Here is a 112,152-nt window from a genome sequence, read left to right as displayed (position 1 = left end):
TCGCCCAAGTCAGTGAAGGCACTCGACGACTGAACGCGTGTAGGAGCGGGCTTGCCCCGCGATCGAGGTCGGCAGAAGAGCCCAATCGCGGGACAAGCCCGCTCCTACACTGCAGATTCACCCGCCTGTAACCACCCCGCCGCCAAACTGTAACCCGCCTGCGCCAGGCTGAACTCCCGCACTCGATCAGGGAGATATGCAATGGCTCGTGAATTCGATGGCTCGTATCAACCCAACGCAAAATCCCGCAAGCAGCAGGAGAAAGATCAGCGCCGCATGGAATTTCGCCGCGCGATCGAAAGTTACTCCGAACAGCGCCGCCTTCTGCAAGAAATAGCCGATTTTCCCGAGTTGCAGGCCATCAATGTGTGGCAGGTATCGGCGGCAAGTTCCCCGAAAAACGCTCAACAAGCCCGCTGATTTGCGTACGTTCGCTGCGAATGAACGCAAGAAAGGCCAAGGCCACCGGTGACTGCCGCTTGGCCTTGGCCTGCACCACGCACCAACTGCGGTACAGCGGTAGTTCCTCTACCGGCAACTCGCGCAGCACGCCGGTGGCCAGTTCCAGGTTAAGCGCGTGACGAGTCAGCAGGGCAATGCCCAGACCGGCAATCACGCATTCACGCTGGGCGTCGGCCGACGCCACTTCAAGGGTCTGGGTGAAGTGTACGCGCTTGTCCTTGAAGTATTCCTCGCACGCCTTGCGGGTCCCCGAGCCTTGTTCGCGCACCAGCAGGGTGTGTGGCTCAAGGTCTTGCAGGCGCAACTTTTCCAGCTTGCACAGTGGGTGCTCGGGCGGCGCCACGGCGACAATCGGGTTATTAAGGAAGGGCAGGAACTCCAGGCCCATGTCCTGGGGTACCATCGACATGATGATCAGGTCATCACGATTGTCGGAAAGCCTGCGAATTGCCTGCGCGCGATTGACCACGGTGAGGGTGAGGTTGACCTCCGGGTGCAAGCGCTTGAAGGCAGCGAACAGGTGTGGCACGAAGTACTTGGCGCTGGATTCGACGGCCAGCTTCAAGTGCCCCTGCAACGAGCCCTGCATGTCGGAGAGCTGCATGTCCAGGCTCTCCAGGCGGCCGAAGATATCCCGGCTGGCCCGTTGCAGCGCTTCGGCGGCTTCGGTCAGGTAAAGCTTCTTGCCGACGTACTCGAACAACGGTTGGCCCACCAGTTCTTCAAGCTGGCGGATTTGTAGACTAACGGCGGGTTGCGTCAGATTCATCTCCTCGGCCGCCCGGCTGTAGGAACGTAAATCACAGACCTCATTGAAGATCTGCAGTTGACGCAATGTCATACGCATCAATGACTTACGCATTTTATTCTTGTCCTGGCAAAACCTTGTAACAGCACTATAAGCTTTTGCTAATGCTCGCCCTAATAAATATTGATTTTTGTTTATTCCAAGACAGCGCTAGGGTAAAGATGCGACTGGCCAGCGACGATTGGTCACGCGCCGACCGGTTATGCCGGCTCGTTTGTTCTAGCGGCCTTGGGAATTATTCCAGTGATAAAAAAGATCCTGATCGCCAACCGCGGTGAAATTGCTGTTCGAATCGTGCGTGCCTGCGCCGAGATGGGCATCCGTTCCGTGGCGATCTTCTCCGACGCCGACCGCCATGCCTTGCACGTCAAGCGTGCCGACGAGGCCCACAGCATTGGTGCCGAGCCCCTGGCCGGTTACCTGAACCCGCGCAAGCTGGTGAACCTGGCAGTGGAAACCGGTTGCGATGCCCTGCATCCCGGTTATGGCTTTTTGTCTGAGAACGCTGAGCTTGCAGACATTTGTGCCGAACGCGGTATCAAGTTCATCGGCCCGGCGGCAGAAGTCATTCGCCGCATGGGTGACAAGACTGAAGCCCGTCGCAGCATGATCAAGGCGGGTGTCCCGGTGACGCCAGGCACTGAAGGCAACGTTGCCGACATCCATGAAGCCCTCGAGGAAGGTGATCGCATCGGGTATCCGGTGATGCTCAAGGCCACCTCCGGTGGTGGCGGTCGCGGCATTCGTCGCTGCAACAGCCGCGAAGAGCTCGAGCAAGCCTTCCCGCGGGTGATATCCGAAGCGACCAAGGCCTTTGGTTCGGCGGAAGTCTTCCTGGAAAAATGCATCGTCAACCCGAAACACATCGAGGCGCAGATCCTCGGTGACAGCTTCGGCAACGTTGTGCACCTGTTCGAGCGCGATTGCTCGATCCAGCGTCGTAACCAGAAGCTCATTGAAATCGCCCCAAGCCCGCAACTAACCCCTGAACAGCGCGCCTACATCGGCGACCTGTCGGTACGCGCCGCCAAGGCCGTGGGTTACGAGAACGCCGGTACCGTGGAGTTTCTGCTCGCCGATGGCGAGGTGTACTTCATGGAGATGAACACCCGGGTGCAGGTGGAACACACCATCACCGAAGAAATCACCGGTATCGACATCGTTCGCGAGCAGATCCGCATCGCCTCCGGCCTGCCGCTGTCGGTCAAGCAGGAAGACATCCAGCACCGGGGCTTCGCCCTGCAGTTCCGGATCAACGCTGAAGATCCGAAGAACAACTTCCTCCCAAGCTTCGGCAAGATCACCCGTTACTACGCTCCCGGCGGTCCGGGCGTACGTACCGACACGGCGATCTATACCGGCTACACCATTCCACCGTTCTACGACTCGATGTGCCTGAAGCTGGTGGTCTGGGCGCTGACCTGGGAAGAAGCCATGGACCGTGGCCTGCGCGCCCTGGACGACATGCGCGTGCAAGGGGTCAAGACCACCGCCGCTTATTACCAGGAAATCCTGCGCAATCCGGAATTCCGCAGCGGTCAGTTCAATACCAGCTTCGTTGAAAGCCATCCGGAACTGACCAACTACTCGATCAAGCGCAAACCCGAAGAGCTGGCCCTGGCCATCGCTGCCGCCATCGCCGCCCACGCAGGCCTGTGAGGAACCCGACAATGTCCAAGAAAATTTTTGTAACCGACACAATCCTGCGCGACGCCCACCAGTCCCTGCTGGCTACCCGCATGCGTACCGAAGACATGCTGCCGATCTGCGACAAGCTCGACAAAGTCGGCTACTGGTCGCTGGAAGTCTGGGGCGGCGCTACCTTCGACGCCTGTGTACGCTTTCTCAAGGAAGACCCGTGGGAGCGCCTGCGCAAGCTGCGCGCCGCTCTGCCCAACACCCGCCTGCAAATGCTGCTGCGTGGCCAGAACCTGCTGGGCTACCGCCATTACAGCGATGACGTGGTCAAGGCGTTCGTTGCCAAGGCTGCCGTCAACGGCATCGACGTGTTCCGTATCTTCGACGCCATGAACGACGTGCGTAACCTGCGCGTGGCCATCGAGGCGGTCAAGGCTGCCGGCAAGCACGCCCAGGGCACCATCGCCTACACCACCAGCCCGGTGCACACCATCGATGCGTTCGTGGCCCAGGCCAAGCAGATGGAAGCCATGGGTTGCGACTCGGTTGCGATCAAGGACATGGCCGGCCTGCTGACCCCGTACGCCACCGGCGAACTGGTCAAGGCACTCAAGGCCGAGCAGTCGCTGCCCGTGTTCATTCACTCCCACGACACCGCCGGCCTGGCTGCCATGTGCCAGCTCAAGGCTGTCGAGAACGGCGCTGACCATATCGACACCGCCATCTCCAGCTTCGCCTGGGGCACCAGCCACCCCGGCACCGAATCGATGGTCGCAGCCCTCAAGGGCAGCGAGTTCGACACTGGCCTGGACCTGGAGCTGTTGCAGGAAATCGGTCTGTACTTCTATGCCGTTCGCAAGAAGTACCACCAGTTCGAGAGCGAGTTCACCGCCGTCGATACCCGCGTGCAAGTGAACCAGGTTCCGGGTGGGATGATTTCCAACCTGGCCAACCAGCTCAAGGAGCAAGGCGCACTCAACCGCATGAACGAAGTGCTGGCCGAGATTCCCCGGGTTCGCGAAGACCTCGGTTTCCCGCCGCTGGTGACCCCAACCTCGCAGATCGTCGGCACCCAGGCGTTCTTCAACGTGCTGGCTGGCGAGCGCTACAAGACCATCACCAACGAAGTGAAGCTGTACCTTCAAGGGGGCTACGGCAAAGCGCCGGGTGTGGTCGATGAGCAACTGCGTCGCCAGGCCATCGGCAGCGAAGAAGTGATCGACGTGCGCCCAGCCGACTTGCTCAAGCCGGAAATGACCAAGCTGCGCGCCGACATCGGCAACCTGGCCAAGTCTGAAGAAGACGTGCTGACCTACGCCATGTTCCCGGACATCGGGCGCAAGTTCCTCGAAGAGCGTGAAGCCGGCACCCTGACCCCTGAAGCGCTGCTGCCGATTCCAGAAGCCGGCGCGGTAGCCTCGGCTGGTGGCGAAGGTGTTCCGACCGAGTTCGTCATCGACGTACATGGTGAAACCTACCGCGTCGACATTACCGGTGTGGGTGTCAAGGCTGAAGGCAAGCGTCACTTCTACCTGTCCATCGACGGCATGCCGGAAGAAGTGGTGTTCGAGCCGCTCAACGAATTCGTCGGCGGTGGCAGCAGCAAGCGCAAGCAGGCCAGCGCACCGGGTCACGTGAGCACCACCATGCCAGGGAACATCGTCGATGTACTGGTCAAGGAAGGCGACACGGTCAAGGCCGGCCAATCGGTACTGATCACCGAAGCCATGAAGATGGAAACCGAAGTCCAGGCAGCCATTGCCGGCAAGGTCACCGCCATCCACGTGGCCAAGGGCGACCGGGTCAACCCGGGTGAAATCCTGATCGAGATCGAGGGCTGATTACAGGCCCCGGTCTACAAGCGGTTAACCTCTGGGGAGCGATAGCTCCCCTTTTTTTTGCGGCTACATGCTATTCCTGCCGGCAGGCTTCCAAGGTACGTAGTTGACCCTCCGGCCGCTGGTTATCCTCACTCAACCACCGCTCAAACCCCGCCGCAATCGCCGGCCATTCATCATCGGTAATCGAAAACCAGGCCGTATCCCGATTGCGGTCCTTGATCACCATGTGTTTTCGAAACACCCCCTCGAACGTAAAGCCAAAGCGCAGTGCCGCTCGTTTGGAGCGGGCGTTGGCATCGTTGCACTTCCATTCCAGGCGACGGTTGCCCAGCTCGATCCCCAGCTTGCCCAGCAGGTACACCGCTTCGGTGCCCTTGGGGGTGCGTTGCATGGCGGCGCCGAAGGCGATGTGGCCGATTTCGATACGGCCCTGGTCGGGGACGATGGACATCAGGCTGAGGATGCCCTGGGTCTGGCCGCTGGCCAGGTCGATGACGCTGTAGAACAAGGGATCGCTGCTGGCCGCATTGCTGTCGAGCCAGTGGTCGAAATCTTCGCGCTCGGTAAACGGGCCATATGCCAGGTAGTCCCAGAGCTTCGGATCGGCGTCCGGGCCTTGGAATACGTCCCAGAGGTCTTCGCGGTCGCGCCGGGGGTCGAGTTTTTCCAGGCGGATGAAGCGCCCCATCAGCGCGGTCGGTTGCGGACGTTTGGCCGGGTGCCAGTTCAAGGTATCACTCATCGTGTGGCTCCTGGAGTTACAGCGGTTTGCGAAACTGGATGAAGCCGGGGCGCTCGGCAACCTGCTCGTACAGGCTGATCGCCGTCGCGTTGGTTTCGTGGGTCAACCAATGGACCTTGGCGCAGCCCGCTTCGCGAGCCGTATCGTAGACATACTCGATCAGGTGACGGCCAACACCCAGGCCACGTTGCTCGCTCTGGACGTAGAGGTCCTGCAGGTAGCAGGAGTTCTCGATGCTCCAGTTGGAACGATGATAGATCCAGTGGACCATGCCCACTGCCTTGCCATCGACCCAGGCCAGCGCTGCGTTGGTCGGTTCGTTGGGGTCCAGCATGCGCTGCCAGGCGACGTTCGTCACTTCACCGGCAAGACGGGTTTGGTAGAAGTCCAGATACGCCTGCCACAAGGGCAGCCAGGCACTGTGATCGTTGGCGGCTACAGGGCGAATATTCACGGTCGACATAGCGGTTTCCTTCAGAGTGGGCGCATCTGGGCGGCCAGTTGATTGTCCAGAGGATCGGTGCTGTTGCTCAGGCTTTTGCGCACACCTTCGATATCGATGGCCGAGCGGTTCTGGCTGAGTTTGCGGGTGCCTTGCAGGCGCTCGATGGGCAGGGCAAAGCCGACGATGGCCTTGAGCATCCCGGCCATGTAGTCGGCAGGTGCTTCATCCACCGACCAGGGCGCGGCCTGGCGTTGTTCATGGTGGTCGCTCAAGCGCCGGACGATGTCCAGCAGGTGCTCGGCATCGTGATACACCTGGGCCTTGCCCCAGGCATGGACCGCCATGTAGTTCCAGGTCGGCACGGTGCGCGGGTCCTCGAGCTTGCTGGGGTAGTAACCGGCGCTGACATACGCATCGGGCCCGGCAAACACCACCAGGGCCTCGGCGCCGTTTTCCAGCGCCTGCCATTGGCGGTTGGCGCGGGCGAAGTGGCCGTAGAGCGTGCCGTTGCTGCCCTGGCTGCGGTCGAGCAGCAAGGGCAGGTGGCTGGCCTGCAGGCCTTGTTCGCCCTGAGTCACCAGTACGGCCAGGCGGGTTTGCTCGATCTGCTGGTGCAGTTGGCTGAGGTCGGTTTCCTTGTAGCTCGAAGGTGTGAACATGGGGATTGTCCTTGGCGTATGGCTCAATCCTAGGCAGGCTATTGGTCTATGGTAAGAGCCATTAACAGCTAATTTGATAGGTCCATTGTCATGAGCGAGCGCCCCTTCACCTTGCCGTTCGACCCCACCGGAATCGTGCTCGATCGTCGCCAGGGGCTGAGCCGACAGCTTTACCAGGCACTGCGCATGCGTGTGCTGGATGGGCGCTTGAGCAGTGGGACACGGTTGCCGGCCACCCGTGACATGGCCACGGCCCTGGCCTTGTCGCGCAACAGTGTGGTGCGCGCCTATGACCAACTGTATGCCGAAGGTTTCATCGAAAGCCGGGTGGGCGATGGCACGTACGTGAGCCAACTACCAAAACTATCCACAAAAGTATCCACAGGGTTATCCCTGGGTTTTTCCACAGGGTTATCCACAAAATCGACTGAAAATACTGAGGTTTTGTCCAGTAAAGTTATCCACACAGGCCCTTTGGCGCGGCTCCAAAATCATCATTTACCTGCTCCCAAAAGCGGGCCGCCGCGGGCTTTTCGCGTCGGTTTACCGGCGCTCGATTTGTTCCCTTTTGACGTCTGGGCCAAGCTGCAGGCGGGTTTTTGGCGTAACCCGGATCCGGCCGCCCTGGGCTACGGCGATCCGGCCGGCGAACCGCAGCTTCGTGAGCTGATTGCGACCTATTTGCGTCGATCACGGGGGCTTTCCTGCATGGCTGAACAAATTGTGATCACCAGTGGTGCGCAGCAGGCGATAAGCCTTTGTGCACAGCTGCTGCTGGAGCCGGGGGAGAGTGTGGCTGTGGAAAACCCTGGTTACCGCGCCGCCGGAAATGCCTTCGCCCTGACCGGCGCGCGGGTGCATGGGGTGGCTGTGGACAACGAAGGGCTCGATTGCACCGCGCTCGAGGCCCTGGCGAATTGTCGCCTGAGCTACGTGACGCCCTCGCACCAGTACCCCACCGGGGTCACCATGAGCCTGGCCCGGCGCCTGGAACTGCTTGCCTGGGCCCAGCGCAAGGACGGCTGGATCATCGAGGACGACTACGATGGCGAGTACCGCTACAGCGGCGCCCCCTTGGCGCCCTTGGCAGCGCTGGATCGCAGCGGGCGGGTGTTATACATCGGCACCTTCGGCAAGATCGCCTTCCCGGCCCTGCGCCTGGGTTATCTGGTATTGCCGCAACAGCTGGTACAGGCCTTTTCCCGTTGCCGGGCGCTGGCAGTGCGGCATTCGGAGGTCGGGACCCAGGCGGTAATGGCGCAGTTCATGGCCAAGGGACACTTCCAGCGCCACATCCGCCGTGTGCGGCGTGCAGCCCTGAGCCGGCGCAATGCCTTGCAGGCCGGTTGGCCCGTGGATGTTCCAGGCCTGGGCCCGATGCCGGAAGTAGCTGCCGGGCTGCATGTGAAAGTCGATGTGGACTGTTACGCCCGCGAGCAGGCACTGATCGCTCGTGCCGAAGCCGTTGGGGTTGAGCTCAACGCCCTGAGCGACTATTGGTTGCCCGACTCCACGGCCTCTGTGGATAACCGTGCCGGGTTGGTGCTGGGCTTCGCCGCCGTGGACGAAGCCCGAATTGCCGATGCCCTGGCACGCTTGCGGCGTGCCTGGCGCGGGTGACGGTCAGGTGCCGGCCTTGATCTTGGTCCAGGCCCGAGTGCGCGCGCGTTCGGCGTCGCGGGCAAGCGGCTGCAAGGTATACAGCTTGGCCATGGCTTCCTCGGTCGGGTACAGGTTGGGGTTGTTGCGAATCGCCGGGGCGACCCGTTCGGTGGCGTCCTTGTTCGGGTTCGGATACCCGACAAAGTCGCTGATGGGGGCAATGACCTTGGGCTGCAGCAGGTAGTTGATGAAGGTGTACGCGTCCTCTGGGTTGGCCGCGCCTTTGGGGATCGCCAGCATATCGAACCAGATCGGTGCGCCTTCCTTGGGCAGGCGCATGTCCACCACCACGCCGTTTTTCGCTTCGATGGCGCGGTTGGCTGCCTGGGAGAAGCTGCCCGAGTAGCCCACGGCCACGCAGATGTCGCCGTTGGCGATGTCGGCCATGTACTTGGAAGAGTGGAAGTAGGTGATGTGCGGACGGATTTTCATCATCAGCGCCTCGGCTTTCTTGTAGTCAGCCGGCTTGTCGCTGTTGGGCGGCAGGCCCAGGTATTGAAGGGCCAGGGGCAGGATTTCCGAGGGCGAATCGAGCAGGGCGACGCCGCACTGCTTGAGCTTGGCGAGGTTCTCTTCCTTGAAGATCAGGTCCCAGCTGTCCACCGGGGCGTTGTCACCCAGCGCGGCCTTGACCTTGGCCGGGTTGAAGCCGATCAGCACGGTGCCATACATGTACGGCACGGCAAATTTGTTGCCGGGATCGTTGGCCTCGATCAGCTTCATCAGCTTGGGGTCCAGGTGCTGCCAGTTCGGCAGCTTGCTGCGGTCCAGCGGCTGGAACACCCCGGCTTCGATCTGCTTGGCCAGGAACACGTTGGAGGGTACGACCACGTCATACCCGGAGTTGCCAGTCAGCAACTTGGCTTCGAGCGCCTCGTTGGTGTCGAAGATGTCGTAGATCAACTTGACCTGGCTGTCTTTCTGGAAGTCCACCAGGGTTTGCGGGGTGATGTAGTCGAACCAGTTGTAGACCCGCAGGGTGCGCTGCTCGGCAGCCTGGAGGCTACCGGCAAGCAGGGTGCTGCAGAGCAAGGGGGCAATCAGGCGCTTGAGTCGGGTCATCGTTGAGCTTCCTGTTGGGCGCGTTCGAAACCTTCCAGTACGTTCACTGCGTTGATGCCGATTTCCTCGACCGCATAACCGCCTTCCATGACGAACAGGGTCGGCTTGCCGAGGTGGGCAATGCGTTCGCCCATCTGCAGGTAGTCGGGACTGTCCAGCTTGAACTGGGAAATCGGATCGTCCTTGAAGGTGTCGACCCCCAGGGAAACCACCAGCACATCCGGCCCATAGGCAGCGATACGTTCACAGGCCTGGTCCAGGGCATTGCTCCAGGTCGGCCAGTCGCTGCCGGCCGGCAGCGGGTAATTGATGTTGAAGCCTTGGCCCTCACCTTCGCCTTCTTCATCGGCATAGCCGAGGAAGAACGGAAACTCGGCTTGTGGATCGCCATGAATCGAGGCGAAGAACACGTCGTTGCGCTGGTAGAAGATTTCCTGGGTGCCGTTGCCGTGATGGTAGTCCACGTCGAGGATCGCCACTTTCTGCCGGCCCTGGTCGAGAAAGGCCTGAGCGGCGATGGCGGCGTTGTTCAGGTAGCAGTAGCCGCCCATCACATCGCTGGCGGCATGGTGTCCAGGTGGCCGGCACAAGGCAAATGCACTATGGGCGCCGGCCTGGATGGCGGCCTGGGCGGTCAGTGCGACTTGGGCAGCACTGTAGGCGGCCTTCCAGGTGCCAGCGGTAATCGGCGCACCGGCGTCGAAACTGTAGTAGCCCAACTCGCCATGCAGGCCGCTGGGCTTGATGTTGCGCAGCGTGCGCGCCGGCCAGGTGAAGGGCAGCAGGTCACCCTCGTGGCCCAGCTGGACCCAGCGCTGCCAGGCGCCCTCGAAGAAATTCAGGTAATCGGCGCCGTGTACCCGCAGCAGCGGCGCGCGGCCATAGTCTGAAGGGCCTTGCACTGGCCCCAGCTCGCAGTACTTGACCCGCTCCAGCACATGATCGGCGCGTGAAGGCATTTCAAAGCAGGGCATCAATTGCCCGTCGATCAGCTCGCAGCGGCCGTGGTGCAGGCGGTGGTCATCAGAATAGATCGTCAGCATTTATTGTTCTCCGGGTTCACTGGCGTGCCGTCCATTGTTGATGGCAGCGCCCCGGGGTAGAACGGCATAAACGGCCAAAAGGGGACCGATATGGCCAAACTATGTGTCCGGATCGGCCCCCAGGCCGCTCAGGTACGGAAATGGCTGGGGGCCACACCGCTCCAGCGCAGGAAGGCATGGCGGAAACTGGCGGTTTCACTGAAGCCCAGCACTTCGGCAATGCGGTAGATGGGTAACTGGTCGTCGGCGAGTAGTTGCTTGGCCCGCTCAAAACGTAATTCGTCGAGCAATTGCTGGTAGCTGCTGCCCATTTCCTGCAGATGTCGGCGCAACGTGCGTGAAGAGCAGTTCATTTGACGTGCCAGGCCTTCCAGGCCGGGAGCGGCATCGAGTTGGTCAAGCAGCAACTGGCGGATTCGCCCCAGCCAGGCCTGGCGTCCGGTGAACTCCAGGTTCTGCCGGCGGCAACGTTCGCTCATGGCCCGGTGGGTGACCTGATCTGCCAGGGGCAGGGGTGTATTCAGCCAGCGCCGCTCGAAGGCGAAGGCGTTGTCGTCGGCTTCAAATTGCAGCGGGCAGTCGAAGGTATGGCTGTACAGCGGCTGGTAGTCGGGCGCGGCATGGGTGAAGCGTGCCGCCAGCAGTGGCAATGACTGCCCGAGCAGATCGTCGCAGATGACTTTCAGTGAGGTCAGGCAAAACTCGGCATTGAAGGCAGCCAGATGCGGGTCTTCCCCATATTCGCTGGCGCTGAACCAGATACGCCGGCCGTCGTCGACCAGGCGCAACTGGAAAAGTGTTCCCAGTAGCGCCGGGTACTGCATGGCCAGCTGCAAAGCGTCACCTAAGGTGGCACTGGAGAGCAGGGCGTAACCCAGCATGCCGTAGCAGGACACATGCATGCGCCGCCCCAGTTCCAGACCCACTTCACGGCGCCGGGCCACGGCGTTGGCGCACACCTGCAACTCCTGGCGGGTGGTGATGCGCGAATCGGCGCGCCCCAGGTCGGCCAGGCTGATACCACTGCCTTCGAGCAGCGCCTGGGCGTTTGTGTCATCGCCCTCAAAGGCCTGCAGAACCAGGGATACGGCATTGAGGGTGGTGAGGTGTGAGTGGAGCATGCTCGGCTTCCTGCGGGAGGTCTGCAGGTTACCGAGCAATATGTGTGCCTTGCCAGGGTTATTGCATCAAGGCAGTTCCAGCTCGACCAGCCGCCGCACCTCGTTCGCCGGCACGCCTGAGCCCAGCAGCCACTGCAACTTGCCAAAGGCCGCCTCGCGGGTCATGCCGCCACCGGACACCACGCCGACCTGGCGCAGCCGACTGCCCGCCTCATAGACATCCAGCTCGACACCCCCTTCGTGGCATTGGGTGATCGCCACCACCACCACTCCGTTGGCCTGTGCCTGGCCAAGGGCGGCGAGAAACGCCGGATTGTCGGCTGGCCCTGTACCGCTGCCGAAGCACTCCAGGATCAATCCTTGCGCACCGCTGTCGAGTGCCGCTTGCAGCAGTGGGGCGCCAAAGCCTGGCACCAGTGGCAGTACGGCCACCGTGACCGGCTGCCTGGGATGCCGATAGTCGAGTGCGGCAAGCAGCTGCGACGCCTTTGTTGCGCCGGCATTGCGCTTGAGGGTGACAAAGGGGTGGCGTCCGTAGCTGCGTACCTTGGCCGTGCGCAGGGGGTCGAGCAGTTCACCGTGAAAGTACAGCTGCACGCCGGGGGCCTGGCCGTGGCCCAGGGCGTGCAATGCGCCCGTCAGGTTGTCCCAGGCATCGCTGTCGGCAACACCGGCCGGCAACATCGACCCGGTAAACAGCACGGGAGCTCGCAAGCCCAGCAGTTGATACGTCATGGCGGCAGCGCTGTAGGCCAGCGTATCGGTGCCATGCAGAATCAACACCCCATCGCTGCCCTGATTATCGACGGCGTCGATGACCGCTTCGCGCAGGCGCTGCCAGTACTGTGGGGTCATGTTGGCGCTGTCGATCAGCGGCAGCAGTTCGCGAAATTGCCAGTCCGGGATATCGGCCACGCCGGCCAGGCGTTCGCGCATCCGCTGCTCGAAACCCGAGGCCGGGGCCAGGCCGTTGGCACTGGTCTGCATGCCAATGGTGCCGCCGGTGTACAGCACCATGATGTTGCGTGCGGGATGTGCGGTGGTCATGGGGCTGTCTCCTTGGGTGGCCAGGGGTTGGCCGACCACAGTACGCCATCAGTCGAAAAGCGGGTAGGCGCGGGCTGGCTGGGGGCAGATGTCCTGCTGGGGAGCAGGACCGCTGCGCGGTCGATCGCAGGCTGTCGCCAGCGGCTTCAAGGGCTGCGCCATCCAGGCATAAAAAAAGGGCCCGGGGAATGATCCCTGGGCCCTCAAAAGGTGAGAGGTGTCTAGTCCCTCGACCTGGTGAGCGGTGTTACAGCGTCGATCAGCCTTTGAGCGGGACCAGACGCGGAGCAATCATGTTTTCCGGACGCAGGATGTCGTTGAGCATCGCTTCGTCCAGCAGGCCTTCTTCACGCACCAGCTCCAGTACGCCGCGGCCGCTTTCCAGCGCGATACGGGCGATACGGGTGGCGTTTTCGTAGCCGATGTACGGGTTCAGAGCGGTGACCAGGCCGATCGAGTGTTCGACCAGTTCACGGCAGCGCTGTTCGTTGGCGGTGATGCCGACGATGCAGTGCTCGCGCAGCATGTCCATGGCGCGTTGCAGCAGGCGGATCGAGTCGAAGATCTTGTAGGCGATCAGCGGCTCCATCACGTTCAGTTGCAGCTGGCCGCCTTCGGCCGCGACAGTCAGGGCCAGGTCGTTGCCCATGATGGCGAAGGCAACCTGGTTGACGGCTTCCGGGATAACCGGGTTGACCTTGCCTGGCATGATCGAGCTGCCTGGCTGACGCGCTGGCAGGTTGATTTCGTTGATGCCGGTACGTGGGCCGCTGGACAGCAGGCGCAGGTCGTTGCAGATCTTCGACAGCTTGACCGCGGTACGCTTGAGCATGCCGGAGAACAGGACGAAGGCGCCCATGTCGGAGGTGGCTTCAATCAGGTCGGCTGCCGGTACCAGCGGTTGGCCGCTGATGGTGGCCAGGCGTTGAACGGCCAGCATCTGGTAGCCCGGGTCGGCGTTGATGCCGGTACCGATGGCGGTACCACCCAGGTTGATTTCAGTCAGCAGCTCAGGCGCCAGGGAACGCAGACGGTTGAGGTCTTCGGTCATGGTGGTGGCGAAGGCGCGAAATTCCTGGCCCAGGGTCATCGGCACGGCGTCCTGCAGCTGGGTACGGCCCATCTTCAGTACGTGGTCGAATTCCTGGCCCTTGGCGGCGAAGGCCTGGATCAGGCTGTCGAGGCTGGCCAGCAGGGCGTCGTGGCCCAGCAGCAGACCCAGACGGATCGCGGTCGGGTAGGCGTCGTTGGTCGACTGCGCCATGTTCACGTCATTGTTCGGGTGCAGGTACTGGTACTCGCCTTTCTGGTGGCCCATGGCCTCCAGCGCGATGTTGGCGATTACTTCGTTGGCGTTCATGTTGGTAGAAGTACCAGCACCGCCTTGAATCATGTCGACCACGAACTGCTCGTGGTAGTCGCCGCGGATCAGACGAGCGCAAGCCTCGCTGATGGCAGCGTGCTTGGCATCGCTCAGGTGACCCAGCTCACGGTTGGCGTCGGCAGCAGCCTGCTTGACCATGGCCAGGGCCACGACCAGTTTCGGATAGTGCGACAGCGGAACACCGGAGAGGTGGAAGTTGTTGGCAGCGCGCAGGGTCTGGATGCCGTAGTAGGCATCAGCTGGGACTTCAAGGGTGCCAAGCAGGTCTTTTTCGACGCGGAACGATGCAGCAGCGGACATGATAAATATCATCTCGAATTTGGCCCGGCACATGCCGGAATGGCGCCAATCCTAGGCCTGCGGCGATTTTGCGGCCAATGCTGTTGCGCGCTAACCTATGCGCAAACGGCATAATGGTTAGTGTGACGCCAACCGACATTCGAGCGTGTGCCATTTTGGTGCGCGCCTGGAGAGACAGATGAACCTCGAAAGCAAATGGCTGGAAGACTTCAGCGCCCTGGCGGCGACACGCAGTTTTTCCCAGGCCGCCGAACGCCGATTCGTAACCCAGCCGGCCTTCAGTCGCCGCATCCGCAGCCTTGAGGCTGCGCTGGGGCTGACGTTGGTCAACCGCTCGCGTACGCCGATTGAACTGACGGCCGCCGGACAATTGTTCCTGGTGACGGCGCGAACCGTGGTCGATCAACTGGGCGAGGTGTTGCGCCACTTGCATCACCTGGAAGGCGGGCAGGGCGAGGTCATTCAGGTAGCGGCGGCGCACTCCCTGGCGCTGGGGTTTTTCCCGCGCTGGATTGCCCAGTTGCGCAACGATGGCCTGAACATCGCCACCCGGTTGGTGGCCACTAACGTCGGCGATGCAGTGCATGCCCTGCGCGAAGGCGGGTGCGACCTGATGCTGGCGTTCTACGATCCGGATGCGGCCCTGCAGATGGACTCGGAAATTTTCCCCTCGCTGCACATGGGGCATACCGAAATGTTGCCAGTGTGCGCGGCCGATGCCGATGGCAAGCCGCTGTTCGACCTGGAAGGCGAGGGCAGCGTACCGCTGCTGGCCTACAGCGCGGGGGCTTTCCTCGGTCGTTCGGTCAACCTGCTGTTGCGTCAGCGCGCCCTGCGCTTTACCACGGTGTATGAGACGGCCATGGCCGACAGCCTCAAGAGCATGGCCCTGGAAGGCCTGGGGATAGCCTGGGTGCCGCGGCTTTCGGCGCGCGCCGAGCTTGAGCGCGGCGAGTTGGTGATCTGTGGTGGCCCGCAGTGGCACGTACCGCTGGAAATCCGCCTGTACCGTTGCGCGCTGGTGCGCAAGGCCAATGTGCGTTTGCTCTGGCGCAAGCTGGAGGGCGGGCCGTCGACGGCAGGTTGACCTGAAAGTCAGCCAAAGCCCCGAAAAATAAGGGCCGACAGTTGGTCGCCGGGGTGCCTTAAATGCACCGGGTTACGATATACTGCGCGGCCTTCGGTCGGTTTTTCCCGGCCCTAATTCGCATAACAAGCCACGCCGGTCGTCCCCGCGTGGCTTGTTGTTTTTTGACGCGCCTGCGGGCGCCCAAGAGAAGAGGCTCGACGATGAGTGCACTGGTTGGCGTGATCATGGGCTCCAAGTCCGATTGGTCCACCCTTAGCCACACCGCCGATATGCTGGAAAAACTCGGCATTCCCTACGAGGTCAAGGTGGTCTCCGCCCACCGTACCCCGGACCTGCTGTTCCAGTATGCCGAAGAGGCCGAAGGCCGTGGCATCGAGGTCATCATCGCCGGTGCCGGTGGCGCTGCCCACCTGCCAGGCATGTGCGCCGCCAAGACCCACCTGCCGGTACTCGGCGTGCCGGTCCAGTCGTCGATGCTCTCCGGTGTCGACTCTCTGCTGTCGATCGTGCAGATGCCGGCCGGTATTCCGGTTGCCACCCTGGCCATCGGCAAAGCCGGCGCAATCAACGCCGCACTGCTCTCGGCGAGCATCCTGGGCGCCAAGCACCCGCAGTTCCACAGCGTGTTGAAGCAGTTCCGCGCTGAGCAGACAGACAACGTTCTGGACAATCCAGATCCGCGCCAGGCTTGAGGTCAAACCCATGAAAATCGGTGTAATCGGTGGCGGCCAGCTGGGTCGCATGTTGGCCCTGGCAGGAACGCCGCTGGGTATGAACTTCGCCTTCCTGGACCCGGCGCCAGATGCCTGCGCCGCGCCATTGGGCGAGCACCTGCGTGCCGATTACGGCGATCAGGACCACCTGCGCCAACTGGCCGACGAAGTTGACCTGGTCACCTTCGAATTCGAAAGCGTGCCGGCTGAAACCGTCGCCTTCCTGTCCCAGTTCGTGCCGGTCTACCCGAGCGCCGAATCCTTGCGCATTGCGCGTGATCGCTGGTTCGAAAAGAGCATGTTCAAGGACCTGGGCATTCCGACCCCGGCGTTTGCAGACATCCAGTCGCAAGCCGACCTGGACGCCGCCGTGGCCAGCATCGGCCTGCCCGCCGTGCTCAAGACCCGCACCTTGGGTTATGACGGAAAAGGCCAGAAAGTGCTGCGATCTGCCGAGGATGTAGTCGGCACATTCGCCGAACTGGGCAGCGTGCCGTGCCTGCTTGAAGGCTTCGTACCGTTCACCGGCGAAGTGTCGCTGATCGCCGTGCGCGCCCGTGATGGCGAGACCCGTTTCTACCCGCTGGTGCACAACACTCACGAGAACGGCATCCTGCGCCTGTCGGTGGCCAGTGAAGACCACCTGCTCCAGGGCCTGGCCGAAGACTACGCGGGCCGCGTGCTCAAGCAGCTGGACTACGTGGGCGTGCTGGCATTCGAATTCTTTGAAGTCGACGGTGGCCTGAAGGCCAACGAAATCGCCCCGCGGGTGCACAATTCCGGCCACTGGACCATCGAAGGCGCCGAGTGCAGCCAGTTTGAAAACCACCTGCGTGCCGTTGCCGGCTTGCCGCTGGGCTCGACCGCCAAGGTCGGCGAAAGCGCCATGCTCAACTTCATCGGTGAAGTGCCAGCGGTAGACAAGGTCGTGTCCATCGACGAGTGCCATCTGCATCACTACGGCAAGGCCTTCAAGGTCGGCCGCAAGGTCGGTCACGCCACCCTGCGTTGCGACGACATGGCCACGCTGGAAGAGAAGATCAAGCAGGTCGAGGCCCTGATCCAGGGCTGAAGGGAACCTTCCTTCTTCACAGTCCCTCTGATGGCGGGATGCCAAAGCCCTGACTAGGCTTTGGCGTGCGCCATTTCACTCAGAGGGATTGCCATGGGTATCATCGGAACCATCTTCATCGGCCTGATCGTCGGTCTGCTGGCACGCTTCATCAAGCCTGGCGACGACAGCATGGGCTGGATCATGACCATTCTCCTCGGCATTGCCGGTTCGCTTGCCGCGACTTACGGCGGCCAGGCGCTGGGTATCTACCAGGCAGGCGAAGGCGCAGGCTTCCTGGGCGCGCTGGTGGGCGCGGTCGTGCTTCTGGTGATCTACGGCATGGTCAAAAAGAACTGACGGCAGGCTAGAATGCTCGGCACTTTTCGTTGCCGAGCATTTTTATGCGCCGTGTCTTACTGGTTTCACTGCTGCTGATCAGCAGCCTTGCCCATGCCGAGCTGCCGGAAACCGACTGGCTGGAGCTGATGCCCAAGTCGGACCAGAAAGCCCTGGAGCTGATGCCCGAGATCGACCACAGCTCTCCCGAAGCCATGGGCACCTTCACCGAGAAGGGTGGCATGAAGCAGAGCAAAGGCCTGCCGGCGGTGATGTATTCGACCAAGACTGTGCCAGCGATGAACGGCAAGCAGATTCGTCTGGGCGGGTATCCGGTGCCGCTGGAAAGCGACGCCAAGGGCAACAGCACCTTGTTCTTCCTGGTGCCTTATCCGGGCGCTTGCATTCACGTACCGCCACCGCCGCCCAACCAGTTGGTGCTGGTGCGATATCCCCGTGGCGTGAAGCTGGACGATATCTACACACCGCTGTGGGTAAGCGGCACGCTGAAAATCGAGAAAGTCAGCAATGATCTTGCCGATGCGGCCTACGCACTGGATGCGGGGAAGGTAAAGGCGGTGGAAGAGGGCGACCTCTAGTTTTCAGCGCCCCTGCGCTAGCGCTGAACGTTGGTGGGTGGTGGCAGTCGGATGTTCAAGTGATTGCCACCGAGCGCACCGCCAACATGAAAGGCAGTATTTTATTGCTGGCCTGGTTAGGCCTGATGCCGTCGCTGACCCTTGCCGAAGGGCCGGCCCCGCGAATTACCGAGTTGCAGCGCTGTGGGGACCTGCTGGCACAGGTGCCACAGCAATGGTGTCTTCAGGTTGAGGGGCTGGACAGTCAGCCTCCGGTCCTCTGGCTAGGCGGCCAACCGCTCCCCCACCATGCTTTCAAGCGCCAAGGGCGGACGCTGACCCTGCAGTTGGACCCCGGCCAGTATCGCAGTGCACCGCTGTGGCTGGAGGCTCAGGGCCTGCAAAGCAATGCGGTATGGCTTTCAACGGGCAGCAGTCATGTACTCGCTGCCGGGCCTGGTGAAGTGGCCAAGAACATGGACGGCCTTACCACGTATGTCGATCTTGTCAGCCTGTTGATCGAGGAGCGCCACGACGGGCTCGAACAAGCCAGGAGAATTGCCCGTAAATACGATGCTCAGGTGGTCGGCGCGATCGCGCCGCTCAATGTCTACCAGTTGCGCCTGCCGGTGGACGACCTCATTCAGCGTGATGCCATGGTATTGCGCATGGGAAGCGAAGCCAGTGTCGATGCGGTGATCATCGAAGAGTCAGCTCCGGAGCGGGGTAAAGAATCATCGGGTACGGGTGAAGCGTCATCCAGTTGGCAAGATGAATGGGCCGCCAATCGATATTTGGATGCGGTGTATTACTACCAGCGCCGGATTCCAGCCAAACGGCAACAGATCAAGGTGCAGCCTGTTCGGGTAGGTGTCATCGAGCGCAACCTGGATTTCGATGCGGTGGATTTCGCCGCGTATCGAGGTGACTGCCGGGCAAGTCCAGGGCGCCTTTGCCTGTTTGCCCGGGATGCACACAAGGCCGACAGCCACGGTTCCACTGTGGCCGGCATACTTGCAGCAGACTGGCAAGCGCAGGGTAATAGCGGCTTTCTTCAGGGGCTTGGCCCGGCGAGCCCGGGTTTTGAAGTGATTGTCGAACGAAACTCCGATGCTGGAATCACCGCCAACATTGCCGCCTCGGTCAACCTGGTAGAAGACGGTGTGCGTGTATTGAACTGGAGCTGGGGAGTTCACCGGGTCGGGGCACGCAACATCGAAGGGGATGAAGTCGATTCGCTGTTGCGGTCGGGGCTGGCCATGAGTGGCTATGAAGAACTCCTGGAAGAGTTTTTTCTCTGGTTGCGGGCCAAGCATCCTGACGTGATCGTTATCAACTCGGCGGGCAATGGCGCCTCGCGATCCGGAACCGACGAGTATCGCTTGCCTTCTTCGTTCGTGACCGAGCAATTGCTGGTGGTGGGTGGTCATCAGCGCAATCGATCAGCGCAGGTACTGCGCGCCCCGGATTACGTAGTCAAGCGCGGCAGCTCGAATATCGATATGCGCGTGGATATCAGTGCCGCAGCCTGTGTTCGCGCATCGCCCGCCATTGCCGGAGATGTCGGGACCGTACAGTGTGGCACCTCGTACGCTACACCCCTGGTAACGGCTACGGTGGCGGCGATGCTGTCGATCAATCCCGGCCTGACCCCGGAGCAATTACGCATGCTGTTGCGGCGAAGCGCGATGCCTTTGGGTCAGCAGCAGGATTTTGAAGCGACGGATGGTGAAGACCTCACTGCACCGATCCTGCCATCGGAGCGCGATGGCAAGATGAACGATGAGGATCTTGGGCGATCGGCGCGGCTGGATATGCAAAAGGCTTTGGAACCGGCGGTGCAAAGCCTTGTGCGGGTACGTTGACGCTCCTGCCCTAGAGCGTTTCGCTGTCGATGGCCAGGCTCAGGGAATGGCTTGCCCCGGGTTGGAGGGTAACCAGGTCATCCCACACATTGGCCGTCTCGATACACAACATGCGCTGCCAGCCATCGTCAGCCATGTCCGCCAGCTCTGCTGCGCGGTCGGTCCACGGGTTCCAGATAACCGCTGAACGTGATCCGCTGCTGGTCAGGCGAATACGTCGGTTCCAATCCGGGTCGACGATGCTGAGCTGTTCCGGCGCCTGCAGGTAAATGCGGTCGGTCTCGCTCGCAAAGCCCAACGCGCCTTGTTGTGTGCGTTGCTGCCAGTTTTCCAGGGTCTCGATATAGCCCAGGCCTTCTACGCCTTCCACCTGAACCTTGCGCACATCGCTGACGGCGAAGTAGCTGTGCAGTGCCTGGCTGATGGTGACGGGGATGTTGTCGAGGTTGTAGCTGGTGAGGGTGACGGTCAACTGCTCCCCCATGACGATGCTCAGCGTGAGCTCGACCGTGTGTGGCCAGCCGGGGAGATCCCCCAGGGTGTCGGGCAGAGTGAAGTCGACCCGCACCGCATTGCCGATATCAGTGATGCCTTGCAATTGCCAGTCGCGACCGCGCACCAATCCATGGGCGGGCGCTTCGCTGCCGTGGTACATGGCCTGTACGGCCTGCGGATTGCGGCTCAGATTGCCGAACCAGGGCCAGCACACCGGAACCCCGGCGCGCACGGATTTGCCCTGCTTGAAAATGGCCTGTTCGCTCAACCACAACAAAGGGGGTTCGCCGAGCCGCTGGTAGCTCAACACCTGGGCGCCCTGCTGGGCGACCAGCAGTTCGGCGCTGTCAGTGGTGATGCGCCAGCAATTGAGCTCGCCGTGTTGTTCGGATTCGACCTTGGGTGTGGACATGCGCTTGATCTCTTGGGTTTGCCGTACGGTCTTGGACCGCTTGCATACCCTCGAGTTTACCGCGCAGCCGACTCAGCGACGAGGAGGAACCGAACGGGTGCGCCCACTGCCGTCGATGGCTACGAAGACAAACACAGCCTCGGTGACTTTGCGCCATTCGCTGGACAGCGGGTCGTCGCTCCACACTTCGACCATCATCTGGATCGAGCTGCGGCCGATTTCCAGGGTCTGGGTATAGAAGGACAACTGTGCGCCAACGGCCACGGGTACCAGAAAGGCCATGCGGTCGATTGCGACCGTAGCCACCCGGCCCCCGGCGACGCGACTGGCCATTGCGGTGCCGGCCAGGTCCATCTGGGCAACCAGCCAGCCGCCGAATATATCGCCGAAACCATTGGTTTCACGCGGTAATGCTGTGATCTGCAAGGCCAGGTCGCCTTGCGGGATGGGATCTTCTTGTTCGAGTTCAATCATGCCGGGGGTGCCTCTGACCCGTGACGCTTCGTTGGTTGGCGCTAATGCAGACGCCTCGAAAAACGATTCAGCACAACCATACTACGCTGCTTTCGCTTTGCCAGGCGGCGAAGGGAAACTCTGCGAAACCGACTAAGCATACCTAGCGGCGTTTTCGCACAACATCCTCCAGTAGACGCAACCTTTTGATACAAGCGGCCAGTATATAGAGCAGAAAGCGCAGCGACGACCATGCATTTATGAATACTTGTATTGAATTTGTGCGCACTGTGCTTTTTCTTGCAATTTGCTATCGTTCGGGGCCCACCAGGCCCCAAACCCGCGCGGCAAGCGGCCTGCAGTACCAATCAGCGATACCAATAAGAGATACCTATGACCTCCGTGCCCGGCAGTATCGCGCAGCCTTCGAGGCCGCTCACCCGCAGTGACTACAAGACCCTGTCGCTTTCCGCCCTGGGCGGAGCGCTGGAGTTCTACGACTTCATCATTTTCGTGTTCTTCGCCACGGTCGTCGGGAAGCTGTTCTTCCCTGCGGATATGCCCGAATGGCTGCGCCTGATGCAAACGTTTGGGATTTTCGCCGCCGGCTACTTGGCGCGTCCACTGGGCGGCATCGTCATGGCGCACTTTGGCGACTTGCTGGGGCGCAAGAAGATGTTCACCTTGAGCATCTTCATGATGGCCGTGCCGACGCTGATCATGGGCTTGCTGCCGACCTACGCGCAGATCGGCATGTGGGCGCCGATCCTGCTGTTGCTGATGAGGGTGATCCAGGGCGCGGCCATCGGTGGTGAAGTGCCGGGCGCCTGGGTATTCGTGTCCGAGCACGTACCCTCGCGCAATATCGGGTACGCCTGCGGCACCCTGACGGCAGGGCTGACGTCCGGAATTCTGCTCGGCTCGCTGGTCGCCACTGCGATCAACAGCATCTATACACCAGAAGAGCTGGCCGACTATGCCTGGCGGATCCCGTTCCTGCTGGGTGGCGTGTTCGGGCTGTTCGCGGTGTATCTGCGTCGCTGGTTGCATGAAACCCCGGTGTTCGCCGAACTGCAGGCACGCAAGGCCTTGGCCGAGGAAGTGCCATTGCGGGCGGTGCTGCGCGACCACCGTGGCGCCATTGTCTTGTCGATGCTGCTGACCTGGCTGCTGTCGGCCGGGATCATCGTGGTCATTCTGATGACTCCGACGGTGCTGCAGACGGTTTATGGCATTGCACCCACCGTGGCCCTGCAAGCCAACAGCCTGGCCATCGTGCTGTTGAGCCTGGGTTGCATCGTGGCCGGGATGCTGGCCGATCGCTTCGGCGCAGGGCGCGTGTTCGTGGTCGGGAGCCTGGCACTGTTGGCCAGCTCCTGGGGCTTCTATCACAGCCTGGTCGACCACCCCGAATGGCTGTTCCCGCTCTATGCCCTCACCGGCCTGTTTGTCGGCATCGTCGGCGCGGTGCCTTATGTAATGGTTCATGCTTTCCCCGCCGTCGTGCGTTTCAGCGGGTTGTCCTTTTCCTACAACCTGGCCTACGCCATTTTCGGCGGCCTGACCCCAATGGTGGTCACCTACCTGCTCAAGTTCAGCCCGATGGGACCAGCCTATTACGTGGCCGGTATCTGCACCATTGGTCTGCTGGTCGGCCTCTATCTGTTGGCCAAGAAACGCTGAATCCCTTCCCGTTCCCACCTCGCAACATCTTGAAAAGGCCATCACCGACATTCGGTGATGGCCTTTCATCTAATTGTCACATTCGGTTCATAGAGTGTTCATACGGCCTGCAGATACTTGGGCCCGATCCATCTCACCCCCAATTCCTGCTAGGAGTAAGGCATGAAACTGAAGCGTTTGATGGCGGCCCTGACTTTCGTCGCCGCTGGCGTTGCCACCGCCAATGCGGTTGCCGCTGTTGACCCTGCTATTCCGACCTACACCAAGACCACCGGTGTGTCGGGCAACCTCTCCAGCGTCGGTTCCGATACCCTGGCGAACCTCATGACTCTGTGGGCTGAGGCCTACAAGAAGGAATACCCGAACGTAAACATCCAGATTCAGGCTGCCGGCTCCTCCACCGCGCCACCCGCGTTGACCGAAGGCACCGCCAACCTCGGCCCGATGAGCCGCAAGATGAAGGACGTCGAGCTGCAGGCGTTCGAGCAGAAGTACGGCTACAAGCCAACCGCCATTCCGGTTGCCGTCGACGCCCTGGCCGTTTTCGTACACAAAGACAACCCGATCAAGGGCCTGACCATGGCTCAGGTCGATGCGATTTTCTCCTCCACTCGCCTGTGTGGTGCCAAGGCCGGCGTCAAGACCTGGGCTGACCTGGGCGTGACGGGCGACCTGGCCAACAAGCCGGTCCAGCTGTTCGGTCGCAACTCGGTATCCGGCACCTACGGTTACTTCAAAGAAGAAGCCCTGTGCAAAGGCGACTTCAAGCCCAACGTCAACGAGCAACCTGGTTCGGCTTCGGTCGTACAGTCGATCAGCAGCTCGCTGAACGGCATCGGCTACTCGGGCATCGGCTACAAGACCGCCAGCGTCAAGACTGTGCCATTGGCCAAGAAAGAGGGTGGCGCCTTCGTTGAAGACAACGAAGCCAACGCCCTGAACGGCACCTACCCGCTGTCGCGCTTCCTCTATGTCTACGTCAACAAGGCGCCGAACAAGCCTCTGGCCCCGCTGGAAGCCGAGTTCGTCAAGCTGGTCCTGTCCCAGGCTGGCCAGCAAGTTGTCGTGAAGGACGGCTACATCCCACTGCCGGCCAAAGTCGCTGAAAAAGCCCTGGCCGACCTGGGCCTGAGCCACGCCAATAAAGGCGTCGCGAAGAACTGAGTGTGAGACAGGTGGGGCCTGGAAATGACCAGTCTCCACCGCAAATTGCGAGTCCGCTGCCAGGACCACTGAGCGGCGGGCTTTTTTGCGTCACTTCATTGTCATGTTTTTGTAATACGGGACCGCTAGGGTGTGCGCATGAATGATCTGGCCAACTCCACCATGACCCAAAATTCTCCCCCCGTGCGGATTGATTTCAATACGCCCGAACTGCAACGCAAGCGTCGCCTGCGTGCGCTCAAGGATCGCCTGACCCGCTGGTATGTACTGGTGGGCGGGCTTGCCGTGCTGGCGGCGATCACCTTGATTTTCTTCTACCTGGCCTACGTGGTCGTGCCGCTGTTCCAGGGCGCTACCCTGACCAGCAAGAAGGCGCTGGAACCGACCTGGCTGAGCCAGGACGCCGGCAAGCCGCTGATGATTGCCCTGGAAGAGCAGAACCTCGTGGGCATGCGTGTGTCCGACAAGGGCCAGGCATTGTTCTTCGACACCAAGACCGGTGCCGAACTCAAGCGCGTCGACCTGCCAGTGCCGGCCGGCACCCAGGTGACCTCGATCGGTAATGACCAGCCGGGCAATCCACTGGTGGTATTGGGGCTGTCCAACGGCCAGGCGCTGGCGTTTAGCCACAGCTACAAGATCACCTACCCGGACAACAAGAAGACCATCAGCCCTGGCATTGATTACCCCTATGGCCAGGAGCCCTTCGTGCTCGATGAGCAGGGCCGTGCCCTGGAGCATGTCAGCCTCAACGTGAATGGCGACACCTTGGTGGTAGCCGGCTCTACCGGCGCACACCTGCAGGTGGTCTCGCTGACCCGCGAGGAGAACATGATGACCGGTGAGGTCACCAGCGAGCAGAGCCGTATCGATCTGCCGCAGATGACCGAGTCGGTGAAGTCGATCTTCATCGATCCGCGCCAGCAGTGGTTGTACGTCATCAATGGCCGGGCCCAGGCGGATGTCTTCAGCCTGCGCGAAAAAAGCCTCAACGGTCGCTACAAATTGCTCGACAACGGCGATGCCGAAGTTACCGCAAGTGCCCAGCTGGTCGGTGGTATCTCGCTGATCATCGGTGATTCCAAAGGTGGCCTGGCCCAATGGTTCATGGCCCGTGACCCGGACGGCGAGCAGCGCTTCAAGCGCATCCGCGACTTCCAGATGGGCAAGGCGCCCATCGTGCAGATCGATGCCGAAGAGCGTCGCAAAGGCTTCATTGCCCTGGATGCTGCCGGCGAGCTCGGCGTGTTCCACAGCACCGCCCACCGTACCTTGCTGGTCGAGCCGGTTGCGGAAGGTGCAGGCGTGCTGGCGCTGTCGCCACGTGCCAACCGCATCATCATCGAAGAGGGCGGCAAGCTGCTGCCACTGACCCTGAAGAACCCGCACCCGGAAGTGTCCTGGAGCGCGCTGTGGAGCAAGGTCTGGTACGAGAACTACGACGAGCCTAAATACGTCTGGCAGTCGACCGCCTCGAACACCGACTTCGAGCCCAAGCTCAGCCTTTCGCCGCTGACCTTCGGCACCCTGAAGGCCGCGTTCTACGCGATGATCCTTGCCGCGCCGCTGGCCATTGCCGCGGCCATCTACACCGCCTACTTCATGGCCCCGGGCATGCGCCGCAAGGTCAAGCCGGTGATCGAGCTGATGGAAGCGATGCCAACGGTCATCCTCGGCTTCTTCGCCGGTCTGTTCCTGGCACCGTACCTGGAAGGGCACTTGCCGGGTGTGTTCAGCCTGTTCCTGCTGATGCCGATCGGCATCCTGGTCGCCGGCTTCACCTGGAGCCGCCTGCCCGAGTCGCTGCGCCTGCGGGTGCCCGATGGCTGGGAAGCGGCCATCCTGATTCCGGTGATCCTGTTCACCGGCTGGTTCGCCCTGTACATGAGCCCGTTCCTTGAAACCTGGTTCTTCGGCGGTGACATGCGCCTGTGGATCACCAATGACCTGGGCATCACCTACGACCAGCGCAACGCCCTGGTAGTCGGTATCGCGATGGGCTTCGCAGTCATCCCGAACATCTACTCGATTGCCGAAGACGCCGTGTTCAGCGTACCGCGCAGCCTGACCCTGGGCTCCCTGGCACTGGGCGCGACCCCATGGCAGACGCTGACCCGCGTGGTCATCCTGACCGCCAGCCCGGGTATCTTCTCGGCGCTGATGATCGGTATGGGCCGTGCGGTGGGCGAAACCATGATCGTGCTGATGGCCACCGGTAACACCCCGGTCATGGAGCTGAACCTGTTTGAAGGTATGCGCACCCTGGCAGCCAACGTTGCCGTGGAGATGCCGGAGTCGGAAGTCGGTGGCAGTCATTACCGCGTGCTGTTCCTCGCCGCGTTGGTGCTGCTGATGTTCACCTTCGTGATGAACACCTTGGCCGAGCTGATTCGCCAGCGTCTGCGCAAGAAATACTCGTCGCTTTGATAGAAAGGTAGAGATCCGTGAAAAAGGATTCCCTCAAAAGCTGGTTCAAGAGCGGCGCCCCTGGCGTCTGGATCAGCGGTGGCGCGGTCGCCATCGCGGTGATCATGACCATTGGTCTGCTCTCTGTGATCGCTGTGCGTGGCCTGAGCCACTTCTGGCCGGCCGATTTGGTTCAGGCCAACTACACCGTGCCAGGGCAAGCCAGCCACGTAGTGGTCGGCGAGGTGGTACAGAAGGAAGAAGTACCGCGTGTGCGTCTCAAGGGGGCCGGCTTGCCGGTGCCTGATGAAGGCCCGGAGTTCATGACCCGTGAGCTGATCAAGGTCGGTAACCGTGACTTGAACGGCAGCGACTTCACCTGGGTGGTCGGCGAATGGCTGACCGAGCAGCAGACGCCGGTCGACCTGATCGCTCTGGAGCGTCGCGAGTGGGGCAACTTCTACGGCCGCCTGGTCAGCGTCAAGGAAGATGGCAAGGTCGTCGCCGAAGGCAATGCCGCCTGGGCCGAGCTGCAGGCGCGCCTCAAGCGTGCCGACAAGCTCGCCGGTGAGCTGCAGAAGCTCGAGAAGAAAGACATCGGTGCCATCAACTATGGCCTCGAGCGCCTGCGCCTGCAGACCCGCAAGCTGGAACTCAATGGCAAGCTGGATGCGGCCGCCCAGGCCGACATCGAAGCTGAGCGCGCCGAGCTGAACAACCGCTACAAGGCCATCGAAGAACGCCTGGGCAGCCTGCATCAGGACTTCGGGCGTGACAGCCTGGTGGCCAAGGACGGCAATGGCCGTGAAGTGGAGATCAACCTGAGCAAGGTGGTCCACGCCTACCAGCCGAACGCCATGGGTACTTTCACCAAGCTGGGCGTGTACTTCGCCAAGGTCTGGGAGTTCCTGAGCGACGATCCGCGTGAGGCGAACACTGAAGGTGGTATCTTCCCGGCCATCTTCGGTACGGTGATGATGACCCTGATCATGGCCGTGATCGTCACCCCGTTCGGCGTACTGGCGGCGGTGTACCTGCGTGAATATGCACGCCAGGGCCCGGTGACCCGCCTGATCCGTATCGCGGTGAACAACCTCGCCGGTGTTCCGGCGATCGTCTACGGCGTATTCGGCCTGGGCTTCTTCGTCTATGTACTGGGTGGCTCGCTCGACCGCTTGTTCTTCCCCGAGGCATTGCCCGCGCCAACCCTGGGTACTCCCGGCCTGCTCTGGGCTTCGTTGACCCTGGCACTGCTGGCGGTACCGGTAGTGATCGTGGCTACCGAAGAGGGCCTGGCACGTATTCCACGCACTGTCCGGGAAGGCTCGCTGGCACTGGGCGCAACCAAGGCCGAGACCTTGTGGAAGATCGTGCTGCCGATGGCCAGTCCGGCCATGATGACCGGCATGATCCTCGCCGTGGCCCGCGCCGCCGGTGAAGTGGCGCCGCTGATGCTGGTGGGTGTGGTGAAACTGGCGCCGTCGCTGCCGGTTGACGGCAACTACCCGTACCTGCACCTGGACCAGAAGATCATGCACCTGGGCTTCCACATCTACGACGTCGGCTTCCAGAGCCCCAACGTAGAGGCTGCGCGGCCGCTGGTGTACGCCACCGCATTGCTGCTGGTACTGGTGATCGCCACCTTGAACCTGTCGGCGGTATGGATGCGTAACCACCTGCGCGAGAAGTACAAGGCGCTGGACAGCTGACTGAACGTTATTCGCCACAAGCGGCAAGCTGGACGCCGCTTTTGCACACACTTGCAGCGTGCGGCTTGAAGCCTGCAGCTACAAACGGAGTGAAATCATGCAACATGAATCCCACGCCCACGGTATCGACATGTCGGCCCTGGGCCGCGACAAGCAGAGCCTGCGTCTGGCTGAAGAAACCGTTGCCATCGAAGTGCCTGGCCTGAGCCTGTACTACGGCGACAAGCAAGCCCTGTTCGACGTCAGCATGAACATCCCCAAGCAGCGCGTGACTGCCTTCATCGGCCCGTCCGGCTGCGGCAAGTCGACCTTGCTGCGTACCTTCAACCGTATGAACGACCTGGTTGACGGTTGCCGTGTAGACGGCGCGATCAACCTGTACGGCAACAACATCTACCGCAAGGGCGAAGATGTGGCCGAGCTGCGTCGCCGCGTTGGCATGGTGTTCCAGAAGCCCAACCCGTTCCCCAAGACAATCTACGAGAACGTGGTGTATGGCTTGCGTATCCAGGGCATCAACAAGAAGCGCGTGCTCGACGAAGCCGTTGAGTGGGCGCTCAAGGGCGCGGCACTGTGGGATGAGGTCAAGGACCGCCTGCACGAGTCGGCACTGGGCCTGTCCGGTGGTCAGCAGCAGCGTCTGGTGATTGCCCGTACCATCGCCGTGGAGCCGGAAGTCCTGCTGCTCGACGAGCCGTGCTCGGCACTGGACCCGATCTCGACCCTGAAGGTCGAAGAGTTGATCTACGAGCTCAAGTCCAAGTACACCATCGTCATCGTTACCCACAACATGCAGCAAGCGGCCCGGGTTTCGGACTACACCGCGTTCATGTACATGGGCAAACTGGTCGAGTTTGGTGATACCGACACCCTGTTCACCAACCCGGCGAAGAAGCAGACCGAAGACTACATTACCGGTCGCTACGGCTAGGGCCGAGCGACAGCTTCACGCTGCACGCTACACGCGGCAAGAAGACGGCGGTGCCTGGCATAACACGTATGACTTGAAGCTTGCGGCTTGAAGCCAGCGGCTTTTTCGCGGAGCGAAAGATGATTGATAAAGACAGCCTTACCCACCACATCTCCCAGCAGTTCAACGCCGAGCTCGAGGAGGTTCGCAGCCACCTTCTGGCGATGGGCGGCCTGGTCGAGAAACAGGTCAATGACGCGGTCACCGCACTGATCGATGCCGACTCGGGCCTGGCCCAGCAGGTGCGTGAAGTCGACGACCAGATCAACCAGATGGAGCGCAACATCGACGAAGAATGCGTGCGCATTCTGGCCCGTCGTCAACCGGCCGCCTCCGACCTGCGTCTGATCATCAGCATCTCCAAGTCGGTGATCGACCTTGAGCGCATCGGTGACGAGTCGACCAAGATCGCTCGCCGTGCCATCCAGCTGTGCGAAGAAGGTGAGTCGCCGCGTGGCTACGTCGAAGTGCGTCATATCGGCGATCAGGTGCGCAACATGGTCCGCGATGCCCTGGATGCATTCGCCCGTTTCGACGCCGACCTGGCGCTGTCGGTGGCCCAGTACGACAAGACCATCGACCGCGAATACAAGACCGCCCTGCGTGAGCTGGTCACCTACATGATGGAAGACCCGCGTTCGATCTCTCGGGTGCTGAGCGTCATCTGGGCCTTGCGTTCGCTGGAACGTATCGGCGACCACGCGCGCAATATTTCGGAGTTGGTGATCTACCTGGTACGCGGTACCGACGTGCGTCACCTGGGCCTCAAACGCATGAAAGAAGAGGTCGAGGGCGGCAGTGAAAAGGCTAATGTTCCGGCCGAAGCTGACGATAAGTAAGACTGCCCCGTACAAGAACGCCCGGCCCTGGCCGGGCGTTTTCGTTTGTGGGGTGAGTACTTCAAAGGCAGCCGCGAACGGAATCACGCGTCCCGGTGCACGCCAATGTTTGGCAAATGGCCATTAGTCAGCGTTATGCTGGTCGGGATGCGATAGGAGTGGCGATGAGTAAAGTCAGTGTGTTGGTGGTCGATGATGCGCCGTTCATTCGCGACCTGGTGAAAAAGTGCCTGCGCAACCATTTTCCGGGCGTGGTCATCGAAGATGCCATCAATGGCCGCAAGGCGCAGACCCTGCTGTCGCGCCAGGCTTTTGACCTGGTGCTGTGCGACTGGGAAATGCCGGAAATGTCGGGCCTTGAACTGCTGACCTGGTGCCGCGAGCAAGACGCGATGAAGGCCATGCCATTCATCATGGTGACCAGCCGTGGCGACAAGGAAAATGTGGTGCAGGCAATCCAGGCCGGTGTTTCAGACTTTGTCGGCAAGCCCTTCACCAACGAACAACTGCTGAGCAAAGTGAAAAAGGCCCTGACCAAGGTGGGCAAGCTGGACGCCCTGATGGCCAGCGCGCCGACCCGGGCCGGTTCGGCCTTTGCCAATGACTCGCTCAATGCCTTGACGGGAGGGCGCGCCGAAGCGGTCAAACCCACGCCAGCAGCGGCACCTGCGGCAGCTGCCAAGCCCTTGATCGATGCGCCCAGGCCCGTTGCGCCCGCTGGCCGTGGCCAGGGCCAGTTGCGCCTGCCAGGCGGCGTACAGCCGTGCGTGATCAAGGCCCTGAGCCTCAAGGAAGCGCTATTGGTGGTGCGTCGAGGCGAGACCCTGCCACAAGTACTTGAAGGCGCCGTGCTCGACCTCGAGCAGGGCGAGAACGCTGAAGTGGCCCGGCTCAACGGCTACCTGCACGCCGTCGCGGCGCTGGAGCCCAAGCCTGACAGCGATTGGCTGCAACTGACCTTCAAATTCGTCGACCAGGATGCCCAGAAGCTCGACTACCTCTCGCGGCTGATTGCCCGGGGTACGGCGCAGAAGCACTTCGTGCCGGGTGCCTGATCACGGCCAAGCCCGCTCCGTGGGAGTGGGCTTGGCCCGCGATCAGCATTACCATTCGTCCCCTGGTACAACGCCGAAACACCCCCGCCAGGCCCACGCGAAAATCTGCTGCTAGGCTTCGACAGATCACCAACTGTCAAAAAGCCACTACCGATGCCCGTACGCACTTTGCTGTTCTGCGCCTTGCTCGCGGCTTGCGGCCCGGCGTTGGCCATGACCCTCTACAAACACACCGATCCGTTCGGCGTGGTCTCCTATTCCGACAGCCCCATGCCCGGCGGCAGACCGTTTGTTTTTCGTGATCGGATGGTTGAGCAGCTGGAGCGTCAGGTTCATCTGCAGGCCAGCCAGTTTGTGGGTGGTGTGCGTTTCACTGCGCGCAATGACACCTATGCCCCGGTCGAGGTAGAACTGCGCCTGGAGCGCTTGAGCAACGTCCAGGGCGGTGCATCACGGATTGTCCGGCGGGTGCTGCCGCCCCGCACCACAGTGCCGCTGACGGTGCTCAGTGCGCGCCTGCCGGGCAAGCCGGTGGGCTATCAGGAGAAGTTCAAGTATGCCCTGGGCAACCCCGCCCAGCGCCAGCAGGCATTCCGTTACCCGTTGCCGTGGCGCGGTGGGCCGTTCCGGCTGACGCAAGGCGCCAATGGACGCTATAGCCATTTTGGACCAAAGGGGCGTTACGCCATGGACATCGCCATGCCCGAAGGCACGCCGATCATTGCCGCAAGGGCCGGGGTGGTGATCAAGACCGAGAACAACCAGAGCGGACGCGGGACGAACCCGGCGGGGAATTTTGTGCGGATCCTTCATGACGACGGCACCATGGGCGTGTACCTGCACCTGATGCGCGGTTCGGTGGTGGTGAGTGAGGGGCAACGGGTGGCGTACGGTACGGCGTTGGCCAAGTCCGGCAATACTGGCAACAGCACCGGCCCGCACCTGCATTTTGTGGTGCAGCGCAACGTCGGGCTGGCCCTGGAGTCGATCCCCTACCAGTTCAACCAGCCGGTCGGTGGGTTGCCGAACTTCACCGCCGGCAACCCTTAAGGCGGCTCAGTCGAGCTTGAGCACCTTGGCCAGGACGATTTTCGGGCCCTTCATCTTCTTGATGATGATGCGCAGGCCTTCGACTTCCAGTACCTCTTCTTCTTCCGGAACCCGCTTGAGGGTCTCGTAGACCAGGCCTGCGAGGGTTTCCGCCTCGATGTGGTCCAGATCCACCCCCAGCAGGCGCTCGACCTTGAACAGCGGCGTATCGCCACGCACCAGCAATTTGCCCGGCTGGTAGGCGAGGATGCCGCGCTCGGCCTTGCGGTGTTCGTCCTGAATGTCGCCCACCAGCACTTCCAGCACGTCTTCCATGGTCAGGTAGCCGATCACCTTGCCGTCGGCTTCTTCGACCAGGGCGAAGTGCGCGCCGCCCTTGCGGAACTGCTCCAGCAAGTGCGACAGCGGCATATGGCGCGACACGCGCTCCAGAGGGCGGGTCAGTTCGGCCAGGTTGAACGACTCGGGGATGTGGTCCAGGTCCGCCAGCTCCAGCAGCAGGTCCTTGATGTGCAGCAGGCCGAGGAACTCACCGCGCTCGGCATCCAGTACCGGGTAGCGACTGAACTTGTGCCGACGGAACATCGCGAGGATCTCCTTCAGCGGCGCATTGGCGTCCAGGCAGACCATGTCCTCGCGGGAGTTGGCCCAATCGACCACTTCCAGTTCGCCCATTTCCACTGCCGAGGCCAGCACGCGCATGCCCTGGTCGCTAGGGTCCTGGCCGCGGCTGGAGTGCAGGATGAGTTTCAGTTCGTCGCGGCTGTAGTGGTGCTCGTGGTGTGGACCGGGTTCGCCCTGGCCGGCGATTCGCAAGATGGCGTTGGCGCTGGCGTTGAGCAGGTAGATGGCCGGGTACATCAGCCAGTAGAACAGGTACAGCGGCACCGCCGTCCACAGCGACAGCAACTCGGGTTTGCGGATGGCCCAGGATTTGGGTGCCAGTTCGCCGACCACGATGTGCAGGTAGGAAATCACGAAGAAGGCGCTGAAGAACGACACGGCCTTGATGACTTCCGGTGACTGGACGCCCACGGCGGCCAGCAGCGGCTCGAGCAGATGTGCGAAGGCCGGCTCACCGACCCAGCCCAGGCCCAGGGAGGCGAGGGTGATACCCAACTGGCAGGCCGACAGGTAGGCGTCCAGCTGGTTGTGTACGGTGCGCAGGATTTGCCCGCGCCAGCCATGCTGCACGGCAATCGACTCGACTTTGGTCGAGCGCAATTTGACCATGGCGAACTCGGCGGCAACGAAAAAGCCGTTGAGCAGAACCAGCAGCAGAGCAAAAAGAATCATGCCGAAATCGGCGAACAGAGAGGCGAGGCTAATACCAGGGGAAGGGTCCATGATGGGGTTTTACGGGGTCCGTCATCTGAAAAAAGAGAGAAGTAGAGTGCCAGCATGCGCTGGCACCGGTCCGCCAATGTAGCGGCTGAGGGCGCGATTGCCTAGGGGCGCGGCTTCAGGAGGCCATGCGCGAGGCGATCTGGATGGGCGCGAAATGGCAGGTGAAGGTGCTGCCATGGCCTGGCACGCTGCTGATCTCCAGGCGCGCCCGGTGGCGGAGCAACACATGCTTGACGATCGCCAGTCCCAGCCCGGTGCCGCCGGTGTTGGAGGCACGGCTGGAGTCTACCCGGTAGAAACGCTCGGTCAGGCGAGACAGGTGTTTGGCGTCGATACCGATACCGGAGTCCTGCACGCTCAGGTGCGCGCCCTGTTCGTCGGCCCACCAGCGAATGCGGATCTGGCCTCCATCCTGGGTGTACTTGACCGCATTGAACACCAGGTTGGAGAAGGCGCTTCGCAACTCGGCCTCGCTGCCTTTGAGGCGAATGCCGGGGGTCGCTTCCAGGGTGATGCGCTGGTTGCGCTGGCCGGAAAGGGCCTGGGCATCACCCTTGATCGACTGCAGCAGTGCATCGACGGCCACAGGCTGGTTGTCGGAGGGGTAATCGGTGGCTTCCAGTTTGGCCAGCAGCAACAGGTCGTTGAGCAGGGTCTGCATGCGGCCGCCTTGCTGCTGCATTTGCTGCAACGCCCGGACCCAGCGCGGGTTCACCTCTTCGACGTTGTCGAGCAGGGTTTCCAGGTAGCCGGCGATCACCGTCAATGGCGTGCGCAGTTCATGGGAGACGTTGGCGACGAAGTCCTTGCGCATCTGCTCGAGCTGATGAATGCGGGTGACGTCGCGAACCAGCATCAGGTGCTCGTTGTTGCCGTAGCGGGTGATGTGCAGTTGTACGCGCAGGCGGTCGTTGATCGGCGAAGGGATTTCCAGCGGCTCGAGGTAATTCTCCTGCTCGAAGTACTCCTTGAAGCGTGGATGGCGTACTAGGTTGGTGACCGGCTGGCCGCTGTCCTGGGGCGTCTTGAGGCCGAGGAGGGTTTCGGCGGCGCGGTTCCACCATTCCAGGTTGCCGTCGCTGTCGAGCATGATCACCGCGTCCTTGAGGGCGGCGGTGGACTCCTGGACCCGGTCGATCACCGCCTGCAGGCGGCCACGCACGCGTTGATCGCGGCGTTGCAGGTGATAGATGCTGTCGAACACCTCGCCCCACAGGCCATAACCGTCGGGAGGCGCTTCATCGGGTTTGTGCTGGCGCAGCCACTCGTGCAGGCGCAGCAGTTGCTTGAGAGTCCAGCCCAGGTAAATTGCCAGGCCCACCGCCAGGCTCCAGCCGTAATAGCCGCTGATCAGGCCCACCAGCAGGCAGGCAGTGATCAACAGCAGCATGTGGCGAATCAGGGTGCCATGCCAATTCTGGTTCAATTAACGACGCGTCCTTTGCAAAGCGTTGGCGTGAAAAACGGCTCAGCTCTTGGTGGAGAAGCGGTAGCCGGTGCCTCGGACGGTTTGTACCAGATTTTCGTACGCCTCACCCAAGGCCTTGCGCAAGCGGCGGATGTGCACGTCGACCGTGCGCTCCTCGACATAGACATTGCCGCCCCACACCTGGTCAAGCAACTGGCCCCGGGTGTAGGCACGCTCCTGGTGGGTCATGAAGAACTGCAACAGGCGGTATTCGGTCGGGCCCATTTCGGCTGGCTTGCCATCAATGGTCACGCGGTGGCTGATCGGATCGAGCAACAGGCCACCGACTTCGATCGGGGCTTCACCGTCGCTCGGGCCGGCGCGACGCAGCACGGCCTTTAGGCGGGCTACCAGTTCGCGTGGCGAGAACGGCTTGGTGATGTAGTCATCGGCCCCGACTTCAAGGCCTTGGATCTTGTTGTCTTCCTCACCCTTGGCGGTGAGCATGATGATCGGGATGTCGCCGGTCAGCTCGTCGCGCTTCAGGCGCCGCGCCAGCTCGATGCCTGAAGTGCCCGGCAGCATCCAGTCGAGCAGGATCAGGTCGGGCTTGCGGTCGACGATGATGGCGTGGGCTTGCTGGGAGTTTTCCGCTTCCAGGCAGTCATAGCCGGCCATTTCCAATGCAACGGCGATCATCTCGCGAATCGGCGCTTCGTCGTCAACGATCAGAATGTTCCTGCCAACCATGTTTTAACCTCTTCCCATTCAGGTGTCTTGGCCCGCATTAGATAACGGAATTATTGCAGTCGTGTGACAGGTCGTGGGCTGTTGCAGCAACATTCTGTTACTGGACTAGGCTTAAATTCCCTCTCCCGAGAATCATGGTGGATCCAATGACACGACATACGCTGAACTGGATGGCGCTTTTTACTGCGGTGGCACTGGCGTTGCCAGGGATAGCGTCGGCCCATCATGCCATGATGAAAGACGGTGTGATGGTCGACCATGCCGGGATGACGCTCTACACCTTCGACAAGGACTCGGGCGGTAAATCCATGTGCAACGACGAGTGCGCCAAGAACTGGCCGCCGCTGACGGTCAAGGCCGGCGACATGGCTGAAGAGGGCTGGACCCAGATCAAGCGCGATGACGGTTCAATGCAATGGGCTTACAAGGGCAAGCCTGTGTACACCTTCATCAAGGACAAAAAGGCCGGTGACATGACCGGTGACGGCATGAAGGATGTGTGGCACGTGATCAAGTAGTCGGGCCGACCTTGCGCTGGCGGCCCGATAGCCGTCAGCGCAGGCTGTAGTCGACGACGATGCTGAGGAAGATCAGCAGCCCGGCCCAGTGGTTGTGCAGGAAAGCCTTGAAGCAGGATTCGCGATCCAGGTTGCGGGTCGACCGATACTCCCACACAAAACAGATCAACGCCGCCACCAGCCCCAGGTGGAACCAGCCGCCCAGTTCGAAGCGGCTGCCGGCAAGCAGCAAGCAGCCCAGCGACAGTACCTGCAAGGTCAGAATGATGATCCGGTCGGCTTCGCCGAAGAGGATCGCCGTCGATTTGACGCCGATCTTCAGGTCGTCGTCGCGGTCGACCATGGCGTAGTAGGTGTCGTAACCCACGGTCCACAGCACGTTGGCGATGTACAGCAGCCAGGCAATGGCCGGCAGCTCGCCGTTGGCCGCCGTGAAGGCCATGGGAATGCCCCACGAATAGGCAGCCCCGAGCACCACCTGCGGGTAGTAGGTGTAGCGCTTCATGAACGGATAGCAGGCTGCCAGCGCCACGGCGCCGAATGACAGCCAGACGGTCGTGGCGTTGGTGCATAGCACCAGCAGGAAGCTCACCCCCACCAGGATCGCGAACAGCACCAGGGCCTCGCGGGCATTGATCCGGCCGGCAGCCAGGGGGCGGTCGGCGGTGCGTTTGACATGGCCATCGACCTTGCGGTCGGCGAAATCGTTGATGGCACAGCCTGCCGCCCGCATCAGCACCACACCGAGGGTGAAGATCACCACGTTGGCCAGGGTCGGCGCACCCTTGGCGGCGATCCATACGGCCGAGAGGGTTGGCCACAGCAGCAGGTAGATGCCGATCGGCCGGTCCATGCGGCTCAGCTGGATGAAGTCCCAGGCCCGTGGATGCAGGCGATTGAGCGACTTGAGCAGCTGCAGGTACATCAGCGGATCTCCCCGGAAATATCAGCGGCCTGCCATAGCGCGGGCAGGAAGACTTCGGCAACCAGCACACTTAGCCCGGCGCGATCAAAGCGCGAGCGGCGTCCCCACAGCGTATTGTTGGCATCTGTGACAGGCAGCCAGGCCTTGGGGTAATGACAGACTTCGATGGCCCGGCGGGTAAAGGCCTGGTCGCAGAACAACAGCTCGCCCAGTGAGCGACTGCCCAGTGCTTCCATGTCCAGACCACCGCTTTCCAGGGCACTGCGGGCTGCCACGCTGCGGGCGAAGACCCAGGCCTGGCCATGACCACGCAGGTATACCTCGCGTACCCAGCCTTCGCTGCCAGGCACCAGCTCCAGCGCGTGGCATTCGTCATCACGCAGCGGCTGCCAGCCTTCGCAAAGGGGTGTGACGGAAAAGTGATCGGCGGATAATTGGGTCAGGCGACGGGTCAAGGACCCTTCATCGAACAACCAGTCAAGGAAGGCAGGCGTTGCGCTGTCTGCTACCTGCGAGTACTGCAACCATTCTGCAGCGGGCGCTTGCGATGTTTCGTACGGCACGATGGTATGGATTAACAGGCCAAAGAGACCGCGAGCTTAGCATGAATGCCCGATCCGGCTTGCATGCTGGCACCTGGCTCCAGTACAAAGCCCCCCTTGATGGTCGCCACCGTAACGTTCCCCAGAGCGGCCACTCCAAAGCCTGAGTTTGTTGAGGAAGTGTGTGATGAAAAAGTGGCAGTGTATTGTTTGCGGCCTGATCTATGACGAAGCCGAGGGGTGGCCGGATGACGGTATTGCCCCGGGAACCCGCTGGGAAGATGTTCCTGCGGACTGGCTGTGCCCCGACTGCGGCGTCGGCAAGATGGACTTTGAAATGATCGCAATCGGCTGATCAATTTTTAACCCAAGACGTTAAGGGAAGCACGGTATGACGGCTCCAGTGGTAATTGTCGGTACAGGCCTGGCGGGCTACAACCTGGCCCGCGAATTTCGCAAGCTCGACGGCGAAACGCCGCTGTTGCTGATCACTGCCGATGATGGCCGTTCGTATTCCAAACCGATGCTTTCCACCGGTTTTGCCAAGAACAAGGATGCCGACGGCCTGGGCATGGCAGAGCCCGGCGCCATGGCGGAACAGCTCAAGGCGGAAGTGCGTACTCATACGCGAATCAGCGGTATCGACCCGGGCCACAAGCGCCTGTGGATCGGCGAAGAGCAGGTGCCGTACCGCGATCTGATCCTGGCATGGGGCGCACAAACCGTTCAGGTGCCGATCGAAGGTGACGCGGGCGAGGCTGTTTTCCCGATCAACGACCTCGAGGATTACGCCCGCTTCCGTGCTGCGGCCGCTGGCAAGCAACGCGTGCTGATTCTGGGAGCAGGCCTGATCGGCTGTGAGTTTGCCAACGACATGAGCCTGGGAGGCTTCGAGGTAGAGCTGGTGGCACCGTGCGAGCAGGTCATGCCCACGTTGCTGCATCCTGCCGCTGCAGCAGCCGTACAGGCTGGCCTGGAGGGGCTTGGTGTACGCTTCCACCTGGGACCGGTGCTGACGCGCCTGCAGCGGGCTGCCAAGGGTCTGGAAGCGCACCTCTCCGACGGTACGCTCATTCCTTGTGACCTGGTGGTGTCGGCCATTGGCCTGCGACCACGCATCGACCTGGCTGCTGCAGCCGGCCTGCAGGTCAATCGTGGCGTTGTGGTCGATCGTCATCTGCGCACCTCCCATGGCAACATCTACGCTTTGGGCGACTGCGCCGAAGTCGACGGCCTCAACCTGCTGTATGTCATGCCGCTGATGAGCTGTGCCCGGGCCCTGGCCCAGACCCTTGCCGGCAACCCGACAGCGGTTGCCTATGGCCCGATGCCGGTGACGGTCAAGACGCCCGCCTGCCCCTTGGTGGTTTCGCCACCGCCCCCTGGCCGTGAAGGTGAATGGCAGGTTGAAGGCCAGGGCCTCGACCTCAAGGTGCTTTGCCGCGATGCAGACGGCAACTTGCTGGGCTATGCCCTGACCGGTGCTGCGGTGATGGAGAAGCTGGCTCTAAATCGGCAACTTCCGGCGCTAATGGCGTAAACGACGGGTGTTCTGTCGGATTCCCCCTGCTATTGCACCAACAATGGCCGCTCAGAGACTGGCGCGACCCCTGACGGCGTGCCATTCTCACTGCCGTCTGCCGCAGTTTAGAGCCTGCGGTGCCTTGGGCGCTGCTCCTTGAAGAGCAGCACGGCATAACAACAAAAAAACCGTCAAAGAGGCTTCACTATGCGTAAACCAGAACTCGCCGCAGCCATTGCTGAAAAGGCCGATCTCACCAAAGAGCAAGCCAACCGCGTACTCAACGCCGTGCTCGAAGAAATCACCGGCGCCTTGCATCGCAAGGACAGCGTAACGCTGGTCGGCTTCGGTACGTTCCTGCAGCGCCATCGCGGTGCCCGCACCGGCAAGAACCCGCAAACCGGCGAGCCGGTGAAGATCAAGGCCAGCAATACCGTGGCTTTCAAACCAGGTAAATCCCTGAAGGACAGCGTCAATCCGTGATGCCTCACACAGATCGATCGCAGTAAAAGACGGGCACCCGACGCGGTGCCCGTTTTTTTGCGCAACATGCCGCTACAGAGCGATGCAGCGATCGCGCGGATACAGACTCGTCACCTATGGTGTTTTCGCAGCGAGACTATAAACTGCTCCGCCAGTCACTTTTTAGTCGAGGCGTGCGCATGAAGTTTCGCTTTCTCCTTTGGGCCATGGGATTGCTGATGGCCAAGGCCAGTCGCAAGAATCCGGCATTCCAGCAACAACTGGCTGACAAGGACCTGGTGTTCCAGCTGCAGACCCTCGATGGCAAGGTGGCACGCCATTTTGTTGTCAAGGATGGGCGTATTCGCAGCCAGTCCGGCACCCATGCTGCCCCGGCCTTCGCCATTGCCTTCAAGGATGCCGCATTCGGCTTTGCCACCTTGCAGGCGAAAAACAAGCAACTGGCCTTCATGCAGGGGATTCAGGACAAAAGTATCCAGATCAAGGGCAATCCGGCGCTGGTGATCTGGTTCCAGGGCCTGATGAAGTACCTGAAACCGAAAAAGAAAGCCTGACCCTCGGGGTCAGGCTGTTTGCTCAGTGCTGGTTGAATTGCGAAGCCAGTTCACGCAACAGCACTTCGGCCTCAAGTACCTTGTTGACCACATCCTCGGCTTTCTCGCGAGGGATGTTCAGGCGGTCCAGCAACTCGTCCGGAATAGGCTCGACCGGCCCCGAGCCGATGCCTCGCACGCGCAGTAGGCGAATAGCCAGGCACACCAGGTTGGGGAACGCGGCATGGTCACCGTCGTACTGCGGATCATGCTGAAAGCGCAGGGCGGTGGCCAACTCTTCGGGCATGTCCCAGAACCGCATCAACCAGGCGCCGATCTGCTCGCGGCTGATCCCCAGCAAATGCTGTTCGACATAGCTGTGGCACAGGTGCGGATTGACCTCCAGGTGGCGGCAGATCAGTGAAAAATGCGGCGGGAACACGTGCGCCAGCAGCAGGTAGCCGAAGTTGTGCAGCAAGCCGGCCAGGTACGTCAGGCCGGCTTCCGGGCGCTCCGCGCGTGGGATGGCACGGGTCAGGCCCTCGATCACGGCGGCGGTGTAGATCGACTGTTGCCAGTATGGCGTGGTGTCCTGCGGGTGGTCCTTGGGCAGGCTCAGGGTTTTGCCCAGTGCCAGGCCCAGCGCCAGGTTGATGACCAGATCAAAACCCAGCACGCGGACGATGGCGTCTTCGACGGAGCGGATCTTGCCCGGTGAAGCGTAGTAGGGTGACGCCGCCCAGCTGACAACCTGGGCAGCCAGCGCCGGGTCGGTCTCGACCACCCCGGTAATGTCGTCGATGGTCGCATTGGGGTCGACGCGCAGCTTGATGATCTTTTGCGCGGTTTCTGCCAGGGGTGGAATCTCGATCGTGCTTTCCAGGCGCTGTTGGATACGCCGGGCAGTGAAGGCCTGGACTGCCTGGGTGATTTCTTCGCGGTCGTCGGCAGGGCGATCGAGGTTGGGACGAATGCTGCTCAGGCGCTCACCGAAATTGCCGGCGCTGGCTTTGCTGAGCATTTTCTTGAAGTCATCGCGCTCGATCTCCAGCAGCAGGCCGGCTTCACCGGAATGCACCAGCAGCTTTTCGGGCTTGAGCAGGCTCTCTTCATAGAGGCAAGGCGAACTGGTCAACGCGGGAATGCCCGGCAGCGTCTTAAGGCCATGCTTGTCGAGCATGTGTTTGAGGCGCTCCAGGGGCACGGCGGCAAGCTTGCGGCCAGTGAGTTCGGCGAGGCGGTTGAGGTCGAGCAACTGGTTCTGCGGGAACAGCACCATCAGCGCGCCGACTGCGTCATCGAGCAAAACGGCCTGGACCTTGCGCTCGGACAGCAGCTGCGAGTGATCCAGCACTTCGCGGTAGGCGATGCCGATTTTGTCGAGCAGCAGCCGGATAACAGACGGAGCGTGGGGGGTTGCGGTGTCCAGGGCAACTTCAGTCATGGTCTGTATCCAGAAATTTTACAATCGCAAGAGTATAACCAGCTTGGGCCTCAAGCTGGATCCATTCTGGGGCAGGCGTCACACTTGTCCGTATTGCTGGCCATGGCGTAACCAGCGCTCAAGCAGCGGGCTGACATGCTCGGGCCAGCGTGCAAGCAGGGCCTGGGCGGCATCGCGCACGGCGGGAAGCAGGTCGGCGTCACGCATCAGGTCCGCGACCTTGAACTGCAGCAGGCCGGTCTGGCGGGTGCCGAGCATTTCACCGGGGCCGCGCAGTTCAAGGTCTTTTTCGGCAATGATGAAACCATCGTTGGTTTCACGCATGATCCCCAGGCGTTCACGACCAATCTGCGACAATGGCGGATGATAGAGCAACACGCAATGGCTCGCCGCACTGCCTCGACCGACCCGGCCACGCAGCTGGTGCAACTGGGCCAGGCCCAGGCGCTCGGGGTTCTCGATAATCATCAAGCTGGCGTTGGGCACGTCGACCCCAACCTCAATGACCGTGGTCGCTACCAGCAAGTGCAGATTGCCTTGCTTGAACTCGGCCATGACTGCGGCTTTTTCGGCAGGCTTCATGCGCCCGTGGATCAGACCGACCCGCAGTTCGCCCAAGGCGCTGCCGAGCTCCTCGAAGGTGGTTTCGGCGGCCTGGCAGGTCAGCTCCTCGGACTCTTCGATCAGGGTGCATACCCAGTACGCCTGGCGCCCTTCGGCGCAAGCGGCGCGAACCCGCTCGACCACCTCGAAGCGTCGGCTGTCGGCGACCAGGACGGTGTTCACTGGCGTACGACCAGGGGGCAGTTCGTCGAGGATCGAGGTGTCCAGGTCGGCATAGGCGCTCATGGCCAGGGTGCGCGGAATAGGAGTGGCGGTCATGATCAACTGATGTGGGCAAAGCTGGCCGCCCACGCCTTTCTGGCGCAGTGCCAGGCGCTGTTGCACGCCAAAGCGGTGCTGTTCGTCGATGATCGCCAAGGCCAGGTTGTTGAACTTCACCTCGTCCTGGAACAGGGCATGGGTGCCGACCACCATTGGAGCACCGCCGGCGATCTGCTCCAGGGCACTGGCGCGGGCCTTGCCCTTGAGCTTGCCCGCCAGCCAGGCCACTTCGATGCCAAGCGGCTCCAGCCAGCGCTTGAAGGTCACGAAGTGCTGTTCTGCAAGAATCTCGGTGGGGGCCATCAGCGCGACCTGATAACCGGCCTCCAGGGCCTGCAGGGCCGCGAGTGCGGCAACCACGGTCTTGCCGGCGCCTACGTCACCCTGGACCAGGCGCAGCATCGGCTCAGGTTGGCTGAGGTCGTAGGCGATTTCGTTACCGACCCGCTGCTGGGCGCCCGTGGGGGCGAAGCCGAGGTTGGCCAGGTACTGCTGCGGCAGCCGGGTTGCCTTGGGTAGTACAGGCGCTCGCTGGGCACGCAGGCTTTCGCGCAGGCGCTGCTGGGACAGCTGATGGGTCAGCAACTCTTCAAAGGCCAGGCGGTGCTGAGCCCAGTGCTGGCCCTCGGCAAGTTCGTCGACGTCGGCATCGGCGGGCGGGTGGTGCAGGTACCGAATCGCATCGTCCAGCGGCGCCAGTTGGTAATCCCGGGCCAGCTCCTGTGGCAGCCAGTCGGGCAGGCTGCGGGGGCCGAGCATGGCCAGGCTTTGCTGGCAAAGCTGGCGCAGGCGCTGTTGGGTCAGGCCTTCGGTGGTCGGGTAGATCGGGGTAAGGGTCTGCTCCACCGGTGCAGGCTCGTCACCGGTCAGGGCGCGGTACTCCGGGTGGTAGATCTCAAGGCCCGAGGCGCCCGGGCGCGCTTCGCCGTAACAGCGCAGGTGGGTGCCCCGTTTGAGGCCTTCCTTCTGCGCATTGCTGAAATGGTAGAAGCGCAGGCTCAGCACACCGGTGCCGTCACCCAGGCGCACCAGCAGGCTGCGACGCTTGCCCATGACCACATCGGTGCCACTGACCACACCTTCGATCACCGCATCCTGGCCGGGACGCAGCGCGCCGATGGGGACCACACGGGTGCGGTCCTGGTAGCGCAGCGGCAGGTGGAAGAGCACGTCCTGAAGGTTCTCCAGGCCAACCTTGGCAAGCTTCTCGGCCATGGCCTCGCCGACGCCCTTCAAGGCCGTCACTGTAACTTGGGACAACTCCGGCATGGTGGTTTCCTACTGGCTCACGGGTGGCTTGGCCACCGAGCACAGGCGGATGGAGTCGGCGAGGATCTCGATCGCCTTGGGCCGCGGGAAGCTGGCGCGCCAGGCAATGGCTACGGTACGAAACGGCGCGGGAGGGCTCAACGGCCGCACTTCGATGACCCCGGGAGCATAGTGGTGACTGTGTACCGCAGAGAGCGGCAGGATCGATACGCCCAGGCCCGAGGCGACCATGTGGCGGATGGTTTCCAGGGAGCTGGATTCAACCGTGGTGTGCTTGGAGCCATCGCTACCCTTGGCCAGGGTCGGGCAGGCTTCGAGCACCTGGTCGCGGAAGCAGTGGCCTTCGCCGAGCAGCAGCAGGCTCTTGTCGTTGAGCAGGCTGGCGTCGATGGTTTCCTTCTGGGTCCAGGGGTGCTCGCTGGGCATCAATACATAGAAAGGTTCGTCGTACAGCGGCATGGTCAGTACGTCGGCTTCGTTGAACGGCAGGGCAATGATCACCGCGTCCAACTCGCCGTTGCGCAGCTTGTCGCGCAGGATGTGGGTGAAGTTCTCTTCGATGTACAACGGCATCTGCGGGGCGACCCGGTGCAGTTGTGGAATCAGGTGCGGGAACAGGTAGGGGCCAACGGTATAGATGGCGCCGACTTTCAGGGGGGCGGTAAGCTGGTTCTTGCCGGCCTGGGCCAGCTCACGGATGCCCTGGGCCTGTTCGAGTACTTTCTGGGCCTGGGCGACGATACCTTCGCCAACCGGTGTCAGGCGTACAGCGCTTTTGCTGCGCTCGAAAATCAGAACACCCAGCTCGTCCTCAAGCTTTTTCACACCCACCGACAAGGTCGGCTGGCTGACATGGCAACGTTCGGCGGCATGGCCGAAGTGCTGTTCCTGGGCGAGGGTGACGATGTAGCGCAATTCTGTGAGGGTCATAACGTGCGTCCATGAAGTTGCGGCCCCAGCATAGCGGCTGCACTCGATAGACGCACGTTATCAGAGTTGCTTATGTGTGACAGAAACAATGCGTCAGCGCTTGTCCAGCGAGTAGACGAAAGGCGCGATCACCTCGATGCTGCCGTTGGTAAGCAATTCCTTCGGCGGTGGTGGTACTGGTTGGGCTCGACGGATCATCTCCAGGGTTGCCCGATCCAGTGCCGCACTGCCCGAACCACCGGCGATGGCGTAAGAAAGAATCTTGCCTTCGCTATCGACCACGAAACGTAGTCGGTTGATGCCTTCCATGCGCATGCGCCGGGCGTTTTCCGGGTAACGCTTGTACTTGGCCAGGTGGCGCAACAGGTCGCTCTGCCAGGTAGGCAGGGCATTGCTGTTACTGGCGATGCTAGGTGCCGGAGCTGCAGATTTCTGTGCCGGTGCGGTGGTGGGCGGCGTATCGACCACTTCCTCGTCGGCAGGTTTTTCCTGCGGCGGCTCAGGCTTTTTCTCAGGCTTGGGCGGCTGTGGCTTGGCCTTTGGCTTCACCTGCTTGGCGACGGCGATTTTGGGTTTGGGCGCATCGGCCAGTTTCGGCAGCGGCGGCTCTTCTACCGGCGCTGGCGGCTGTGGCGGGGTCACCACCTTGGGCGGTGGAGGAGGAGCCGGTTCAGGCATCGGGGCCATCTGGATCATCATCGCCGCGGGGGGCAACTCGATCGCCTGGGGCACCGACCAATTGAGCGTCAGCAGCACGGCGATGGCATGGACCCCCAGCACAATCGCCAGACTACTGCTGTAACGCGCCAGCTTATGCCGCGTCATGATCATTTCTTGGCTGCCGTCTCAAGTCCCACCAGGCCGACTTTCAGGTAACCGGCCGCGCGCAGGGTGTTCATGACTTCCATCAGATCGCCGTAATCCACGCCCTTGTCGGCCTGGAAGAAGATCGTGGTGTCCTTGTCGCCCTTGGTCTTGGCATCGAGTACCGCGCCCAGTTGGTCCCGCTGGACCTGTTCTTCGCCGACATAGACGTTCTGGTCGGCCTTGACGCTGAGGAACACCGGTTTTTCGGGCCTTGGTGCCGGCTTGGCCGTTGAGGCCGGCAGATCGACCTTGATATCAACGGTTGCCAGAGGCGCTGCCACCATGAAGATGATCAGCAGGACCAACATCACGTCGATAAACGGCGTGACGTTGATTTCGTGGTTTTCGGCGAGATCGTCGCCACCCTCGTTAAGATGCAGGCCCATGGCTTACCCCACTTTCACCATGTGAGGGGCAGCGGTGCGCTCGCCGGTCTGGTGGTCCAGGTCGCGGCTGACCAGCAGCAGGACTTCTGCCGAGGCATCGGAAACCTGAGCCTTGTAACCGGCGATGGAGCGGGCGAAGACGTTGTAGATCACTACGGCCGGAATCGCGGCAACCAGGCCCAGCGCGGTAGCCAGCAGGGCCTCGGCGATACCAGGGGCGACAACGGCGAGGTTGGTGGTCTGGGTTTTGGCGATGCCGATGAAGCTGTTCATGATGCCCCAGACGGTGCCGAACAGACCGACGAACGGTGCGGTGGAGCCGATGGTGGCCAGCACGCCGGTGCCGCTGCTCATGTTGCGGCCGCTGGCGGCTACCAGGCGTTCAAGACGGAAGCTGACACGTTCCTTGATGCCTTCTTTCTCGCGGGCGTTGGCCGACAGGCGCATTTCATCCAGCGCATCGTGGACCAGCAAGTGGGCCAGGGTGCCCTCTTTATTGGCGACGTCGCTGGCTTCCTTGAGAGAGGTGGATTTTTTCAGCAGGGCAATTTCGCCACGCAGACGACGCTTGGCGCCCATCAGCTCGAAGCCTTTGGCAATCCAGATGGTCCAGGTGATGATCGAGGCAATGGCCAGGCCGATCATCACGATTTTGACGACGATGTCGGCGTTTTTGTACATGCCCCAAGGAGACAGGTCGTGGGCCATGCCCAGGCTGGTGTCTTCGACCAGCGCTTCAACTTCTTCCGCTTCAGTGACGGCCTGGCCATCGATCGGCGCTACAGCCGGCGCAGCGGCAGGGTCGGCCGGGGCAGCAGGCCCTGCGGCCGCGGGCGCTTCTACCGCAGCAAGGGCGGCAGGTGGCGTGGTCGGCTCATCGGCCAGTGCAGCGGGGGCCATTACCAGGCTGAACATCAGCGCGGCAATGGCGCGCCATGCGCGCGGCGTGGTTGGCGAAGCGGAAGGTTGAATACGTGTCATGCTGGCCGGACCTGATGAAGAAGAAAAAGGTGGTTGTCCTTCTAGGCCTCGAGACGGCCGAGAACAAATTTTGGGCGGCCATTATTGCAAGTAATTCTTGTTAGCAGAAGTAATAAAGTTGCTTTTTTTCCATAATAGCTAGCCGCCTATCGAGTTGTTTGGATAGGCTGGGCCTTTGATTTGCGGAGTTTCAGGATGTCTGCGCCTTCAGTTCTGATCGTCGGTTGTGGCGATGTAGGTAGCCGTTTGGCCAAGCAATTGCTCGCGTGCAGCTGGCAGGTGAGTGGCCTTCGCCGCAATATTGGCCAGTTGCCAGCCGGGGTGAAGGGGGTTGCAGCCGATCTGTTCGATGCGCAGTGCCCGGCTACCTGGCCGGTTGAAACACCGGACTATCTCGTCTACTGCACAGCAGCCAGCCAGCATGACGAGGCCGGCTACAAGGCGGCCTATGTCGATGGCCTGAAGCATGTTCTGGGTTGGCTTGCCGAGCGCGGGCAAACGCCGCGGCGCTTGCTGTTCGTTTCTAGCAGCAGCGTGTATGCCCAGCAGAGCGGTGAATGGATTGACGAAAAGGCGGTGACTGAACCGCAAGGTTACTCCGGCACGGTAATGCTCGATGCTGAGCAGTTGGCACTGGCCGGCGCCGTTCCCGCAACGATCGTGCGCCTGACGGGTATCTATGGGCCTGGGCGTGAATGGCTGCTCAGCCAGGTGCGCCAGGGTTATCGGGTAACTGAGGAGCCGCCGCTCTACGGCAATCGCATTCATGCCGAAGACGCAGCCGGCTTGCTGGCATTTCTGCTCAAGGCCGACGCCGACGGGCGTGCATTGGATGATTGCTATATAGGTGTGGATGACGCCCCGGCTCCCCTGGCCGAAGTGATGGCCTGGCTGCGTGACTTTATGGGCGTAACCCAGTGGTCGGAGCAGGAGCGGGTGCGTCGTACCGGCAGCAAGCGTTGCAGCAACGCGCGGGCTCGGGCGTTGGGCTGGGCGCCACAGTACCCGAGCTTCAAGGAAGGCTATGCGGCGATCCTTGAAGGGCGTTCAGAGTAAGCGTAAGGCTGTCAGTCGCGCTCGAGCAACCATTGGCGGGCGCCAGGATGCAGCTGCGGTTTTTCATCCGGCTTGGCGCTGTTCAGGGCCCGCAGGATTTCCAGCTGGTCGCCGTCACGTTTGAAAATCCACGGTGCGCCGTGCTTGTTGCGCTCGAGCCAGAGGCTATCGAACTCACCGGTCATGTCGGCGCAGTCGCCAGCCAGGCACAGGGCGTAGCGGTCCAGGTTCGGCAGGCCTTCAACGCTGCCGTTCTCGCCAAACTTTACAACTGCGCCCTTGCCGGGGCCTTCGATAATTTCCCATTTGCCGCCCAGATAAGCGCTGTACAGCGCCTGCTCGAAGCTGGTGCCAGTGCGTGCTGCGATGGGGGCAGGGGTCTTGGGCTTTTCGAAGTTCTGTTCCGGTAACAGCTGGCTGGCGTTCTGCACCAGCTCATCGCCGTCCAGGGTCAGGGCCTGGGCCTGACCATCGCCAAACTCGACCTGGCTTTGCTTTTCGCCAGTCTTGAGTTGGCCTTCAACGATCTCGAAACCATTGGTGTAGCTGGCCTGGTTGGCCGCGACGTTGAGCTTCCACTCGTAGTTGGGGCCATTCTCGCGCAGGGCTTGGCGCAGGCTGACGCCTTTGGCGGCAGCATCGATGGCTTTCTGATTGATCCAGATGCCGTTGTAGTCTTCGGGTTTGTGGCTGGAGCAGCCGCTCAGCAGTGCGGCGGCCAATGCCAAGGCAAGCGCATGGCGCATGTCGGGGGTCCTTCCGGGGTCGTGCGGCGGCGAACCGGACGGCTCGCCGCGCGGGGTATCACTCGAGGACGAGGATCGCGTCCATTTCAACTTGCGAGCCGCGTGGCAGGGCAGCTACGCCGATGGCCGCGCGGGCAGGGTAAGGTTGCTCGAAGTACTTGCCCATGATCTCGTTGACCTTGGCGAAGTGGCCCAGGTCGGTCAGGAAGATGTTCAGCTTGACGATGTCCTTGAACGAACCGCCAGCGGCTTCGGCAACGGCCTTGAGGTTCTCGAAGACCTGAACGGTCTGGGCCTCGAAGCCTTCAACCAGTTCCATGGTTTTTGGGTCCAGCGGGATCTGCCCGGACATGTACACCGTGTTGCCGGCCTTGATCGCCTGGGAGTAGGTGCCGATGGCGGCTGGGGCCTTGTCACTGGTGATGACGGTCTTGGTCATGATGACTCCTTGCTGTTATTGGGCTACGCACGCATGCGGGTGATGCGGATCACGCCGGTCAGGGCGCGTAGTTTCTTGATCACGCGGGCCAGGTGTACACGGTCGTGTACGCTGACCACCAGTTGGACCACGCTGATGCGACCATCGCGCTCGTCCATGCTGATTTTCTCGATGTTGCCGTCGGCGGCATTGACGCTGCTGGCCAGCAGGGCGATCAGGCCGCGCTGGTGCTCCAGCTCGACGCGCAGTTCGACATTGAATTCGCCAGTGACATCCTTGGCCCAGGACAGCTGTACGCATTTTTCCGGGTTGTGGCGGATTTCGCTGATATTGCGGCAGTTCTCCAGGTGAACGACCATGCCCTTGCCCGCCGACAGGTGACCGACGATCGGGTCGCCTGGAATCGGCGTACAGCATTTGGCGTAGCTCAGTACCAGGCCTTCGGTGCCGCGAATGGCCAGTGGGCCCTCCGGGGTCGGTAGCTGTTCGCCTTCGGTGGACAGCAGGCGACGGGCAACGACATAGGCCATGCGGTTGCCCAGGCCGATGTCTTCGAGCATGTCCTCGATCTGTTCGAGGCGGTACTCGCTGAGCATGGCCTGGATGCGTTCCTGCGGAATTTTGTCCAGGGCGCTGTCGAAACCGTTGAGGACTTTGTTCAGCAAGCGTTCGCCCAGGTTGATGGACTCGGAGCGACGTTGCAGCTTGAGGGCATGGCGGATATGCGTGCGGGCCTTGCCGGTGACCACGAAGTTGAGCCAGGCTGGGTTTGGGCGAGCGCCCGGGGCGCTGACGATCTCGACGGTCGAACCGCTCTGCAGAGGCTCGGACAATGGCGCCAGGCGGCGATTGATCCGGCAGGCAATGCAGCTGTTGCCGACGTCGGTGTGTACCGCATAGGCAAAATCGACCGCCGTGGAGCCTTTTGGCAGCTCCATGATCCGGCCTTTGGGCGTGAAGACGTAGACCTCGTCGGGGAACAGGTCGATCTTCACGCTTTCGATGAATTCCAGCGAGTTGCCGGCACGCTGCTGCATTTCCAGCACACCTTTGACCCACTGGCGAGCGCGGGCATGGGTGCCCTTTGGCTGCTCGTCGTCACTGGACTTGTACAGCCAGTGGGCGGCGATGCCGTTGTTGGCCATCTCTTCCATTTCGCGGGTGCGGATCTGGATCTCGATGGGCACCCCGTGCATGCCGAACAGGGTGGTGTGCAGCGACTGGTAGCCGTTGGCCTTGGGGATCGCAATATAGTCCTTGAAGCGTCCGGGCAGTGGCTTGTACAGGTTGTGCACGGCGCCGAGCACGCGGTAGCAGGTGTCTACCTTGTCGACGATGATGCGAAACGCATAGACATCCATGATCTCGTTGAAGGCGCGGCGCTTGCCGCGCATCTTCTTGTAGATGCCATAAAGGTGCTTTTGCCGGCCACTGACTTCGCCTTCGATGCCGTCGACGGCCAGGCAATGGGCCAGTGACTCTTCGATCTTGTTGACGATTTCCTTGCGGTTGCCGCGCGCGCGCTTGACGGCCTGGTAGATGCGCGCCGAACGCATCGGGTGCATGGCCTTGAAGCCCAGGTCCTCGAACTCCACGCGCACGCTGTGCATGCCCAGGCGATTGGCGATGGGGGCATAGATTTCGAGGGTTTCTTTGGCGATGCGTCGGCGCTTTTCGCCAGACAGCACCTCAAGGGTGCGCATGTTGTGCAGGCGGTCGGCCAGTTTCACCAGGATCACACGGATGTCCCGGGCCATGGCCATGGCCATTTTCTGGAAGTTTTCCGCCTGGGCCTCGGCCTTGGTCTCGAAGTTCATCTGGGTCAGCTTGCTGACCCCGTCGACCAGTTCGGCCACGGTCTCGCCAAATTGCGAGCTGAGCGCCTCTTTGGCAATGCCGGTGTCTTCGATCACGTCATGGAGCATGGCAGCCATCAGGCTCTGATGGTCCATGTGCATGTCGGCAAGGATGCTGGCCACCGCCAGCGGATGCGTGACGTAGGCTTCGCCGCTGCGACGGCGCTGGCCGTCGTGGGCTTGTTCGGCGTAGAAGTACGCCCGGCGCACCAGGTTGACCTGGTCGGCGCCGAGGTAGGTCGACAGTCGATCGGCGAGGGCGTCTATGCTCGGCACAGTGTTACCTCCTGCCGAGGAATGGGGCCCTGCGCCGTACCGCATCGACCAGGCATAGGCTTAGACGGCCTCGTTGGCCTCTTCCTCGCTACCGAATGCAAAGGCAGGTTCGACTTCGACGATGGATTCGGCGGCAATGAATTCTGGAGTGCAGATGCCTTCAGCAATTTCACGCAGGGCAACGACAGTAGGTTTGTCGTTTTCCCATGCCACTTTCGGCTCTTTGCCGCCGGTGGCCAGCTGACGGGCACGCTTGGTAGAGAGCATGACCAGCTCAAAACGGTTATCCACGTGTTCTAGGCAGTCTTCAACGGTTACGCGGGCCATGGTCTTCCTCAAGTAGCAAATGCGGTGTTCAGCCCGAATGGGCGAGCGGACTCGATAGTTTAAAAAATCACCAGCCTTTAGGGAAGCGCTGATTTCGATTCGAGTCCTTGATAGGTCGACAATATCCAGTTACAGGGCTCTATTTCAAGTGTCCTGTTGTGGCAGTGAATCCAGGTATATCGTGGCGCAAGCCCGCTGTTGCGCCACGGTGACGCCTTATTGGCGCCCCAATGCATCACGCAGCCGAGGGGTCAGCTCATCGAACAGCGTCTGTACTGAGCGCAGCGCGCGGCAGTCCGGACGAGTCAGCAACCAGAGCTCGGTGTCACAACCGGGCAAGGCATCGCTCAAAGGCGCGACCCCCGGCAGGGTGTGGGCCATGTAGTCTGGCAGCGCGGCCACACCCATGCCGGCACTGACCAATTGGGCTATGGCAGAGATACTGCTGCATCGGTAGCGGGGCATCACTCCCGGCAGGTGCTCACTGCGCCAGACCACGGTGGAGTGGTCCTGCATGGTGTCATCCGGGGCGATCCAGGGCAGGCTGGCCGGGGTTTCCTTGAGCTTTTCGCGAAACTCTTCGCGGCCACACACCACGTAGGAGGCCTTGCCCAGGCAGCGACCGACCAGGTGCTCCGGTGGCGAGTTGGTCAGGCGCAGGGCGAGGTCGGCGTCGCGGCGGCTCAGGTTGGCGAAGGTGTTAGAGGTGGCCAGCTCAAGCGAAAGCGCAGGGTAGGCCGGCATGAACTCGGCCAGCGCCGGCAGCAACAGGCTGTGCAGCACTGCATCGGTGCAGGTCAGGCGCACGGTACCACTCACCACTTGCTCACCATGCTCCAGGGCCACTCGGGCGGCATCCAGGGCCTGCTCGGCGCGCTCGGCCTGTTCGGCCAGGGCCTGGGCAGTGCCAGTGGGGATGTAGCCTTTGCGGCTTTTGACGAATAACGCGGTACCCAGGGCGGCTTCCATGCGCCGGATCGAGCGGAACACCGTTGAAACGTCTACCCGTAGCAGCTCTGCCGCCTTGGCCAGCGAGCGTCCGCGTACCAGGGCGAGGACCAGCGATAGGTCGGCGTGACTGATCTGATATTGCATGGGTGCACTCTTTACTTGCCTAAATGCCAATGTCTGTTGCGCTGGGGCCATTCTATAGTGAAGCGGCAGCGGTGAATCAACTCACAACGCTGTCAGATTTTTGGAACGTGCGTCCTAGTAAAGACGACGTCCGGCAGTTCCCCACGATGGGACTCCTTAAAACAACAAACCAAACCATCGCCGCTCCCGATAGCGCAGCAGTACCTCCCCACAGTCGCCCGATAAAAAATCAAAGGATGCCTAGCCATGACGTCGGTCTCTCCGTGCGCCATCCCTCTCGACGAGATGGGTGAATTTCTCAAGGCCTACCCTGAGGTGCAATTTGTCGACCTGCTGATTGCAGACATGAACGGCGTGGTACGGGGCAAGCGCATCGAGCGTGCGAGCCTGGTCAAGGTCTACGAAAAAGGCATCAACCTGCCGGCCTCGTTGTTTGCCCTGGACATCAACGGTTCTACCGTCGAAAGCACAGGCCTGGGCCTTGATATCGGCGATGCCGACCGTATCTGCTACCCGATTCCCGGCACCCTGAGCTACGAGCCCTGGCAGAAGCGCCCAACCGCTCAGTTGCTGATGACCATGCACGAATTGGACGGCAAGCCGTTCTTCGCTGACCCGCGGGAAGTGCTTCGTGGTGTGGTAGAGAAGTTCGACGCGCTGGGCCTGGACATCTGTGCGGCCTTCGAGCTTGAGTTCTACCTGATCGACCAGGATAACCTCAACGGTCGCCCGCAACCGCCGCGCTCGCCGATCTCCGGCAAGCGCCCGATGTCGACTCAGGTTTACCTGATCGACGATCTGGACGAATACGTCGACTGCCTGCAGGACATGCTCGAGGCTGCCAAAGAGCAGGGCATTCCGGCCGATGCCATCGTCAAGGAAAGTGCTCCGGCGCAGTTCGAAGTGAACATGCACCATGTCGTCGACCCGATGAAGGCGTGCGACTACGCGGTGCTGCTCAAGCGCCTGATCAAGAACATCGCGTACGACCATGAGATGGATTCCACCTTCATGGCCAAGCCCTATCCGGGCCAGGCCGGCAACGGTCTGCACGTGCATATTTCGCTGCTGGACAAGAAAACCGGCAAGAACATTTTCGCCAGCGACGATCCCGAGCAGAGCCAGACCCTGCGTCACGCCATCGGTGGCGTGCTCGAGACCATGCCGGCGTCGATGGCCTTCCTGTGCCCGAACGTCAACTCGTACCGCCGTTTCGGCGCTCAATTCTATGTGCCCAATGCACCGAGCTGGGGCCTGGACAACCGTACTGTGGCGGTGCGTGTGCCAACCGGCAGCAGCGATGCCGTGCGTATCGAGCACCGCGTAGCCGGCGCCGACGCCAACCCCTACCTGATGATGGCAGCGATTCTGGCCGGTATTCACCACGGCCTGACCCATCAGATCGAGCCGGGTGCGCCTATCGAAGGCAACTCGTACGAACAGCTGGAGCAGAGCCTGCCGAACAACTTGCGCGATGCGCTGCGTGAACTCGATGACAGTGAAGTGCTGAACCAATACATCAGCCCGGACTACATCGACATTTTTGTCGCCTGCAAGGAAAGCGAAATGGCCGAGTTCGAGGTGTCGATTTCCGACCTCGAATACAACTGGTACCTGCATACCGTGTGATGCCCGGAGAAAACAACAATGGCAACTGCACCACGTGAACACTGGGAACAGCTGTTCCAGACCCTGAAGATCGAAGGCCGCGCCTTTATCGACGGGCAGTATTGCACCAGTGTCGCTGGTGACACTTTCGATTGCTCGAGCCCGGTCGACGGCCGTCACCTGGCGCAGATCGCCAGTTGCGACAGCGCCGACGCCGAGCGCGCGGTGGCCGCTGCGCGACGTACCTTCGACAGTGGTGTCTGGGCCGACCAGGCACCAGCCCAACGCAAGCGTGTGCTGATTGCCTTTGCCGATCTGCTGCTGGCCAACGCCCAGGAGCTGGCATTGCTGGAAACCCTGGACATGGGCAAGCCCATTGCCGACTCCCTGAGCATCGATATTCCGGCGGCGGCCAATGCCATCCGCTGGAATGCCGAAGCCATCGACAAGATTTACGACGAAGTTGCTGCGACCCCGTCCGACCAGCTGGGTTTGGTCACCCGCTCGCCGGTCGGCGTGGTCGCGGCCATTGTTCCGTGGAACTTCCCACTGATGATGGCCTGCTGGAAGCTCGGCCCGGCCCTGGCCACCGGTAACTCGGTGATCTTGAAGCCGTCCGAAAAATCACCGCTGACGGCGATTCGTATCGCCCAGTTGGCCCTGGAGGCCGGAATCCCCGCAGGCGTGCTGAACGTGCTGCCAGGTTTCGGCCATACCGTCGGCAAGGCCTTGGCCCTGCACATGGATGTGGACACCCTGGTGTTCACGGGCTCCACCCGCATTGCCAAGCAGCTGATGGTCTATGCCGGTGAGTCGAACATGAAGCGTGTCTGGCTGGAAGCCGGTGGCAAGAGTCCGAACATCGTGTTCGCCGATGCCCCCGACTTGCAGGCCGCCGCTGAAGCTGCCGCGGCCGCCATCGCCTTCAACCAGGGCGAGGTGTGCATTGCCGGTTCACGCCTGTTGATCGAGCGCAGCATCAAGGCGCGCTTCCTGCCGATGGTGGTCGACGCGCTCAAGGCTTGGAAACCGGGCCACGCGCTGGACCCCGAAACCCGTGTGGGTGCCCTGGTAGATACCACGCAGCTAGACACCGTGCTGGGCTACATCGCGGCCGGCAAGGCCGATGGGGCCACGCTGCTGACCGGTGGCGAGCGCGTGCTGGAAGACACCTGCGGTGTGTATGTGCAGCCGGCAATCTTCGATGGCGTCACCAACGCCATGCGCATCGCGCGCGAGGAGATCTTCGGGCCGGTGCTGTCAGTGATCACCTTCGACAGCGCCGAGGAGGCCGTGGCCATTGCCAACGACTCGCCTTTCGGCCTGGCCGCAGCCGTGTGGACCAGCGATATTTCTCGCGCCCACAAGACCGCCCGTGCCCTGCGTGCCGGCAGTGTCTGGGTCAACCAGTATGACGGCGGTGACATGACCGCGCCGTTCGGCGGCTTCAAGCAGTCGGGTAATGGCCGTGACAAGTCGCTGCACGCTTTTGACAAATACACCGAACTCAAGGCGACCTGGATCAAGCTGTAAGGGAGGGTGAACCCATGCAAACTACCAATGACCTGCCGCCTTTGATTGGCATTTCGGCTTGTCGTCAGCAGCTTGGCCACAACTCGTCGCATACCGTGGGCGACAAATATGTCGAGGCGGCAGGCTTCGCCGGGATTCCGCTGATTCTTCCGGCGCGGGCCGAGCCAGTCGATCCACAGCGCGTGCTCGAGCGCCTGGATGGCATTCTTTTTACCGGTTCGCCTTCAAATGTCGAGCCGCATCATTACAATGGCGCCCCCAGCGTGGAAGGTACGAAGCACGATGTGTTTCGCGACCGCTTGACCCTGCCTTTGCTGCAGGCCGCCATTGCCAGCGGTGTGCCGGTGTTCTGCATCTGCCGTGGGTTTCAGGAACTGAATGTCGCCCTGGGCGGCACCTTGCACCAGCGGGTGCAGGAGCTGCCAGGTTTCCTGGATCACCGCGAGCCGCAGGACGCACCACTGGAAGAGCAATACAGCCCGCGCCATAGCGTTACCGTTCAGCCCGGCGGGTTGTTCGAGCGCCTTGGGCTGGAGCCCGGCTTCATGGTCAATTCCCTTCACAGCCAGGGCATCGATCGCCTGGCGGGTGATTTGCGCGCGGAAGCGCGGGCGCCCGATGGGTTGATTGAAGCGGTGTCGATGCCAGACGCCCCGGGCTTTGTAGTCGGTGTGCAATGGCACCCCGAGTACCGCCTGGCCGAAAACCCGGTTTCGCTGCGTCTGTTCCGGGCGTTTCGTGAAGCATGCCTGGCCCGTGCAAGGGGCGAGCGCTACCGGGAGAAGGCCCTATGAGGTCATCCGGGTGATCCGGACGTGCAGTATCGGCAACAGGTTTGAATGAGTGAAAGCGGGCGCCCTGCGGGGCGTCCTGAAAAACAATACCAAAAGCGGCGGCACTACTCATGAGCGAATTCGAAGCAGGCTTGTCCCCAGGTATGGGACAGGCTCGCACCCAGGCAAATACTGCAGCGAAAGCAACCAAGGGGCTGGCCAAGGGCCGGCTCGGGCTGCTGGCGAGCATTGTGCTTGGCATTTCCACCATTGCACCGGTGTACACCCTCACCGGCGCGCTCGGACCAACCGTGCGCGAGGTCGGTGCCCATCTGCCGGCAGTGTTCATCGTTGGCTTCCTGCCCATGCTGCTGGTGGCCCTGGGTTACCGCGAGCTGAACTCGGCGGAGCCTGACAGCGGTACGTCCTTTACCTGGTCGGCCCGGGCATTTGGCCCGATGATCGGCTGGATTGGTGGCTGGGGGCTGGTAACGGCAACCACGATCGTCTTGTCCAACCTCGCCGGCGTGGCGGTGGACTTCTTTTACCTCTTTCTCGGGCAAATCACCGGCAGCCACGAGGTGGCTGCGCTAAGCGACAACTTGCTGATCAACGTGGTCACCTGTTGCGTGTTCATCGCTATGGCGGTGTGGATCTGCTGCCGCGGGATTGCCACCACCATGACCGTGCAGTACGGCCTGGTGGCATTGCAGCTGGTGGTGCTGGTGGGCTTTGCCATGGCCGCGTTCGGGGGCTCTTCTGTCGATACGCCGCCACTGGAGTTTGACCTGGACTGGTTCAACCCCTTTGGTGTCGAGTCGTTCTCGGCATTCACCGCAGGCCTGTCGCTGTCAATCTTCATCTTCTGGGGCTGGGATGTCTGCCTGAGTATCAGTGAAGAGTCGGTGGGCAGCGGTGATACGCCTGGCCGAGCAGCGACCCTGACGGTACTGCTGATTCTGGGCCTGTACCTGGTCACAGCGATTGCCACCCTGCAGTTTGCCGGTATCGGCGATATCGGCCTGGGCCTGAACAATCCACGTATCCAGGAAAACGTCTTCGCTCACCTGGCAGGTCCAGTCATGGGGCCACTGGCGATCCTGATGTCCATCGCCGTACTGGCCAGTACCGCCGCCTCGCTGCAGTCGACCTTCGTTTCGCCGGCGCGCACCTTGCTGGCCATGGGGTACTACGGCGCGGTGCCGGAGCGTTTCGCCAGCGTCTGCCCACGCTCGAAAACCCCCCGTTATGCCACCATCTGTGCTGGTGTGGCGGCGGCGGTGTTCTACGTCACCATGCGTACCTTGAGTGAGAACGTGCTGGCAGACACCATCACCGCCCTGGGCATGATGATCTGCTTCTACTACTCGCTGACGGCCTATGCGTGCGTCTGGTACTTCCGTCACAGCCTGTTCGACAGCGTGCGTCACTTCCTGATGCGCGGCCTGTGCCCACTGCTGGGTGGCGGCATTCTCTCGGTGATTTTCCTGCAGACGGCATACGACAGCGCTTCGCCTTCGTTTGGCAGCGGTTCGCATGTCGGGGGCTTGGGCCTGGTGTTCGTGATCGCAGTGATCATCACACTGCTGGGGCTGGGGCTGATGTTGTTGTCACGCCTGCGGGCGCCGGCGTTCTTCCTGGGCATGACCCTGCACCGTCACGCCACGGTCTCCAGCCGCCGCTAAGCGGCTGGAGTTGCCAGTTGCTCAGGCAAGCAATTGCTTGAGCAAATGGCCATGACGCTGCTGCTGGTTCGCCTGCAGCAAGCGGTTGGCGCGGAATACCGCCTTGAGGTCTTCCAGCGCAGTGGCGAAGTCGTCGTTGATGATGACGAAGTCATACTCGTCGTAATGGCTCATCTCGCTCACAGCTTCACGCATCCGGCCTTCGATGATCTCGTCGCTGTCCTGGCCACGGTTGGTCAGGCGCTGGCGCAGGGCTTCCTGGGTTGGCGGCAGGATGAAGATCGAGCGTGCCTCGGGCATCAGCTTGCGCACCTGCTGGGCACCTTGCCAGTCGATCTCCAGGATCAGGTCATGGCCCTGGTCGAGGGTGTACTGCAGCGCGCTGCGCGAGGTGCCGTAGTAATTGCCGAACACCTCGGCCTGCTCAAGAAAATCACCCTGCTCGGTCATGCGGGCGAACTCGGCGTGATCGACGAAGTGGTAGTTCACCCCGTGCTCTTCTCCCGGTCGCATGGCGCGGGTGGTGTGCGAGACCGAGACGCGGATGGTCGGCTGGGCGTCGATCAGGGCTTTGACCAGGCTGGTCTTGCCGGCACCGGAGGGAGCCGAAACGATATAAAGGGTGCCGCTGCTGTGATTCATGGTGGGGGTGGCCTTACTCAATGTTCTGTACTTGTTCACGCATCTGCTCGATCAGTACCTTGAGGTTGACCGCGGACTGGGTGCTGCGTGGGTCGAAGGCTTTGGAGCCCAGGGTATTGGCTTCGCGGTTGAGCTCCTGCATCAGGAAATCCAGGCGGCGACCGGCGGCGCCACCGGATTTGAGCACCCGGCGAACTTCGGTGATGTGGGTGCTCAGACGGTCGAGCTCTTCGGCGACGTCACTCTTCTGCGCCAGCAGGACCATTTCCTGTTCCAGGCGCTGCGGGTCGAGTTCGGCCTGCATGTCGGCGAAGCGATCGAGGACTTTCTGACGCTGGGTGGCCAGCATCTGCGGCACCAGGGCGCGCAGGGTGGTGACTTCGCTGGCCATGCTGTCCAGGCGCTCATTGATCAGGCGGGCCAGTTCGCTGCCTTCGCGGCCCCGACCGTTCTTGAGCTCCTTGAGCGCCTCTTCGAACAAGGCGATAGCCTCATTGTTGAGGGTTTGAGGGTCGCTGGCATCTGCCACCAGCACACCAGGCCAGGCCAGCACTTCCAGCGGATTCAACGGTGCCGGCTGCTGGATCAGGCTGGCAACGGTCTCGGCGGCCGCAACCAATTGGGCCGCGCGCTCGCGGTCTACCTGCAGCGGCTTGCCAATGCTCTCTTCATTGAAGCGCAAGGTGCATTCGACCTTGCCGCGCGACAGGCCTTGGCGCAAGGCTTCACGCACTGCACCTTCGAGGTCGCGCAGGGCCTCTGGCAGGCGCAGGTGGGGTTCCAGGTAGCGATGGTTGACCGAGCGCAATTCCCAGATCAGGGTGCCCTGGCTACCGGCGCGCTCGACACGAGCAAAAGCGGTCATGCTGTGCACCATGGGAAGTACCTCGCAAAAGATGGGTCAAGGGAAGCCAACCGGCTGCAAAGGCGCAGGATTGTAGCGCAGTGCGGCGCCAGCTCCCAATCCACTGATGTTACAAACAGTCTGGCAGCGTCCGCAAAAAACCGGACCAACGCCGCTGGGCCGTCTGTTTCGGGGGTTGCGACAATAGGCGTGTCCACGAAGGCCGGCGCACTCTATAATGCTGGGCAGATTCAAACCCAGTACAGGTATCCCAAATGAAACGTCCAAGTGGTCGCGCTGCCGATCAGCTCCGCTCGATCCGCATCACCCGCAACTACACCAAACACGCCGAGGGATCAGTACTGGTCGAGTTCGGTGACACCAAAGTCGTATGCACAGTCAGCGTCGAAAACGGCGTGCCGCGATTCCTCAAGGGCCAGGGCCAAGGCTGGTTGACCGCCGAGTACGGCATGCTGCCGCGCTCCACCGGCGAGCGTAACCAGCGCGAAGCCGCCCGTGGCAAGCAGGGTGGTCGCACCCTCGAGATCCAGCGCCTGATCGGCCGCTCGCTGCGCGCCGCGCTGGACATGAGCAAGTTGGGCGACATCACCCTGTACGTCGACTGCGACGTGATCCAGGCTGACGGCGGCACCCGCACCGCTTCGATCACTGGCGCCATGGTTGCCCTGGTTGATGCGCTGCGTGTGGTCAAAAAACGTGGTGGTCTCAAGGGCGGCGACCCGCTCAAGCACATGATCGCCGCAGTTTCGGTGGGCATGTACCAGGGCGAGGCGGTGCTCGACCTGGACTACCTTGAAGACTCCGCTGCCGAGACCGACCTGAACGTGGTCATGACCAGCCAGGGAGGTTTCATCGAAGTCCAGGGTACCGCTGAAGGTGCACCGTTCCAGCCAGAAGAGCTCAACGCCATGCTGGCGCTGGCTCAAAAAGGCATGGTCGACCTGTTCGAACTGCAGAAAGCCTCGCTGGCCGACTGATTTCGCCAACGCAAGGAGCAGAGCATGAGCGAGCAACCGCTGCAGTTGCCCACCCCCAATGCCGAGATCAGGCAGTGGGCAATGTTCTGCCACCTTGCCGCGCTGCTGGGCCTGATCGTTCCGTTCGGCAATTTGCTCGGGCCGCTGGTGATGTGGATCTGGAAGAAAGACCTGGATCCGTTCATTGATGCCCAGGGCAAGGAAGCGCTGAATTTCCAGCTCACGGTATTCCTGGCATCGATCATCTGCTTTGCGCTGATGTTCGTGCTGGTGGGTATCGTGCTGTTTGGCATGTTGATGGTCGCCGTGCTGGTCCTGACCATCATTGCCGGGGTCAAGGCCAATGATGGCCAGCCCTATCGCTATCCGCTGACCTGGCGACCGATCAAATAATGATCTGATAAAAGCAGCAGCCACAAAAAAGCCGACGCAATGTCGGCTTTTTTGTGGCTGAGCGATCAGATCGTCAGCGTCCAGTCGTAGTCCACGATCAGTGGCGCGTGCTGGGAGAAGCGTGGCTGACGCGGCAGGCGAGCGCTTCGTACAAAGCGACGCAGGCCTGGGGTCAGGAGCTGGTAGTCAAAGCGCCAGCCCAGGTTCAGCATTTCAGCCTGCTCGTTGTCTGGCCACCAGCTGTACTGGTCGCCTTCACGGCTGACTTCGCGCAAGGCGTCGACATAACCCATGTCACCGACAACGGTGTCCATCCAGGCGCGCTCCGGCGCCAGGAAACCTGGTGACTGCTGGCCGTCACGCCAGTTCTTGACGTCGAGCTTCTGTTGCGCCACATACAACGAGCCGCAATAGATGTACTCACGACGTTTGCGTCGCTGTTTGTCCAGGTACTTGGCGAAGTCGTCCATCAACTTGAATTTCTGGTTCAAGTCTTCGTCGCCGTTCATTCCAGAAGGCAGCAGCAGCGTTGCGATGCTTACCTTGTCGAAATCGGCCTGCAGGTAACGTCCGTAGCGATCGGCTGTCTCGAAGCCCAGGCCGCTGATGACTGCCTTGGGCTGCAACCGCGAATAAAGTGCCACGCCGCCTTGGGCGGGAACTTCTGCATCGCAGGCATAAAGGAAGTAGCCATCGAGCTGGAAAGCTGGGTCGTCGAGTTCAAAGGCCGAGGCGCGGGTATCCTGAAGGCAGATGACGTCAGCATTCTGGGCTTGCAGCCAGCTGAGCAAACCACGCTCGACTGCAGCCTGAATGCCATTAACGTTCACACTGATGATCCGCATAAATGGCCCCAAAAATCTCGTGCGTGTATGATACCCGAGCTGTACTCAATTAGCTAAATCCGTGGTATCCGGGACTCTTCATGCAGCCGTATCAGCGCGACTTCATTCGTTTTGCCATCGACCGCGGGGTTCTGCGCTTCGGTGAATTCACCCTCAAGTCGGGCCGCACCAGCCCGTATTTCTTCAATGCCGGCCTGTTCAACAGCGGCTCTGCCCTGGCTCAGCTCGGACGTTTCTATGCGGCGGCAATCGTCGACAGCAAGATTCCGTTCGACGTGCTGTTCGGCCCCGCCTACAAGGGTATTCCCCTGGCGGCAGCCACTGCAGTGGCCCTGGCCGAGCACCACAACCTCGACCTGCCATGGTGTTTCAACCGCAAGGAAGCCAAGGCACACGGCGAAGGAGGCAGCCTGGTCGGTGCGCCGCTGACAGGCGACGTGCTGATCATCGACGACGTGATCACTGCCGGCACTGCAATCCGTGAGGTCATGCAGATCATCCAGGGCCAACAGGCCAAGGCTGCAGGCGTTCTGATCGCCTTGAACCGCCAGGAGCGGGGCAACGGCGAGCTGTCGGCTATCCAGGAAGTGGAGCGCGACTTCGGCATTCCGGTGGTCAGCATCGTTTCACTGACCCAGGTGCTGCAGTTCCTTGCGGACGATCCGGCACTCAAGCAGCATCTGCCGGCCGTCGAGGCCTATCGGGCCCAGTACGGGATCTGAGGTACATAAAAAAGGCGACCATCAGGTCGCCTTTTTTATGTCTTGATCGCGGGGCAAGCCCGCTCCTACAGGCCTCAGCGTGGCTTGTCGTTGGTGATCAGAGTGCCCACGCCACTGTCGGTAAAGATCTCCAGCAGCACTGCATTGGGCACGCGACCATCAATGATGTGCGAGCTGTTCACGCCGCCTTGCACCGCTTCCAGGGCGCAGCGGATCTTCGGTAGCATGCCGCCGTAGATAGTGCCGTCAGCGATCAGCTCGTTGACCTGCTCGGTGGTCAGGCCAGTGAGCACAGTGCCTTGCTTGTCCATCAGGCCGGCGATGTTGGTCAGCAGCATCAGCTTTTCAGCTTTCAGTGCTTCGGCGACCTTGCCGGCGACCAGGTCGGCGTTGATGTTGTACGACTCGCCGTTGGCGCCTACGCCGATCGGTGCGATCACGGGAATGAAATCACCTTTGACCAGCATATTCAGCAGATCGGTGTTAACCCCGACCACTTCGCCGACATGACCGATGTCGATGATTTCCGGGGTGGTCATCTCTGGCGTCTGGCGGGTAACGGTGAGCTTTTTCGCACGAATCAGCTCGGCATCTTTACCGGTCAGGCCGATGGCGCTGCCGCCATGACGGTTGATCAGGTTGACGATGTCCTTGTTCACCTGGCCGCCCAGGACCATTTCCACCACGTCCATGGTCTGCGCATCGGTAACGCGCATGCCATCGATAAAGTGGCTCTCGATTGACAGGCGCTTGAGCAGATCACCGATCTGCGGGCCGCCGCCGTGTACAACCACGGGGTTGATACCCACGGCCTTCATCAGTACCACATCGCGAGCAAAACCGGTTTTGAGCTCTTCGCTCTCCATCGCGTTGCCGCCGTATTTGATCACCAGGGTTTTACCGACAAAGCGGCGAATGTAAGGCAGCGCTTCGGACAAAACCTTGGCGACATGGGTGGCGGCATCGCGATCGAGGGTCATGCAGGGCTCCAATTGGAACAAATGGTCGGTCAGAACGTTGGTTGCAGGTCAGCGGCTACGCGCTTGAGCTGTGCGCGGAATACCTCTTTGATTCGCTGCAGCTCGGCGTCATTGTCGGCCTCGAAGCGCAGTACCAGCACTGGTGTGGTGTTGGAAGCGCGTACCAGGCCCCAGCCGTTGGGGTAGTCGACCCGCACACCGTCAATGGTGGTCAGGTTGGCGTCATCGCCCCAATCGGCCTCGCGTTGCAGTGCATCAATGATGCTGAATTTACCCTCGTCGGTCACATCAATGTTGATTTCCGGCGTGGAAATATCGTTCGGGAATGCAGCGAACAGCTGTTCGGCGTCGGTGTTGGCCTTGCTGAGGATCTCCAGCAGGCGCGCGGCACTGTAGATGCCGTCATCAAAACCATACCAGCGCTCTTTGATGAAGATGTGGCCGCTCATTTCGCCGGCCAGCAAGGCACCGGTCTGCTTCATCTTCTTCTTGATCAACGAATGACCGGTTTTCCACATCAGCGCACGGCCACCGAATTGCTCGATCAGCGGCGTCAGGCGACGGGTGCATTTGACGTCGAAGATGATTTCGGCGCCCGGGTTGCGCTCAAGCACATCCTGGGCAAAGAGCATCAGCAGGCGATCCGGGTAGACGATGTTGCCAGTGTTGGTCACAACACCAACGCGGTCGCCGTCGCCATCGAAGGCCAGGCCCAGGTCAGCACCGGTTTGCTTGACCTTGGCGATCAGGTCCACCAGGTTCTCTGGCTTGCCCGGATCGGGGTGATGATTCGGGAAGTTGCCGTCGACTTCGCAGAACAGCGGGATCATTTCGCAGCCCAGGGCTTCGATCAGTTGCGGCGCAATCACGCCGGCAGCGCCGTTGCCGCAGTCGACGACCACCTTGAGTTTCTTAGCCAGCTTGATGTCAGCGGTGATCTGCTGGAAGTAGCGTTCGAGGATCTCGACTTTTTCCACGCGGCCGTCGCCACGGCTCAGGTCGTTGGTTTTCAGGCGAGTCAGCAGGGCCTGGATCTGCTCGTTGGCCAGGGTGTCGCCAGCGATGACGATCTTGAAGCCATTGTAGTTCGGCGGGTTGTGGCTGCCGGTGAGCATGACCCCGGACTTGCCGGCCAGCACGTTGGCGGCGTAGTACAGGGCAGGGGTCGGCACCAGGCCGACGTCGCTGACCAGGCAGCCGGCTTCGACCAGGCCTTTGATCAGTTGCTCGACCAGCATCGGGCCGGACAGGCGACCGTCACGGCCGACAGAAATGTTGGGTTCGCCCTGGGCGAGGGTCTGTGCGCCGATGGCGCGGCCGATCCAGTAGGCGGTTTCGGCGGTCAGGGTGTCACCGACTACGCCCCGAATGTCGTAGGCGCGGAAGATGCTTTCTGGAAGTGCTGGTACCAGGTGTGCCATGTCGTTCATCTCTGGGGAAGCTCCAATATCGAGGGCGTGCAGGGCAGGCTCAAACTGAACGCTTTGACGACGTTTTCGCCAGAGAGTTCGCCGTCCTTGGCGCGAGGTAATGAGTCGAGGGATCAGTGGCTGCCGGAATGGCCGAAGCCACCAGCGCCACGCTGGCTTTCGTCGAAGGCTTCGACAATGTCGAAATGAGCCTGTACGACGGGCACCAACACCAGTTGTGCGATGCGCTCGCCGATGGCAATGGTGAAAGGGGTCTGGCCACGGTTCCAGCACGACACCATCAGTTCACCCTGGTAGTCGGAGTCGATCAGGCCTATCAGGTTGCCCAGCACGATGCCATGTTTGTGGCCCAGGCCTGAGCGCGGCAGGATCATGGCGGCAAGGCCTGGATCACCGATGTAGATCGACAGGCCGGTAGGGATCAGTAGGGTCTGGCCTGGCTCGAGGAGGGTGTCTTCCTTGAGCATGGCGCGCAGGTCGAGGCCGGCCGAACCGGGTGTAGCGTACTGTGGCAGCGGGAATTCGTTGCCGATGCGTGGGTCGAGAATCTTGGCTTGTAGAGCGTGCATGCAGAATTAAACCTGGTTGAGACGTTCGGCGATGAAAGCAACCAGCTGGCGGGCGATCTTGCCCTTGCTGGTTTGTGCAAAGAGTGTTTCGTGGAGCTGGCGATCGATCACGCTGCAGGCGTTTTCCTCGCTGTTGAAGCCGATGCTGGGGTTGGCCACATCGTTGGCGACAATCAGGTCGAGGTTTTTGTCCTTGAGCTTGCGCGCTGCGTAATCGAGTAGGTGTTCGGTCTCGGCGGCAAAGCCGACGCTGAACGGTCGATCGGGACGGGTGGCAATGGTGGCGAGAATGTCCGGGTTACGGACCATCTGCAGCAGCAGGCCGTCACCTGTCGTAGGGTCTTTCTTGAGTTTTTGCGGCGCGACCACTTCAGGGCGGTAGTCTGCGACCGCGGCTGAGGCGATGAAAATATCGCAGGGCATGGCCGCTTCACAGGCGGCCAGCATGTCGCGAGCACTGACAACGTCGATGCGCGACGCCCGGTCGGGTGTTGGCAAGTGAACCGGGCCGCTGATCAATGTCACCTTGGCGCCCGCCTCGACGGCGGCTTCGGCCAGGGCGAAGCCCATTTTCCCGGAGCTATGGTTGGTGATGTAGCGCACCGGGTCGATGTTTTCCTGGGTCGGGCCAGCGGTGATCACAATGTGTTTGCCGGTCAGCGACTGGCGCTGGAAGCTTTCCGCCGCGCACCAGGCCAGGTCGTTGGCCTCGAGCATGCGGCCCAGGCCGACATCGCCACAGGCCTGGCTACCGGAGGCCGGGCCAAAGACCTTGATATTGCGACTTTGCAGCAGATCGAGATTGGCCTGGGTGGCCGGGTCGCGCCACATGGCCTGGTTCATGGCCGGGGCGACAGCCACGGTGGCGTCGGTGGCCAGTACCAGGGTGGTCAGCAGGTCGTCGGCCACGCCCTGGGCCAGGCGGGCCAGCAGGTCTGCAGTGGCCGGGGCGATCAGCACCAGGTCAGCCCACTTGGCCAGTTCGATATGGCCCATCGCCGCTTCGGCAGCAGGGTCCAATAGATCCATGTGCACCGGGTGGCCGGACAGTGCCTGCAGGGTCAGCGGCGTGATGAACTCAGCGCCGCCGCGGGTCATGACGACACGCACCTGCGCGCCGTGTTCCAGGAGTCGGCGAACCAGTTCGGCACTCTTGTAGGCGGCGATGCCGCCGCCGACGCCGAGAACGATGCGCTTACGATACAGCCGCTGCATAGGCTTGCCTTTTGCTCAGTGATTGCACGCGGCGACGACGCCTCCCCAGGCCGAATCGTCGCGGAAAAAAGAGGGGCTAATGTAGCACAGGGCTGTAACACAGGAGCAGTAACCGATAGACAGGGAGGTGAGGCATGAGTATCAGGGACTGGCCTGCGGCGGAGAGACCGCGGGAGAAATTGCTGGAACAAGGCGCGTTAAGCCTTTCGGATGCCGAGCTGCTGGCGATATTCCTGCGCACCGGCGCCAGGGGCTATAGCGCGGTCGATCTGGCCCGTCATCTGCTCAGGCAATTCGGTGGCCTGCGTGAGTTGCTCGAAGCCGATGACGTCCGCTTCAACAAGGAGTTTGGCCTGGGCCCTGCCAAGTTCGCGCAATTGCAGGCGGTGATGGAAATGTCCCGGCGCCACCTGGCCGATCAACTGCGGCGTGGTTCTGCACTGGAAAGCCCCACGGCGGTAAAGGACTACTTCAAAGCCCAGTTGCGCCATGAGCCACACGAAGTATTTGCCTGCCTGTTTCTCGACACCAAGCACCGTTTGCTGGGGTTCGAAGCACTGTTTCGAGGCTCTATCGACAGTGCCAGCGTTTATCCCCGGCAAGTGGTCAAGCGTGCCCTGGCGCACAATTCTGCGGCAGTGATTCTCTGCCATAACCATCCGTCGGGCGTATCGGAGCCGAGCCAGGCCGATGTGAACCTCACGCTACGCCTCAAGGAGGCACTGGCATTGATCGAGGTACGGCTGCTCGACCATTTCATCGTTGGCGACAGTGAGCCGCTATCAATGGTCGAGCAGGGGTGGTTCAGCGCGTCGTACTGACCTTGGCAAAGTCCTGGCGGCCAAATGGGCTGACCCGATAACCCTCCACGCCCTGGCGCATCAGTGCCGCAGCCGTCGGATGCGCCAGCGGCAACCACAGTGCCTGTTGCTGGATCAGTGCCTGGGCTTGCTGGTACAGGCGGCTGCGCACGCTTTGGTCGGTAGTGGTCTTGCCGGCACTGATCAGCTGGTCCAGGCGCGGGTCGCAATAGCGGGCGAAGTTGGTCCCTGACTTGACCGCGGCGCACGCGAACTGCGGGCTGAGGAAGTTATCCGGGTCGCCATTGTCGCCCGCCCAGCCCATGAAGAGCAGGTCATGCTCGCCTGCCTTGGCCCGGCGAATCAGCTCACCCCATTCAATGACACGAATTTCGGCCTTGATACTAATTTTGGCCAGGTCCGCCTGCAGCAATTGCGCGCCCAGGCTCGGGTTGGGGTTGAGCAGGCTGCCTTGCGGGCGGGTCCAGATGGTGGTGCTGAAGCCGTCCTTCAAACCAGCCTTTTCCAGCAGGGCACGGGCTTTGTCGAGGTTGGTGGGGTAGCCGGGCAGGTCCTTGGCATAGCTCCAGGTATTGGGCGGGTAGGGGCCATTGGCAGCAACGGCGGTGTCTTCAAAAACGGCCTTGAGGTAGCTGGCCTTGTCGAAAGCCAGGTTGATGGCTTGCCTGACCTCAACTTTGTCCAGTGGCGCATGCTGACTGTTGATGGCCAGGAACGCGGTCATGAAGGCTTCGGTCTTTTCGACCTTCAAGGCCGCATCATCTTTGGCCGCGGCAATGTCCAGCGGCTTGGGTGACAAGGCGATCTGGCACTCGTTGCGCTTGAGCTTCTGCAGGCGCACGTTGGCATCCGGAGTGATGGCATAGATCAGCGGGTCGACCGCCGGCTTGCCGTCAAAGTAATCCGGGTTGGCCCGGTAGCGAATCACCGCATCCTTCTGGAAGCGGTTGAACACGAATGGACCGGTGCCGATCGGTTGGCTATTGAGTTTTTCCGGGGTGCCGGCCTTGAGCAACTGGTCCGCATATTCGGCCGAGTAGATCGAAGCGAAACCCATGCTCAGGGTCGGCAGGAAGGTCGCGTCGGCATGATTGAGGGTAAAACGCACCGTCAGCGGCTCTGGTGCCTCGATGTGTTTGATCAGCTCCGGCAACTGCAGTGACTGGGCATGGGGATAGCCACTCTGGGCGATCTTGTGCCAGGAGTGGGCCGGGTAAATCATGCGTTGGAAGCTGAACAGCACGTCGTCGGCGTTCAGGCTGCGGCCTGGCTTGAAGTAACCAGTGCTGTGAAACTTGACCTCCGGGCGCAACTTGAATTCGTAGACCAGGCCGTCTGGCGAAACTGTCCAGCGCTCGGCCAGGCTGGGTACGACCTTGCCCTGGACGGCATCGAATTCGACCAGGCGGTTCATCAAGACATCAGCCGAGGCGTTGGTGGTAGTCAGTGAATTGTACTGAACCACATCAAAGCCTTCAGGACTGGCCTCGGTGCACACACTCAGCGCAGCCGCCTGGGCGAAAGCCGGGCCGAGCAGGGTGGCGAACAACAGGGGTAGAGCGGCAGCGCGCATGGGGGATTCCTTGGCTGATCGTTGGCCCATCTGCCAGTGCAGTCTGGAAACGTCCTACCCTAGTGCGCTGGCTCACAAATGACCATATCCTTTTTTGCCATTCGTGCGACGAGTGGTCGACACCTTGCCGGGCCAGTCGTTATGCTGCTCCCGCGTCTCCATCATCAAGTCAAAGCACATCTTCTGTTGTTGTGCTTTGGTCTTTCTGGTATAAAGCAGCGCTCTTTTCTAGGGGCTCGGCTTGTCGCATCTGCTGATTGAGTCGATAAGACCCTGAAGAAACACGGCGCCTGGCGCCAAAGACTGAGAGATTAAGCGGCCAACCCATGCCGGGTTGGGCATGTGGTTTTAGAGGGCTGAGGCATGTCGAGAGTCTGTCAAGTTACCGGTAAGGGTCCGGTAACCGGGAATAACATTTCCCACGCAAACAACAAAACCCGTCGTCGTTTCCTGCCGAACCTGCAGCATCATCGCTTCTGGGTCGAGTCCGAGAAGCGTTTCGTGCGTCTGCGCGTATCTGCCAAAGGCATGCGCATCATCGACAAGCGCGGCATTGATGCCGTTCTGGTCGACATTCGCCGTAACGGCGCCAAGGTCTAAGGGAGAGAATCATGCGTGAATTGATCCGTCTGGTGTCGACCGCTAATACCGGCCACTTCTACACCACCGACAAGAACAAGCGCACCACTCCGGACAAAATCGAAATCAAAAAATTCGATCCGGTTGTTCGCAAGCACGTGATCTACAAGGAAGCCAAGATCAAGTAATTGATCCGGCTGACGAAAAAAGGGCCCGTATCTCTGGATACGGGCCCTTTTTTTTGGCACCTCGGTAGGCGCGGGCTTCTCTCGTGAAACAATCTATCGTGGGGCAAGCCCGCTCCTGCTCATTATTTCTGTTCGAACATCACATAGATCTTGCGGCACGGCTCCAGCACTTCCCAGGTGCCTGTGAAGCCCGCCGGAATCACGAACCGATCGCCGGCACGCAAGGTCTTCGCCCCACCATTTTCATCGCGCAGCACCGAAACGCCCTGCACGATCTCGCAGTATTCGTGTTCGGTGTAATTGACGGTCCACTGGCCAATCTCGCCTTCCCAAACCCCCGCCGCAAACTGACCGCATGGGCTGGAATAGTGGTTGTAGACGGCCTGCTCAGGGTCGCCCTTGAGCACTTTTTCAGCGGCTGGACGATAGCGCTCGGCCTCGGTGAGGACCTGAGCGAAGTCGATGATCTGGTCAATGCGCATGGCTAGCTCTCTTGTTTGTTTAATAAAATGAACATCAGTAGGTGTTTTGGCTGATTATGTCAAATATATTGATAATTGGGTCGCCAGTGGTTTAGGGTGGCAGGTGCCTGTGCGCGTAGCTCGCCCAGCCAGAATTTTTGACAGTGCCCTGATCCCTCGTGCGGCACTGCACCTTAATACAAGAGGAGGAGTTTCGTATGACCACCCTGACTCGTGCGGATTGGGAACAGCGTGCCCAGCAACTGAAGATCGAGGGCCGTGCCTTCATCAACGGTGAATATACCGCCGCCGTTTCCGGCGCGACCTTCGAATGCCTCAGCCCGGTCGATGGCCGCCTGCTGGCACAGGTTGCCAGCTGTGACGACGCCGACGCCCAGCGTGCCGTCGAAAACGCCCGCGCTACCTTCGCCTCTGGTGTCTGGTCGCGCCTGGCCCCGGCCAAGCGCAAGGCCACCATGATCCGCTTTGCCGCCCTGCTCAACGCAAACGTCGAGGAGCTGGCACTGCTGGAAACCCTGGACATGGGCAAGCCGATCAATGACTCGCTGAACATCGACGTTCCGGGTGCGGCACAGGCGCTGAGCTGGAACGGCGAAGCCATCGACAAGATCTACGACGAAGTCGCGGCCACCCCGCACGATCAACTCGGTCTGGTTACCCGTGAGCCGGTGGGCGTGGTTGCCGCTATCGTGCCGTGGAACTTCCCGCTGCTGATGGCGTGCTGGAAACTTGGCCCGGCCCTGGCCACCGGTAACTCGGTGGTGCTAAAGCCTTCGGAAAAGTCGCCGCTGACGGCCATCCGTATTGCCCAGTTGGCTATCGAAGCCGGTATCCCGGCAGGCGTGCTCAACGTGCTGCCAGGCTACGGCCACACCGTCGGCAAGGCCCTGGCCCTGCATATGGATGTGGACACCCTGGTATTCACCGGTTCCACCAAGATCGCCAAGCAGTTGATGATCTACGCCGGTGAGTCGAACATGAAGCGCGTCTGGCTGGAAGCCGGCGGCAAGAGCCCGAACATCGTCTTCGCCGACGCACCGGACCTGAATGCTGCTGCTGAAGCTGCCGCCAGTGCCATTGCCTTCAACCAGGGCGAAGTGTGCACCGCCGGTTCGCGCCTGCTGGTGGAGCGTTCGATCAAGGACAAGTTCCTGCCCCTGGTACTCGAAGCCCTCAAGGCCTGGAAACCTGGCAACCCGCTGGACCCGGCAACCACCGTGGGGGCGCTGGTCGATACCCAGCAGATGAACACCGTGCTGTCGTACATCGATGCGGGTCATAGTGACGGCGCCAAGCTGCTGGTGGGTGGCAAGCGTATTCTCGAAGAGACTGGCGGTACCTACGTCGAGCCGACCATCTTCGACGGCGTGACCAACGCCATGAAGATTGCCCAGGAAGAAATCTTCGGCCCGGTACTGTCGGTGATTACCTTCGACACCGTCGAAGAAGCGATCAATATCGCCAACGACACCCCGTACGGCCTGGCCGCCGGTGTGTGGACGGCCGATATCTCCAAGGCTCACCTGACCGCCAAGGCCCTGCGTGCTGGTAGCGTCTGGGTCAACCAGTACGACGGCGGCGACATGACCGCACCGTTCGGTGGCTTCAAGCAGTCGGGCAACGGCCGTGACAAGTCGCTGCACGCGCTGGACAAGTACACCGAGCTGAAGGCGACCTGGATCAAGCTGTAACCACAGCCGTTCGATCCCGTACACAGCCGGACCTTGCTCGATGCAGGTCCGGCTGTGTTGTTTCTGCTCTATCACCACAGCCTGGGAGGCTGCAATGCGTTGGGGTACTTATTTCGCCGTGCTCTCGGCGGTGCTCAGTGTCGGCCTTGCACTGGGAGTCAGCATGCCGCTGGTGTCCCTGCGCCTGGAGGGCTGGGGTTATGGCAGCTTTGCCATTGGTGTGATGGCGGCGATGCCGGCTATCGGAGTGCTGGTCGGCGCCAAAGTATCCAGCCGTCTTGCTGCCCGGTTCGGTACGCCCGGGCTGATGCGCCTGTGCTTGTGGGCCGGGGCATTGTCGATCGGTTTGCTGGCACTGTTGCCCAGTTACCCGATATGGCTGGTACTGCGCCTGCTGATCGGCGTGATCCTGACGATTGTTTTCATTCTGGGCGAAAGTTGGATCAACCAGTTGGTGGTCGAGCAATGGCGCGGCCGGCTGGTGGCGCTGTACGGCAGCACCTATGCCTTGAGCCAGTTGGCCGGCCCGCTGCTGCTTGGGGTGGTGGGGTCGGAGGATGACCTCGGTTTCTGGGTGGGAGCTGGTCTGTTACTGGTGGCACCACTGGTGCTGCTGGGGCGCAGTGGGGCGCCGGTTTCGGAGTCCTGCAGTGTCACCTTCAACGACCTGATCGGCTTTTGCCGGCGCTTGCCGGTGATTGCCTGGGCCATTGCCCTGTTTGCCGCGTTCGAGGCGATGATCCTGACCCTGCTGCCGGTCTATTGCCTGCAACAAGGCTTCAGCACCGAACTGGCCTTGTTCATGGTCAGCACGGTGGTGGTGGGCGACGCGCTGCTGCAACTGCCCATCGGCGCCTTGGCCGATCGTATGTCGCGGCGCACCCTGTTCAGCGGCTGCGCGCTGACCCTGCTGCTCTCGAGCCTGGCCATTCCGCTGTTCATGCAGACCTGGATGATCTGGCCGCTATGGGTCTTGTTCGGCGCCAGTGCTGGCGGCCTGTTCACCTTGTCGCTGGTGCTGATCGGCGAGCGCTACCGCGACGATGCGCTGGTGCGCGCCAACGCCCATGTGGCGCAATTGTGGGGGATTGGTTGCCTGATAGGGCCGCTGGCGGCGGGGGCGGGCAGTCAGTGGGTCAGTGGGCATGCCTTGCCGTTGCTGATGGCGGCTGGCGCTGCCGGCCTGGTGCTGCTGGCGCGACGACCGAATGCCTTCGAACCGGCGTCGGCCTAGAGCATTCGTTCCAGGCCCACGGCCTTGCTGACCCAGGCGTTGAAGCGTCGCCACAGCCCGCCGGGCTCGGTGGTGAGTGTATGCAGGTGGTGGTTGTCTTCAGTGACCCAGACAATCTTGTCGTTCACCAGTTGCGGTTGGTAGCTCAACGCCGGGGACATACCCTGGACCGCGAGCTCGCGGGCGTACTCGGCCAGTTCCTGGCTGTCGACCAGAATGCCTACTTCGGTGTTCCACAGCACTGAGCGCGGGTCAAAGTTGAACGAGCCGATGAAGGTCTTGCGCCGGTCGAAGATGATTGCCTTGCTGTGCAAGCTGGAGTCGGAGCTGCCATACAGCCGCAATCCCCGATTGGCGCTGGGGTCGCCGGGCTGGCGGCGCAGTTCATACAGATGTACGCCATGCTCCAGCAATGCCCGGCGGTAGGGGGCATAGCCGCCATGAACCGCCGGTACGTCAGTGGCTTCCAGGGAGTTGGTCAGTAACTTGACCGACACGCCGGCATCGGCGCGGCTGGTGAGGTACAGCAGGCCGGGCTCGCCGGGGACGAAGTAGGCCGAGATCATGATCAGTTCGTGCTGCACGCCGTTCATCTCCGGGGCCAACTGCTGCGTCATCAGCAGCTGCGGGTCGGGTTCGTCGCTGGCCAGTACCTTGCTCGGTGCGTCCCAGAGCGCCTGGTTGTGAGCCCAGATCAACTCGTTGCGCCACACGTCCAGGCGCGGTTGAGTCTGGTAGGCCATCAAGCGGTCGTACAGGGGCTTGCGCTTGATCCTGGCGTCGGCGAGGTAGGCCTCCAGGCGCTGGCGGCTGGCCCGCAGGTCGCTGGCGTCGGGCTGGGTCAGGAGAAAGTCGCCGATTGGCTTGCTCAATGCGCTGTTCCAGTACTGGTCAAAGCTGTGCCCCAGCTGCTCGGCCACCGGGCCGACGCCGAGCAGGTCGATGTCGGTGAAGTTCAGGTTGGGTTCGGCATCGAAGTACTCATCGCCCAGGTTGCGCCCGCCGACAATCGCCATGCTGTTGTCCACCAGCCACAGTTTGTTGTGCATGCGCCGGTGCTGCAGATTGAGATTGAACAAGCGGCCCACGGCCCGGGTCGGGCCAGTGCTGCGCCCAAGGCGCAAGGGATTGAATACGCGGATGTGGATGTTGGGGTGGGCGGCGAGGGTGGCCATCTGAACATCGAGGCCATCGCTGGTGGTGTCGTCAAGCAGGATGCGCACGCGCACGCCACGGTCGGCGGCCAGTAGCAGTTCATGTACCAGCGCGCGGGTGCTCAGGCCGTCATGGACGATGTAGTACTGCAGGTCGATGCTCGATTGGGCGTTGCGGATGAGCTCGGCGCGGGCACGAAAAGCCTCGTTGCTGTTGGGTAGCAGGCGAAAGCCGGAACGCCCCTCATAGGCTGAAGCCTGGCGCTGCACCGAGCGACCGAAGGCCGAGTCGCCAGCGGGCAGCGCCTGCGTCACTTCGTGCGGCTGACTGACCGTGGCGCAACCACCCAGGCCGAGCATCAGCGACAGCATCACGGGTAGCGCACGCGGGTTTCTCAAGGCGATGAGTCCTTAACGACGAAGGCTTATGGGGTTGGACCGCGAGCGGCGGCGGAAAGTTACCCGCCGCTGTCGTCTTCAGCCAGTAGACGAATGGCGGTCTCGCCAACCTTGCGTACGGCTGCTTCGATCTCCTGGGTCGGGCGTGCGGCGAAGTTCATCCTCAGGCAGTTGCGGTACTTGCCCGAGGCGGAAAAAATACTGCCTACGGCGATCTGTACACCTTGCCCGAGCAGCGCCCGGTTCAGGCGCAGCGTGTCGAAGCTTTCCGGCAACTCCACCCACAGCATGAAACCACCTTGCGGACGGCTGGCACGGGTGCCGGGCGGAAAGTAGCGGGTAACCCAGTCGCTCATCTGATCGCGGCCGCGTTGATACTGGCTGCGCATGCGCCGCAGGTGCGGTTGGTAGTGGCCCCCTTCGATGAAGTCGGCAATCGCCAGCTGCGGTTGCGTGGCCGTGCAGCCGGTGCTGATGTACTTCATGTGCAGCACCCGCTCAAGGTAGCGTCCCGGGGCGACCCAGCCGATGCGCAGGCCAGGTGCCAGGGTCTTGGAGAACGAGCTGCACAACAGTACACGGCCGTCTTCGTCGAACGACTTGATGGTGCGCGGGCGAGGGTAGGTATAGGCCAGGTCGCCATACACATCATCTTCCAGGATCGCCACATCGAAGCGCTGGGCCAGGGTCAGCAAGGCCTTCTTGCGAGCCTCGGGCATGATGTAGCCCATCGGGTTGTTGCAACTGGGGGTGATCTGGATGAGCTTGATCGGCCATTGCTCCAAGGCCAGCTCCAGGGCTTCGAGGCTGATGCCGGTGATCGGGTCGGTGGGAATCTCCAGGGCCTTCATGCCCAGGCCCTTGAGGGTCTGCATGGCGCCGTGAAAGCTGGGGGAGTCCACCGCGACGATGTCGCCAGGCTGGCACACCGCACGGATGCTGGCCGACAGGGCTTCGTGGCAACCGGTGGTCACCACCAGGTCCTCAGGGCTGACGGTACACCCGGAGTCGAGCATCAGCCGGGCGATCTGCTCGCGCAGCGCCTGGGTGCCGGTGATCGTGTCGTAGTACAGCCCGGGCATGTCCTGGCGCCGGCTGAGCTGGGCCAGGCTGCGTAGCAAGGGCTTGAGCGTCGGGCTGTCGATATCCGGCATGCCGCGTCCCAGTTGCACGACGTCCTTGTTCGGCACGCTGCGGACCAGTTCGATGACCTGCTCCCACTGGGAGATTTCCACCGGGCGCTGTGCCGGGCGACTGACATCGGGCAGGGCCGGCAGGCTGCGGTCAGTGGGCACGAAATAGCCGGATTTCGGTCGTGGTGCGGCCAGGCCGTTGTCTTCCAGCAGGCGATAGGCTTGTTGCACCGTACTCAGGCTGACCCCGTGCTCCACGCTCAGGGCGCGTACCGAGGGCAGGCGGTCGCCGGGGCGGTACAAGCCTTGTTCGATGCGGGTGCTGAGCAGCTCGGCAAGATTGATGTAGAGGGTCATTGCATACTCCCGCGCCACGTTTCGACTGGTGACCGATACAGTTGCTGAAAAAATACAGCATTCAGTAGGAAATTTGCCAATTCTGTATGGAAATAATAGCGCTGTATTGAATCTGTAATGCTTTCGTCCATGCGCGCATGCTTTTCCTGCGGTTATCCCACCCCGGAGGAATCAAGCAATGAGCGGTATGAGCGATGTGCGCCTGAGTTTGCACGCCGAAGAACTGGGTCAGGAACAGTCGGTGCAGTTGGTGAATGCGCCGGCCGGGCTCGGACGTTGGGGGTTGATGGCGCACCGTTGGAACAGCCGCCGTGCGCTGCTGCAACTGACGCCCGAGCAGTTGCGTGATATCGGGCTGAGTGCGACGCAGGCCCGCGCAGAAGGGCTGAAGCCCTTCTGGCGGGGCTAGACCAGCTCTTTGAGGCGGTGCCAGAGCATGCCCAGGGCCAGCAGCGGCGAGCGCAGGTGCTTGCCGCCTGGAAACGTGATGTGTGGTACCTGGGCGAACAGATCGAAGCGTCCGCTTTGCTGGCCGCTGATGGCCTCGCCGAGCAGTTTGCCGGCCAGGTGAGTCGCGTTGAGCCCATGGCCGGAATAGGCCTGGGCGAAATACACATTCGGCTGGTCGGGCAGGCGGCCAATCTGCGGCAGGCGATTGGCACCGATACCGATCATGCCGCCCCACTGGTAGTCGATGCGTACATCGGCCAGTTGCGGGAACACCTTGAGCATTTTCGGGCGCATGTAGGCGGCAATGTCTTGCGGGTCGCGGCCGGAGTAATGGCAGGCGCCGCCGAACAGCAGGCGCCGGTCAGCCGACAGGCGGTAATAGTCCAGGGCCACTCGCTGGTCGCACACGGCCATGTTCTGCGGCAACAGTGTCCGTGCCTTGGCGTCGCTCAGTGGCTCGGTGGCGATGATATAGCTGCCCGCCGGCAGCACCTTGCCGCCGAGTGTGGGGTTCAGGTCATTGAGGTAGGCATTGCAGCCCAGCACCAGGGTATTGGCGCGTACTGAGCCGCTGGCGGTGTGTACGCGCACCTGCGGGCCGTAGTCGATGCGCGTCACCGCCGATTGCTCGAACAACGTGACGCCCAGCTGGCTGGCGACGGCCGCTTCACCCAGGGCCAGGTTCAGTGGATGCAGGTGGCCAGAGCCCATGTCGATCAGGCCGCCCACATACTGGTCGGAGCCGACTACCGTGTGCATCTGCTCAGGCTGAACCAGGCGCAGCTCATGGCGATAGCCCAGGCTGCGCAGTTCCTCGGCATCCTCGGCGAAGCCTTCCAGGTCGCGTGGCTTGTTGGCCAGGTCGCAGTAGCCCCAGGTCAGGTCGCAGGCAATGTTGTGGCGCTCGATGCGCTCGCGAACGATGTCCACGGCTTCCAGCCCCATCAACTTGAGTTGACGAACGCCCTCGTTCCCCAGGATCGAGGCGAACTGATCCAGGCCATGGCCAACACCACGAATCAGCTGGCCGCCATTGCGTCCGCTGGCGCCCCAACCCATCTTGCGCGCTTCCAGAACGATCACGCTCAGGCCGCGTTCAGCCAGTTCGATGGCCGTGTTCAACCCGGAAAAGCCACCGCCCACCACGCAGACATCGCAAGTCAACTCGCCCTGCAACGGCGGATATTCCGGCTGCGGCAGGCTGCTGGCTGCATAGTACGAAGCGGTGTGGGAAGTGGGCTGTTGAACAGGGGCGCTCATGCATGAGTCCTGATTGATATGTTTAGAAAAATTGACGCAGGATAAGCTGCGCTTTCGGCACCGGGCAACCATGGGGCAAAATAGCGTCTTTCCCCTTCTTCGCCGCAGGCCGCCATGAGTTGCAATAGCCACAAGATCCGTTTCCTGCGCGACCAGATCCCGTCCTTCGAGTGTATCCCGGGCTGTCACGACTGCTGCGGGCCGGTGACCACGTCGTCCGAGGAAATGGCCCGCCTGCCGCGCAAGAGCGCTGCCGAGCAGGAGGCCGCCCTCAACGAACTGAACTGCGTACACCTGGGGCCCGAAGGCTGCACGGTGTATGAAGAGCGGCCGCTGATCTGCCGGCTGTTCGGTACTAGCCCGCGCCTGCCATGCCCCAATGGTCGTGGGCCAGCGCAAATGATTGATCCCCAGGCCGAGAAACTGGTGCACCAGTACATCGCCAGCACCCGCCAGGTGCTGGTCTGAGGCTCAGTCTGGAATGGGCAGGTTGAGGCTCTCTTTCACCTCTTCCATGACGATGTAGCTCTTGGATTCGCGCACGTGCGGCAGCTTGAGCAGGATGTCGCCCAGCAGCTTGCGGTAGGAGGCCATCTCCGAGATCCGCGCCTTGACCAGATAGTCGAAGTCGCCCGAGACCAGGTGGCACTCCAGCACATGGGGGAGCTTGAGGACGGCGCGGCGAAACTCCTCGAATGTATCGCCCGACTTGTAGTCCAGGCTGATCTCGACGAACACCAGCAGGCTGCCCTTCAGGTGCTGCGGGTTGAGCCGGGCGTTGTAGCCCATGATGATCCCTTCGCGCTCCAGGCGCCGCACCCGCTCGGTGCAGGGCGTGGTCGAGAGGCCGACTTTCTCACCCAGTTCAGTGAATGAAATACGCCCATCCGCCTGCAGGATACGCAGGATATTGCGGTCGATCTTGTCCAGTTCACGCTTGCTTTGGTGCTGGGTTCTCATAGTGGATGCCCCTCCGTAAAAGCCAACCTTGCCGAGAATTCTCGCCAAATATAGGCTTTTATATAGTGAAAAGCACTGCCCATACCTTCCTATACTGCGCCCATCTACGCCATTAACAACAAATGTCAGCGGTACGCTGCGTCGAGGGTAATCAACATGCGAGTTCTGGTACTTGGTAGCGGTGTGATCGGAACCGCCAGTGCTTACTATTTGGCACGGCAGGGATACGAAGTGGTCGTGGTCGACCGTCAGCCAGCAGTTGCCATGGAAACCAGCTTTGCCAACGCCGGCCAGGTCTCGCCAGGCTATGCCTCGCCCTGGGCTGCGCCGGGCGTGCCTCTGAAGGCCATCAAGTGGCTGCTTGAGCGCCATGCGCCCCTGGCCATCAAGGCCACCGCCGATGTTGATCAATACCTGTGGATGGCGCAAATGCTGCGCAACTGCACTGCCAGCCGCTATGCCGTGAACAAGGAGCGCATGGTACGTCTGTCCGAGTACAGCCGTGACTGCCTCGACGAACTGCGCGCCGAAACCGGCATCGCCTACGAAGGTCGCACCCTGGGTACCACCCAGCTGTTTCGTACCCAGGCGCAACTGGACAATGCTGCCAAGGACATCGCTGTTCTGGAGCAATCCGGTGTGCCTTACGAGCTGCTCGACCGCGACGGCATCGCCCGCGTCGAACCTGCGCTGGCCAACGTTACCGACATTCTGGCCGGCGCGTTGCGTCTGCCTAACGACCAGACCGGCGACTGCCAGCTGTTCACCACGCGCCTGGCGGAAATGGCAATCAAACTGGGCGTCGAGTTCCGCTTCGGCCAGGACATTCAGCGCCTGGACTTCGCAGGTGATCGCATCAATGGTGTGTGGATCGATGGCAAGCTGGAGACCGCCGACCGCTACGTGTTGGCGCTGGGCAGCTACTCGCCGCAAATGCTCAAGCCACTGGGCATTCGCGCACCGGTCTACCCGCTCAAAGGTTACTCGCTGACCGTGCCGATCACCGACCCGGCCATGGCACCGACCTCGACCATTCTCGATGAAACCTACAAGGTCGCGATCACCCGTTTCGACAACCGCATTCGCGTTGGCGGCATGGCCGAGATTGCCGGTTTTGACCTGTCGCTGAACCCGCGTCGACGTGAAACCCTGGAGATGATCGTCAACGACCTTTATCCTCGCGGCGGCGACCTGAGCCAGGCCAGCTTCTGGACCGGCTTGCGTCCGACCACCCCGGACGGTACGCCGATCGTGGGCGCCACGCCGTTCCGCAACCTGTTCCTCAACACCGGCCACGGTACGCTGGGTTGGACCATGGCTTGCGGTTCCGGTCGCCTGCTGGCTGACCTGATGGCGCGCAAAAAGCCGCAAATCAGCGCCGAAGGCCTCGATATTTCGCGTTATGGAAAACACCAGGAGTCTGCTAAGCATGCCAGTCCAGCGCCAGCTCACCAATGAGCGTATGAGCCAGATCGTTACCCACAACGGCACCGTCTACCTGGCGGGCCAGGTGGGTGACGACATGAATGCCGGCATCGAACAGCAGACCCGTGAAACCCTGGCCAACATCGAGCGCCTGCTGGACCTGGCAGGCACCGACAAAAGCCGCCTGCTGTCGGTGACCATCTACCTCAAGGACATCGATGCCGATTTCCAGGGCATGAACGCGGTGTGGGACAAGTGGCTGCCCAAAGGCGTCGCACCGGCCCGTGCCACCGTCGAAGCCAAATTGTGCGAGCCGGAAATCCTCGTTGAGCTGTCGGTGGTCGCTGCATTGCCGTAACCCGCAATCCCTCACCCGGTGCCGCTGGCGGCCCACAAGCTGTAGTTGTGCACCGGGTTTTTTACTTCTAACCAGACTGCCCAGAAGGCTGCCGCCATGCGTCCCGCCCGTGCCCTGATCGACCTCCAAGCCCTGCGTCACAACTATCAACTGGCCCGCGAATTGTCCGGTGCCAAAGCCCTGGCCGTGATCAAGGCCGATGCCTATGGCCACGGTGCCGTGCGCTGCGCCCTGGCGCTGGAGCAACAGGCCGATGGTTTCGCCGTGGCCTGCATCGAGGAAGCGCTGGAACTGCGGGCTGCCGGGATCAAGGCGCCGGTGTTGCTGCTCGAAGGCTTTTTCGAAGCCAGCGAACTGGAGCTGATCACCCGGCACGACTTGTGGTGTGTGGTGCATTCGCTGTGGCAACTGGAGGCAATCGAGCAAGCCCGGATCAACAAACCGATCACCGTGTGGCTGAAAATGGACACCGGCATGCACCGGGTTGGACTGCATCCGAAGGACTACCAGGGCGCCTACCAGCGCCTGTTGGCCAGCGGCAAGGTGACCCGCATCGTGCTGATGAGCCACTTCGCTCGCGCCGACGAACTCGACAGCGCTGCCAGCGCCGACCAGGTGGCGGTGTTCCAGGCTGCTCGTCAGGGCCTGAGTGCCGAAGTCAGTCTGCGCAACTCGCCGGCCGTGCTCGGCTGGCCGAACATTCCCAGTGACTGGGTGCGCCCAGGCATCATGCTCTACGGCGCCACCCCGTTCGAAGTACCCCAGGCCGATGCGGCGCGCCTGCAGCCGGTGATGACCCTGCAATCGCGGGTGATCAGCGTGCGCGAGTTGCCGGCCGGTGAGCCGGTGGGCTACGGCGCCAGATTCATCAGCCCGCGCCCCACCCGGGTGGGTGTGGTTGCCATGGGTTATGCCGACGGTTACCCACGCCAGGCGCCGACGGGTACACCTGTACTGGTGGCCGGCAAGCGCAGCCAACTGATCGGCCGGGTGTCGATGGACATGCTCTGCATTGACCTGACCGATGTGCCGGACGCCGGTGTCGGCAGCCCAGTGGAGCTGTGGGGCAAGAATGTATTGGCCAGTGATTTGGCCATGCAGGCCGGAATGATCCCTTACCAGATCTTCTGCAACCTCAAGCGCGTGCCATTGGACTATATCGGCGATTGAGGCGCCAAAGCGGACAGGCTGCGGGTCGAAGTGTTGTAAATACTGAACGCTGTTGCCATGATAACGTTCAATTTCGACCCCACTCGTTCGTTTAGGAGGGCTCCAGCATTGGACGTCGGTGAACGACTGCAAGCCATTCGCAAGCTCAAGGGCCTGTCTCAGCGTGAACTCGCCAAACGGGCGGGCGTAACCAACAGCACCATCTCGATGATCGAGAAGAACAGTGTCAGCCCTTCGATCAGTTCGCTGCGCAAGGTGCTGGGCGGTATTCCGATGTCCATGGTCGAGTTCTTTTCCGAAGAGCTGCAACCGGAAAATCCCACGCAAATCGTGTACAAGGCCCACGAGCTGATCGATATCTCCGACGGCGCAGTGACCATGAAATTGGTCGGCAAGGCGCATCCGAGTCGGGCTATCGCCTTTCTCAACGAAGTCTACCCACCGGGTGCCGATACCGGCGAAGAGATGCTCACCCACGACGGTGAAGAGACCGGCATCCTGCTCGAAGGCCGCCTGGAACTGGTGGTGGGGCTTGAAACTTTTATCCTCGAAGCGGGCGACAGCTACTATTTTGAAAGTACCAAGCCGCACCGCTTTCGCAATCCGTACGACGAGCCGGCCCGTTTGATCAGCGCAGCGACACCGGCCAACTTCTAAGGTGCAGCACGCGGCGGATTGTCGCGGCTAAGACCCTTTGGACTCTAGGGTTGTTTCGGTGAGGCAGGGTTCCCGTTATACTTGCGCCGCCTGCGAAACCGTGGCCGCGGGCGTGACTAGCCACCATGAGGGTGTACGTGTGAATCTAATCAAGAAAATGCTGGCCGTACCAGCTGCCGTATTGGCCCTTTGGGCAGTCAGCGCACAAGCTGCGACCAACGACGACATCGCCAAACGACTGGAACCGGTTGGCCAGGTGTGTGTACAGGGTCAGGAATGCAAGGGGATGGAAGTCGCTGCCTCCGCAGGTGGCGGCGGTGCCAAAACCCCGGACGAAATCATCGCCAAGCACTGTAACGCCTGTCACGGCAGCGGCCTCTTGGGCGCGCCGAAGATCGGCGACACTGCCGCCTGGAAAGAACGTGCCGACCACCAGGGTGGTCTCGACGGTATCCTGGCCAAGGCAATCACCGGCCTTAACGCCATGCCGCCAAAAGGCACCTGCGCCGACTGCTCGGACGACGACCTGATGGGCGCCATCAAGAAGATGTCCGGCCTGTAAGCCTCGACGCTTGCCAAACAAAGCCCGCCTAGCGCGGGCTTTGTTGTCTTTGCCTGTAGGCGCGGGCTTGCCCCGTGATGAGCCCCGTCGCCTGCGCAGCGATTTAAGCACTGGCCTGTGAAGCAAACACGGGGCATGCTCGGTCGAACCTGCAAGGACGACCAGGAGGCGCACATGACGCTCGATTGCTCGATTGAGAAGGCCGTGGACGAAGTGCTGGCGCGATTGCCGGCGCATATCCACATGGGCTTGCCGCTGGGATTGGGCAAGCCCAATGCATTCGTCAACGCGCTGTATGCACGGGTCCGCCAGTTGCCCGAGCGTCAGCTGACGATCTACACCGCCCTGAGCCTGGGCCGCCCCGATCTGGGCGACGGCTTGCAGCGGCGTTTTCTCGAACCCTTCATCGAGCGCGTGTTCGGCGACTACGAAGAGCTCGCCTATCTGGACGACCTGCGCAAGGACCGGCTACCGGCCAACATCCGTGTCGAGCAATTCTTCATGCAGCCCGGCAGCTTGCTGCACAGTGCTACCGCCCAGCAGGACTACGTCAGCAGCAACTACAGTCACGCTGCCCGCGACATCAACGCCAAGGGCCTGAACCTGGTGGCCCAGCTGGTGGCGCAAGACGCCCAGCACCCGGATCACCTGAGCCTGAGCTGCAACCCGGATATCACGCTCGACCTGCTGCCCATGATCGTCCGCCGACGTGCCGCCGGTGAGACCATCCTGCTGTTGGGCCAGGTTCACGCCGAGTTGCCCTACATGCCAGGCGCCTGCGAGCTGCCCCGCCAGGACTTCGACCTGTTGGTCGACAGCGCCGAGTACAGGCGCCTGTTCTCGACCCCTAACATGCCGGTGACCACCCAGGACCACTTCATCGGCCTGCACGCCAGCGCCCTGGTACGCGATGGCGGCACCTTGCAGATCGGCATTGGTGCCATGGGCGACGCTCTGACCGCTGCGGTGCTGGCACGCCAGGCCGACAGCGAGGCGTACCAGGCATTGCTGGCGGACATCGACCTGCAACCCTGGCGCGCACTGATCGAGCGCGAAGGCGGTATCGCCCCTTTCGCCCAGGGGCTTTATGGTTGCAGTGAAATGTTCGTCAATGGCCTGCTCGCGCTGCTGGATGCAGGCATTATCCGGCGTCCGGTGTATACCGATGAAGTACGCCAGCAGGCGGCCAACGAGGGCCAGCTGGATGACTCGGGCGTGCTGGTACATGGTGGCTTCTTTCTTGGCCCCAGGGCGTTTTACCAGCGCTTGCGCGAGATGTCGCCGATGGCGCGAAAACGTATTTCGATGAGCGCCATCAGCTACATCAACGAACTGTACGGCCAGGAGCCGCTCAAACGTTTGCAGCGCCGCGACGCGCGCTTTATCAACACCGTATTCACCATGACCCTGATGGGCGCCGGTGTAGCCGACCAGCTGGAAGACGGGCGGGTCCTGAGCGGCGTGGGTGGCCAGTACAACTTCGTTGCCCAGGGCCATGCCCTGGAGGGCGCGCGCTCGATCCTGCTGCTGCGCAGCTGGCGCGAAGCGGGCGGGGTGGTCAGCTCCAACCTGGTCTGGGATTACGGTCACTGCACCATTCCCCGGCATTTGCGCGACATCGTCGTCACGGAGTACGGCATTGCCGACCTGCGTGGGCAGACCGACGCGCAAGTGATTGCAAGGCTGCTGAGCATTTCGGATTCACGCTTTCAGCCTGAATTGATCGAGCGAGCGCAAAAGGCCGGCAAGCTGGCCAAGGACTTCCGGCTTGATCCGCGCTTTGCCGAGAACACTCCGCAGCGCTTGCAGCAGATACGCGACCAGCATGCGCGGTTGTTTCCGGAGTATCCGCTGGGCAGTGACTTCAGCGCTGAAGAACGCGATTTATTGCGTGCGCTGAACTGGCTCAAGAGCAAGTTCAAACTGAGCGAGGTGTTGGAGCTGGGCAAGGCGGCACTGGATGCTCCGGCGCCTGAAGCGTATCCGGCGCAGTTGGCGAGGATGGGTTTGGTGCAGCCACAGGGGCTGAAGGAGGAGGTGTATCAGCGTTTGCTGCTGGCGGGATTGAAGGCTACGGCTTGAAGGTTTTTCGCGGGGCAAGCCCGCTCCCATGAGGTAGGAGCGGGCTTGCCCCGCGATCAACGTGATCACTCGATGAACGTAACCACACCCTCTTTGAGCGACTTGACCCGAGCCAGCGACTCAACGCGGTAGCCCTGGCTGTCCAGTTCGGCGCGACCGCCCTGGAACGACTTCTCGATGACGATACCCAGGCCAGCAACGGTTGCACCGGCTTGCTTGATGATCGAGATCAGCGCCTGGGAGGCTTTGCCGTTGGCCAGGAAGTCGTCGATCACCAGCACGCGGTCGCTGCTGTTGAGGTGGCGTGGAGAGATTGCCACGGTGTTTTCAGTCTGCTTGGTGAAGGAGTACACCGAGGCGGTCAGCAGGTTCTCGGTCAGGGTCAGCGACTGGTGCTTGCGCGCGAAGATCACCGGTACACCCAGCTTCAGGCCAGTCATCACCGCCGGGGCAATGCCGGAGGCTTCGATGGTGACGATCTTGGTGACGCCGGAGTCGGCGAACAGACGGGCGAACTCGTCGCCGATCAGTTGCATCAGCGCAGGGTCGATCTGATGGTTGAGAAACGCATCGACTTTGAGAACCTGATCGGAAAGCACGATGCCTTCTTCGCGAATCTTCTGGTGCAGTGCTTCCACTGTGGTAATTCCTCGATGTAGCAAGAGTGGCCACGGCAATACGCCGCAGCAAAGGTTGATTATCTAACGTTTGAGCATGGCGCGGATATCGGCCAGTGCATTATTGCCGCGAGCGGCTTTCACTTCCGTCGGTGCATCATCCAGGCCTTCCCAGGCCAGGTCGTCATCGGGCAGCTCGTCGAGAAAACGGCTCGGCGCACAATCGATGATCTCGCCGTATTGCTTGCGCTTGGCTGCATAGGTAAACGCCAGGGTCTGGCGCGCGCGGGTAATGCCCACGTAGGCCAGGCGCCGTTCCTCTTCGATGGTGTCGGCTTCGATACTGGAACGGTGCGGCAGAATCTCTTCTTCCATGCCCATGATGAACACGTAGGGGAATTCCAGACCCTTGGAGGCGTGCAGGGTCATCATCTGCACACCCTCGGCACCGTCTTCCTCTTCCTGCTGGCGCTCGAGCATGTCGCGAAGCACCAGCTTGCCGATGGCTTCCTCGATGGTCATGCCACCGTCTTCGTCCTTCTCCAGGGTGTTTTTCAACGCCTCGATCAGGAACCAGACGTTGCCCATGCGAAAGTCCGCGGCTTTGTCGCTGGAGCTGTTGGTACGAATCCAGTTCTCGTAGTCGATGTCCATGACCATGCTGCGCAGGGCGGCGATCGGGTCTTCCAGCGCAACCTGCTCGCGTACCCCGTCCATCCAGCGCTTGAAGCGTTGCAGGCGGTCGGTAAAGCGGCTGTCCAGGTGCTCGCCCAGGCCCAGCTCCTCGCTGGCGGCATACATCGAAATCTTGCGCTCGGTGGCGTAGTTGCCGAGCTTTTCCAGGGTGGTCGAGCCGATTTCACGGCGTGGTACGTTGATCACCCGCAGGTAGGCGTTGTCGTCATCCGGGTTCACCAGCAGGCGGAAGTAGGCCATCAGGTCTTTCACTTCCTGGCGGCCGAAGAAGCTGTTGCCACCCGAAAGACGATACGGCACCTGGTGGTGCTGCAGCTTCAGTTCGATCAGCTTGGCCTGGTAGTTGCCCCGGTAGAGGATGGCGAAATCGCTGTAGGGGCGGTCGGTGCGCAGGTGCAGGCTGAGGATCTCCATGGCCACGCGCTCGGCCTCGGCTTCCTCGTTCTTGCAGCGGATCACGCGGATTTCATCGCCGTGGCCCATCTCGCTCCACAGCTGTTTCTCGAAGGCGTGGGGGTTGTTCGAGATCAGCACGTTGGCGCAGCGCAGGATGCGGCTGGTGGAACGGTAGTTCTGTTCGAGCATGACCACCTTCAGGGAGGGGTAGTCGTCCTTGAGCAGCATCAGGTTTTCGGGCCGCGCACCGCGCCAGGCGTAGATCGACTGGTCGTCGTCACCCACCACGGTGAACTGGTTGCGCGTACCGATCAGCATTTTCACGAGTAGGTACTGGCTGGCGTTGGTGTCCTGGTACTCGTCTACCAGCAGGTAGCGCACCTTGTTCTGCCACTTTTCCAGGATGTCGGCGTGTTCTTCGAACAGCTTGACCGGCAGCAGGATCAGGTCGTCGAAGTCCACCGCGTTGAACGCCTTGAGCGTGCGCTGGTAGTGGGCATAGACGATGGCGGCGGTCTGCTCCTTGGGGTTACGGGCCTTTTCCAGCGCTTCGGGTGGCAGGATCAGGTCGTTTTTCCAGGCGCCGATCATGTTCTTGATCTCGTCGACGCCGTCGTCGCCCGAGTATTCCTTCTGCATGATGTCGGTCATCAGGGCTTTTACGTCGGTCTCGTCGAAGATCGAGAACCCCGGCTTGTAGCCCAGCCGTTCATGCTCCTTGCGGATGATGTTCAGGCCCAGGTTGTGGAAGGTCGACACGGTCAGGCCGCGGCCTTCGCCCTTGCGCAACAGGGTACCGACCCGCTCTTTCATCTCCCGCGCGGCCTTGTTGGTGAAGGTCATGGCCACGATGTACTGCGCACGAATACCGCAGTTCTGCACCAGATGCGCGATCTTGCGCGTAATCACGCTGGTTTTGCCGGAGCCAGCACCGGCGAGCACCAATAGTGGGCCGCCGACGTAGTTCACGGCTTCTTGTTGCCGGGGGTTGAGTCGGGACATGACAGAAACCGGGGTCGCTAGAAAAATAGCCGCGCATTTTAGCAGGGGTAGAAAGATTCTGCCGCGACCGTCTGACAGTGTGACGTACCACTCGATCTAAATTTGCCGCTTTTGTTACTTTCCCGCAGGATGCGTGGCGAAACCTGCGGGATGTCGGCAATGGAATGGCATGACTTCAAGTGAAAATCATTTTCACTAATGGTTTAGGATGAGCCTCCTCGCTGCCCATTGTCATTTGACTGTGCCTACGTCCTAAGGAGCCAGCTTGTCCACGCCTGTCGAACCCTTGCGTTTGCTCTTGCTGGCTGATGAGCCCGAATGGGCTGCGGCATTGCGTGATTGCCTGGTACCGCTGGCGGGCAGTGCAGTGGTATTGACCGCCCCGAACTGGGACGCTGTCGACAGCTTGTTTGCCAGTGACCGCCATGCGGTAGTGCTGGCCACCCCGACACTTCAACCGGCCCCCGGGCGTTGCATCTTGCCGATGGTGCTGTTGCTCGACCACGAGCCGCCGGTGGCACCGCCGGGTGTCAGCGACTGGCTGGCACTCGACCACCTGACCCCTGATACCCTGCGCCGCTGCCTGCGTCATGTGCGTGAGCGCGGTGTGCTGGAAGCGACCCTGCAACGCTTGGCCGAACAGGACCCGTTGACCGGTATCGCCAACCGCCAGGGGTTCCAGACCCTGCTGGCCGCACGCCTGGCCGACAACGAGGGGCGCGGCGTGGCGCTCGGTCACCTGGACCTGGACAACTTTCGCCATGCCAACGACGCGCTGGGCCACCAGGCCGGCGACCGGCTGATTCTCCAGGTGGTCGGGCGGCTCAAGAGCCAGCTCGAAGCGGGGGACCAGGTCGCCCGCCTGGGCAGCGATGAATTTGCCTTGTTGATCGACACGCGCCGCGAACCCCAGCGCGCCGAATGGATGGCTGAACGCATTACCGAGGCCCTGGCCGAACCCTACTGGGTCGACGGCGAGAGCCTGTTGATCGGCTGCAGCCTGGGCGTGGCCCATGCCCGTGCCCAAGGCGGTGCCGACCCCTTGATGTGGCATGCGCACATTGCCATGCAGCAGGCCAAGGGTACCCAGGGCTGCACCTTCCATATCTTCAACGAGCGAATCAACCGCAACGCCCGCAGCCTTGCCGATCTGGAAAGTGAGCTGCGCCGCGCCCTGCGCCGTGATGAGCTGGAGCTGCACTACCAGCCACGGCTGGACCTGGCCGACGGCCACATCGTCGGCCTGGAGGCGCTGGTGCGCTGGCGCCACGCCGAACGGGGGTTGTTGCCACCGAGTGAGTTCGTGCCGCTGGCCGAGCAGAGCGGGCTGATCGTGCCCTTGGGCTACTGGGTGATTTCCCGGGCCCTGCGCGACATGCAAGCGCTACGGGAACAAGGCCTGGCGCCGCTGCACATGGCAGTGAACCTGTCGTTTCGCCAATTTCAGGACAGCCAGCTGCTGGCAACCTTGAGCCGGTTGATCATCGAACACGGCGTTGATGCGCGCTGGCTGGAGTTCGAGTTGACCGAAACCGCGGTGATGCGCCGCAATGACCTGGTCAAGCAAACCATGGATGCCCTCGGGCGCCTGGGCGTGCGCTTCTCCCTCGACGACTTCGGCACCGGCTTTTCATCGTTCGTCCACCTCAACAGCCTGCCGATCACCTTGCTCAAGGTCGATCGCAGTTTTGTCGGTGGCATGGAACAGCGAGAAGAAAACCGCAAACTGGTCCACGCCATGATCAACCTGGCGCACAACCTCAACCTGGAAGTGGTCGCCGAAGGCGTGGAAACGCCGGAGCAGATGGCCTTGCTGCGCAGCTATGGCTGTGACCAGGTTCAGGGTTTCCTGATCAGCCGGCCGTTGCCGATCGACGAACTGATGGCGTTTTTGTTGAGCGGAGCAGGGCAGCAGTCGGTGGCGCTGTAGGCTCCGTCGCCGGCAACGCGGGTTCCCACAGTGGATCAATGTGGGACCCTGCGTTGCCGGCGATCAGTTGCTCAAGTCAGCGAAGCCGTCGCCTTGTTCACTTTTCCGGCATGGCCAAGCAACCGCTTCATTCGCCACTCGAACGCCAGCGTCAAACTGATCGCCGCACATGCCAGCCCCGATGCCAGTCCCCACCAGACCCCCACCGCGCCCATGCCCAGGGTAAACGCCAGCAGCCAGGCCGCAGGCGCGCCGATCACCCAGTAGCAGAACAGCCCGACCAGGAAGGTGGTCTTGGCATCCTTGAGGCCACGAATCGAGCCCATGGCGATGGTCTGCACGCCATCGAACAGTTCGAACCACGCAGCAACCATCAGCAGGCTCACGGCCAGTTGGATGATGTCGGCGAAGGCGGGGTCATCGTGATCGAGGAACAGCCCCACCAGCGGATCCGGCAACAGCCAGAACAGGATGGCGAACCCCAGCATCATCGCCGCCCCGAAGCCGATCCCCACGCGCCCGGCGTGACGGGCGCCGAGCAGATTGTTGGCGCCGTAGTAGAGCCCCACCCGCATGGTCACCGCGTAAGACAATCCCGCTGGAATCATGAATGCCGTCGAGACAATCTGCAGGGCGATCTGGTGGGCCGCCAGTTCAGTGCTGCCGAGCACGCCCATGCACAGCGCCGCGAAGGCGAACAACCCGACTTCGACGGTGTAGGTGCCGCCAATGGGCAAGCCCAGGCGCCAGAGTTCACGCAAGGCCGGCCACGACGGGCGGCTCAGGCCCTGGCGGATCGGGTAGGGGGTGTAGGCCGGGTGCCAGCGGATGTACAACGCCATGGCTATCGCCATGCAGTTGGCGACGACGGCGGTGACCAGGCCTATGCCTACCAGGCCCAGTTTTGGCAGGCCGAACATGCCCTCGATCAATGCATAGTTGAGCAGGAAGTTGGCCACGGTACCGATCAGGCTGATGACCATTACCGGCGTCGAGCGGCCGATGGCGCTGGTAAAGCCGCGCAGGGCCATGAAGCTCAGGTAGCCGGGCAGGGCCAGCGGCAGCAGGAGCAGGAACTGGGCGGCCGATGCGACGTTTTCCGGGCTCTGACCGAGCAGCAACAACACCGGCTCCAGGTTCCACAGCGCCAGCGCCGCCACCAGCGCCATCGCCCAGGCCAGCCACAGCCCGGCCTGGGTCAGGCGGGTGGCGCCGGCAATATCACCGGCCCCCTTGCGAATGGCCACCAGGGTCCCCACGGCCGCGATCACTCCCAGGCAGAAAATTGACACGAACGAATAGCTGGCTGCGCCCAGGCCACCACCGGCCAGCGCCTGGGGGCTGATGCGGGCCATCATCAAGGTGTCGGTCAGCACCATCAGCATGTGGGCCAACTGCGAGGCGATCAATGGACCGGCCAGGCGCAGCAGTGCCTTGAGTTCATGAGTGGGTGCAGCCTGCATTGGATCGTCCTTTCTGACGCGGTATGAGGGAAAGTCTCGGATTCTGGGCTTTTATGTGCGTCTCCACAAAAGGATAAAAACGATCATTGGCATGATTAAAACTCATGCTGGTATGATCCCGATGACCCTTTCCCGGTTTACCTGGACGCTTTCCCATGTCTCGTCGTTTACCGCCCCTGTACGCCTTGCGGGCTTTCGAAGCCGCTGCCCGGCACAGCTCGTTCACCCGTGCCGGGGATGAGTTATCGATTACCCAAAGTGCGGTCAGCCGGCATATCCGCACCCTTGAAGAGCACTTCGCCTGCCGTTTGTTTGTGCGCAATGGTCGTAGCCTGCAACTGAGCGAAGCTGCCCGGTTGCTGCTGCCGGGTGTTCGCGAAGGGTTCGCCGCGCTGGAGCGGGCTTGCAACACCCTGCGCAGCGAAGACGACATCCTGCGCATGAAAGCTCCCTCGACCCTGACCATGCGCTGGCTGCTGGCCCGGCTCAGTCGCTTTCGTCACCTGCAACCGGGTAATGAGGTGCAGCTCACCAGTGCCTGGATGGATGTCGACCATGTGGACTTCAACCACGAGCCCTTCGATTGCGCCGTGCTGCTGGGCGATGGTCACTTTCCACCGGATTGGGAAGTGGCCCGGCTGTTTTCCGAGTTGCTGATACCGGTGGGCGCGCCTGAACTGCTCGATGAAGGCCCGTGGGATGTCCGGCGCCTGGCCGGGGTCGAACTGTTGCACCCGACTCCGGACAAACGCGACTGGCGCGCCTGGCTGGCGCGCATGGGGCTGACCGACAAGGTCTCGCTCAAGGGCGGGCAGGTATTCGATACGTTGGAGCTGGGGATGATTGCTGCAGCACGGGGCTATGGGGTGTCGATGGGTGATCTGCTGATGGTGGCCGAGGACGTGGCCCAGGGCCGCTTGAGCCTGCCCTGGCCGACAGCGGTGGCCAGCGGCCTGGACTATTACCTGGTGTGGCCGAAAACTCGGCCGGGTGGGGAGCGTTTGCGGCGGTTGAGCGATTTCTTGCAGGGGGAGGCCGATGCCATGGACCTGCCGAAGGTGGAAATTCTCTGACGGTGGGGCGACTGACTGTGGAGCCGGTGCGTTGTGGATTGTTCAAAAACCAGCCAGCTCCAGAGCCTGGGCACACGCCTGCAATGATCGCTGCTCGCTCTGTGCATACAACGCCAGCTCATCCTGTACGGTCTTGCCCAGCGCCTGCTCAAAGGCATCTCGATTGGCATTGCTGCCGTATTCGCTCTGGGCATCGTCACCCAGGTTGGACTGGAAGATCCCCGCAGCGCTGACCGGCAAAAAGTCTTCATACACCAGCGCTTCGAAATGCACGTGCCCGGCGTCGATCAGGTCATCCAGCGAGGTGGGGCGTCCAGCATCGCCGCGCGCCGCCATGCCGCCCTCGGTCGCAAAGTAGCGGAAATACGCCAACCCTTGCTCACGCATCTGCGCCAGGTCGTCCGGGAAGGCCTGAAAGCTGTCCTTGAGCAGGCTCATGTAGCGTTCGGCATTGGTCTCGGCGGGTACGCCACCCAGTGCCTCGCGGGCGGCATCGAGCAGTTGGTCGTACAACTGGCGGCCTTTAGGGGTTAGCGCTGCACCGCGTTGTTCGATTTCGCCGAAACGCGCGGTATGGCTGCCGCCGGCGTCCCCTAGCTGGTCACTGAACGCAACGTGTTCCTGCAGGGCCTTGAAGCTGGTCTGGCGTAGCAGGATCGGGCAGCGACGTGGCGGCGGGCCTTCGATCACGGCCTTGGGTGGAATGCCCTTGGCCGGCATGCCCAGCTGGATGGCGTCGATGTCCAGGGTGCGCGGTGTCAGGTGGTTGATATGCGGGCCCTTGAAGGCCACGACGTCGGCAATCAGGCGGTGCTGGTCGTGCAGTTGCTGGTACTGCTCGGCTGTCACGGTGGCGTCGTGGTGCCAGCGGAAGGTGTGCAGTGCCTCATCGACAAACGTGCGGGCGTCATCGGCGTTCAGGCCGCCTTCATGCTCGAACTGCTGGATCAGCTCCAGCGCTCGCGGGGTGAAGATCTGCCGCTTGGCGAGGATCACGCGGGACAGTTCGCGCAAGGCCGGGTTGTCGATCAGTTCCAGGCGCAGCAGCGAGGTGAACACCCGGAACGGGCTGATGTGCAGCGACTGTTCGTGTATCGCGCGAAACGCCGTGGAATGCACGGGCACGCCGGCCGAGCTCAGGTCGTAGTAACCCACCGGCTGCATACCCATGACCGCGAACAGGCGGGCGATGGTGGCCAGCTCTTCGGCAGTGCCGACACGGATGGCGCCGTGGCGTTCCTGGTCCAGGCGCTCGATCTCGCCGGTCCAGCGCAAGGCCTGGGCAACCGCCGGTTGCTGGGTCATCACCTGTTGGTTGATCTCGCTCACCAGCTCCAGCAGCGCGCCGTAGAGCGGCACCTCTTGCTTGTACATGAGCGACATGGCGGCGGAGAACTGCGCGCGAATGCTGTCCGGGCTGACGAAATCTTGAGCGGGCATCGAAAGCTTCCTGGTGAGTGGGCACCCCTACATGAAAGCGAGGAATGCACTGCTCCCGCAAGCGAAAAAAAGTCGATCAGTCATTCCGTTATTTCGTGATCTTGGGGCGCGAGTTCAGCGCCGACCCAGTCGACCAGTGCGCGTACCTTGGGCACTTCGGCGGCATGCTCGGCAAAGGCCAGGAAATGCGCGCCGCTGCTGCGCATGCTGTGTTGCCAAGGCACCACCAGCTTGCCTTCGGCCAGTTCCTGGGCCACCAGGTAGCGCGGCACCAGCGCCACGCCGCAGCCAGCCTGGGCAGCGCTCAGGCTCATATAGAAGGTATCGAAGCGCGGGCCGTGATAGCTGTGGGCCGAATGCAGCCCCTGCTCGAGGAACCATTCATGCCAGGCTTCGGGACGCGAGGTGCTTTGCAGCAGCACAAGCTCGGACAGCTCGTTGGCGTCCTTCAAGGCACGGCCCTGCAACAGCTCCGGCGCGCACACCGGCAGCACGTCCTCGCCGAACAGCTCGACACAGGTCGCCCCTGGCCAGGTGCCCTGGCCGTAGAAGAACACCACGTCGGCCTTACCCTGGAGCAGGGCGAAGGGTTCCATCTCGTTGCGGATATCCAGGTGGATGTTCGGGTGGCGTTTACCAAACCCCTTGAGGTGCGGAATCAACCAGCGCACGCCAAAGCTCGGCTGGGTGGCCACCTTGAGCACTTCGGTCTGCTGGCCGTAGGAGAGGATGTAGCGGCTGGACATGTCTACCTGGGTGAGAATCTTGTTGACCTCGGCCAGGTACAGCGCGCCTGCTGGTGTGAGTTGCAGCCGACGGCGAATCCGCAGGAACAGGTGATGGCGCAGCATTTCTTCAAGTTGCGCCACCTGTTTGCTGACCGCGCTCTGGGTCAGGTGCAGTTCTTCGGCGGCGCGGGTGAAGCTCAGGTGCCGGGCGGCGGCCTCGAAACACTGCAGGGCGGCCATCGATGGCACCAGTCGTTTGGACATAGCGGTCTCTGAACAGGTAGATCATTACCTGGCGGAATGATATGCAGAATAAAGGTCGTTTGTTGCGCCAGAGTGATCGGATTAATACTGATCCGGATCACTAATTCAACCACTCATCGCATGCAGGAGAAGAAAATGGTTGATGGACTGCTAGACCGCCTCGGTGTCCCGGCCAACGCCTACACCCACGGCAACCATCCCGTTCACACCCCTATCGATGGCAGCGCGATTGCCTCGGTGCACCTGGAAAGCAAAGCCCAGGTCGTGGCCAAGATCGACAAGGCCGAACAGGCATTCCAGGCCTGGCGCAATGTGCCGGCACCGCGTCGCGGTGAGTTGATCCGCCTGTTCGGCGAAGTGCTGCGCCAGTACAAGGCAGATCTCGGCGAGCTGGTGTCCATCGAAGCCGGCAAGATCACCCAGGAAGGCCTGGGTGAAGTGCAAGAAATGATCGACATCTGCGACTTCGCCGTTGGCCTGTCGCGCCAGCTTTACGGCTTGACCATCGCCTCCGAGCGCCCGGGCCACCACATGCGTGAAACCTGGCACCCGCTGGGTGTGGTCGGCGTTATCAGCGCCTTCAACTTCCCGGTTGCAGTCTGGGCGTGGAACACCACCCTGGCCCTGGTGTGCGGCAACGCCGTGGTGTGGAAACCTTCGGAGAAGACGCCGCTGACCGCCCTGGCGTGCCAGGCGCTGTTTGAAAAAGCCCTGAAAGCCTTTGGCGACGCGCCAGACGGCCTGAGCCAGCTGGTCATCGGTGACCGAGACGCCGGTGAAGCCCTGGTCGATGACCCGCGCGTACCGCTGGTCAGCGCCACCGGCAGCACCCGCATGGGGCGCGAAGTCGGCCCGCGCGTGGCTGCCCGCTTTGGCCGCAGCATTCTCGAACTGGGTGGCAACAACGCCATGATCCTGGCCCCGAGTGCCGACCTGGACCTCGCTGTGCGCGGCATCCTGTTCAGTGCTGTCGGTACTGCCGGCCAGCGTTGCACTACCTTGCGCCGCCTGATCGTACACCGCTCGATCAAGGACGAAGTGGTGGCGCGGGTCAAAGCCGCCTACGCCAAGGTGCGCATTGGCGATCCACGCAAAGACAACCTGGTCGGCCCGCTGATCGACAAGCCATCGTTCAACGCCATGCAGGATGCCCTGGCCCGTGCCCACGACGAAGGTGGGCAAGTATTCGGCGGCGAGCGCCAACTGCAGGAGCAGTACCCGAACGCCTACTACGTGTCTCCGGCCATTGCCGAGATGCCGGCGCAGAGCGCGGTGGTGCGTCACGAAACCTTCGCACCGATCCTCTACGTACTGGCCTATGACGACTTTGAAGAGGCCCTGCGCCTGAACAACGAAGTGCCACAAGGCCTGTCGTCGTGCATCTTCACCACCGACCTGCGTGAAGCCGAGCGCTTCCAGAGTGCTTCGGGCAGCGACTGTGGTATCGCCAACGTCAACATCGGCACCAGCGGCGCAGAAATTGGCGGCGCCTTTGGCGGCGAGAAAGAAACCGGTGGTGGTCGAGAGTCGGGCTCCGATTCCTGGAAGGCCTACATGCGTCGGCAGACCAACACGGTGAACTACTCCCGTGAGCTGCCGCTGGCACAGGGGATTGTGTTCGACTGATTGGCGTATTAATCGCGGGGCAAGTCGAGACGTCGCACCGCCGCTCCTACGGTAGGAGCGGGCTTGCCTTTCGACATTAACAAGAACAATGAAGGAAGCCGGCCATGCCAGAGCTGCGTCAACAATGTCTGTGGGAACACGTCACCAGGCTCGCTGCGCCGGTCGACAAGCTGGCCACCGAACTCAAGGCCGACGTCTGCATCATCGGCGGCGGCATCACCGGCCTTAGTGCCGCGATTCACCTGCTCGAAGCGGGCAAGTCGGTCATTCTGCTGGAGGCCTGGAACATCGGCCACGGTGGTTCCGGTCGCAACGTCGGCCTGGTCAATGCCGGCACCTGGATTCGCCCCGACGACGTCGAAGCCACCCTCGGCCAGAAGCAAGGCAGCCGCCTGAACAAGGTGCTGGGCGAAGCGCCCGCCGAAGTCTTCGCCACCATCGAGCGCCTGGGCATCGACTGCCAGGCACACAACACCGGCACCTTGCACATGGCCCACAACGCCACCGGCGTGGCCGACCTTGAAGCTCGCCATGAACAGTGGAGTCGACGCGGCGCCGACGTCGAACTGCTCACCGGTGCGCGCTGCGAGGAATACTGCGGTACCGACAAGATTTCTGCCGCGCTGCTCGACCGCCGCGCCGGCACCATCAACCCCATGGGCTACACCCAGGGCCTGGCCGCCGCAGTCACCCGCCTTGGTGGGCAGATTTTCCAGCAGTCGGCTGTCGAAGGGCTGGAGCGCGAAGGACGCGGTTGGCGGGTAAGAACCGCCAAGGGCTCGGTCAGCGCCGACAAGGTTGTGATCTCCACCGGTGCCTACACCGAAGGCGACTGGACCACCCTGCAAAAGCACTTTTTCCGCGGTTACTACTACCAGGTTGCGTCGGTGCCGCTGCAAGGCGAGGCCGCCGACAACGTCCTCAGGCACGGCCAGGGCTCATGGGACACCCGTACCGTGCTCAGCAGCATCCGCCGTGATGATGAGGGTCGCCTGCTGCTCGGCAGCCTGGGGCGGGTCGACAACAAGCCCAACTGGTTTATCCGCAGCTGGGCCGACCGCATCCAGCATCACTACTTCCCGCAATTGGGCAAGATCGAGTGGGAAATGCACTGGACCGGTTGCATCGACTTCACCCCCGATCACCTGATGCGGTTGTTCGAGCCGGCCCCGGGCCTGGTCGCGGTTACCGGTTACAACGGGCGGGGCAACACCACCGGTACGGTGATCGGCAAAGCCTTTGCCCAGTTCCTGCTGCAGGACAACCCGGATGCCTTGCCGATTCCATTCTCGGCAATGAAGCCGGTGTCGGCCCCGGCGCTGCGCACCGGCTTCTACGAAACCGGGTTCTCGCTGTATCACGCCGGCCAGTGCCTGCGCGTGGTGTTGTAGGAGCTATTTGTGCAGCCAGCTGAGAAAGCCGCCTTTCTTGATGGCTGCCGGTTTCTGCTCCAGCAGTGACTGATTGGTTTGCTGGCGGATGCGCTGCAGTTTGGTCAACGCGGTCTTGACCTCGTGGCGCTCCTCCAGGCAACTGCGCACATCGTCTTTGTCGATACGGTACAGCAGGCAACTGGTCAGGCTGCGGAACTCGGCGATGGACTGATCTTCATCGAGCAACCCTTCGGCCGCCAGCACTTCGCCGGGCCCCATGCGTCCGGCTTCGATCAGCTTGTCGCCATCACGGATCGACGCCGACACCACACCGGTGCCGATCACCAGCAAGTAATCCGAGCTGTCGCCAACTCCCAGGATGACCTGGTCGGGGAGGTACTCCACCGAGGTCATGCGCTGGCTGAGGTTGTCTTTCTCGTCGCTGGTCAGCGAGCGGAAGATACGCACGTCTTCGAGCAGTACCCGTTGCCGGTTCCAGCCCTGGGAAGACGGGGTATCGGCGTTCCAGACCACGCCGGTTGCTTCCAGGTGGCGGTGGGCCAGATCGAACATCTGGTTGCGTACTTCGGTTTTCTGGCCCATGGCGCCGACAAAGCCGCTGGCCTCGTACTCTACGTATTCGAGGGTCGAGCTTTTGATCGTTACCTTGGGGGCGGGTATGGCGAGCAATGCGCGGCTGCCCTGCAGGGTTTTTTCCAGCGCATCGATGACCCGTTTGGGGCGCACCTGCGCCGGCACCACCACGGTTATGGAGACGCCATGAACATCGCTTGGCCGGCTGAAATTGAGCAGCTTGGCCTTGGCCGCCACCGAGTTGGGGATCACCGCCATGCTGCCGTTGCTGGTGAGCAGGCGGGTGGCACGCCAGTCAATGTCGATCACCTTGCCTTCGGTGCCGTCGATGCTGATCCAGTCATCGATCTGATAGGGGCGGGTGGTGTTGAGGACAATGCCGGAGAACACATCGCTCAGGGTACTTTGCAGCGCCAGACCGATGACGATGGCCATGACCCCGGACGTCGCCAACAGGCCTTTGACCGGCAGCTGCATCACGTACGCGGCGGCAGCGACGATGGCCGCCAGAAAGATCAGTGCCCCGGCCACATCCTGCAGCAAGCGCCCGGCATGACCACTGCGGGAGATGATCAGCAGGCCGAAAATCACCGTGACGGTACGTGCGGCGAACAACCACCAGGCGATGGCCAGCACTGTTGCCAGAAGGTTGCGAGGCACATCCTCGATCCAGGGGGCAGGTTGCAAGGGGCTGACACCGGCACTGATCAGCACCCAGGTGAACAACAGGAACATGCCCAGGCGCAGGCCGATCCGCCAGTATCGCCGGTCAACGGGGATCACTTGCCAGAGCAGGAGATCGAGCGCTATCAGGCCGATGCCGATCAATAGCGGGTAACTCTGTACGAATGCGGACATACCGGACTCACAGCGGTGGGCTGTTGCTAGTAAAGAGCAGGTTGGCGCCAATTACTACTGCGAGTCCGGGGTGGCAATCGTGCGGGATCAGAACATGTAATAGACGCTGGCGCTGGTCTGATCCAGATCGAGATCGCCGACCTTGAGCACTTCTTGTTCAAGGCGCACGCCTAGATTGCGGAACACGTCGACCTCGACGCCCAGGCCGTAGGTCAAGTCCAGGTCGTTGCTGTCGCCAGCGATGTCGTTGTCGGCATCCCAGGCGTGTACCCCGGCGCTGGCAAACAGGCGCATCCGTTGGCCTACCGGTACACCGAAGTGGGCAGTGGCCTGCAGCGAGTGACCTTCAAAATCACCGTACTTGCCATCAAAGTTGCCCAGATCCACCCAGGCGCCTTCCACCGCAAGGTACGGGTTGAGTCGATAGCCGACAAAGGCCTTGTAGGCGTTGTCGTCGTCGCTGAGCTGGTGTTCGTCAGTTTCCACTCGGGTTATACCACCCCCCAGGTAAAGGCCTCGGTCATCCGCCATCACGCTCAAAGAGCTGAATACAAAGAGAGCGGCTACAAGCTGTTTTGCGAATTTCATCTTTCATCCAATGTGGTTGGTGGGTGGGGCGTGGCTGGATCAGGCCGACCCAGCAGGTTGGAACGCTCTGTCCAGGCGCTCACGAATCAGGCGTGCGGCGGTATCCATGGCGGGGTAGACGTCTTCGACGGCCGGGCCCTGGTCCTGCTCGATGTTTCTGCCGCTGGCGCGGTCCACGGCGCGAGCCAGGGTTTCACCGCTCAGGCTGTCGCTGACTTCGCTCTGGAAGAACAGATACAAGGTGTCGTCGCGAACACCGGTGGCATGCAGGGACAAGCCCACCAACATGCCGATGGGAATGTATTCAGTGACATTGGGATCACGCGGGGCGCGTTCGATGTCGGCAATCGATATCTGCAGCGACAAGGCCCGTGCAGTGGGTTTGTCGACCAATCGATAACCCGCCGTGGTCAGTTGCTTTTCCAGTTGCTCGCGAAAGTGCTGGCGCAACGTGTTGGCGTCGCCTTCGAAGTTGGCGAATCGAGGGTCATGGCTGTCGAATGAAAAGGTTTTTGGCAAGTTGATGAATATTGTCTTGTCGTGACTTTTTGAAAATGGCGCAGACGCGCGTTGCCAGGCGACAGTGCCATCATCGTGTTCAATGGTCTGCAACGGCGCAGCCGGCGTCTGAGCTGCAGGCATGGCCGTGTCGATACTGGGTGCCATCGAGCAGCCGAAAAGGCTCAATGAGAAGAGGAGCAGGGCGAGATTTTTGAATGGCATGAACGTTCCTGTTGGCGTCACCTGGGGGGTGACCGACGTATCCCCACTCTGGGCGGCGAGCGAGAAAAACAGGAATCAAAAATTGTTATTTATGGCCCTCAGGCGAGGGCTTGCGTCAGTCGTTCATGCACCTCAAGCGGTCCAGCTCGAGGATGTAATAGCACAGGGCATCCCGGTCATCGGGGATAACCGCCAGCGTCAGAATGGAGCCCAACCTGAAGTACTGGCGCGCAAACAGCAACTCCGAATTAGTGCTGACATCAAAGAGTTCTTCCTGGCGGCTGGCCTGAATATCTTCAACCTTGATTTTTATCCGCCAGCGCGAGGTATCGACAATGGAGGCCCCCACCGCGACATGCCGCTCTTTATCCCCCAGTCGCTCGAGGATACTGAGCACCGCGCTGGGTTCACTGATGGTCAGGCCATCTTTGAAGTCCATGATATCGCTGCCCATGAAGTGATGGCCTTCAGAGCGATAAGGTTGGCTGTTGATATAGGGGCGGGGGCGTGTAGCCAGCACCGTTGCCAGGCATATCAGAAATACACAAGTGATGATCAGGACATGACGCCAGGCGTGTGGGTAACGCGTCATGATCCGGCCACGCATTTTTTCAACATGCTGATGAAGTGCTCGTGCTGGAACTGAAATTCGAGGTTATAGGCGTCGCCGTTATCCCGCAGGCACGACAGGTTCATGCGCGTACCCGCCCGGCTGACGTAGACGCGCCCCCGCAGATTCTGTTCTGCCAGGTTGAATTCAACTAACTCGGCCTGGAGGTTATTCACGTCGGCTGGGTTTTTGCCGACCGCTGAAACGGCCAGGGGGCCTTGCAGGGCATCGACGATGTACAACTCGCCAGTGGGCTGATACCAGGCATACACCTGCCACATGGCAAACAGCGCGAACACAGACACCGCCAGGTAACCCGCCCGAATTGCCATGCCGACACCCTGGCTTCTGCCTGGCGGTGCTGCGGGCGCTTGCGGAGTGGGTGTCTCGGGCGCGTGGACCAGGTACTGGGTATTGAAGCGGTAACCCCGGCGCGGCACAGTGATGACGATGTCGTGATCCTTGCCGTCATCCAGCATGTTTCGGAGTGCAAAAATGGATTGGTTCAGGCTACCCGTCGAGACGACGCGATCCTCCCAGGCGAACTCGACAATGGCCTCGCGTGAGCAGACCGTCCCAGGGGAACTGAGCAGTATTTCAAGTATTCGGGAGTCTGCGCGTGGCAGTGACAGTGTCTCGGGCGCGCCGGGTATTTTGTGGATAAGGAGTTTGCAGTGTTCGGTATTGAATTCAACACGCGCACTGCTTTTAAGGCGAAAGTGGTAAATCATGAAGCAACACGCGCATTGTGAAATTTGTCGCCATTATAAGGCGCGCTGTTATTCAGGCAAGTCGATAGCAGGGGCTCGTGATGAAGGGGTTTTATTTATAGACTATTGGGTTCTATATATTTCAATATTGAAATAATTCACCCGGCCATCGATAAATGGCTTGCAGGTTCGCTGCAAGCCATGGGGGAGGCCGCTGTCAGGCGGTCGCCCGCTTACAGCGTATGACGGTACAGCACGACGTTTGGCTTGGTCTTGTCGACCAGCTCGATGTACTGCACCGACAGGAGGACAGCACGGATCGGGTCTGTGGCCCGGACATCACCCTTGATGGTTTTGTCGACGTAGCCGTACACGTGCATCTCAAGATGATCACCGCCACCGGCGGTACGCACCGCTTCGATAGCGCGCGCTTCATCGCCTTTGACCTTGATGGACTTCAACTGTTCGCCATTGGAGAAACCGAAGCGATAATCACGGGCATCATAGAACTCCAAATAGTGATGGCCACTATTGGAGACTTTGTATTTATTAGGGGTTCTTGCCGAGAGCAGCTTCTCGTCCATCGAGCTGAACAGCGTGCTGGTCAGCGGGAATTCTTCTTTCTCGAAGTCGTAGGGCTTCATGTCGATGGCGTGGGCGGTCAACGTCTTTTTATAAAAATCGTGAGTGCCGTATTTAGTGATTTGCTCCTGGAGCAGCGGCGTAATGGTTTTTTCGAGGTCTTTTTTGACGAACTCGTCGCGGGTCTTCGAGTACGTGTCGAGCCGCTCGGAAAGCTCATCGGTGCCGCGGAAGTAGCGGCCCGTGTTCAAGGTCTTGATGACGGCCACGGTGCCGTCTGGCTCGGGCATTTTGCCGTTGTAGATATAGGTGGCCTGGGTGCCCGAGGTGATCTCCCAGTAGTCGGAGCGATCATCTTGCAGCGCGTGGGCTGGCAAGCTGGTGACCAGGGCGGCATCGGGGTTCACAGCAGGCTTGGCTTCTTTGGCCGCTGCGGGGGCATTGGCAGGGGTAGTTGCCGAGGCAGGCGCCTCGCTGTCCGAGCATGCGACCAGGGCCAAGGACAGGGCACCCATACTTGTGGCAAGCGTAAGCTGTTTGAAGCTAATCATGGAGTTGAATACTTATGCGAGGGGAGTTAGTTGCGCGGGTTTTGTCGACTTGTAACTTTCGTTATTTCACCACATGAATAGTGGCACTTCAATGGCGCGCAGTTATTAATTGCCGGATCGATAGTGCAGCGCTTCGGCCAGGTGCTCGCGGTTAATGTGTGAGGCCTGGCCCAGGTCTGCCAGCGTGCGGGCGACCTTGAGCAGCCGGTGGGCGGCGCGCAGTGAGAGTGTCAGGCGTTCGCAGGCGCTTTCCAGCCACTGCTGGTCGGCTGTGGATAGCCCGCAGTGTTGGCGCAAACCCGGCAGATCGAGGAAGGCATTGGCACACCCCTGGCGCTGCTGCTGGACATCCCTGGCCTGGGCCACCAGCGCGGCAATGCTGGCGCTACTTTCACCGTTGTTGCAGCTGGCTGACAAAGCTGTAGCCTCGCGGGCGACAGTCAGGTGCAGGTCGATGCGGTCGAGGAGGGGCCCCGAGAGCTTGTTGCGGTAACGTTGGATCTGGTCGGTGCTGCAGCGGCAGCGGCCGGTCGGATCGCCCAGGTATCCACAGGGGCAGGGGTTCATGGCGGCGACGAGCTGGAAGCGGGCCGGAAAGCGGATTTTGTCCTTGGCCCGGGCGATGACGATTTCGCCGGATTCCAAGGGCTCGCGCAGTACCTCCAGTACGCGGCGTTCAAACTCTGGCAGTTCATCCAGGAATAATACGCCGTGGTGGGCCAGTGTTATTTCGCCCGGTTGCGGGCGGCTCCCGCCACCTACCAGCGCGGCACTTGAAGCCGAGTGGTGAGGGTGACGAAAGGGGCGTTGCGGCCAACTGCTCAGCGGAACGTGGCTGGCCACTGACTGGATCGCCGCCACCTCCAGCGCCTCGCGCTCATCCAGCGGTGGCAACAAGCCGGGAAGGCGGCTGGCGAGCAGCGTCTTGCCGGTACCAGGCGGGCCACTGAACAGCAGGTTGTGTGCCCCGGCAGCGGCTACCAGCAGCGCGCGTTTGGCGGCTTGCTGGCCCTGTACTTCATTCAGGTCGGGGTAGGGTTGTACCTGCAGCAGCAAGCCATTGGCGGCATAGGGTGGCAGCAGCGCCTGGCCGTTGAAATGCCCAATCAGCTCCAGCAGATGCTCGACGGCGTAAACCACCAGCCCACTGGCCAGGCAGGCCTCTTCGGCGTTTTCCCGCGGGATCACCAGTGCGCGCCCGGCTGCCCGTGCGGCCAGCGCTGCCGGCAGTACGCCTTGTACCGGCCGCACGGCGCCGGACAGCGCCAGCTCACCCAGGCATTCGACCTCGTCCAGTGCCGTGACCGGAAACTGCCCGTTGGCAGCCAGAATTCCCAGCGCGATAGCCAGGTCGAATCGGCCGCCGTCTTTCGGCAGGTCTGCCGGGGCGAGGTTGAGGGTGATGCGCCGGGCAGGAAACTCAAGGCCTGAATTGAGGATCGCGCTGCGAACGCGGTCTTTGCTTTCCTTGACGGTGGCTTCGGGTAGGCCCACCAGGGTCAGGGCGGGCAGGCCGTTGGCCAGGTGGGCTTCGACACTGACCTCCGGGGCCGATACGCCCACCTGGGCGCGGCTGTGGACAAGGGCGAGGGACATGAGCACTCCATGATCGTTGCAGGGGCCGCGTCCTGCGGCGTTGCAAGGATAGTGGGGTGGGGCGAGAGGCAGCGGGGAAGAGTGAGTCAGCTTTTTTCGGTAGGCGTGGGCTTGCCCCGCGATCGGGTTACTCAGCCGCTGGCGGGCTCAGGCGCGCTTCCATTTCAGCCACTTTGGCTTCCAGCGCTTCAAGGCGGGCGCGGGTGCGGGCCAGTACGACCATCTGGCTGTCGAATTCTTCCCGGCTGACCAGTTCCAGTTTGCTGAAACCGCTTTGCAGCAGGGCCTTGAACTGGCTTTCGAGTTCGGCGCGGGGCTGTGAGGTGTCGCCGCTGAACAGGCGCGAGGCTTGGTCGCTCAGGGCGTCGAGAAAGGCTTTGGGCGCGAGCATGTTCGGCTATCCGCAGGTATCCAAGGGGGCGCCAGTGTAGCACGCAGTTTTGCGGGCTTTTGGCTGCACGCTTTTCGCGCATTGCGGGGAAACATCGCGCACCGTTGTTGTGCGCCGAATCGGTGCTGGCGACTGGCCAAGTCAGGCTGCCAAACGTAAGTCACTGTAATTGGGTGAATTAACGGATCTGGCAAGGTTTCTGCTAAGACCTTCATGACCCATGCACTGATGCAGTCACCGTGACGAGCCAGGGTGCAGGCGGAGTATCACGCTGTTTCGTCATGTGCGGTTTCTGGTGTTGACCGGGGATATGAGGTCGACGGTGCGTTACAAAGCCAGGCGCTGCGCTTAGACTTGAGTCGGGTTTGTTTTCCTGGGGCAAGTCCACCAATTCGGGAGAGAGTTTCATGAAGCTAGTCACTGCCATCATCAAGCCGTTCAAGCTGGACGACGTGCGCGAGTCGCTGTCCGAAATCGGCGTGCAGGGCATTACTGTCACTGAGGTCAAAGGCTTCGGTCGGCAGAAAGGTCATACCGAGCTGTATCGCGGCGCTGAATATGTGGTCGATTTCCTGCCAAAAGTGAAGATCGACGTCGCCATCGACGACAAGGATCTGGATCGGGTCATCGAGGCAATCACCAAGGCAGCCAACACCGGCAAGATCGGTGACGGCAAGATTTTCGTGGTCAATCTGGAGCAGGCGATTCGCATCCGTACCGGCGAAACCGATACCGACGCGATCTAAAAAAGCCTCACCAAACCCCAACGCCCCAGGAGATAACAACATGACTCTGCGTCAATTCGCAGGGCTAGGAGCCCTTTTGTCCCTCGTAATGCCCGGCCTGGCCCTGGCAGAGGAGGCAGCCCCCGTCCTCAACTCCGGCGACACCGCCTGGATGTTGACCGCCACAGCCCTGGTACTGTTCATGACCATCCCTGGTCTGGCCTTGTTCTACGGCGGTATGGTGCGTTCCAAGAACGTGCTTTCGGTGATGATGCAGTGCTTTGCGATCACGGGTCTGATCAGTGTCCTGTGGGTGGTCTATGGCTATAGCCTGGCGTTCGATACCACGGGTATGGAGCAAGGCGTAGTCAATTTCAATTCCTTCGTCGGTGGCTTGTCCAAGGCCTTCCTGGCTGGCCTGACGCCGTCGAGCCTGACGTCTCCAGCGGCGCTGTTCCCTGAAGCCGTGTTCATTACCTTCCAGATGACCTTTGCGATCATCACGCCAGCGTTGATCGTCGGTGCCTTTGCCGAGCGCATGAAGTTCTCGGCAATGCTGATCTTCATGGCCATCTGGTTCACTCTGGTCTACGCACCGATTGCCCACATGGTATGGAGCGGCAATGGCGCCCTGATGTGGGACTGGGGCGTGCTGGACTTCGCCGGTGGCACCGTGGTGCATATCAACGCCGGTATCGCAGGCCTGGTAGCGTGCCTGGTCCTGGGCAAGCGCAAGGGCTTCCCGACCACGCCGATGGCCCCGCACAACCTGGGCTACACCCTGATGGGCGCGGCAATGCTGTGGATCGGCTGGTTCGGCTTCAACGCCGGCTCTGCGGCCGCCGCCAACGGCACAGCCGGCATGGCCATGCTGGTCACCCAGATCGCTACCGCCGCTGCGGCACTGGGCTGGATGTTCGCCGAATGGATCAGCCACGGTAAGCCAAGCGCCCTGGGCATCGCTTCCGGCGTGGTGGCCGGCCTGGTCGCCATCACTCCGGCGGCCGGTACGGTCGGCCCGATGGGCGCCCTGGTGATCGGTCTGGTGTCGGGTGTGGTCTGCTACTTCTGCGCTACGAGCCTCAAGCGCAAGCTCGGCTACGACGACTCGCTGGATGCCTTCGGCGTTCACGGTATCGGCGGTATCGTCGGGGCGATCCTCACCGGTGTGTTTGCAGCCCCGGCACTGGGTGGTTTCGGCACCGTCGAGGACATCGGTGCGCAAGTGTGGATTCAAGCCAAGGGTGTCGGGTTCACCGTGATCTACACCGCGATTGTCACCTACGTGATTCTCAAGGTGCTGGATCTGGTCATGGGCCTGCGGGTCAATGAAGAAGAAGAGTCGGTCGGTCTCGACCTGGCGCAACACAATGAGCGCGGCTACAACTTGTAACGCCCTCGAAAAAACTTGCCCGGCTCGCCGGGCATTTTTTTGTCTGCAGTTTGTCGATTTCCTACAGCGCAAACGGTTTCTTTCGACGCTTTTGCCGCTGCTTTTCGGGCTGTCTTGGCGAAGGTCGAAAACTTACAGGCCGGAGAGATATTTAGGCACTTTGCTTTTTCTCTGGGCACGCTAGAATGCGCGCCGAAGGGTGCAGACAAGCTGTCCGCAAACTTCGCTACCCTTTGCTAGGCTTGCCATTGAGCAGGCTGATCACGCCAGGGTAGGTCGACGACGTACTGTCGGCAGCTCTTTTATTTTGTCAGGTCCTGCCAAGAGCGGGGCTTGCACGGCGTTCGCCATATGCCATGGCGCATGCCTGAGGTGGCGGCAAACCCGCGGCCCTTGAATTTTTTCCGGTAGCTGTCGATTCCCGGCGCTGCTGGTCTATAACTAATCTGCTTTTCGCAAGTCATGAGGTAGAACATGAGCGACGACGATCTGGAAACTGACGACCTCGAAGTAGGCGATGAAGACGAAGGCGATGAAGGCCTCGAAGCGGCAGCTGATGACGTAGCTGACGACAGCGGTGACGATAGCCCGGCTCCCGTTGCCAAGGGCAAGTCCAAGGCCGCCGTCTCGGTAGACGAGATGCCGAGCATGGAAGCCAAGCAGAAAGAACGTGATGCGCTGGCCAAGGCCATGGAAGAGTTCCTCTCCCGTGGTGGCAAGGTGCAGGAAGTGGATGCCAACGTGGTCGCCGATCCGCCCAAGAAGCCAGATAACAAGTATGGCAGCCGCCCTATCTGAGCGGTTGCGTCAACACGAAAGCCCGCCGTCGCTGCGGGCTTTTTTGTGCGCGGTCGGAGTACGTTCAGCGCCAGCTGTTGAGCAGCTCGGGCAATTGCGACAGGCGCTGGATTTCGGCGTCAGGGCGGCTGTCGGCTTCCCAGGCCTTGCCTTGTGGGTTGAACCAGATCGCCCGCAGGCCGGCCCGCTGTGCCCCGGCAATATCATCGCCGGGATGGTCGCCGATATGCACGGCGGCGTGCGCTTCGACCTGGCCGTGGCGCAAGGCTTCGAGGAAGGGTTGCGGGTCGGGCTTGCCTACTCCCAGGTCCTCGGCGCAGAGGGCGAACTTGAAGTAGTCGGCCAGGCCCAGGCGGCGTACATCGGCATTGCCGTTGGTGACCACGCCGAGGGTGTAGTGGTGGCGCAGAATCTCCAGCACCGGCTGTACCTCGGGGAAGATGTCGATCTGGTGACGGGCATGCAGGAACACCTCGAACCCTTCGTTGGCAAGTTCCCGCGCCTTGTTCTCGCTGTAGCCGACATCTTCAAGGGCGTGGAACAGCACGCGCCGGCGCAAGGCGCTGATGCGGTGCTTGAGGCCGGGCTCGGCCAGTACCAGGCGCTCACGGATGGCGTACAGGTGCTCCACGGGGACGGCGCCAAGGTCCGGGGCGTTGGCGGCCAGCCAGTCGCGCAGGACGGCTTCGGCGCTGACGATCACCGGCGCGGTGTCCCACAAGGTATCGTCCAGGTCGAATGTGATCAGCTTGATACTCATGAATCGCTGCCCTTACTGCGTTTGGCCCGAGGGTGGGCGCTGTCATAGACAGCGGCCAGGTGCTGGAAATCAAGGTGAGTGTAGATCTGTGTGGTGGCGATGTCGGCATGGCCGAGCATCTCCTGCACTGCACGCAAATCCTGGGAAGACTCAAGCAGGTGGCTGGCAAAGGAGTGACGCAGCATGTGCGGGTGCAGGTTCTGGCCCAGCTCCCTGACACCGGCGGCCTGTACACGCATCTGGATGGCGCGTGGGCCGAGGCGTCGCCCTTGCTGGCTGACGAACACGGCACCGTCCTGCGGGCCGCTGCCGGCGCGCAGGGGCAGCCATTGCTCCAGGGCTTCGCGGGCCTTGCGACCGACCGGCAGTACCCGGGTCTTGCTGCCTTTGCCGTGTACCTGGACCAGGCCTGCCGGCAGGTCCAACTGGTCGATGTTCAGGCTGGTCAGCTCCGACAGGCGCAGGCCCGATGAGTAGAACAGTTCGAGCATGGCCTGGTCGCGACGGGCGAGAAAATCGTCCTCTACCCCGCCTTCGAGCAGCTGCAGGGCGCGGTCGGTGTCGAGGGTCTTGGGCAGGCGCCGCTCCCCCTTGGGTGCCGACAGGCCGTTGGCCGGGTCGTGGCTGCACAGGCCCTCGCGGTTCAGGTAGCGGTAGAAGCCGCGTACTGCTGAAAGCAGTCGTGCCAGGCTCCGCGAGGATTGCCCCTGGTGATGCTGGCGGGCGATGAACTGGCGAAGCTGCTGGATCTGCAGCGCGTTCCAGCTATCGATGCCGCTTTTGGTACAGAACGCCAGGACGTTTTCCAGGTCGCGGCGGTAGGCCAGCTGGGTGTGTTCGGACACCTGGCGTTCATTGCGCAGGTGCGCACTGAACGCCTGCAGCTGGCGCTCCATCAGCGCACCGGGCGCAGGGTCTGGGTGAAGCGCGGTACTACGCGGCCCAGCACTTCAGCAATGTAGCCGAGGAACAGGGTGCCGACCGTGCTCTTGTAGTGCTGCGGGTCACGGCTGCCAATCGCCAGCACGCCGTGCAGGCCCTGGTGGTTGAGGGTGGCGACGGCAGTGGAGCCGACTTCCTTGCGCTGTTCTGCGCCAAACAGGAAGTCCAGCTCATGCTCGCGCAGGTTGCCGCTGACGGTCTTGCCGCTGCACAGCAGCCCGCCAATGGCTTGCTGGGCGTCGGCACTGTTGACCCAGCGGCCGACCGGGGCGGCACTTTCGCCGAACAGGATGAGGCTGACGAAGGGCACCTTGAATTCCTGGCGCAGGCTGTCTTCGACAGCCATGACCACGCTTTCCAGGCTGTCGGCATCAAGCAGGTCGAGGATCAGGCGGCGGGTCTTGTCGAACAGACGGTCGTTGTCGCGGGCCACATCCATGAGTTGCGAAAGGCGGTGTCGCATCTCGATGTTGCGGTCGCGCAGCAGCTTGAGCTGGCGCTCCACCAGCGAGACGGTGTCGCCGCGCTGGTGGGGGATGTGCAGTTCGCTGAGCAGTTCATCATGCTCGGCGAAGAACGTCGGGTTGTCGCGCAGGTAGGCAACCACGGCTTCAGCCCCGAGGGTGGGCGTCGAGCCCTCGGCGCTAAGGTCGGTGGGCTGTTCGGCGGGAGCCTGGGGCTGATCGGTCATGGTCGATACTCACTCATAGACGAACCTGTCCTTCAAATACGCGTACGGCGGGGCCGGTCATCAGCACCGGCTTGCCGGGGCCGGCCCACTCGATGGACAGGCGTCCACCGGGCAGGTCGATCAACAGAGGCGAATCCATCCAGCCCTGGCTGATCGCCGCGACGGCGGCAGCACAGGCGCCAGTGCCGCAGGCCTGGGTTTCCCCTGCGCCGCGTTCCCAAACGCGCAATTGGGCGCGGTGGCGGTCGATGACCTGGATGAAGCCGACATTGACCCGCTGCGGGAAGCGCGGGTGGTGTTCGATCTTTGGCCCCAGTTCGTGAACCGGAGCGTTGTTGATGTCGTTGACGCGCAGTACGGCATGGGGGTTGCCCATCGATACTGCTGCAAGCTCGACCTGCTGCCCCCCCACGTCCAGCGGATAGCTCAGGGCCTGGGCCGGTGCATCGAACGGGATCTCGGCCGGTATCAGCCGCGGCGGGCCCATGTCGACGGAGATTTGCCCGTCGTTGCGCACGTCCAGTTCGATGATGCCGCCCTTGGTTTCGACGCGAATGCGCTTTTTCGCGGTCAGGCGCTTGTCCAGCACGAAGCGGGCAAAGCAGCGCGCACCGTTGCCGCACTGCTCGACCTCGGAGCCGTCGGCATTGAAGATCCGATAGCGGAAATCCACTTCCGGATTGCTTGGCGCCTCGACAATCAATAGCTGGTCGAAGCCGATGCCGGTATGCCGGTCGCCCCATTGTTTGGCGTGCTTGGGCAGGATGTGCGCATGCTGGCTGACCAGGTCCAGGACCATGAAGTCATTGCCCAGCCCATGCATCTTGGTAAAACGCAGCAGCATGGGATTACTCCGGCAACAGGCTTTCGCCGGCGAACAACTCGGCCACGGTTTCCCGGCGGCGTACTTCAAATGCCTGGTCGCCATCGACCAGGATTTCGGCGCAGCGGCCACGGGTGTTGTAGTTCGAGCTCATGACAAAACCATAGGCGCCCGCGGAATGAACAGCCAGCAGGTCGCTTTCGGCCAGGTTCAGCGTGCGTTCCTTGGCCAGGAAGTCACCGGTTTCACAGATCGGCCCGACCACATCGTAGGAGCGACCTTCGCCGGCGCGCGGCTGTACGGCGGTGACGTCCATCCAGGCCTGGTACAGGGCCGGGCGGATCAGGTCGTTCATGGCCGCATCGACGATGGCGAAGTCTTTGTGTTCGGTGTGCTTGAGGTACTCGACGCGGGTCAGCAGTACGCCGGCGTTGGCCACGATGTAGCGACCCGGCTCGAAGACCAGGGCCAGGTCGCGGCCGTCAACGCGCTCGCGAATGGCCTTGATGTAGTCACCGGCCAGTGGCGGCTCTTCGTCGCGGTAGCGCACGCCGACACCGCCGCCCAGGTCCAGGTGACGCAAGTGGATGCCGCAGTCGCCGAGGCGGTCGATCAGCGCCAGCAGGCGGTCGAGGGCGTCGAGGAAAGGGTCCAGGGTGGTCAGTTGCGAGCCGATGTGGCAGTCGACACCGACTACCTCCAGGTTCGGCAGTTGGGCCGCGCGAATGTAGACCTCTTCGGCATCGGCGATGGCAATGCCGAACTT

Annotated in this window: 109 protein-coding genes and 1 pseudogene (2 of these 110 running past the window's edge); 52 read left to right on the top strand and 58 right to left on the bottom strand. The window is 61.6% G+C overall.

All coding sequences use genetic code 11. The features are described 5' to 3' along the window. Positions 1–33: the final stretch of a transcriptional regulator HexR gene (hexR, locus tag H621_RS0106075; RefSeq protein WP_028942513.1), read on the top strand. 834 nt of this gene lie to the left of the window's left edge; the window shows 33 of its 867 coding nt (coding positions 835–867); its start codon lies off the left edge, out of view; the stop codon is at positions 31–33. A 168-nt stretch (positions 34–201) separates the two neighbouring features. Continuing rightward, positions 202–420 carry a PA3496 family putative envelope integrity protein gene (locus H621_RS27970; RefSeq protein WP_084167928.1) on the top strand — a complete coding sequence of 73 codons (219 nt, stop codon included), beginning with the start codon at positions 202–204 and terminating at the stop codon, positions 418–420. On the opposite strand, the gene H621_RS0106070 is transcribed toward H621_RS27970, so the two are convergent. Then, the gene (locus H621_RS0106070; protein ID WP_167332095.1) at positions 362–1,309 is read right to left on the bottom strand and encodes a LysR family transcriptional regulator; all 948 of its coding nucleotides are present in this window, start codon (positions 1,307–1,309) and stop codon (positions 362–364) included. The two genes, H621_RS27970 and H621_RS0106070, sit on opposite strands and share 59 nt — an antisense overlap. Positions 1,310–1,513: 204 nt before the next feature. On the opposite strand from H621_RS0106070, the gene H621_RS0106065 reads away from it, so the two are divergent. Further along, positions 1,514–2,929 (top strand): acetyl-CoA carboxylase biotin carboxylase subunit, encoded by a 1,416-nt coding sequence (locus H621_RS0106065; protein ID WP_028942511.1) that lies wholly within the window; start codon positions 1,514–1,516, stop codon positions 2,927–2,929. Between the two features lie 11 nt (positions 2,930–2,940). Beyond that, entirely contained in the window at positions 2,941–4,749 is a 1,809-nt protein-coding gene (oadA, locus tag H621_RS0106060; RefSeq protein WP_028942510.1) for a sodium-extruding oxaloacetate decarboxylase subunit alpha, read from the top strand. A 70-nt stretch (positions 4,750–4,819) separates the two neighbouring features. Here oadA and H621_RS0106055 read toward each other — a convergent pair whose 3' ends face one another. Genes H621_RS0106055 through H621_RS0106045 form a run of 3 tightly spaced genes read right to left on the bottom strand, consistent with a single transcriptional unit; the run spans position 4,820 to position 6,595 of the window. Continuing rightward, entirely contained in the window at positions 4,820–5,491 is a 672-nt protein-coding gene (locus tag H621_RS0106055) for a GNAT family N-acetyltransferase (protein ID WP_028942509.1), read from the bottom strand. A 16-nt stretch (positions 5,492–5,507) separates the two neighbouring features. Continuing rightward, entirely contained in the window at positions 5,508–5,954 is a 447-nt protein-coding gene (locus H621_RS0106050; protein ID WP_028942508.1) for a GNAT family N-acetyltransferase, read from the bottom strand. 11 nt (positions 5,955–5,965) lie between these two features. Further along, positions 5,966–6,595 (bottom strand): FMN-binding negative transcriptional regulator, encoded by a 630-nt coding sequence (locus tag H621_RS0106045; RefSeq protein WP_028942507.1) that lies wholly within the window; start codon positions 6,593–6,595, stop codon positions 5,966–5,968. Positions 6,596–6,685: 90 nt separating this feature from the next. Between H621_RS0106045 and pdxR the strand changes: the two genes are divergently transcribed. Then, positions 6,686–8,215, top strand: coding sequence for a MocR-like pyridoxine biosynthesis transcription factor PdxR (gene pdxR / locus H621_RS0106040; protein WP_028942506.1), 1,530 nt, complete (start codon positions 6,686–6,688; stop codon positions 8,213–8,215). Between the two features lie 3 nt (positions 8,216–8,218). Here the strand turns inward: pdxR and H621_RS0106035 are convergent, their stop codons facing one another. The 5 genes from H621_RS0106035 to aspA form a co-directional block, all read right to left on the bottom strand. Next, the gene (locus tag H621_RS0106035) at positions 8,219–9,319 is read right to left on the bottom strand and encodes a polyamine ABC transporter substrate-binding protein (protein WP_028942505.1); all 1,101 of its coding nucleotides are present in this window, start codon (positions 9,317–9,319) and stop codon (positions 8,219–8,221) included. After that, entirely contained in the window at positions 9,316–10,362 is a 1,047-nt protein-coding gene (locus tag H621_RS0106030) for a histone deacetylase family protein (protein ID WP_028942504.1), read from the bottom strand. The genes H621_RS0106035 and H621_RS0106030 overlap by 4 nt, the downstream gene beginning before the upstream one ends. A gap of 128 nt (positions 10,363–10,490) precedes the next feature. Beyond that, positions 10,491–11,483, bottom strand: coding sequence for an AraC family transcriptional regulator (locus H621_RS0106025; RefSeq protein WP_028942503.1), 993 nt, complete (start codon positions 11,481–11,483; stop codon positions 10,491–10,493). Between the two features lie 66 nt (positions 11,484–11,549). Then, the gene (locus H621_RS0106020) at positions 11,550–12,530 is read right to left on the bottom strand and encodes an asparaginase (RefSeq protein ID WP_028942502.1); all 981 of its coding nucleotides are present in this window, start codon (positions 12,528–12,530) and stop codon (positions 11,550–11,552) included. Between the two features lie 259 nt (positions 12,531–12,789). After that, a complete protein-coding gene (gene aspA, locus H621_RS0106015) occupies positions 12,790–14,214 on the bottom strand; it encodes an aspartate ammonia-lyase (protein WP_028942501.1) in 1,425 nt (474 codons plus the stop codon). Between the two features lie 178 nt (positions 14,215–14,392). Between aspA and H621_RS0106010 the strand changes: the two genes are divergently transcribed. The 6 genes from H621_RS0106010 (at position 14,393) to H621_RS0105985 (ending at position 19,850) form a co-directional block, all read left to right on the top strand. Continuing rightward, positions 14,393–15,301 (top strand): LysR substrate-binding domain-containing protein, encoded by a 909-nt coding sequence (locus tag H621_RS0106010; RefSeq protein WP_028942500.1) that lies wholly within the window; start codon positions 14,393–14,395, stop codon positions 15,299–15,301. Between the two features lie 203 nt (positions 15,302–15,504). Further along, complete coding sequence (gene purE, locus H621_RS0106005; protein WP_028942499.1) at positions 15,505–15,996, top strand: 5-(carboxyamino)imidazole ribonucleotide mutase; 492 nt, start codon at positions 15,505–15,507, stop codon at positions 15,994–15,996. Positions 15,997–16,006: 10 nt separating this feature from the next. After that, the gene (locus H621_RS0106000) at positions 16,007–17,089 is read left to right on the top strand and encodes a 5-(carboxyamino)imidazole ribonucleotide synthase (protein WP_028942498.1); all 1,083 of its coding nucleotides are present in this window, start codon (positions 16,007–16,009) and stop codon (positions 17,087–17,089) included. Between the two features lie 93 nt (positions 17,090–17,182). Beyond that, on the top strand, positions 17,183–17,428 hold the full coding sequence (locus tag H621_RS0105995) for a GlsB/YeaQ/YmgE family stress response membrane protein (protein WP_028942497.1): 246 nt from the start codon (positions 17,183–17,185) through the stop codon (positions 17,426–17,428). A gap of 44 nt (positions 17,429–17,472) precedes the next feature. Beyond that, positions 17,473–18,006: a DUF3299 domain-containing protein gene (locus tag H621_RS0105990; protein ID WP_028942496.1), complete on the top strand. Its 534-nt coding sequence runs from the start codon at positions 17,473–17,475 to the stop codon at positions 18,004–18,006. An 86-nt stretch (positions 18,007–18,092) separates the two neighbouring features. Then, positions 18,093–19,850: a S8/S53 family peptidase gene (locus H621_RS0105985; RefSeq protein WP_028942495.1), complete on the top strand. Its 1,758-nt coding sequence runs from the start codon at positions 18,093–18,095 to the stop codon at positions 19,848–19,850. 10 nt (positions 19,851–19,860) lie between these two features. On the opposite strand, the gene H621_RS0105980 is transcribed toward H621_RS0105985, so the two are convergent. Both H621_RS0105980 and H621_RS0105975 read right to left on the bottom strand, forming a co-directional pair. Further along, positions 19,861–20,757, bottom strand: coding sequence for a D-hexose-6-phosphate mutarotase (locus tag H621_RS0105980; protein ID WP_028942494.1), 897 nt, complete (start codon positions 20,755–20,757; stop codon positions 19,861–19,863). A gap of 72 nt (positions 20,758–20,829) precedes the next feature. Next, entirely contained in the window at positions 20,830–21,231 is a 402-nt protein-coding gene (locus H621_RS0105975; RefSeq protein ID WP_009402429.1) for an acyl-CoA thioesterase, read from the bottom strand. A 372-nt stretch (positions 21,232–21,603) separates the two neighbouring features. Here H621_RS0105975 and H621_RS0105970 point away from each other — a divergent pair, with 372 nt between their 5' ends. The 8 genes from H621_RS0105970 to H621_RS0105935 all read left to right on the top strand — a co-directional run bounded on the left by H621_RS0105970 (position 21,604) and on the right by H621_RS0105935 (position 32,086). Next, positions 21,604–22,893 (top strand): MFS transporter, encoded by a 1,290-nt coding sequence (locus H621_RS0105970; RefSeq protein WP_028942493.1) that lies wholly within the window; start codon positions 21,604–21,606, stop codon positions 22,891–22,893. 162 nt (positions 22,894–23,055) lie between these two features. Next, positions 23,056–24,057 carry a phosphate ABC transporter substrate-binding protein PstS gene (locus H621_RS0105965; RefSeq protein ID WP_028942492.1) on the top strand — a complete coding sequence of 334 codons (1,002 nt, stop codon included), beginning with the start codon at positions 23,056–23,058 and terminating at the stop codon, positions 24,055–24,057. A 138-nt stretch (positions 24,058–24,195) separates the two neighbouring features. Then, positions 24,196–26,484, top strand: coding sequence for an ABC transporter permease subunit (locus H621_RS0105960; protein ID WP_028942491.1), 2,289 nt, complete (start codon positions 24,196–24,198; stop codon positions 26,482–26,484). A gap of 17 nt (positions 26,485–26,501) precedes the next feature. Next, entirely contained in the window at positions 26,502–28,172 is a 1,671-nt protein-coding gene (gene pstA, locus H621_RS0105955; protein WP_028942490.1) for a phosphate ABC transporter permease PstA, read from the top strand. A 97-nt stretch (positions 28,173–28,269) separates the two neighbouring features. After that, entirely contained in the window at positions 28,270–29,103 is an 834-nt protein-coding gene (gene pstB / locus H621_RS0105950) for a phosphate ABC transporter ATP-binding protein PstB (RefSeq protein ID WP_028942489.1), read from the top strand. Positions 29,104–29,222: 119 nt separating this feature from the next. After that, positions 29,223–29,981, top strand: a complete 759-nt coding sequence (phoU, locus tag H621_RS0105945) for a phosphate signaling complex protein PhoU (protein ID WP_028942488.1) — start codon at positions 29,223–29,225, stop codon at positions 29,979–29,981. Positions 29,982–30,145: 164 nt separating this feature from the next. Next, positions 30,146–31,036 (top strand): response regulator, encoded by an 891-nt coding sequence (locus H621_RS0105940; protein WP_028942487.1) that lies wholly within the window; start codon positions 30,146–30,148, stop codon positions 31,034–31,036. Positions 31,037–31,189: 153 nt separating this feature from the next. Next, positions 31,190–32,086 (top strand): peptidoglycan DD-metalloendopeptidase family protein, encoded by an 897-nt coding sequence (locus tag H621_RS0105935; RefSeq protein WP_028942486.1) that lies wholly within the window; start codon positions 31,190–31,192, stop codon positions 32,084–32,086. Between the two features lie 6 nt (positions 32,087–32,092). On the opposite strand, the gene H621_RS0105930 is transcribed toward H621_RS0105935, so the two are convergent. From H621_RS0105930 to phoB, 3 genes are all read right to left on the bottom strand, one after another. Next, a complete protein-coding gene (locus tag H621_RS0105930; RefSeq protein WP_028942485.1) occupies positions 32,093–33,433 on the bottom strand; it encodes a hemolysin family protein in 1,341 nt (446 codons plus the stop codon). Positions 33,434–33,548: 115 nt separating this feature from the next. After that, on the bottom strand, positions 33,549–34,823 hold the full coding sequence (phoR, locus tag H621_RS0105925) for a phosphate regulon sensor histidine kinase PhoR (RefSeq protein ID WP_245219033.1): 1,275 nt from the start codon (positions 34,821–34,823) through the stop codon (positions 33,549–33,551). 78 nt (positions 34,824–34,901) lie between these two features. After that, complete coding sequence (gene phoB / locus H621_RS0105920) at positions 34,902–35,591, bottom strand: phosphate regulon transcriptional regulator PhoB (protein WP_028942483.1); 690 nt, start codon at positions 35,589–35,591, stop codon at positions 34,902–34,904. Between the two features lie 146 nt (positions 35,592–35,737). Here phoB and H621_RS0105915 point away from each other — a divergent pair, with 146 nt between their 5' ends. Beyond that, a complete protein-coding gene (locus tag H621_RS0105915; RefSeq protein ID WP_028942482.1) occupies positions 35,738–36,109 on the top strand; it encodes a COG4315 family predicted lipoprotein in 372 nt (123 codons plus the stop codon). A 34-nt stretch (positions 36,110–36,143) separates the two neighbouring features. On the opposite strand, the gene ubiA is transcribed toward H621_RS0105915, so the two are convergent. Beyond that, positions 36,144–37,034, bottom strand: coding sequence for a 4-hydroxybenzoate octaprenyltransferase (gene ubiA, locus H621_RS0105910; RefSeq protein ID WP_028942481.1), 891 nt, complete (start codon positions 37,032–37,034; stop codon positions 36,144–36,146). After that, a complete protein-coding gene (locus H621_RS0105905) occupies positions 37,034–37,597 on the bottom strand; it encodes a chorismate--pyruvate lyase family protein (RefSeq protein ID WP_028942480.1) in 564 nt (187 codons plus the stop codon). The genes ubiA and H621_RS0105905 overlap by 1 nt, the downstream gene beginning before the upstream one ends. A 166-nt stretch (positions 37,598–37,763) precedes the next feature. Here H621_RS0105905 and H621_RS0105900 point away from each other — a divergent pair, with 166 nt between their 5' ends. The 4 genes from H621_RS0105900 (at position 37,764) to H621_RS0105885 (ending at position 40,135) form a co-directional block, all read left to right on the top strand. Next, complete coding sequence (locus H621_RS0105900; protein ID WP_028942479.1) at positions 37,764–37,931, top strand: rubredoxin; 168 nt, start codon at positions 37,764–37,766, stop codon at positions 37,929–37,931. A gap of 36 nt (positions 37,932–37,967) precedes the next feature. Then, entirely contained in the window at positions 37,968–39,116 is a 1,149-nt protein-coding gene (locus H621_RS0105895) for an NAD(P)/FAD-dependent oxidoreductase (protein WP_028942478.1), read from the top strand. Positions 39,117–39,305: 189 nt separating this feature from the next. Then, the gene (locus H621_RS0105890) at positions 39,306–39,581 is read left to right on the top strand and encodes an HU family DNA-binding protein (protein WP_003213368.1); all 276 of its coding nucleotides are present in this window, start codon (positions 39,306–39,308) and stop codon (positions 39,579–39,581) included. Between the two features lie 179 nt (positions 39,582–39,760). Then, positions 39,761–40,135, top strand: a complete 375-nt coding sequence (locus H621_RS0105885) for an SCP2 sterol-binding domain-containing protein (protein ID WP_028942477.1) — start codon at positions 39,761–39,763, stop codon at positions 40,133–40,135. Between the two features lie 22 nt (positions 40,136–40,157). Here the strand turns inward: H621_RS0105885 and H621_RS0105880 are convergent, their stop codons facing one another. From H621_RS0105880 to exbB, 6 genes are all read right to left on the bottom strand, one after another. Beyond that, positions 40,158–41,558 carry an aminoacyl-tRNA deacylase and HDOD domain-containing protein gene (locus H621_RS0105880; RefSeq protein ID WP_028942476.1) on the bottom strand — a complete coding sequence of 467 codons (1,401 nt, stop codon included), beginning with the start codon at positions 41,556–41,558 and terminating at the stop codon, positions 40,158–40,160. Positions 41,559–41,636: 78 nt separating this feature from the next. Beyond that, positions 41,637–43,712, bottom strand: coding sequence for an ATP-dependent DNA helicase RecG (gene recG, locus H621_RS0105875; protein WP_028942475.1), 2,076 nt, complete (start codon positions 43,710–43,712; stop codon positions 41,637–41,639). A 9-nt stretch (positions 43,713–43,721) separates the two neighbouring features. After that, the gene (locus H621_RS0105870) at positions 43,722–44,642 is read right to left on the bottom strand and encodes a hydrogen peroxide-inducible genes activator (protein ID WP_028942474.1); all 921 of its coding nucleotides are present in this window, start codon (positions 44,640–44,642) and stop codon (positions 43,722–43,724) included. 93 nt (positions 44,643–44,735) lie between these two features. Then, positions 44,736–45,473: an energy transducer TonB gene (locus tag H621_RS0105865; RefSeq protein WP_028942473.1), complete on the bottom strand. Its 738-nt coding sequence runs from the start codon at positions 45,471–45,473 to the stop codon at positions 44,736–44,738. After that, positions 45,470–45,895: a TonB system transport protein ExbD gene (gene exbD, locus H621_RS0105860; RefSeq protein WP_028942472.1), complete on the bottom strand. Its 426-nt coding sequence runs from the start codon at positions 45,893–45,895 to the stop codon at positions 45,470–45,472. Before exbD ends, H621_RS0105865 begins: the two co-directional genes overlap by 4 nt. A gap of 3 nt (positions 45,896–45,898) precedes the next feature. Continuing rightward, positions 45,899–46,876, bottom strand: coding sequence for a tonB-system energizer ExbB (exbB, locus tag H621_RS0105855; RefSeq protein WP_028942471.1), 978 nt, complete (start codon positions 46,874–46,876; stop codon positions 45,899–45,901). Positions 46,877–47,071: 195 nt separating this feature from the next. Here exbB and H621_RS0105850 point away from each other — a divergent pair, with 195 nt between their 5' ends. Beyond that, positions 47,072–47,932, top strand: coding sequence for an SDR family oxidoreductase (locus H621_RS0105850; RefSeq protein ID WP_028942470.1), 861 nt, complete (start codon positions 47,072–47,074; stop codon positions 47,930–47,932). A gap of 11 nt (positions 47,933–47,943) precedes the next feature. Here H621_RS0105850 and H621_RS0105845 read toward each other — a convergent pair whose 3' ends face one another. From H621_RS0105845 to H621_RS0105825, 5 genes are all read right to left on the bottom strand, one after another. Next, positions 47,944–48,678: a hypothetical protein gene (locus H621_RS0105845; protein WP_028942469.1), complete on the bottom strand. Its 735-nt coding sequence runs from the start codon at positions 48,676–48,678 to the stop codon at positions 47,944–47,946. 58 nt (positions 48,679–48,736) lie between these two features. After that, complete coding sequence (locus H621_RS0105840) at positions 48,737–49,117, bottom strand: RidA family protein (protein ID WP_028942468.1); 381 nt, start codon at positions 49,115–49,117, stop codon at positions 48,737–48,739. Between the two features lie 23 nt (positions 49,118–49,140). Continuing rightward, on the bottom strand, positions 49,141–51,249 hold the full coding sequence (spoT, locus tag H621_RS0105835) for a bifunctional GTP diphosphokinase/guanosine-3',5'-bis pyrophosphate 3'-pyrophosphohydrolase (protein WP_028942467.1): 2,109 nt from the start codon (positions 51,247–51,249) through the stop codon (positions 49,141–49,143). Between the two features lie 60 nt (positions 51,250–51,309). Then, a complete protein-coding gene (rpoZ, locus tag H621_RS0105830; protein ID WP_028942466.1) occupies positions 51,310–51,576 on the bottom strand; it encodes a DNA-directed RNA polymerase subunit omega in 267 nt (88 codons plus the stop codon). A gap of 216 nt (positions 51,577–51,792) precedes the next feature. Next, a complete protein-coding gene (locus H621_RS0105825; RefSeq protein WP_028942465.1) occupies positions 51,793–52,671 on the bottom strand; it encodes a LysR family transcriptional regulator in 879 nt (292 codons plus the stop codon). A 246-nt stretch (positions 52,672–52,917) separates the two neighbouring features. Between H621_RS0105825 and H621_RS0105820 the strand changes: the two genes are divergently transcribed. The 4 genes from H621_RS0105820 to H621_RS0105805 all read left to right on the top strand — a co-directional run bounded on the left by H621_RS0105820 (position 52,918) and on the right by H621_RS0105805 (position 58,270). After that, on the top strand, positions 52,918–54,300 hold the full coding sequence (locus H621_RS0105820) for a glutamine synthetase family protein (protein WP_028942464.1): 1,383 nt from the start codon (positions 52,918–52,920) through the stop codon (positions 54,298–54,300). Between the two features lie 18 nt (positions 54,301–54,318). Next, positions 54,319–55,812 (top strand): aldehyde dehydrogenase, encoded by a 1,494-nt coding sequence (locus H621_RS0105815; protein WP_028942463.1) that lies wholly within the window; start codon positions 54,319–54,321, stop codon positions 55,810–55,812. Positions 55,813–55,826: 14 nt separating this feature from the next. Continuing rightward, positions 55,827–56,606 (top strand): gamma-glutamyl-gamma-aminobutyrate hydrolase family protein, encoded by a 780-nt coding sequence (locus H621_RS0105810; protein WP_028942462.1) that lies wholly within the window; start codon positions 55,827–55,829, stop codon positions 56,604–56,606. A 110-nt stretch (positions 56,607–56,716) separates the two neighbouring features. After that, complete coding sequence (locus H621_RS0105805) at positions 56,717–58,270, top strand: APC family permease (protein WP_028942461.1); 1,554 nt, start codon at positions 56,717–56,719, stop codon at positions 58,268–58,270. 21 nt (positions 58,271–58,291) lie between these two features. On the opposite strand, the gene gmk is transcribed toward H621_RS0105805, so the two are convergent. Then, positions 58,292–58,912, bottom strand: coding sequence for a guanylate kinase (gmk, locus tag H621_RS0105800; RefSeq protein WP_028942460.1), 621 nt, complete (start codon positions 58,910–58,912; stop codon positions 58,292–58,294). Between the two features lie 13 nt (positions 58,913–58,925). After that, a complete protein-coding gene (locus tag H621_RS0105795) occupies positions 58,926–59,789 on the bottom strand; it encodes a YicC/YloC family endoribonuclease (protein WP_028942459.1) in 864 nt (287 codons plus the stop codon). A 242-nt stretch (positions 59,790–60,031) separates the two neighbouring features. On the opposite strand from H621_RS0105795, the gene rph reads away from it, so the two are divergent. Both rph and H621_RS0105785 read left to right on the top strand, forming a co-directional pair. Further along, complete coding sequence (gene rph / locus H621_RS0105790) at positions 60,032–60,754, top strand: ribonuclease PH (protein WP_028942458.1); 723 nt, start codon at positions 60,032–60,034, stop codon at positions 60,752–60,754. Between the two features lie 24 nt (positions 60,755–60,778). Beyond that, positions 60,779–61,147 (top strand): DUF4870 domain-containing protein, encoded by a 369-nt coding sequence (locus tag H621_RS0105785; RefSeq protein ID WP_028942457.1) that lies wholly within the window; start codon positions 60,779–60,781, stop codon positions 61,145–61,147. 65 nt (positions 61,148–61,212) lie between these two features. Here H621_RS0105785 and H621_RS0105780 read toward each other — a convergent pair whose 3' ends face one another. Next, positions 61,213–61,992 (bottom strand): exodeoxyribonuclease III, encoded by a 780-nt coding sequence (locus H621_RS0105780; RefSeq protein WP_028942456.1) that lies wholly within the window; start codon positions 61,990–61,992, stop codon positions 61,213–61,215. An 80-nt stretch (positions 61,993–62,072) separates the two neighbouring features. Between H621_RS0105780 and pyrE the strand changes: the two genes are divergently transcribed. Beyond that, positions 62,073–62,714: an orotate phosphoribosyltransferase gene (pyrE, locus tag H621_RS0105775; RefSeq protein WP_028942455.1), complete on the top strand. Its 642-nt coding sequence runs from the start codon at positions 62,073–62,075 to the stop codon at positions 62,712–62,714. Between the two features lie 74 nt (positions 62,715–62,788). Here the strand turns inward: pyrE and argB are convergent, their stop codons facing one another. The 4 genes and pseudogenes from argB to coaBC all read right to left on the bottom strand — a co-directional run bounded on the left by argB (position 62,789) and on the right by coaBC (position 66,908). Continuing rightward, a complete protein-coding gene (gene argB / locus H621_RS0105770) occupies positions 62,789–63,694 on the bottom strand; it encodes an acetylglutamate kinase (protein WP_028942454.1) in 906 nt (301 codons plus the stop codon). A 29-nt stretch (positions 63,695–63,723) separates the two neighbouring features. Further along, a pseudogene (locus tag H621_RS0105765) lies at positions 63,724–65,100 on the bottom strand (phosphomannomutase/phosphoglucomutase); the annotation flags it as partial. A 137-nt stretch (positions 65,101–65,237) separates the two neighbouring features. Continuing rightward, positions 65,238–65,693, bottom strand: coding sequence for a dUTP diphosphatase (gene dut, locus H621_RS0105760; RefSeq protein ID WP_028942452.1), 456 nt, complete (start codon positions 65,691–65,693; stop codon positions 65,238–65,240). A gap of 6 nt (positions 65,694–65,699) precedes the next feature. Further along, positions 65,700–66,908 (bottom strand): bifunctional phosphopantothenoylcysteine decarboxylase/phosphopantothenate--cysteine ligase CoaBC, encoded by a 1,209-nt coding sequence (gene coaBC, locus H621_RS0105755; protein WP_028942451.1) that lies wholly within the window; start codon positions 66,906–66,908, stop codon positions 65,700–65,702. Positions 66,909–67,042: 134 nt separating this feature from the next. Here coaBC and radC point away from each other — a divergent pair, with 134 nt between their 5' ends. Then, positions 67,043–67,729 (top strand): RadC family protein, encoded by a 687-nt coding sequence (gene radC, locus H621_RS0105750; protein ID WP_028942450.1) that lies wholly within the window; start codon positions 67,043–67,045, stop codon positions 67,727–67,729. Here radC and H621_RS0105745 read toward each other — a convergent pair. Beyond that, complete coding sequence (locus H621_RS0105745) at positions 67,713–69,302, bottom strand: ABC transporter substrate-binding protein (RefSeq protein WP_028942449.1); 1,590 nt, start codon at positions 69,300–69,302, stop codon at positions 67,713–67,715. The two genes, radC and H621_RS0105745, sit on opposite strands and share 17 nt — an antisense overlap. A gap of 363 nt (positions 69,303–69,665) precedes the next feature. Between H621_RS0105745 and rpmB the strand changes: the two genes are divergently transcribed. Both rpmB and rpmG read left to right on the top strand, forming a co-directional pair. Then, a complete protein-coding gene (gene rpmB / locus H621_RS0105740; protein ID WP_010225868.1) occupies positions 69,666–69,902 on the top strand; it encodes a 50S ribosomal protein L28 in 237 nt (78 codons plus the stop codon). A gap of 11 nt (positions 69,903–69,913) precedes the next feature. Then, complete coding sequence (rpmG, locus tag H621_RS0105735) at positions 69,914–70,069, top strand: 50S ribosomal protein L33 (protein ID WP_010225867.1); 156 nt, start codon at positions 69,914–69,916, stop codon at positions 70,067–70,069. 122 nt (positions 70,070–70,191) lie between these two features. Here rpmG and H621_RS0105730 read toward each other — a convergent pair whose 3' ends face one another. Further along, positions 70,192–70,551: a cupin domain-containing protein gene (locus tag H621_RS0105730; protein ID WP_028942448.1), complete on the bottom strand. Its 360-nt coding sequence runs from the start codon at positions 70,549–70,551 to the stop codon at positions 70,192–70,194. A gap of 197 nt (positions 70,552–70,748) precedes the next feature. Between H621_RS0105730 and H621_RS0105725 the strand changes: the two genes are divergently transcribed. Both H621_RS0105725 and H621_RS0105720 read left to right on the top strand, forming a co-directional pair. Next, on the top strand, positions 70,749–72,242 hold the full coding sequence (locus tag H621_RS0105725) for an aldehyde dehydrogenase (protein ID WP_028942447.1): 1,494 nt from the start codon (positions 70,749–70,751) through the stop codon (positions 72,240–72,242). A 94-nt stretch (positions 72,243–72,336) separates the two neighbouring features. Then, positions 72,337–73,476 carry an MFS transporter gene (locus tag H621_RS0105720; RefSeq protein WP_028942446.1) on the top strand — a complete coding sequence of 380 codons (1,140 nt, stop codon included), beginning with the start codon at positions 72,337–72,339 and terminating at the stop codon, positions 73,474–73,476. Here H621_RS0105720 and H621_RS0105715 read toward each other — a convergent pair. Both H621_RS0105715 and H621_RS0105710 read right to left on the bottom strand, forming a co-directional pair. Beyond that, on the bottom strand, positions 73,473–75,029 hold the full coding sequence (locus H621_RS0105715) for a phospholipase D family protein (protein WP_028942445.1): 1,557 nt from the start codon (positions 75,027–75,029) through the stop codon (positions 73,473–73,475). The genes H621_RS0105720 and H621_RS0105715 overlap by 4 nt on opposite strands. Positions 75,030–75,088: 59 nt before the next feature. Further along, positions 75,089–76,519 (bottom strand): aminotransferase-like domain-containing protein, encoded by a 1,431-nt coding sequence (locus tag H621_RS0105710; RefSeq protein ID WP_028942444.1) that lies wholly within the window; start codon positions 76,517–76,519, stop codon positions 75,089–75,091. Between the two features lie 178 nt (positions 76,520–76,697). Between H621_RS0105710 and H621_RS0105705 the strand changes: the two genes are divergently transcribed. Further along, positions 76,698–76,928 (top strand): DUF1127 domain-containing protein, encoded by a 231-nt coding sequence (locus tag H621_RS0105705; protein WP_028942443.1) that lies wholly within the window; start codon positions 76,698–76,700, stop codon positions 76,926–76,928. Here the strand turns inward: H621_RS0105705 and H621_RS0105700 are convergent. Then, the gene (locus H621_RS0105700) at positions 76,925–78,229 is read right to left on the bottom strand and encodes an NAD(P)/FAD-dependent oxidoreductase (protein WP_028942442.1); all 1,305 of its coding nucleotides are present in this window, start codon (positions 78,227–78,229) and stop codon (positions 76,925–76,927) included. The two genes, H621_RS0105705 and H621_RS0105700, sit on opposite strands and share 4 nt — an antisense overlap. 114 nt (positions 78,230–78,343) lie before the next feature. On the opposite strand from H621_RS0105700, the gene H621_RS0105695 reads away from it, so the two are divergent. Continuing rightward, entirely contained in the window at positions 78,344–78,697 is a 354-nt protein-coding gene (locus H621_RS0105695) for a YkgJ family cysteine cluster protein (protein WP_028942441.1), read from the top strand. A 3-nt stretch (positions 78,698–78,700) separates the two neighbouring features. Here H621_RS0105695 and dadR read toward each other — a convergent pair whose 3' ends face one another. After that, a complete protein-coding gene (dadR, locus tag H621_RS0105690) occupies positions 78,701–79,189 on the bottom strand; it encodes a transcriptional regulator DadR (protein WP_008366790.1) in 489 nt (162 codons plus the stop codon). A gap of 156 nt (positions 79,190–79,345) precedes the next feature. Here dadR and dadA point away from each other — a divergent pair, with 156 nt between their 5' ends. The 6 genes from dadA (at position 79,346) to H621_RS0105660 (ending at position 85,443) form a co-directional block, all read left to right on the top strand. Then, positions 79,346–80,647 (top strand): D-amino acid dehydrogenase, encoded by a 1,302-nt coding sequence (gene dadA, locus H621_RS0105685; protein ID WP_028942440.1) that lies wholly within the window; start codon positions 79,346–79,348, stop codon positions 80,645–80,647. After that, entirely contained in the window at positions 80,619–80,972 is a 354-nt protein-coding gene (locus H621_RS0105680) for a RidA family protein (protein ID WP_028942439.1), read from the top strand. Before dadA ends, H621_RS0105680 begins: the two co-directional genes overlap by 29 nt. A gap of 96 nt (positions 80,973–81,068) precedes the next feature. Continuing rightward, positions 81,069–82,142, top strand: coding sequence for an alanine racemase (gene alr / locus H621_RS0105675; protein ID WP_028942438.1), 1,074 nt, complete (start codon positions 81,069–81,071; stop codon positions 82,140–82,142). 108 nt (positions 82,143–82,250) lie between these two features. After that, on the top strand, positions 82,251–82,799 hold the full coding sequence (locus H621_RS0105670) for a cupin domain-containing protein (RefSeq protein ID WP_028942437.1): 549 nt from the start codon (positions 82,251–82,253) through the stop codon (positions 82,797–82,799). A gap of 139 nt (positions 82,800–82,938) precedes the next feature. Then, complete coding sequence (locus tag H621_RS0105665) at positions 82,939–83,361, top strand: c-type cytochrome (protein ID WP_028942436.1); 423 nt, start codon at positions 82,939–82,941, stop codon at positions 83,359–83,361. A 174-nt stretch (positions 83,362–83,535) separates the two neighbouring features. Further along, positions 83,536–85,443, top strand: coding sequence for an acetyl-CoA hydrolase/transferase C-terminal domain-containing protein (locus H621_RS0105660; RefSeq protein WP_028942435.1), 1,908 nt, complete (start codon positions 83,536–83,538; stop codon positions 85,441–85,443). Positions 85,444–85,508: 65 nt separating this feature from the next. On the opposite strand, the gene xpt is transcribed toward H621_RS0105660, so the two are convergent. Continuing rightward, the gene (gene xpt / locus H621_RS0105655) at positions 85,509–86,081 is read right to left on the bottom strand and encodes a xanthine phosphoribosyltransferase (RefSeq protein WP_028942434.1); all 573 of its coding nucleotides are present in this window, start codon (positions 86,079–86,081) and stop codon (positions 85,509–85,511) included. Positions 86,082–86,144: 63 nt separating this feature from the next. After that, on the bottom strand, positions 86,145–88,154 hold the full coding sequence (gene rep / locus H621_RS0105650) for a DNA helicase Rep (RefSeq protein WP_028942433.1): 2,010 nt from the start codon (positions 88,152–88,154) through the stop codon (positions 86,145–86,147). Positions 88,155–88,419: 265 nt separating this feature from the next. On the opposite strand from rep, the gene H621_RS0105645 reads away from it, so the two are divergent. Continuing rightward, positions 88,420–90,084, top strand: coding sequence for a putative bifunctional diguanylate cyclase/phosphodiesterase (locus tag H621_RS0105645; RefSeq protein ID WP_028942432.1), 1,665 nt, complete (start codon positions 88,420–88,422; stop codon positions 90,082–90,084). A 71-nt stretch (positions 90,085–90,155) separates the two neighbouring features. Here the strand turns inward: H621_RS0105645 and H621_RS0105640 are convergent, their stop codons facing one another. Beyond that, the gene (locus H621_RS0105640; RefSeq protein WP_028942431.1) at positions 90,156–91,547 is read right to left on the bottom strand and encodes a NorM family multidrug efflux MATE transporter; all 1,392 of its coding nucleotides are present in this window, start codon (positions 91,545–91,547) and stop codon (positions 90,156–90,158) included. 155 nt (positions 91,548–91,702) lie between these two features. Between H621_RS0105640 and H621_RS0105635 the strand changes: the two genes are divergently transcribed. Beyond that, the gene (locus H621_RS0105635; RefSeq protein ID WP_028942430.1) at positions 91,703–92,620 is read left to right on the top strand and encodes a LysR substrate-binding domain-containing protein; all 918 of its coding nucleotides are present in this window, start codon (positions 91,703–91,705) and stop codon (positions 92,618–92,620) included. A 42-nt stretch (positions 92,621–92,662) separates the two neighbouring features. On the opposite strand, the gene hglS is transcribed toward H621_RS0105635, so the two are convergent. Together hglS and H621_RS0105625 are read right to left on the bottom strand one after the other, a co-directional pair. After that, positions 92,663–94,060 (bottom strand): 2-oxoadipate dioxygenase/decarboxylase HglS, encoded by a 1,398-nt coding sequence (gene hglS / locus H621_RS0105630; RefSeq protein ID WP_028942429.1) that lies wholly within the window; start codon positions 94,058–94,060, stop codon positions 92,663–92,665. Positions 94,061–94,140: 80 nt separating this feature from the next. Then, positions 94,141–95,052, bottom strand: a complete 912-nt coding sequence (locus H621_RS0105625; protein ID WP_028942428.1) for a LysR family transcriptional regulator — start codon at positions 95,050–95,052, stop codon at positions 94,141–94,143. Between the two features lie 135 nt (positions 95,053–95,187). On the opposite strand from H621_RS0105625, the gene amaB reads away from it, so the two are divergent. Further along, positions 95,188–96,678: an L-piperidine-6-carboxylate dehydrogenase gene (amaB, locus tag H621_RS0105620; RefSeq protein ID WP_028942427.1), complete on the top strand. Its 1,491-nt coding sequence runs from the start codon at positions 95,188–95,190 to the stop codon at positions 96,676–96,678. A gap of 104 nt (positions 96,679–96,782) precedes the next feature. After that, positions 96,783–98,069, top strand: a complete 1,287-nt coding sequence (gene amaA, locus H621_RS0105615; RefSeq protein WP_028942426.1) for an L-pipecolate oxidase — start codon at positions 96,783–96,785, stop codon at positions 98,067–98,069. 3 nt (positions 98,070–98,072) lie between these two features. Here amaA and H621_RS0105610 read toward each other — a convergent pair whose 3' ends face one another. From H621_RS0105610 to H621_RS0105575, 8 genes are all read right to left on the bottom strand, one after another. Next, a complete protein-coding gene (locus H621_RS0105610; protein ID WP_028942425.1) occupies positions 98,073–99,503 on the bottom strand; it encodes a mechanosensitive ion channel family protein in 1,431 nt (476 codons plus the stop codon). 87 nt (positions 99,504–99,590) lie between these two features. Further along, positions 99,591–100,091 carry an outer membrane beta-barrel protein gene (locus H621_RS0105605; RefSeq protein WP_028942424.1) on the bottom strand — a complete coding sequence of 167 codons (501 nt, stop codon included), beginning with the start codon at positions 100,089–100,091 and terminating at the stop codon, positions 99,591–99,593. 39 nt (positions 100,092–100,130) lie between these two features. After that, entirely contained in the window at positions 100,131–100,814 is a 684-nt protein-coding gene (locus H621_RS0105600) for a DUF3313 domain-containing protein (protein WP_028942423.1), read from the bottom strand. Positions 100,815–100,929: 115 nt separating this feature from the next. Continuing rightward, positions 100,930–101,406, bottom strand: coding sequence for a hypothetical protein (locus H621_RS0105595; protein WP_245219030.1), 477 nt, complete (start codon positions 101,404–101,406; stop codon positions 100,930–100,932). Then, entirely contained in the window at positions 101,403–102,155 is a 753-nt protein-coding gene (locus tag H621_RS0105590; RefSeq protein WP_028942421.1) for a winged helix-turn-helix domain-containing protein, read from the bottom strand. Before H621_RS0105590 ends, H621_RS0105595 begins: the two co-directional genes overlap by 4 nt. A 212-nt stretch (positions 102,156–102,367) precedes the next feature. Further along, positions 102,368–103,267 (bottom strand): DUF4852 domain-containing protein, encoded by a 900-nt coding sequence (locus H621_RS0105585; RefSeq protein WP_146117306.1) that lies wholly within the window; start codon positions 103,265–103,267, stop codon positions 102,368–102,370. A 105-nt stretch (positions 103,268–103,372) separates the two neighbouring features. Then, entirely contained in the window at positions 103,373–104,863 is a 1,491-nt protein-coding gene (locus H621_RS0105580) for a YifB family Mg chelatase-like AAA ATPase (RefSeq protein WP_028942419.1), read from the bottom strand. A gap of 127 nt (positions 104,864–104,990) precedes the next feature. Then, positions 104,991–105,254, bottom strand: coding sequence for an accessory factor UbiK family protein (locus H621_RS0105575; protein WP_028942418.1), 264 nt, complete (start codon positions 105,252–105,254; stop codon positions 104,991–104,993). A 407-nt stretch (positions 105,255–105,661) separates the two neighbouring features. On the opposite strand from H621_RS0105575, the gene glnK reads away from it, so the two are divergent. From glnK to sutA, 3 genes are all read left to right on the top strand, one after another. Further along, entirely contained in the window at positions 105,662–106,000 is a 339-nt protein-coding gene (gene glnK / locus H621_RS0105570) for a P-II family nitrogen regulator (RefSeq protein ID WP_002555808.1), read from the top strand. 40 nt (positions 106,001–106,040) lie between these two features. Then, a complete protein-coding gene (locus H621_RS0105565; RefSeq protein ID WP_028942417.1) occupies positions 106,041–107,372 on the top strand; it encodes an ammonium transporter in 1,332 nt (443 codons plus the stop codon). Positions 107,373–107,846: 474 nt separating this feature from the next. Further along, a complete protein-coding gene (sutA, locus tag H621_RS0105560) occupies positions 107,847–108,170 on the top strand; it encodes a transcriptional regulator SutA (RefSeq protein WP_028942416.1) in 324 nt (107 codons plus the stop codon). A gap of 64 nt (positions 108,171–108,234) precedes the next feature. Here sutA and H621_RS0105555 read toward each other — a convergent pair whose 3' ends face one another. The 5 genes in view from H621_RS0105555 to lysA are tightly spaced (at most 13 nt apart) and all read right to left on the bottom strand, a layout consistent with a single transcriptional unit that may run on beyond the window. Beyond that, on the bottom strand, positions 108,235–108,930 hold the full coding sequence (locus H621_RS0105555; protein WP_028942415.1) for an HAD family hydrolase: 696 nt from the start codon (positions 108,928–108,930) through the stop codon (positions 108,235–108,237). Next, positions 108,927–109,826 carry a tyrosine recombinase XerC gene (gene xerC / locus H621_RS0105550; protein WP_028942414.1) on the bottom strand — a complete coding sequence of 300 codons (900 nt, stop codon included), beginning with the start codon at positions 109,824–109,826 and terminating at the stop codon, positions 108,927–108,929. The genes H621_RS0105555 and xerC overlap by 4 nt, the downstream gene beginning before the upstream one ends. Continuing rightward, the gene (locus H621_RS0105545; RefSeq protein ID WP_028942413.1) at positions 109,826–110,563 is read right to left on the bottom strand and encodes a DUF484 family protein; all 738 of its coding nucleotides are present in this window, start codon (positions 110,561–110,563) and stop codon (positions 109,826–109,828) included. The genes xerC and H621_RS0105545 overlap by 1 nt, the downstream gene beginning before the upstream one ends. 13 nt (positions 110,564–110,576) lie before the next feature. Next, a complete protein-coding gene (gene dapF, locus H621_RS0105540; protein WP_028942412.1) occupies positions 110,577–111,407 on the bottom strand; it encodes a diaminopimelate epimerase in 831 nt (276 codons plus the stop codon). 4 nt (positions 111,408–111,411) lie between these two features. After that, positions 111,412–112,152 carry the 3' portion of a diaminopimelate decarboxylase gene (gene lysA, locus H621_RS0105535; RefSeq protein WP_028942411.1) on the bottom strand. The gene runs 507 nt beyond the window's last position, so only the last 741 of its 1,248 coding nucleotides appear in the window; its start codon lies off the right edge, out of view; its stop codon occupies positions 111,412–111,414.

The organism is Pseudomonas vranovensis DSM 16006, from assembly GCF_000425805.1.
GTDB classification, from domain to species: domain Bacteria; phylum Pseudomonadota; class Gammaproteobacteria; order Pseudomonadales; family Pseudomonadaceae; genus Aquipseudomonas; species Aquipseudomonas vranovensis.
This window is presented reverse-complemented; position numbering and strand designations above follow the sequence as displayed.

What these genes read in the sequence shown, in the direction of transcription:
- argB (WP_028942454.1), bottom strand. Translation starts at nt 63,694, where the DNA reads ATGACCCTCGATCGCGATGCCGCCACCCATGTCGCCAAGGTTTTGTCC.
- H621_RS0106045 (WP_028942507.1), bottom strand. Translation starts at nt 6,595, where the DNA reads ATGTTCACACCTTCGAGCTACAAGGAAACCGACCTCAGCCAACTGCAC.
- H621_RS0105795 (WP_028942459.1), bottom strand. Translation starts at nt 59,789, where the DNA reads ATGGTGCACAGCATGACCGCTTTTGCTCGTGTCGAGCGCGCCGGTAGC.
- H621_RS0105710 (WP_028942444.1), bottom strand. Translation starts at nt 76,519, where the DNA reads ATGACCCTCTACATCAATCTTGCCGAGCTGCTCAGCACCCGCATCGAA.
- H621_RS0106070 (WP_167332095.1), bottom strand. Translation starts at nt 1,309, where the DNA reads ATGCGTATGACATTGCGTCAACTGCAGATCTTCAATGAGGTCTGTGAT.
- H621_RS0105870 (WP_028942474.1), bottom strand. Translation starts at nt 44,642, where the DNA reads ATGACCCTCACAGAATTGCGCTACATCGTCACCCTCGCCCAGGAACAG.
- purE (WP_028942499.1), top strand. Translation starts at nt 15,505, where the DNA reads ATGAGTGCACTGGTTGGCGTGATCATGGGCTCCAAGTCCGATTGGTCC.
- H621_RS0105610 (WP_028942425.1), bottom strand. Translation starts at nt 99,503, where the DNA reads ATGTCCGCATTCGTACAGAGTTACCCGCTATTGATCGGCATCGGCCTG.
- sutA (WP_028942416.1), top strand. Translation starts at nt 107,847, where the DNA reads ATGAGCGACGACGATCTGGAAACTGACGACCTCGAAGTAGGCGATGAA.
- rpmB (WP_010225868.1), top strand. Translation starts at nt 69,666, where the DNA reads ATGTCGAGAGTCTGTCAAGTTACCGGTAAGGGTCCGGTAACCGGGAAT.
- H621_RS0105700 (WP_028942442.1), bottom strand. Translation starts at nt 78,229, where the DNA reads ATGAGCGCCCCTGTTCAACAGCCCACTTCCCACACCGCTTCGTACTAT.
- H621_RS0105840 (WP_028942468.1), bottom strand. Translation starts at nt 49,117, where the DNA reads ATGACCAAGACCGTCATCACCAGTGACAAGGCCCCAGCCGCCATCGGC.
- H621_RS0105595 (WP_245219030.1), bottom strand. Translation starts at nt 101,406, where the DNA reads ATGACGCGTTACCCACACGCCTGGCGTCATGTCCTGATCATCACTTGT.
- H621_RS0105565 (WP_028942417.1), top strand. Translation starts at nt 106,041, where the DNA reads ATGACTCTGCGTCAATTCGCAGGGCTAGGAGCCCTTTTGTCCCTCGTA.
- rep (WP_028942433.1), bottom strand. Translation starts at nt 88,154, where the DNA reads ATGTCCCGACTCAACCCCCGGCAACAAGAAGCCGTGAACTACGTCGGC.
- H621_RS0105600 (WP_028942423.1), bottom strand. Translation starts at nt 100,814, where the DNA reads ATGCCATTCAAAAATCTCGCCCTGCTCCTCTTCTCATTGAGCCTTTTC.
- phoR (WP_245219033.1), bottom strand. Translation starts at nt 34,823, where the DNA reads ATGCTGCTGTTGATCACTGCCTGCCTGCTGGTGGGCCTGATCAGCGGC.
- oadA (WP_028942510.1), top strand. Translation starts at nt 2,941, where the DNA reads ATGTCCAAGAAAATTTTTGTAACCGACACAATCCTGCGCGACGCCCAC.
- H621_RS0105915 (WP_028942482.1), top strand. Translation starts at nt 35,738, where the DNA reads ATGACACGACATACGCTGAACTGGATGGCGCTTTTTACTGCGGTGGCA.
- H621_RS0105960 (WP_028942491.1), top strand. Translation starts at nt 24,196, where the DNA reads ATGAATGATCTGGCCAACTCCACCATGACCCAAAATTCTCCCCCCGTG.
- amaB (WP_028942427.1), top strand. Translation starts at nt 95,188, where the DNA reads ATGGTTGATGGACTGCTAGACCGCCTCGGTGTCCCGGCCAACGCCTAC.
- H621_RS0105970 (WP_028942493.1), top strand. Translation starts at nt 21,604, where the DNA reads ATGACCTCCGTGCCCGGCAGTATCGCGCAGCCTTCGAGGCCGCTCACC.
- H621_RS0106030 (WP_028942504.1), bottom strand. Translation starts at nt 10,362, where the DNA reads ATGCTGACGATCTATTCTGATGACCACCGCCTGCACCACGGCCGCTGC.
- H621_RS0105845 (WP_028942469.1), bottom strand. Translation starts at nt 48,678, where the DNA reads ATGCGCCATGCGCTTGCCTTGGCATTGGCCGCCGCACTGCTGAGCGGC.
- H621_RS0105985 (WP_028942495.1), top strand. Translation starts at nt 18,093, where the DNA reads ATGAAAGGCAGTATTTTATTGCTGGCCTGGTTAGGCCTGATGCCGTCG.
- hglS (WP_028942429.1), bottom strand. Translation starts at nt 94,060, where the DNA reads ATGCCCGCTCAAGATTTCGTCAGCCCGGACAGCATTCGCGCGCAGTTC.
- H621_RS0105705 (WP_028942443.1), top strand. Translation starts at nt 76,698, where the DNA reads ATGAGCGGTATGAGCGATGTGCGCCTGAGTTTGCACGCCGAAGAACTG.
- coaBC (WP_028942451.1), bottom strand. Translation starts at nt 66,908, where the DNA reads ATGCAGCGGCTGTATCGTAAGCGCATCGTTCTCGGCGTCGGCGGCGGC.
- alr (WP_028942438.1), top strand. Translation starts at nt 81,069, where the DNA reads ATGCGTCCCGCCCGTGCCCTGATCGACCTCCAAGCCCTGCGTCACAAC.
- H621_RS0105785 (WP_028942457.1), top strand. Translation starts at nt 60,779, where the DNA reads ATGAGCGAGCAACCGCTGCAGTTGCCCACCCCCAATGCCGAGATCAGG.
- xerC (WP_028942414.1), bottom strand. Translation starts at nt 109,826, where the DNA reads ATGGAGCGCCAGCTGCAGGCGTTCAGTGCGCACCTGCGCAATGAACGC.
- H621_RS0105680 (WP_028942439.1), top strand. Translation starts at nt 80,619, where the DNA reads ATGCCAGTCCAGCGCCAGCTCACCAATGAGCGTATGAGCCAGATCGTT.
- aspA (WP_028942501.1), bottom strand. Translation starts at nt 14,214, where the DNA reads ATGTCCGCTGCTGCATCGTTCCGCGTCGAAAAAGACCTGCTTGGCACC.
- dut (WP_028942452.1), bottom strand. Translation starts at nt 65,693, where the DNA reads ATGCACGCTCTACAAGCCAAGATTCTCGACCCACGCATCGGCAACGAA.
- H621_RS0105805 (WP_028942461.1), top strand. Translation starts at nt 56,717, where the DNA reads ATGAGCGAATTCGAAGCAGGCTTGTCCCCAGGTATGGGACAGGCTCGC.
- ubiA (WP_028942481.1), bottom strand. Translation starts at nt 37,034, where the DNA reads ATGTACCTGCAGCTGCTCAAGTCGCTCAATCGCCTGCATCCACGGGCC.
- H621_RS0105825 (WP_028942465.1), bottom strand. Translation starts at nt 52,671, where the DNA reads ATGCAATATCAGATCAGTCACGCCGACCTATCGCTGGTCCTCGCCCTG.
- H621_RS0105815 (WP_028942463.1), top strand. Translation starts at nt 54,319, where the DNA reads ATGGCAACTGCACCACGTGAACACTGGGAACAGCTGTTCCAGACCCTG.
- H621_RS0105590 (WP_028942421.1), bottom strand. Translation starts at nt 102,155, where the DNA reads ATGATTTACCACTTTCGCCTTAAAAGCAGTGCGCGTGTTGAATTCAAT.
- phoU (WP_028942488.1), top strand. Translation starts at nt 29,223, where the DNA reads ATGATTGATAAAGACAGCCTTACCCACCACATCTCCCAGCAGTTCAAC.
- exbB (WP_028942471.1), bottom strand. Translation starts at nt 46,876, where the DNA reads ATGACACGTATTCAACCTTCCGCTTCGCCAACCACGCCGCGCGCATGG.
- dadR (WP_008366790.1), bottom strand. Translation starts at nt 79,189, where the DNA reads ATGAGAACCCAGCACCAAAGCAAGCGTGAACTGGACAAGATCGACCGC.
- H621_RS27970 (WP_084167928.1), top strand. Translation starts at nt 202, where the DNA reads ATGGCTCGTGAATTCGATGGCTCGTATCAACCCAACGCAAAATCCCGC.
- H621_RS0105820 (WP_028942464.1), top strand. Translation starts at nt 52,918, where the DNA reads ATGACGTCGGTCTCTCCGTGCGCCATCCCTCTCGACGAGATGGGTGAA.
- H621_RS0105720 (WP_028942446.1), top strand. Translation starts at nt 72,337, where the DNA reads ATGCGTTGGGGTACTTATTTCGCCGTGCTCTCGGCGGTGCTCAGTGTC.
- dapF (WP_028942412.1), bottom strand. Translation starts at nt 111,407, where the DNA reads ATGCTGCTGCGTTTTACCAAGATGCATGGGCTGGGCAATGACTTCATG.
- H621_RS0105730 (WP_028942448.1), bottom strand. Translation starts at nt 70,551, where the DNA reads ATGCGCATTGACCAGATCATCGACTTCGCTCAGGTCCTCACCGAGGCC.
- H621_RS0105995 (WP_028942497.1), top strand. Translation starts at nt 17,183, where the DNA reads ATGGGTATCATCGGAACCATCTTCATCGGCCTGATCGTCGGTCTGCTG.
- H621_RS0105580 (WP_028942419.1), bottom strand. Translation starts at nt 104,863, where the DNA reads ATGTCCCTCGCCCTTGTCCACAGCCGCGCCCAGGTGGGCGTATCGGCC.
- H621_RS0105660 (WP_028942435.1), top strand. Translation starts at nt 83,536, where the DNA reads ATGACGCTCGATTGCTCGATTGAGAAGGCCGTGGACGAAGTGCTGGCG.
- H621_RS0105625 (WP_028942428.1), bottom strand. Translation starts at nt 95,052, where the DNA reads ATGTCCAAACGACTGGTGCCATCGATGGCCGCCCTGCAGTGTTTCGAG.
- H621_RS0105935 (WP_028942486.1), top strand. Translation starts at nt 31,190, where the DNA reads ATGCCCGTACGCACTTTGCTGTTCTGCGCCTTGCTCGCGGCTTGCGGC.
- H621_RS0105810 (WP_028942462.1), top strand. Translation starts at nt 55,827, where the DNA reads ATGCAAACTACCAATGACCTGCCGCCTTTGATTGGCATTTCGGCTTGT.
- H621_RS0105880 (WP_028942476.1), bottom strand. Translation starts at nt 41,558, where the DNA reads ATGACTGAAGTTGCCCTGGACACCGCAACCCCCCACGCTCCGTCTGTT.
- recG (WP_028942475.1), bottom strand. Translation starts at nt 43,712, where the DNA reads ATGCCGGAGTTGTCCCAAGTTACAGTGACGGCCTTGAAGGGCGTCGGC.
- H621_RS0105605 (WP_028942424.1), bottom strand. Translation starts at nt 100,091, where the DNA reads ATGAAATTCGCAAAACAGCTTGTAGCCGCTCTCTTTGTATTCAGCTCT.
- H621_RS0106055 (WP_028942509.1), bottom strand. Translation starts at nt 5,491, where the DNA reads ATGAGTGATACCTTGAACTGGCACCCGGCCAAACGTCCGCAACCGACC.
- H621_RS0105850 (WP_028942470.1), top strand. Translation starts at nt 47,072, where the DNA reads ATGTCTGCGCCTTCAGTTCTGATCGTCGGTTGTGGCGATGTAGGTAGC.
- H621_RS0105640 (WP_028942431.1), bottom strand. Translation starts at nt 91,547, where the DNA reads ATGCAGGCTGCACCCACTCATGAACTCAAGGCACTGCTGCGCCTGGCC.
- pyrE (WP_028942455.1), top strand. Translation starts at nt 62,073, where the DNA reads ATGCAGCCGTATCAGCGCGACTTCATTCGTTTTGCCATCGACCGCGGG.
- H621_RS0105780 (WP_028942456.1), bottom strand. Translation starts at nt 61,992, where the DNA reads ATGCGGATCATCAGTGTGAACGTTAATGGCATTCAGGCTGCAGTCGAG.
- H621_RS0105980 (WP_028942494.1), bottom strand. Translation starts at nt 20,757, where the DNA reads ATGTCCACACCCAAGGTCGAATCCGAACAACACGGCGAGCTCAATTGC.
- rph (WP_028942458.1), top strand. Translation starts at nt 60,032, where the DNA reads ATGAAACGTCCAAGTGGTCGCGCTGCCGATCAGCTCCGCTCGATCCGC.
- phoB (WP_028942483.1), bottom strand. Translation starts at nt 35,591, where the DNA reads ATGGTTGGCAGGAACATTCTGATCGTTGACGACGAAGCGCCGATTCGC.
- H621_RS0105895 (WP_028942478.1), top strand. Translation starts at nt 37,968, where the DNA reads ATGACGGCTCCAGTGGTAATTGTCGGTACAGGCCTGGCGGGCTACAAC.
- H621_RS0106010 (WP_028942500.1), top strand. Translation starts at nt 14,393, where the DNA reads ATGAACCTCGAAAGCAAATGGCTGGAAGACTTCAGCGCCCTGGCGGCG.
- H621_RS0105885 (WP_028942477.1), top strand. Translation starts at nt 39,761, where the DNA reads ATGAAGTTTCGCTTTCTCCTTTGGGCCATGGGATTGCTGATGGCCAAG.
- H621_RS0106025 (WP_028942503.1), bottom strand. Translation starts at nt 11,483, where the DNA reads ATGCTCCACTCACACCTCACCACCCTCAATGCCGTATCCCTGGTTCTG.
- exbD (WP_028942472.1), bottom strand. Translation starts at nt 45,895, where the DNA reads ATGGGCCTGCATCTTAACGAGGGTGGCGACGATCTCGCCGAAAACCAC.
- H621_RS0105725 (WP_028942447.1), top strand. Translation starts at nt 70,749, where the DNA reads ATGACCACCCTGACTCGTGCGGATTGGGAACAGCGTGCCCAGCAACTG.
- radC (WP_028942450.1), top strand. Translation starts at nt 67,043, where the DNA reads ATGAGTATCAGGGACTGGCCTGCGGCGGAGAGACCGCGGGAGAAATTG.
- H621_RS0105940 (WP_028942487.1), top strand. Translation starts at nt 30,146, where the DNA reads ATGAGTAAAGTCAGTGTGTTGGTGGTCGATGATGCGCCGTTCATTCGC.
- H621_RS0105975 (WP_009402429.1), bottom strand. Translation starts at nt 21,231, where the DNA reads ATGATTGAACTCGAACAAGAAGATCCCATCCCGCAAGGCGACCTGGCC.
- glnK (WP_002555808.1), top strand. Translation starts at nt 105,662, where the DNA reads ATGAAGCTAGTCACTGCCATCATCAAGCCGTTCAAGCTGGACGACGTG.
- H621_RS0106035 (WP_028942505.1), bottom strand. Translation starts at nt 9,319, where the DNA reads ATGACCCGACTCAAGCGCCTGATTGCCCCCTTGCTCTGCAGCACCCTG.
- H621_RS0105575 (WP_028942418.1), bottom strand. Translation starts at nt 105,254, where the DNA reads ATGCTCGCGCCCAAAGCCTTTCTCGACGCCCTGAGCGACCAAGCCTCG.
- H621_RS0106050 (WP_028942508.1), bottom strand. Translation starts at nt 5,954, where the DNA reads ATGTCGACCGTGAATATTCGCCCTGTAGCCGCCAACGATCACAGTGCC.
- H621_RS0105585 (WP_146117306.1), bottom strand. Translation starts at nt 103,267, where the DNA reads ATGATTAGCTTCAAACAGCTTACGCTTGCCACAAGTATGGGTGCCCTG.
- H621_RS0105990 (WP_028942496.1), top strand. Translation starts at nt 17,473, where the DNA reads ATGCGCCGTGTCTTACTGGTTTCACTGCTGCTGATCAGCAGCCTTGCC.
- H621_RS0105965 (WP_028942492.1), top strand. Translation starts at nt 23,056, where the DNA reads ATGAAACTGAAGCGTTTGATGGCGGCCCTGACTTTCGTCGCCGCTGGC.
- dadA (WP_028942440.1), top strand. Translation starts at nt 79,346, where the DNA reads ATGCGAGTTCTGGTACTTGGTAGCGGTGTGATCGGAACCGCCAGTGCT.
- H621_RS0105555 (WP_028942415.1), bottom strand. Translation starts at nt 108,930, where the DNA reads ATGAGTATCAAGCTGATCACATTCGACCTGGACGATACCTTGTGGGAC.
- H621_RS0105745 (WP_028942449.1), bottom strand. Translation starts at nt 69,302, where the DNA reads ATGCGCGCTGCCGCTCTACCCCTGTTGTTCGCCACCCTGCTCGGCCCG.
- H621_RS0105930 (WP_028942485.1), bottom strand. Translation starts at nt 33,433, where the DNA reads ATGGACCCTTCCCCTGGTATTAGCCTCGCCTCTCTGTTCGCCGATTTC.
- H621_RS0105545 (WP_028942413.1), bottom strand. Translation starts at nt 110,563, where the DNA reads ATGACCGATCAGCCCCAGGCTCCCGCCGAACAGCCCACCGACCTTAGC.
- rpmG (WP_010225867.1), top strand. Translation starts at nt 69,914, where the DNA reads ATGCGTGAATTGATCCGTCTGGTGTCGACCGCTAATACCGGCCACTTC.
- H621_RS0105900 (WP_028942479.1), top strand. Translation starts at nt 37,764, where the DNA reads ATGAAAAAGTGGCAGTGTATTGTTTGCGGCCTGATCTATGACGAAGCC.
- pdxR (WP_028942506.1), top strand. Translation starts at nt 6,686, where the DNA reads ATGAGCGAGCGCCCCTTCACCTTGCCGTTCGACCCCACCGGAATCGTG.
- H621_RS0105865 (WP_028942473.1), bottom strand. Translation starts at nt 45,473, where the DNA reads ATGATCATGACGCGGCATAAGCTGGCGCGTTACAGCAGTAGTCTGGCG.
- H621_RS0105890 (WP_003213368.1), top strand. Translation starts at nt 39,306, where the DNA reads ATGCGTAAACCAGAACTCGCCGCAGCCATTGCTGAAAAGGCCGATCTC.
- H621_RS0105635 (WP_028942430.1), top strand. Translation starts at nt 91,703, where the DNA reads ATGTCTCGTCGTTTACCGCCCCTGTACGCCTTGCGGGCTTTCGAAGCC.
- H621_RS0106020 (WP_028942502.1), bottom strand. Translation starts at nt 12,530, where the DNA reads ATGACCACCGCACATCCCGCACGCAACATCATGGTGCTGTACACCGGC.
- H621_RS0106000 (WP_028942498.1), top strand. Translation starts at nt 16,007, where the DNA reads ATGAAAATCGGTGTAATCGGTGGCGGCCAGCTGGGTCGCATGTTGGCC.
- pstB (WP_028942489.1), top strand. Translation starts at nt 28,270, where the DNA reads ATGCAACATGAATCCCACGCCCACGGTATCGACATGTCGGCCCTGGGC.
- amaA (WP_028942426.1), top strand. Translation starts at nt 96,783, where the DNA reads ATGCCAGAGCTGCGTCAACAATGTCTGTGGGAACACGTCACCAGGCTC.
- H621_RS0105695 (WP_028942441.1), top strand. Translation starts at nt 78,344, where the DNA reads ATGAGTTGCAATAGCCACAAGATCCGTTTCCTGCGCGACCAGATCCCG.
- gmk (WP_028942460.1), bottom strand. Translation starts at nt 58,912, where the DNA reads ATGAATCACAGCAGCGGCACCCTTTATATCGTTTCGGCTCCCTCCGGT.
- rpoZ (WP_028942466.1), bottom strand. Translation starts at nt 51,576, where the DNA reads ATGGCCCGCGTAACCGTTGAAGACTGCCTAGAACACGTGGATAACCGT.